The 115,343-nt window shown below is 73.9% G+C and carries 91 protein-coding genes, 1 pseudogene and 1 riboswitch (1 of these 93 running past the window's edge); of the genes and pseudogenes, 52 read left to right on the plus strand and 40 right to left on the minus strand.

Going from position 1 to position 115,343, the window contains the following annotated elements:
• Together ACIF6L_RS23110 and ACIF6L_RS23115 are read left to right on the plus strand one after the other, a co-directional pair.
• A partial coding sequence (locus ACIF6L_RS23110) for an HAD-IC family P-type ATPase (RefSeq protein WP_396486728.1) occupies positions 1-699 on the plus strand: 699 nt, incomplete at its 5' end.
• 153 nt (positions 700-852) lie between these two features.
• Positions 853-1,587, plus strand: coding sequence for a Mut7-C RNAse domain-containing protein (locus ACIF6L_RS23115; RefSeq protein ID WP_359808149.1), 735 nt, complete (start codon positions 853-855; stop codon positions 1,585-1,587).
• Between the two features lie 305 nt (positions 1,588-1,892).
• Here the strand turns inward: ACIF6L_RS23115 and ACIF6L_RS23120 are convergent, their stop codons facing one another.
• Entirely contained in the window at positions 1,893-2,111 is a 219-nt protein-coding gene (locus ACIF6L_RS23120; RefSeq protein WP_396486727.1) for a TetR/AcrR family transcriptional regulator, read from the minus strand.
• Positions 2,112-2,178: 67 nt separating this feature from the next.
• The gene (locus tag ACIF6L_RS23125) at positions 2,179-2,874 is read right to left on the minus strand and encodes a type 1 glutamine amidotransferase domain-containing protein (RefSeq protein WP_396486726.1); all 696 of its coding nucleotides are present in this window, start codon (positions 2,872-2,874) and stop codon (positions 2,179-2,181) included.
• A 248-nt stretch (positions 2,875-3,122) separates the two neighbouring features.
• On the opposite strand from ACIF6L_RS23125, the gene ACIF6L_RS23130 reads away from it, so the two are divergent.
• The 4 genes from ACIF6L_RS23130 (at position 3,123) to ACIF6L_RS23145 (ending at position 6,694) form a co-directional block, all read left to right on the plus strand.
• Positions 3,123-4,028: a LysR family transcriptional regulator gene (locus ACIF6L_RS23130; protein ID WP_396486755.1), complete on the plus strand. Its 906-nt coding sequence runs from the start codon at positions 3,123-3,125 to the stop codon at positions 4,026-4,028.
• 129 nt (positions 4,029-4,157) lie between these two features.
• A complete protein-coding gene (gene paaK / locus ACIF6L_RS23135) occupies positions 4,158-5,504 on the plus strand; it encodes a phenylacetate--CoA ligase PaaK (RefSeq protein ID WP_396486725.1) in 1,347 nt (448 codons plus the stop codon).
• 96 nt (positions 5,505-5,600) lie between these two features.
• Positions 5,601-5,993: a metalloregulator ArsR/SmtB family transcription factor gene (locus ACIF6L_RS23140; protein ID WP_352297958.1), complete on the plus strand. Its 393-nt coding sequence runs from the start codon at positions 5,601-5,603 to the stop codon at positions 5,991-5,993.
• Positions 5,994-6,310: 317 nt separating this feature from the next.
• On the plus strand, positions 6,311-6,694 hold the full coding sequence (locus tag ACIF6L_RS23145; RefSeq protein ID WP_396486724.1) for a VOC family protein: 384 nt from the start codon (positions 6,311-6,313) through the stop codon (positions 6,692-6,694).
• Positions 6,695-6,706: 12 nt separating this feature from the next.
• Here ACIF6L_RS23145 and ACIF6L_RS23150 read toward each other — a convergent pair whose 3' ends face one another.
• Complete coding sequence (locus ACIF6L_RS23150) at positions 6,707-7,282, minus strand: histidine kinase (protein ID WP_396486723.1); 576 nt, start codon at positions 7,280-7,282, stop codon at positions 6,707-6,709.
• Between the two features lie 144 nt (positions 7,283-7,426).
• Here ACIF6L_RS23150 and ACIF6L_RS23155 point away from each other — a divergent pair, with 144 nt between their 5' ends.
• Positions 7,427-7,933, plus strand: a complete 507-nt coding sequence (locus ACIF6L_RS23155; protein WP_396486722.1) for a DUF5990 family protein — start codon at positions 7,427-7,429, stop codon at positions 7,931-7,933.
• A gap of 130 nt (positions 7,934-8,063) precedes the next feature.
• Here ACIF6L_RS23155 and ACIF6L_RS23160 read toward each other — a convergent pair whose 3' ends face one another.
• Both ACIF6L_RS23160 and tsaD read right to left on the minus strand, forming a co-directional pair.
• Positions 8,064-10,379, minus strand: coding sequence for a collagenase (locus tag ACIF6L_RS23160; RefSeq protein ID WP_396486721.1), 2,316 nt, complete (start codon positions 10,377-10,379; stop codon positions 8,064-8,066).
• Between the two features lie 179 nt (positions 10,380-10,558).
• A complete protein-coding gene (tsaD, locus tag ACIF6L_RS23165) occupies positions 10,559-11,626 on the minus strand; it encodes a tRNA (adenosine(37)-N6)-threonylcarbamoyltransferase complex transferase subunit TsaD (RefSeq protein ID WP_396486720.1) in 1,068 nt (355 codons plus the stop codon).
• Positions 11,627-11,787: 161 nt separating this feature from the next.
• Between tsaD and ACIF6L_RS23170 the strand changes: the two genes are divergently transcribed.
• Positions 11,788-12,390, plus strand: a complete 603-nt coding sequence (locus ACIF6L_RS23170; protein WP_396486719.1) for a superoxide dismutase — start codon at positions 11,788-11,790, stop codon at positions 12,388-12,390.
• A gap of 196 nt (positions 12,391-12,586) precedes the next feature.
• Here the strand turns inward: ACIF6L_RS23170 and ACIF6L_RS23175 are convergent, their stop codons facing one another.
• Together ACIF6L_RS23175 and ACIF6L_RS23180 are read right to left on the minus strand one after the other, a co-directional pair.
• Entirely contained in the window at positions 12,587-13,825 is a 1,239-nt protein-coding gene (locus ACIF6L_RS23175) for a helix-turn-helix domain-containing protein (RefSeq protein WP_396486718.1), read from the minus strand.
• Complete coding sequence (locus ACIF6L_RS23180; RefSeq protein WP_396486717.1) at positions 13,822-14,148, minus strand: putative quinol monooxygenase; 327 nt, start codon at positions 14,146-14,148, stop codon at positions 13,822-13,824. Before ACIF6L_RS23180 ends, ACIF6L_RS23175 begins: the two co-directional genes overlap by 4 nt.
• Positions 14,149-14,386: 238 nt before the next feature.
• Between ACIF6L_RS23180 and ACIF6L_RS23185 the strand changes: the two genes are divergently transcribed.
• On the plus strand, positions 14,387-14,866 hold the full coding sequence (locus ACIF6L_RS23185; RefSeq protein ID WP_396486716.1) for an ATP-binding protein: 480 nt from the start codon (positions 14,387-14,389) through the stop codon (positions 14,864-14,866).
• 180 nt (positions 14,867-15,046) lie between these two features.
• On the opposite strand, the gene meaB is transcribed toward ACIF6L_RS23185, so the two are convergent.
• The 3 genes from meaB to ACIF6L_RS23200 are packed head-to-tail and all read right to left on the minus strand — an operon-like array spanning position 15,047 to position 20,159.
• A complete protein-coding gene (meaB, locus tag ACIF6L_RS23190) occupies positions 15,047-16,036 on the minus strand; it encodes a methylmalonyl Co-A mutase-associated GTPase MeaB (RefSeq protein WP_396486715.1) in 990 nt (329 codons plus the stop codon).
• Positions 16,037-16,047: 11 nt separating this feature from the next.
• Positions 16,048-18,255, minus strand: coding sequence for a methylmalonyl-CoA mutase (gene scpA, locus ACIF6L_RS23195; RefSeq protein WP_380386602.1), 2,208 nt, complete (start codon positions 18,253-18,255; stop codon positions 16,048-16,050).
• Positions 18,252-20,159: a methylmalonyl-CoA mutase family protein gene (locus tag ACIF6L_RS23200; RefSeq protein ID WP_396486714.1), complete on the minus strand. Its 1,908-nt coding sequence runs from the start codon at positions 20,157-20,159 to the stop codon at positions 18,252-18,254. Before ACIF6L_RS23200 ends, scpA begins: the two co-directional genes overlap by 4 nt.
• Before the next feature lie 365 nt (positions 20,160-20,524).
• Between ACIF6L_RS23200 and ACIF6L_RS23205 the strand changes: the two genes are divergently transcribed.
• The 7 genes from ACIF6L_RS23205 to ACIF6L_RS23235 all read left to right on the plus strand — a co-directional run bounded on the left by ACIF6L_RS23205 (position 20,525) and on the right by ACIF6L_RS23235 (position 32,576).
• Positions 20,525-21,547 (plus strand): NlpC/P60 family protein, encoded by a 1,023-nt coding sequence (locus tag ACIF6L_RS23205; RefSeq protein ID WP_396486713.1) that lies wholly within the window; start codon positions 20,525-20,527, stop codon positions 21,545-21,547.
• 285 nt (positions 21,548-21,832) lie between these two features.
• Positions 21,833-23,230, plus strand: coding sequence for an ABC transporter substrate-binding protein (locus ACIF6L_RS23210; protein ID WP_396486712.1), 1,398 nt, complete (start codon positions 21,833-21,835; stop codon positions 23,228-23,230).
• Between the two features lie 93 nt (positions 23,231-23,323).
• Positions 23,324-24,256, plus strand: a complete 933-nt coding sequence (locus ACIF6L_RS23215; RefSeq protein WP_359808120.1) for a sugar ABC transporter permease — start codon at positions 23,324-23,326, stop codon at positions 24,254-24,256.
• A 95-nt stretch (positions 24,257-24,351) separates the two neighbouring features.
• Positions 24,352-25,245 carry a carbohydrate ABC transporter permease gene (locus ACIF6L_RS23220; RefSeq protein WP_329486555.1) on the plus strand — a complete coding sequence of 298 codons (894 nt, stop codon included), beginning with the start codon at positions 24,352-24,354 and terminating at the stop codon, positions 25,243-25,245.
• 32 nt (positions 25,246-25,277) lie between these two features.
• The gene (locus ACIF6L_RS23225; RefSeq protein WP_329486554.1) at positions 25,278-26,903 is read left to right on the plus strand and encodes a glycoside hydrolase family 13 protein; all 1,626 of its coding nucleotides are present in this window, start codon (positions 25,278-25,280) and stop codon (positions 26,901-26,903) included.
• 184 nt (positions 26,904-27,087) lie between these two features.
• Positions 27,088-31,386 (plus strand): discoidin domain-containing protein, encoded by a 4,299-nt coding sequence (locus ACIF6L_RS23230; protein WP_396486711.1) that lies wholly within the window; start codon positions 27,088-27,090, stop codon positions 31,384-31,386.
• A 176-nt stretch (positions 31,387-31,562) separates the two neighbouring features.
• Positions 31,563-32,576 (plus strand): LacI family DNA-binding transcriptional regulator, encoded by a 1,014-nt coding sequence (locus tag ACIF6L_RS23235; RefSeq protein ID WP_329486553.1) that lies wholly within the window; start codon positions 31,563-31,565, stop codon positions 32,574-32,576.
• A gap of 63 nt (positions 32,577-32,639) precedes the next feature.
• Here the strand turns inward: ACIF6L_RS23235 and ACIF6L_RS23240 are convergent, their stop codons facing one another.
• The 3 genes from ACIF6L_RS23240 to ACIF6L_RS23250 all read right to left on the minus strand — a co-directional run bounded on the left by ACIF6L_RS23240 (position 32,640) and on the right by ACIF6L_RS23250 (position 36,612).
• The gene (locus ACIF6L_RS23240; RefSeq protein WP_396486710.1) at positions 32,640-35,072 is read right to left on the minus strand and encodes a discoidin domain-containing protein; all 2,433 of its coding nucleotides are present in this window, start codon (positions 35,070-35,072) and stop codon (positions 32,640-32,642) included.
• A gap of 287 nt (positions 35,073-35,359) precedes the next feature.
• Positions 35,360-36,247, minus strand: coding sequence for a M56 family metallopeptidase (locus ACIF6L_RS23245; RefSeq protein WP_396486709.1), 888 nt, complete (start codon positions 36,245-36,247; stop codon positions 35,360-35,362).
• Positions 36,244-36,612: a BlaI/MecI/CopY family transcriptional regulator gene (locus tag ACIF6L_RS23250; protein WP_329492038.1), complete on the minus strand. Its 369-nt coding sequence runs from the start codon at positions 36,610-36,612 to the stop codon at positions 36,244-36,246. Before ACIF6L_RS23250 ends, ACIF6L_RS23245 begins: the two co-directional genes overlap by 4 nt.
• A gap of 262 nt (positions 36,613-36,874) precedes the next feature.
• Here ACIF6L_RS23250 and ACIF6L_RS23255 point away from each other — a divergent pair, with 262 nt between their 5' ends.
• Positions 36,875-37,522 carry a YoaK family protein gene (locus ACIF6L_RS23255; protein ID WP_396486754.1) on the plus strand — a complete coding sequence of 216 codons (648 nt, stop codon included), beginning with the start codon at positions 36,875-36,877 and terminating at the stop codon, positions 37,520-37,522.
• A 131-nt stretch (positions 37,523-37,653) separates the two neighbouring features.
• On the opposite strand, the gene ACIF6L_RS23260 is transcribed toward ACIF6L_RS23255, so the two are convergent.
• Entirely contained in the window at positions 37,654-38,322 is a 669-nt protein-coding gene (locus ACIF6L_RS23260; RefSeq protein ID WP_359808111.1) for a hypothetical protein, read from the minus strand.
• Between the two features lie 449 nt (positions 38,323-38,771).
• Between ACIF6L_RS23260 and ACIF6L_RS23265 the strand changes: the two genes are divergently transcribed.
• From ACIF6L_RS23265 to ACIF6L_RS23275, 3 genes are read left to right on the plus strand one after another with little or no spacing between them, the layout of a single operon-like run.
• Positions 38,772-39,296, plus strand: a complete 525-nt coding sequence (locus ACIF6L_RS23265) for a PadR family transcriptional regulator (protein WP_329486549.1) — start codon at positions 38,772-38,774, stop codon at positions 39,294-39,296.
• Positions 39,293-39,979 (plus strand): ABC transporter ATP-binding protein, encoded by a 687-nt coding sequence (locus ACIF6L_RS23270; RefSeq protein WP_329486548.1) that lies wholly within the window; start codon positions 39,293-39,295, stop codon positions 39,977-39,979. The genes ACIF6L_RS23265 and ACIF6L_RS23270 overlap by 4 nt, the downstream gene beginning before the upstream one ends.
• Positions 39,976-42,204: an FtsX-like permease family protein gene (locus tag ACIF6L_RS23275; protein WP_396486708.1), complete on the plus strand. Its 2,229-nt coding sequence runs from the start codon at positions 39,976-39,978 to the stop codon at positions 42,202-42,204. Before ACIF6L_RS23270 ends, ACIF6L_RS23275 begins: the two co-directional genes overlap by 4 nt.
• A gap of 169 nt (positions 42,205-42,373) precedes the next feature.
• Here ACIF6L_RS23275 and ACIF6L_RS23280 read toward each other — a convergent pair whose 3' ends face one another.
• Entirely contained in the window at positions 42,374-42,829 is a 456-nt protein-coding gene (locus ACIF6L_RS23280) for an NUDIX domain-containing protein (protein WP_352288668.1), read from the minus strand.
• A gap of 54 nt (positions 42,830-42,883) precedes the next feature.
• The gene (locus tag ACIF6L_RS23285; RefSeq protein ID WP_396486707.1) at positions 42,884-44,407 is read right to left on the minus strand and encodes an SDR family NAD(P)-dependent oxidoreductase; all 1,524 of its coding nucleotides are present in this window, start codon (positions 44,405-44,407) and stop codon (positions 42,884-42,886) included.
• Between the two features lie 285 nt (positions 44,408-44,692).
• Here ACIF6L_RS23285 and ACIF6L_RS23290 point away from each other — a divergent pair, with 285 nt between their 5' ends.
• Positions 44,693-46,132, plus strand: coding sequence for a GuaB1 family IMP dehydrogenase-related protein (locus ACIF6L_RS23290; RefSeq protein ID WP_329486545.1), 1,440 nt, complete (start codon positions 44,693-44,695; stop codon positions 46,130-46,132).
• A 45-nt stretch (positions 46,133-46,177) separates the two neighbouring features.
• Here ACIF6L_RS23290 and ACIF6L_RS23295 read toward each other — a convergent pair whose 3' ends face one another.
• The 3 genes from ACIF6L_RS23295 to ACIF6L_RS23305 all read right to left on the minus strand — a co-directional run bounded on the left by ACIF6L_RS23295 (position 46,178) and on the right by ACIF6L_RS23305 (position 48,774).
• A complete protein-coding gene (locus ACIF6L_RS23295; RefSeq protein WP_396486706.1) occupies positions 46,178-47,041 on the minus strand; it encodes a DUF5995 family protein in 864 nt (287 codons plus the stop codon).
• Between the two features lie 107 nt (positions 47,042-47,148).
• Complete coding sequence (locus tag ACIF6L_RS23300; protein WP_396486705.1) at positions 47,149-47,544, minus strand: DUF3224 domain-containing protein; 396 nt, start codon at positions 47,542-47,544, stop codon at positions 47,149-47,151.
• A gap of 138 nt (positions 47,545-47,682) precedes the next feature.
• Positions 47,683-48,774, minus strand: coding sequence for a PP2C family protein-serine/threonine phosphatase (locus ACIF6L_RS23305; RefSeq protein ID WP_396486704.1), 1,092 nt, complete (start codon positions 48,772-48,774; stop codon positions 47,683-47,685).
• A gap of 121 nt (positions 48,775-48,895) precedes the next feature.
• On the opposite strand from ACIF6L_RS23305, the gene ACIF6L_RS23310 reads away from it, so the two are divergent.
• The 3 genes from ACIF6L_RS23310 to ACIF6L_RS23320 all read left to right on the plus strand — a co-directional run bounded on the left by ACIF6L_RS23310 (position 48,896) and on the right by ACIF6L_RS23320 (position 51,834).
• On the plus strand, positions 48,896-49,945 hold the full coding sequence (locus ACIF6L_RS23310) for a pseudouridine synthase (protein WP_396486703.1): 1,050 nt from the start codon (positions 48,896-48,898) through the stop codon (positions 49,943-49,945).
• Between the two features lie 72 nt (positions 49,946-50,017).
• On the plus strand, positions 50,018-50,770 hold the full coding sequence (locus ACIF6L_RS23315; protein ID WP_396486702.1) for an SDR family NAD(P)-dependent oxidoreductase: 753 nt from the start codon (positions 50,018-50,020) through the stop codon (positions 50,768-50,770).
• Entirely contained in the window at positions 50,767-51,834 is a 1,068-nt protein-coding gene (locus ACIF6L_RS23320) for an S-adenosylmethionine:tRNA ribosyltransferase-isomerase (RefSeq protein WP_396486701.1), read from the plus strand. Before ACIF6L_RS23315 ends, ACIF6L_RS23320 begins: the two co-directional genes overlap by 4 nt.
• 24 nt (positions 51,835-51,858) lie before the next feature.
• Here ACIF6L_RS23320 and ACIF6L_RS23325 read toward each other — a convergent pair whose 3' ends face one another.
• The 5 genes from ACIF6L_RS23325 to ACIF6L_RS23345 all read right to left on the minus strand — a co-directional run bounded on the left by ACIF6L_RS23325 (position 51,859) and on the right by ACIF6L_RS23345 (position 59,952).
• Complete coding sequence (locus ACIF6L_RS23325; protein WP_329486538.1) at positions 51,859-52,290, minus strand: nuclear transport factor 2 family protein; 432 nt, start codon at positions 52,288-52,290, stop codon at positions 51,859-51,861.
• Between the two features lie 173 nt (positions 52,291-52,463).
• Complete coding sequence (locus tag ACIF6L_RS23330; protein WP_396486700.1) at positions 52,464-56,090, minus strand: SpoIIE family protein phosphatase; 3,627 nt, start codon at positions 56,088-56,090, stop codon at positions 52,464-52,466.
• A 240-nt stretch (positions 56,091-56,330) separates the two neighbouring features.
• Complete coding sequence (locus ACIF6L_RS23335) at positions 56,331-57,515, minus strand: thiolase family protein (protein ID WP_359833865.1); 1,185 nt, start codon at positions 57,513-57,515, stop codon at positions 56,331-56,333.
• A 133-nt stretch (positions 57,516-57,648) separates the two neighbouring features.
• A complete protein-coding gene (locus ACIF6L_RS23340; RefSeq protein ID WP_396486699.1) occupies positions 57,649-58,719 on the minus strand; it encodes a serine hydrolase domain-containing protein in 1,071 nt (356 codons plus the stop codon).
• Positions 58,720-58,875: 156 nt separating this feature from the next.
• Positions 58,876-59,952, minus strand: a complete 1,077-nt coding sequence (locus ACIF6L_RS23345) for a glycoside hydrolase family 19 protein (RefSeq protein ID WP_329486534.1) — start codon at positions 59,950-59,952, stop codon at positions 58,876-58,878.
• Positions 59,953-60,248: 296 nt separating this feature from the next.
• Between ACIF6L_RS23345 and ACIF6L_RS23350 the strand changes: the two genes are divergently transcribed.
• Positions 60,249-61,022, plus strand: coding sequence for a GntR family transcriptional regulator (locus ACIF6L_RS23350; RefSeq protein ID WP_352288705.1), 774 nt, complete (start codon positions 60,249-60,251; stop codon positions 61,020-61,022).
• Between the two features lie 107 nt (positions 61,023-61,129).
• Here the strand turns inward: ACIF6L_RS23350 and ACIF6L_RS23355 are convergent, their stop codons facing one another.
• Both ACIF6L_RS23355 and ACIF6L_RS23360 read right to left on the minus strand, forming a co-directional pair.
• Positions 61,130-61,549 carry an HIT family protein gene (locus ACIF6L_RS23355; RefSeq protein ID WP_359808088.1) on the minus strand — a complete coding sequence of 140 codons (420 nt, stop codon included), beginning with the start codon at positions 61,547-61,549 and terminating at the stop codon, positions 61,130-61,132.
• A gap of 174 nt (positions 61,550-61,723) precedes the next feature.
• Positions 61,724-62,419 (minus strand): MSMEG_1061 family FMN-dependent PPOX-type flavoprotein, encoded by a 696-nt coding sequence (locus ACIF6L_RS23360; protein ID WP_396486698.1) that lies wholly within the window; start codon positions 62,417-62,419, stop codon positions 61,724-61,726.
• A 133-nt stretch (positions 62,420-62,552) separates the two neighbouring features.
• On the opposite strand from ACIF6L_RS23360, the gene ACIF6L_RS23365 reads away from it, so the two are divergent.
• Positions 62,553-62,867: an antibiotic biosynthesis monooxygenase family protein gene (locus ACIF6L_RS23365; protein ID WP_396486697.1), complete on the plus strand. Its 315-nt coding sequence runs from the start codon at positions 62,553-62,555 to the stop codon at positions 62,865-62,867.
• Between the two features lie 47 nt (positions 62,868-62,914).
• On the opposite strand, the gene ACIF6L_RS23370 is transcribed toward ACIF6L_RS23365, so the two are convergent.
• Positions 62,915-63,163 (minus strand): SCO4226 family nickel-binding protein, encoded by a 249-nt coding sequence (locus ACIF6L_RS23370; protein ID WP_329486529.1) that lies wholly within the window; start codon positions 63,161-63,163, stop codon positions 62,915-62,917.
• A 246-nt stretch (positions 63,164-63,409) separates the two neighbouring features.
• A riboswitch (FMN riboswitch) is annotated at positions 63,410-63,537 on the plus strand.
• 190 nt (positions 63,538-63,727) lie between these two features.
• Between ACIF6L_RS23370 and ACIF6L_RS23375 the strand changes: the two genes are divergently transcribed.
• The 10 genes from ACIF6L_RS23375 (at position 63,728) to ACIF6L_RS23420 (ending at position 72,442) form a co-directional block, all read left to right on the plus strand.
• Complete coding sequence (locus ACIF6L_RS23375) at positions 63,728-64,390, plus strand: riboflavin synthase (RefSeq protein ID WP_329486528.1); 663 nt, start codon at positions 63,728-63,730, stop codon at positions 64,388-64,390.
• Positions 64,387-65,034: a nicotinamide mononucleotide transporter family protein gene (locus ACIF6L_RS23380; RefSeq protein ID WP_329486527.1), complete on the plus strand. Its 648-nt coding sequence runs from the start codon at positions 64,387-64,389 to the stop codon at positions 65,032-65,034. The genes ACIF6L_RS23375 and ACIF6L_RS23380 overlap by 4 nt, the downstream gene beginning before the upstream one ends.
• Positions 65,031-66,290 (plus strand): bifunctional 3,4-dihydroxy-2-butanone-4-phosphate synthase/GTP cyclohydrolase II, encoded by a 1,260-nt coding sequence (locus tag ACIF6L_RS23385; RefSeq protein ID WP_396486696.1) that lies wholly within the window; start codon positions 65,031-65,033, stop codon positions 66,288-66,290. Before ACIF6L_RS23380 ends, ACIF6L_RS23385 begins: the two co-directional genes overlap by 4 nt.
• 37 nt (positions 66,291-66,327) lie before the next feature.
• Positions 66,328-66,801, plus strand: coding sequence for a 6,7-dimethyl-8-ribityllumazine synthase (gene ribH, locus ACIF6L_RS23390; protein ID WP_329486525.1), 474 nt, complete (start codon positions 66,328-66,330; stop codon positions 66,799-66,801).
• Positions 66,802-66,912: 111 nt separating this feature from the next.
• Entirely contained in the window at positions 66,913-67,185 is a 273-nt protein-coding gene (locus tag ACIF6L_RS23395; protein WP_030306151.1) for a phosphoribosyl-ATP diphosphatase, read from the plus strand.
• A 51-nt stretch (positions 67,186-67,236) separates the two neighbouring features.
• Positions 67,237-68,085, plus strand: coding sequence for an ATP phosphoribosyltransferase (gene hisG / locus ACIF6L_RS23400; protein WP_329486523.1), 849 nt, complete (start codon positions 67,237-67,239; stop codon positions 68,083-68,085).
• 136 nt (positions 68,086-68,221) lie between these two features.
• Positions 68,222-68,656, plus strand: a complete 435-nt coding sequence (locus ACIF6L_RS23405) for a PH domain-containing protein (RefSeq protein WP_329486522.1) — start codon at positions 68,222-68,224, stop codon at positions 68,654-68,656.
• A 296-nt stretch (positions 68,657-68,952) separates the two neighbouring features.
• The gene (locus tag ACIF6L_RS23410; RefSeq protein ID WP_396486695.1) at positions 68,953-70,296 is read left to right on the plus strand and encodes a hemolysin family protein; all 1,344 of its coding nucleotides are present in this window, start codon (positions 68,953-68,955) and stop codon (positions 70,294-70,296) included.
• Complete coding sequence (locus ACIF6L_RS23415) at positions 70,293-71,348, plus strand: hemolysin family protein (protein ID WP_396486694.1); 1,056 nt, start codon at positions 70,293-70,295, stop codon at positions 71,346-71,348. Before ACIF6L_RS23410 ends, ACIF6L_RS23415 begins: the two co-directional genes overlap by 4 nt.
• 110 nt (positions 71,349-71,458) lie before the next feature.
• A complete protein-coding gene (locus ACIF6L_RS23420) occupies positions 71,459-72,442 on the plus strand; it encodes an NAD-dependent epimerase/dehydratase family protein (protein WP_396486693.1) in 984 nt (327 codons plus the stop codon).
• A 31-nt stretch (positions 72,443-72,473) separates the two neighbouring features.
• Here ACIF6L_RS23420 and ACIF6L_RS23425 read toward each other — a convergent pair whose 3' ends face one another.
• On the minus strand, positions 72,474-74,564 hold the full coding sequence (locus ACIF6L_RS23425; protein ID WP_396486753.1) for an AAA family ATPase: 2,091 nt from the start codon (positions 74,562-74,564) through the stop codon (positions 72,474-72,476).
• Positions 74,565-74,993: 429 nt separating this feature from the next.
• Positions 74,994-75,551, minus strand: a complete 558-nt coding sequence (locus ACIF6L_RS23430) for a uridine kinase (protein ID WP_396486752.1) — start codon at positions 75,549-75,551, stop codon at positions 74,994-74,996.
• A gap of 359 nt (positions 75,552-75,910) precedes the next feature.
• Between ACIF6L_RS23430 and ACIF6L_RS23435 the strand changes: the two genes are divergently transcribed.
• A complete protein-coding gene (locus ACIF6L_RS23435) occupies positions 75,911-77,074 on the plus strand; it encodes an acyl-CoA dehydrogenase family protein (protein WP_396486692.1) in 1,164 nt (387 codons plus the stop codon).
• A 127-nt stretch (positions 77,075-77,201) separates the two neighbouring features.
• On the opposite strand, the gene ACIF6L_RS23440 is transcribed toward ACIF6L_RS23435, so the two are convergent.
• Complete coding sequence (locus tag ACIF6L_RS23440) at positions 77,202-77,654, minus strand: hypothetical protein (protein ID WP_359808075.1); 453 nt, start codon at positions 77,652-77,654, stop codon at positions 77,202-77,204.
• A gap of 229 nt (positions 77,655-77,883) precedes the next feature.
• Between ACIF6L_RS23440 and ACIF6L_RS23445 the strand changes: the two genes are divergently transcribed.
• From ACIF6L_RS23445 to fxsA, 5 genes are all read left to right on the plus strand, one after another.
• Positions 77,884-78,324, plus strand: a complete 441-nt coding sequence (locus tag ACIF6L_RS23445; RefSeq protein WP_329486516.1) for an Lrp/AsnC family transcriptional regulator — start codon at positions 77,884-77,886, stop codon at positions 78,322-78,324.
• A 31-nt stretch (positions 78,325-78,355) separates the two neighbouring features.
• Entirely contained in the window at positions 78,356-80,020 is a 1,665-nt protein-coding gene (locus tag ACIF6L_RS23450; RefSeq protein ID WP_396486691.1) for an amidohydrolase, read from the plus strand.
• Between the two features lie 43 nt (positions 80,021-80,063).
• Positions 80,064-80,519: an N-acetyltransferase gene (locus tag ACIF6L_RS23455; protein WP_396486690.1), complete on the plus strand. Its 456-nt coding sequence runs from the start codon at positions 80,064-80,066 to the stop codon at positions 80,517-80,519.
• Between the two features lie 170 nt (positions 80,520-80,689).
• A complete protein-coding gene (gene lnt, locus ACIF6L_RS23460; protein WP_396486689.1) occupies positions 80,690-82,333 on the plus strand; it encodes an apolipoprotein N-acyltransferase in 1,644 nt (547 codons plus the stop codon).
• Between the two features lie 145 nt (positions 82,334-82,478).
• Complete coding sequence (gene fxsA / locus ACIF6L_RS23465; RefSeq protein WP_359833845.1) at positions 82,479-83,048, plus strand: FxsA family membrane protein; 570 nt, start codon at positions 82,479-82,481, stop codon at positions 83,046-83,048.
• 130 nt (positions 83,049-83,178) lie between these two features.
• Here fxsA and ACIF6L_RS23470 read toward each other — a convergent pair whose 3' ends face one another.
• The 3 genes from ACIF6L_RS23470 to ACIF6L_RS23480 form a co-directional block, all read right to left on the minus strand.
• Positions 83,179-83,553, minus strand: a complete 375-nt coding sequence (locus tag ACIF6L_RS23470) for an RNA polymerase-binding protein RbpA (RefSeq protein ID WP_030396357.1) — start codon at positions 83,551-83,553, stop codon at positions 83,179-83,181.
• 280 nt (positions 83,554-83,833) lie between these two features.
• Complete coding sequence (locus tag ACIF6L_RS23475) at positions 83,834-85,456, minus strand: hypothetical protein (protein WP_359809678.1); 1,623 nt, start codon at positions 85,454-85,456, stop codon at positions 83,834-83,836.
• Between the two features lie 115 nt (positions 85,457-85,571).
• On the minus strand, positions 85,572-85,766 hold the full coding sequence (locus tag ACIF6L_RS23480; RefSeq protein ID WP_327674940.1) for a hypothetical protein: 195 nt from the start codon (positions 85,764-85,766) through the stop codon (positions 85,572-85,574).
• A gap of 429 nt (positions 85,767-86,195) precedes the next feature.
• Between ACIF6L_RS23480 and ACIF6L_RS23485 the strand changes: the two genes are divergently transcribed.
• Genes ACIF6L_RS23485 through ACIF6L_RS23495 form a run of 3 tightly spaced genes read left to right on the plus strand, consistent with a single transcriptional unit; the run spans position 86,196 to position 88,317 of the window.
• Positions 86,196-86,612, plus strand: coding sequence for an ankyrin repeat domain-containing protein (locus ACIF6L_RS23485; RefSeq protein ID WP_329486509.1), 417 nt, complete (start codon positions 86,196-86,198; stop codon positions 86,610-86,612).
• 24 nt (positions 86,613-86,636) lie between these two features.
• Entirely contained in the window at positions 86,637-87,176 is a 540-nt protein-coding gene (locus ACIF6L_RS23490) for a GNAT family N-acetyltransferase (RefSeq protein ID WP_329486508.1), read from the plus strand.
• Between the two features lie 58 nt (positions 87,177-87,234).
• Complete coding sequence (locus ACIF6L_RS23495; protein ID WP_396486688.1) at positions 87,235-88,317, plus strand: serine hydrolase domain-containing protein; 1,083 nt, start codon at positions 87,235-87,237, stop codon at positions 88,315-88,317.
• A 116-nt stretch (positions 88,318-88,433) separates the two neighbouring features.
• Here the strand turns inward: ACIF6L_RS23495 and ACIF6L_RS23500 are convergent, their stop codons facing one another.
• Positions 88,434-93,326 (minus strand): LamG-like jellyroll fold domain-containing protein, encoded by a 4,893-nt coding sequence (locus ACIF6L_RS23500; RefSeq protein WP_396486687.1) that lies wholly within the window; start codon positions 93,324-93,326, stop codon positions 88,434-88,436.
• Between the two features lie 350 nt (positions 93,327-93,676).
• Between ACIF6L_RS23500 and ACIF6L_RS23505 the strand changes: the two genes are divergently transcribed.
• Positions 93,677-100,906, plus strand: coding sequence for an RHS repeat domain-containing protein (locus ACIF6L_RS23505; protein ID WP_396486686.1), 7,230 nt, complete (start codon positions 93,677-93,679; stop codon positions 100,904-100,906).
• A 21-nt stretch (positions 100,907-100,927) separates the two neighbouring features.
• Entirely contained in the window at positions 100,928-101,284 is a 357-nt protein-coding gene (locus ACIF6L_RS23510) for a hypothetical protein (RefSeq protein ID WP_359833838.1), read from the plus strand.
• Between the two features lie 107 nt (positions 101,285-101,391).
• On the opposite strand, the gene ACIF6L_RS23515 is transcribed toward ACIF6L_RS23510, so the two are convergent.
• The 3 genes from ACIF6L_RS23515 to ACIF6L_RS23525 all read right to left on the minus strand — a co-directional run bounded on the left by ACIF6L_RS23515 (position 101,392) and on the right by ACIF6L_RS23525 (position 103,835).
• On the minus strand, positions 101,392-102,051 hold the full coding sequence (locus ACIF6L_RS23515; RefSeq protein WP_359833837.1) for a vitamin K epoxide reductase family protein: 660 nt from the start codon (positions 102,049-102,051) through the stop codon (positions 101,392-101,394).
• Positions 102,052-102,115: 64 nt separating this feature from the next.
• A complete protein-coding gene (locus ACIF6L_RS23520) occupies positions 102,116-102,943 on the minus strand; it encodes a thioredoxin domain-containing protein (RefSeq protein WP_329486501.1) in 828 nt (275 codons plus the stop codon).
• Positions 102,944-103,157: 214 nt separating this feature from the next.
• On the minus strand, positions 103,158-103,835 hold the full coding sequence (locus tag ACIF6L_RS23525; RefSeq protein WP_359809691.1) for a hypothetical protein: 678 nt from the start codon (positions 103,833-103,835) through the stop codon (positions 103,158-103,160).
• Between the two features lie 523 nt (positions 103,836-104,358).
• Between ACIF6L_RS23525 and ACIF6L_RS23530 the strand changes: the two genes are divergently transcribed.
• Complete coding sequence (locus ACIF6L_RS23530; protein WP_396486685.1) at positions 104,359-104,754, plus strand: hypothetical protein; 396 nt, start codon at positions 104,359-104,361, stop codon at positions 104,752-104,754.
• The gene (locus ACIF6L_RS23535; protein ID WP_329486498.1) at positions 104,751-105,137 is read left to right on the plus strand and encodes a hypothetical protein; all 387 of its coding nucleotides are present in this window, start codon (positions 104,751-104,753) and stop codon (positions 105,135-105,137) included. The genes ACIF6L_RS23530 and ACIF6L_RS23535 overlap by 4 nt, the downstream gene beginning before the upstream one ends.
• Before the next feature lie 590 nt (positions 105,138-105,727).
• Here the strand turns inward: ACIF6L_RS23535 and ACIF6L_RS23540 are convergent.
• Positions 105,728-107,131 (minus strand): MFS transporter, encoded by a 1,404-nt coding sequence (locus tag ACIF6L_RS23540; RefSeq protein ID WP_329486496.1) that lies wholly within the window; start codon positions 107,129-107,131, stop codon positions 105,728-105,730.
• A gap of 565 nt (positions 107,132-107,696) precedes the next feature.
• Between ACIF6L_RS23540 and car the strand changes: the two are divergent.
• The 3 genes and pseudogenes from car to ACIF6L_RS23555 form a co-directional block, all read left to right on the plus strand.
• Positions 107,697-111,137: pseudogene (car, locus tag ACIF6L_RS23545) on the plus strand (carboxylic acid reductase); the annotation flags it as partial.
• Positions 111,138-111,236: 99 nt separating this feature from the next.
• Positions 111,237-111,947 (plus strand): methyltransferase domain-containing protein, encoded by a 711-nt coding sequence (locus ACIF6L_RS23550; RefSeq protein WP_396486684.1) that lies wholly within the window; start codon positions 111,237-111,239, stop codon positions 111,945-111,947.
• A gap of 507 nt (positions 111,948-112,454) precedes the next feature.
• Positions 112,455-113,168 carry a ScbR family autoregulator-binding transcription factor gene (locus ACIF6L_RS23555; RefSeq protein ID WP_396486683.1) on the plus strand — a complete coding sequence of 238 codons (714 nt, stop codon included), beginning with the start codon at positions 112,455-112,457 and terminating at the stop codon, positions 113,166-113,168.
• Positions 113,169-113,233: 65 nt separating this feature from the next.
• Here the strand turns inward: ACIF6L_RS23555 and ACIF6L_RS23560 are convergent, their stop codons facing one another.
• Positions 113,234-114,664, minus strand: a complete 1,431-nt coding sequence (locus ACIF6L_RS23560; protein ID WP_396486682.1) for an IS701 family transposase — start codon at positions 114,662-114,664, stop codon at positions 113,234-113,236.
• Positions 114,665-115,217: 553 nt separating this feature from the next.
• On the minus strand, positions 115,218-115,343 hold the 3' end of the coding sequence (locus tag ACIF6L_RS23565) for an IS701 family transposase (protein WP_396486681.1). Its footprint extends 1,032 nt past the window's final position; the window shows 126 of its 1,158 coding nt (coding positions 1,033-1,158); the start codon falls outside the window, past its right edge; its stop codon occupies positions 115,218-115,220.

Genomic DNA, 115,343 nt, shown 5'->3' on the forward strand with positions numbered 1-115,343 from the left:
ACCGTCGAAGGCCACCACGTCACCGCCGGCCGCCACACCCACCCCGACCACCACCCCCTGCCCCCCACCCTCGCCGCCGCCCGAACCGCCGCCGAGACCGCCGGACGCACCACCGTCACCATCACCTGGGACAACACCCCCCGCGCCGTCCTCGAAATCGCCGACGCCGTCAAACCCACCAGCGCCCACGCCATCACCCGACTCCGCGCCCTCGGCCTACGCCCCATCCTCCTCACCGGCGACAACACCACCGCCGCCCACACCGTCGCCACCGAGATCGGCATCGACCCCACCGACGTCATCGCCGAAGTCCTCCCCCAGGACAAGGCCGACGCCATCCGCGCCCTCCAACACCAGGGCCACACCGTCGCCATGATCGGCGACGGCGTCAACGACGCCGCCGCCCTCGCCACCGCCGACCTCGGCCTCGCCCTCGGCACCGGCACCGACGCCGCCATCCAGGCCGCCGACCTCACCCTCGTCAGCGGCGACCTCACCGCCGCCCCCGACGCCATCCGCCTCGCCCGCACCACCCTCACCACCATCAAGGGCAACCTCGCCTGGGCCTTCGGCTACAACCTCGCCGCCCTCCCCCTCGCCGCCACCGGCCTCCTGAACCCCATGATCGCCGGCGCCACCATGGCCTTCTCCTCCGTCTTCGTGGTGGGCAACAGCCTCCGGCTCCGGACCTTCCGCTGACGCCCGCCCGGACCGCCCGGCCGCTCCCCACCCCCCCGACGGGGGGAGCGGCCGGGCATCCTCGGAGCGGGCCGGGGACGGCGGCGCGGCGGCCCCGCCGCGGCCGTCGAAAAGTGCTGGCCGCCACCGCCCGCCCGCTGGCATGCTGGCCGGGTGGAGAGACCGGAGATCTGGCTGAGCTTCGCCCCCGACCTGCACGTCTTCCTCCCCGCCGGGCGGCGGGCGGAGCGGTCCGCGCTGCGGACCGACGGGGCCGCGACGCTCGGACACGTGGTGGAGTCACTCGGCGTCCCGCTCACCGAGGTCGGCGAACTGCTCGTGGACGGGCGGCCGGTGGCCGCCGCGCACATCCCCGGGGACGGCGAGCTGGTGTCGGTGCGGGCCGTCCGGAGGCCGCAGGCATCGGCCGAGCCGCCCCGGTTCCTGCTCGACGTCCACCTCGGGACGCTCGCGCGCCGGCTGCGGCTGCTGGGCGTCGACGCCGCCTACGAGAACCCGGACATCGGCGACGCCGCGCTGGCGGCCCGCTCGGCCGCCGAACAGCGGGTGATGCTCTCGCGCGACCGCGGCCTGCTGCGCCGCCGCGAACTCTGGGCGGGCGCCTACGTCTACAGCCACCGGCCCGCCGACCAGCTGCGGGACGTGCTCTCGCGCTTCGCGCCCCCGCTCGCCCCCTGGAGCAGGTGCACCACCTGCAACGGGACGCTGCGCACCGTCGCCAAGACCTCGGTGCAGGACCAGCTCCGGGACGGCACCGAGCGGTCGTACGACGCGTTCGCGCAGTGCACCGACTGCGGGCAGGCCTACTGGCGGGGCGCCCACCACGCGACGCTCGACGCCATCGTGGCCGACGCCGTCCGCGAGTTCGGCCCCCCGGTCGTCGCCTGAGCGCCCCGGCCGCCTGAGCCCGGGCCGAGGAGGTGCCGGGCGTTCGGCGCGGACTCCGGGCCGCGCACCAGGGCGAGGCCGATCTCGGCGGCCTCGGCCGGCCCCACCGCGCGGACCGGCCCGGACCGGCGGGCGCGGCGGCGTCGGCGGCCGGCCCGGCCTCGGCGAACGACTCGGCGAACGACTCGGTGAACAGCCCGGTGAGCAGGCCGTGCAGCTCGGCTCCGAAGGCGGTACAGGCGGGGCGAACAACCTGGCCCCGCCGTCGAGGAGTTCGGCGGTGTGCGGGGAGTCCCCGGCGAGGGTCAGGGCGAGGTCGAGCTTGGCAGCGAGCACGCCGCGGACGCGCTCGGCGTGGGGGCATCCGGCGCGGCGGCGGCCCGCCGGGCCCGCGCGAGCGCCTGCCGGTGCAGGCGCTCGGCGAGCCGGCGGAAGGCGTCGTCCTTGCCCCGGACGTACTGGTAGACCGCCGATCGGGACACGCCCATGGCACCGGCGATGTCGTCCATCGTGGTGCGCCGCACGCCGAACCGGTGAGGCAGGCGTAGGCGGCGTCGAGGACTTCGTCCAGCCGGTCGGCGGCCACGGCCGTCAGGCCAGCTTCTTCAGCAGTTCGACGGCGAGCGGGGCGGCGGAGGCCGGGTTCTGGCCGGTGACCAGGTTGCGGTCGACGACCACCTTCGGGGCCCACGGCTCGCCCTCCTGGAAGTCCACGCCCGCCGCGACCAGGCGGTCCTGGAGCAGCCACTTCGCGTTGTCGGCCAGGCCGGCCTGGGTCTCCTCGGCATTGGTGAAGCCGGTCAGCCGGTAGCCGGCGAAGGCGTTGGAGCCGTCCGGCAGCCCGGCGGCCAGCAGCGCGGCCGGTCCGTGGCAGACCACGCCGAGCGGCTTGCCGGACGCCAGGGCGGCGACCAGCAGCCGGCCGGAGACGGGGTCGACGGCGAGGTCCTCCATCGGGCCGTGGCCGCCCGGGTAGAAGACGGCGTCGTAGTCGGCGAGGTCCACGTCCTCCAGCCGCACGGGGTGGCGCAGTTCCACGAAGGTGTCCAGCGCGGCCGCGACCTTCGCGGCGCCCTCCTCGCCGCCGTTGAACTCGGGGGCCAGGCTGCCCGAGTCGACGGTCGGGATCACCCCGCCCGGGGTGGCGACGGTGACCGTGTGGCCCGCGGCCCGGAACGCCTCGTACGGGGCGACGGCCTCGTCGGCCCAGAAGCCGGTGGGGTGCTGGGTGCCGTCGGCCAGCGTCCAGTAGGTGGCGCCGGTGAGGACGAAGAGGATCTTCGACATGCTGGGGGCTCTTCTCTGCGGGAGGGGCCGTCGGGCCCGGTGTACGGTCTGACGCCCTGGATGCACTGGCGTTTCCGGTCCGGACCGTCAGTTCGGCGATGAACCTGACGATAGGCCGGGTCTCCCGGGTGTCACCAATGGCTGATCCGATGGCTGCCATAGGCATTCCAATGGGTGCCGGGGAATAGGCTTGCCGGGTGAACCGCCCCGACGCCGAGGAGTCCGCCGTGCCACCGGTGCCGTCACCGCTGCCGGCCGGGCCCGCCGACCTCAACCTGCTGCGCACCTTCCTGGCCGTCCACCGGGCCGGGTCGTTCACGGCCGCCGCCCAGGTGCTGGGCCTCTCCCAGCCCACGGTGACCACCCAGATCCGGGCGCTGGAGCGCCAGGGCGGGCGCGAGCTGTTCGAGCGGCTGCCGCGCGGGGTGGCCCCGACGCCGGTCGCCGACGAACTCGCCGCCCGGATCGCCGGTCCGCTGGACGCGCTCGCCGCCGCCACCGGCCCTGGCGCGCGCCCCGAGGCCGAGGGCGAGCCGGTCCACCTGGCCGGGCCCGCCGAACTGCTCGGCACCCTCGTCCTGCCCGCGCTCGCCCCGCTGGTCGCCGGGGGCGTGCGGCTGCGGGTGACCGCGGGCCTGACCGAGCCGCTGCTGGAGGAGCTGCGCGCGGGCCGCCACGACCTGGTCATCGCGACGAGCAGACCGCGCGGGCGCGCCCTGTCGGCCGTGCCGATGGGCGACGAGGAGTTCGTCCTGGTCGCCGCGCCGGTCTGGGCCGAGCGCCTGGGCGGGCGGCTCGCGGCCGAGGGCCCGGCCGCCCTGCACGGGGTACCGCTGATCGCCTACGCCGAGGACCTGCCGATCGTCCGCCGCTACTGGCGCCACGTGTTCGGCCGCCGGCTCGCCTGCCGGGCCGCCCTGACCGTGCCCGACCTGCGCGGGGTGGTCGCCGCGGTGGCCGCCGGCGCGGGCTTCGCGGTCGTCCCGCGCTACCTCTGCGCGGACCGGCTGGCCGACGGCCGGCTGGTGCTGCTGGACGACCCGGAGGAGCCGCCGATCAACACCGGTTACCTCGTGGAACGCCCCGGCGCCGACCCGGACGGCCGGGTGGCCCGGGTCCGGGACCACCTGCTGGCGGCCGCCCGCACCTGGTGAGCGATCGCCGGCCGCCCGGGGCCGCGTCCCTTGACAGCCGGTTCGGGTGCTGGATTACTTGGCCCGTCGAACGCTGACCGAATGATCGGTCGGTGGCTGAGCTGGGGCGGAGACGGCGGAGGAGACGCGATGAGCGCAGGAACGACCGGCCCGAACCCGCCGGGCGGGCGCCGGGGGGAGCCGCTCCCGGCCGAGCTGCTCGACGCCGGGGAGCGGATGACCGCCGGGGAGCTGACCGAGCACCAGCTGCGGCACCTGCGGGCCACCCTGCGCCACGCGTACGACCACGTCGAGCTGTACCGGCGCAAGTTCGACGCGGCCGGGGTGGCCCCCGAGGACTGCCGCACGCTCGGTGACCTCGCCCGGTTCCCCTTCACCACCAAGGCCGACCTGCGGGAGAGCTATCCCTTCGGGATGTTCGCCGTCCCGGTGGAGGAGGTCCGCCGGATCCACGCGTCCAGCGGCACCACCGGCCGGCCCACCGTGGTCGGGTACACCGAGCACGACCTCTCGGTCTGGGCCGACGTGGTGGCCCGCTCCATCCGGGCGGCCGGCGGCCGGCGCGGCCACAAGGTGCACGTCGCCTACGGGTACGGGCTGTTCACGGGCGGTCTCGGCGCCCACTACGGCGCCGAGCGGGCGGGCTGCACGGTGATCCCCGCCTCGGGCGGGATGACGGCCCGGCAGGTGCAGATCATCCAGGACTTCCGGCCCGAGATCATCATGGTCACCCCCTCCTACCTGCTCACCCTGCTCGACGAGTTCGAGAAGCAGGGCGTCGATCCGCGGAGCACCTCGCTGCGGGTCGGCATCTTCGGCGCCGAGCCGTGGACGGAGGCGATGCGCCACGAGATCGAGGAGCGGATGGACATCCACGCCGTCGACATCTACGGCCTCTCCGAGGTGATGGGCCCGGGCATCGCCCAGGAGTGCGTGGAGACCAAGGACGGGCTGCACATCTGGGAGGACCACTTCTACCCGGAGGTGGTCGACCCGCTCACCGACCGGGTGCTGCCCGACGGCGAGAGCGGCGAGATCGTGTTCACCTCGCTGACCAAGGAGGCGCTGCCGGTCGTCCGGTACCGCACCGGCGACCTCACCCGGCTGCTGCCGGGGACGGCCCGGCCCGCCTTCCGGCGGATGGCGAAGGTCACCGGCCGCTGCGACGACATGATCATCCTGCGCGGGGTGAACGTCTTCCCGACCCAGATCGAGGAGATCCTGCTGCGCACCCCCGCCGTGGCGCCGCACTTCCAGCTCCGGCTCACCCGGCAGGGCCGGCTGGACCGGATGGCGGTCCGGGTCGAGGCCCGCCCGGACGCCGCGCCCGAGCAGCGCGAGGCCGCCGCCGCGGCGATCGCCCGGGGCGTGAAGGACGGCGTCGGCGTCACCGTGGAGGTCGACGTGGTGGAGCCGTACACCCTGGAGCGTTCGGTGGGGAAGATCCGCCGGGTGGTGGACCTGCGGGAGCGGTGAGCCCGCCGGCGGCCCCGAGGGCGCCGCCGTCCGCACGGCCGCCCGTGCCGTCGTCCCGCGCCGCGCGCGAACGGGTGAGCGCTCTACGATGTGGCCATGAGCGGGAGCGTGCGGCTGTCAGGTGCACATCGGTCGCAACAGCCGGTCGGCGGGCCGCGGCCGGACGACGCGAAGCGCCCGCCCGGCGACGAGCGGCTGGAGACCGCCGCCGCCGTCCTCGCGCTGCTCGCCGACCGCACCCGGCTCGCGCTGCTGCAGCGCCTGGGCGAGGGCGAGGCCGACGTGACCACGCTGACCGAGGCGTGCGGCGCGGCGCGGCCGTCGGTCAGCCAGCACCTGGGCAAGCTCCGGCTGGCGGGCCTGGTCACCACCCGCAAGGACGGGCGGCGGGTGGTCTACGCCCTGCGGCACGGGCATCTGCGCCGGCTGGTCAACGAGGCGCTCAACGTCGCCGACCACCAGATCAGCGGGCTGCCGCCGCACGACTGAGCCGCCGCACGACTGAGGGCAGCACGACCGAGCCACCGCACGACTAAGGGCAGCACGACCGAGCCACCGCACGACTGAGGGCAGCACGACTGAGCCACCGCACGACTGAGGGCAGCACGACTGAGCCACCGCACGACCGAGCCGCCGCACCCGGCGGCCGTGGTCCCGCGCCCGGCCGGTCCGTGACGGGGGGTCGGTCACCGGAAGGTGCCCCGGTCACCGGAAAGTGCGTTCTTCTCCACCCGCGCCTCCCGTGCCTAGGGTGAGCGGGCGATCGGCGGCGAGTGCCGCCGCGGTCCGGACGATTCGGAGCACCCATGGCCATCCTGAAGACCTACGCCCGCCTCTGGGTGGACAGCCTCGACGAGGCCCTGCCGCTGCTGCGGACGCTCACCGGCGCCGAGCCCGACCTGCGACTGGGCTTCGAGGCCGTCGAGTTGGCGGCCGTCGGGGACTTCCTGGTGATCGCCGGTACGGCCGGGGAGCGCGCCCGGTACGCGCACGCCACCGCGACCGTCGTGGTCACCGACCTGGACGAGCTCCGGGCCACCCTGCAGGCCGCCGGGGCGGTGATCACCACCCCCGAGACGCCCGCGCCGACCGGCCGCTTCCTCTACGCCCGGCACGCCGACGGCGCCGAGATCGAGTACGTGGAGTGGACGGCGGAGCTGGTCCGGCGGATCGTCCGCCCCGCGCCGTAGCGCGGGCCGCCGTCAGGCCCCGGCGCCGTCCGTCCGCTGCGGCCCGTCCGCCGCGCCCGGCCCGCCGTCCGTGCCGGGGCCGTCCGGCCCGTCGTCCGCCGGGGTCTCGGCGCGCTCCTCGGCGGCGCGGACCTGCCCGGCGAAGTCCTCCGCGTCGATCCGCTCGACCGTCGCCCCGTGCCGGGCGGCGAACTCGTCGGCGGCGGCCGGGGACGCCTCGCGGATGTCCAGCACCAGCACCGCCGCTCCGTCGGGCACCCGCGGCGAGAGCACGATCAGCCCGGCCCCGCCGGTGGCGGCGCGGCCCTCCTCGGCGGCGTTGCCGAGCGCCGCGCCGGCCGCGAACCCGAGCAGCGAGCCGATCGGCCCGCCGAGCAGCCCGATCAGGCCGCCGACCACGCCCGACCCCACCGTGGCCACCCCGGCCCCGCGCGCGTAGCCGTCCTTGGTCTCCAGCAGGCCGTCGGCGGAGCGCTCCAGGACGGCGGCCTGCCGGAGTCCGGGCAGGTGCTCGGCCTCCTCGAACGCGGGCCGGCAGGCGGACGGGTCCGGGAAGGTGAGCAGGACGACGTTGTGCTGGTCGGTCATCGCGGTCCGATCGGGTCGGGGCTGTGTTCCCTGGCCTCCCATCCTGACGGCGGGCGGGCGGGCCTGCCACAGGAATGCGGGTGTCCCCGCAGGCCCCGCCCCGGTGCGGACGCCGGGCCGGTCCGGCGCGCGAGGATGGTGCCCGTGGCGAACACGAGCGTGCGGATCAGGATCGAGGCCACCGACCTCCCGGGGCGCAGCTGCCCCGCGGCGCCGGGGTTCCCGGGCTACCAGGACATCCATGTCGCCGTGCAACGGCGCGGCCGGCCGGGCGAGTTGCTCGACCCGCAGCCGGGCGACGCGGCCCGGGCGGCCTGGACCCTGGAGTGCACCGTGAAGCCGCTCCCGTCGGGAGTGGACCTGCTCGGCCCCTACGTCCAGGGCGGTCCGGGGGCGCGGTTCGTCTACCTCTCCTGGATCGCGAGCGGCCGCACGGACGGGGTCGCGGCCGGGCCGGAGGGCTTCACGATGTTCCGCCGGGCCAAGCTGATGCTGGCGGCGGTCGATCCGGACACCGCCGACGCGGCCGTGCGCGGCGGCACCCTGGTGGCCCGGCTCGGGCTGACCGACGTCAAGGGGCACCCGCTCTGCGCCGCCGTCCGGCCGCCGCTGGTCGCCTGGTCCGCCGGGCCGGCCGGGGCCGGAGCCTGACGGCCGGTGCCGGGACGTGGCGAAGGGCCCCGCCGGGAGCGGGGCCCTTCGCCGGCCGTGCCGGGTGCGAGCGGTGCCTACTGCGTGGTGCTACCGGTACTGCGTGGTGCCTCCTGGTACTGCTCGGTGCCTACTGGTACCGGGTGGTGACGGTGGCGCCGTTGAAGCCCTGCTGGGCGTAGAGGCTGAAGTAGACCCAGCCGGCGGGCGGGTTGGTGATCGTCAGCGTCTCGCCGTTCCCGGCGTTGGCGGACTTCGCCAGGTAGGAGCCGGTGGTGGCCCAGCTGCCGCCGTTGTAGTACAGGTCGGCGTTGCCGGAGCCGCCGGTGGTGGTGACGGTCAGCTGCTTCACGCCGGCGGGCAGGTACAGGAAGCTGTAGCTGTAGTTGCCGGTGGCGGCGGCGACGTTGTCCCGGCGGCAGTTCTTGTCGAACTGGCGGGTGTCGGCGGCGCCGCAGAGCGGGGCCTGGTCGGCGGGCAGGGTGCCGCAGTTGTCGGCCGCGCAGGCGGTCAGCCAGCTCGCGAAGTCGGCGTCGTACCGGGTACCGATGGTGGAGGTGAGCAGGGTGCGGGCGCCGGCCCAGTCGCCGACCCGGTACCTGGCGAGCAGCGCGTCGACGTCCTGCGGGTGCGACTGGAGCATGTACCGGACGGCCAGGTAGCCCCAGTTGTAGATCCGGGTCGAGTCGGCGTTGTCGTAGGTGGTGTCGAAGAGGGTGCTCAGCTTGTAGGTGCCCTTGCCCGCCTCGGTGATGGCGGCGGCGTAGCGCTCGCCGCGGTAGCTGTACGAGATGTACTCGGCGATGCCCTCGACCCACCAGATGGTCGGGGTGGTCATCCCGGCCTCGAAGTCACCGGCCATGTTGTAGCGGCCGTCGAGGTAGTGGGTGTACTCGTGGTTGAGGTTCCAGATCTGGAAGGCGGGGCGCAGCCAGTCGGCCTCGTGGGCGATGAAGCGGGCCTGGTTGCCGGCCGCGGCCGGGTTGCCCTCTTCGTACATGCCGCCGTTGTCGACCGCGATGTTGTACATGAGCCAGGCGTACAGCGAGTAGTTGTAGTAGTCGTCGAAGGCGACGACCTCCAGGCTGGTGTTCAGGTCGCCGGGGATCGGGCCGTTGTCCTTGATGACCTTGTGGAACGCGGCGTCCTCGTTGACCAGGCTGGTGCAGGTGTCGGCCAGCTGCTGGGCCGTCATGTCCTGGGCGCGGATGCGCAGGTTGGCGTTGCAGGTGTGGTCGACGGTGAGCACCAGCGGGACGAGCCGCTTCGGCAGGTCACAGGTGCCGTAGACGGTGCAGTTGCCGGCGTCCTTCTTCTCGGTGAACCAGACCAGGTTCATGGTGAGCGGGCCGGTGGCGCCGACCAGCGGGTAGCGGTTGATCAGGTCCTTGACCAGGGGGCGGCCCTGGGCCCGGAGGCCGTCCACGGCGACCAGGTTGCCGAGCTGCATGCCGATCCGGGTGACGACGTCGCCGCCGTTGAGCATCGCGCCGTTGCGGGTGACGAAGCCGGCCCAGGCGGTGGCGATGGACGGGTCGGCCTGGAGGGCGGCGACGAAGCCGCGGTCGCCGTGCTCCAGGTCGAAGCCGCTCTCGATGACCCACTCGACGTGCTGCACGGCGAGGTCCATCGAGGCCGGCCAGGTGCTGTTGTAGCCGGCGAGCAGCCGCTTGACGACGCCGGCGTACCGGCCGTTCTCGTGCGAGCTGTCGATCAGCGTGACGGCCTCGTTGAGGGTGGCGCCGTTGGCCTCGGTGACGTCCTGGCTGTGCGGGGCGGCGAAGAAGGCGTCCAGCGCGCCGCGGATCGAGGTCTGCAGCGGGGCGCCGTAGCCGCCGACGGAGGCGGCGTTGTTCTCCTGCACGTAGTAGCCGGCCCGCAGGAACATCACCAGCTGGCCGATCGAGGCGCTGTTGTTGCCCGCGTAGCCGGCCGAGGCGGTGCGCAGCGCGTCGGCGACGGTCACCATCTGGGCCTCGCGGAAGACCTTGCCCGCGTCCGCCCCGGTGAGGTTGAACAGCGGGTAGGTGCAGGTCACGTCGGGGAGCGCGGTGAGCTGCTGGACCAGTGCGCCGCCCGAGGCGCCGAGCACGCCGGAGAGGTTGCAGTCGACGGCCGCCGGAGCCGCGGAGAACTGCTTGGCGCTCTTGCCGCCCTTGCTGTCGGCGGCCGGCGCGGCCTCGGTGGCCGGGTGGGCGGTGCTCGCCCGGCCGGTGCTCTCGGCGGCGAGCGGGCGGTCGCCGGTGCTCGCGTCGGGGGACTTGGGCACCGGGATCGCCTTCGGCGCGGACGCCGGGGTGGCTCCGGTGGCGGCCTTGGCGGGCGCGGCCGGGCCGACCGGGGCGGCGTGGCTCTGGGGGGCGAACAGGCCGAGCGCGAGGAAGAAGGCCGCGCCGAGTGCGGGCACTCTGCGCAGGGTGGCCTTGGATATCCGGGAGGGACGCATCTGTGGGGGCCTCCGGGGCCGTTCGTGGCCGCGTTGTTGGGGACGCGACCGCCGATGTGTGACATGTAAAATGGCACATGTCGCACGGCGGCGGGAAGACCCCGGATCGGATTGCCCCCCGCTGCAACCGAAACGTTGTCAGGAGGCGGTCGGGGCAGGGTCGGCGCGGAGGGAGCGGGTCAGGCGGCCCGGGGCGCGGCGAGCGGGGTGAGCGCCGCGAACTCCAGCGGGGCGGACGGGTCGATCGAGAGGTCGGCCGGCGCCGGCTCGGCGCCCGCCCGCACCAGCAGGTCGCCGATGGCGGCGACCATCGCGCCGTTGTCGGTGCACAGCCGCAGCGGCGGCACCCGCAGGGTGATCCCGGCCGAGGCGCAGCGCCGCTCGGCCAGCTCCCGGACGCGGGAGTTGGCCGCGACGCCGCCGACCACCACCAGGGTGGTGATGCCGTGGTCGGTACAGGCGCGGACGGCCTTGCGGGTCAGCACGTCGGCGATCGCCTCCTGGAGCGCGGCGGCCGCGTCGGGGACGTTCGGCTCGCCGCCGGTGGCGCGCCGCGCCTCGACCCAGCGGGCGGCGGCGGTCTTGAGGCCGGAGAAGGAGAACGCGTACGGATCGTCATGCGGCCCGGTGAGCGGGCGCGGCAGCCGGACGGCGCGCGGGTCGCCGTCGCGGGCGGCGCGGTCGATGGCGGGGCCGCCGGGGTAGGGCAGGCCGAGGATCCGGGCGACCTTGTCGAAGCACTCGCCGGCCGCGTCGTCCAGCGTGTCGCCGAGGTGGACGATCCGGTCCCGGGCGAGGTCGCGGACCAGCAGCAGGGAGGTGTGGCCGCCGGAGACGATCAGCACCACACAGGGGTTCGGCAGCGGCCCGCCGTCCAGTGTCGCGGCGGCGACGTGCCCGGCCAGGTGGTGGACCCCGTAGAGCGGGACGCCGAGCGAGAAGGCGTACCCCTTGGCGGCGGCCACGCCGACCTGGAGCGCGCCGGAGAGCCCGGGGCCGGCCGTCACGGCGACGGCGCCGACGTCGGCGAGGGTGAGCCCGGCCCGGTCGAGCGCCTCGCGGACCACCGGCGCCATCGCGTGCACGTGCGCGCGGGCGGCGATCTCGGGCACCACGCCGCCGAAGCGGGCGTGCTCGTCCATGCTGGACGCCACCGCCTGACCGAGCAGTCGCCCGTCCTGGACGAGGCCGGCACCGGTCTCGTCGCAGGACGACTCGATCCCCAGCACCACCGGCGATCCGGTCATGGTCACTCACCCTTGCCGCTCATTACATCTGAGCGTCCATTGTGCATGACGGGACACGGGGAATATGCAGGAGCCCACCCTTCGTTTCTGCAACCCGTACGCAATAGTGTGGTCCCGGCACGATCACCACCGCTGAACTCGCTGAAAGGGCCCGTCTCCTGATGAGCACCTACTCGCTTCCCGACCTGCCGTACGACTACTCCGCGCTGGAGCGGGCGATGTCCGCAGAGATCCTGGAGCTGCACCACTCGAAGCACCACGCGGCGTACGTCAAGGGCGCCAACGACACCCTGGAGCAGCTCGCCGAGGCGCGTGACAAGGAGCAGTTCGGCGGTCTGGTCGGCCTGCAGAAGACCTTCGCCTTCCACCTCTCCGGCCACGTGCTGCACTCGCTGTTCTGGGAGAACCTCTCCCCGGAGGGCGGCGACCGCCCCGAGGGCGCGCTGGCCGACGCCATCACCGAGCACTTCGGCAGCTTCGAGGCGTTCAAGAAGCAGCTCACCACCGCCACCACCGGCGTCCAGGGCTCCGGTTGGGGCATCCTCTCCTGGGAGCCGCTCGGCAAGCGCCTGATCGTCGAGCAGGTCTACGACCACCACGGCAACGTCGGCCAGGGCACCACCCCGCTGCTGGCCTTCGACGCCTGGGAGCACGCGTACTACCTGCAGTACCGCAACGTCCGCCCGGACTACGTCACCAAGCTCTGGGACGTCGTCAACTGGCAGGACGTCTCCACCCGCTTCGCGGCGGCCACCGCGGCCTGACCCGGCGCGGGCGGTAGTGCGACGGCCCCGGACCGCGTGCGGTCCGGGGCCGTCGGCCGTTCATCTGCGGGCGCCGTCCGCGATGCGGGAGGCGACGGTCAGCCGACTCGGATCACCCGTCGAGGGCGCGTCCGCCGGCAGCCGCCGGACCGGATCCTCGACCTCGATGGTCAGTTCGCGATGGCCCGTGATCCCGTCACCCCGCCGCGTTCGTGCGTTTGGCGAGCTTCACCAGCTCCGGTGGTGCGCTTCGGCCTGCGACGAGGATGAGTTCACGGATGGTCTCCCGTGCCGCCACGTGGGCCCGGACGTTCTCCGGGGCCAGCTCCTCGGCACGCAGCAGGCAGTCGAGGGCCTCGCCGAGGTGGCGCCTCTGCGCGTGCGCCCTTCCGAGGTCGATCAGGAGCCTGGACCTCCGCTCGGGCGAGAGTCGCCCGGCGTCGATGCGGTGGCCCAGGTCCAGGGCCTCGCCCGCGTCGCCGAGGTCGACGGCCGTCGAGACGGCCTGGATCTCGACATTGGTGGGGCCGAACTCCAGATGGAAGTCGTTGCGGTCCTCGCCGAGTCGAGCCGCGACCGCGCGGGCGTTGTCGAGTTCGTTCCGTGACCGGTCGCGTTGGCCGGCGCGAGCCGCGGCCAACGCGAGAACCAGGTGGAGAGCGCCGAGTACGGAGAGCGCCTCCGGCGGCGGGTCGGTTGTCGAGACGTATGACCGCAGGGCGGCCACCGCACCTCCGGCTGCGTGTTCTGCCTGGTCAAGTCGCTGTAGCCGGACGAACGCGTGGGCCAGCCGATAGATGCCGGCGAACACGTGCAGGGGCTGCCCGGACTTCTCGGCCGCTTGGACGGCTCGATCGGCTGCCACCCATGCCGCATCGACTTCGTCCTGGCGGACGAACGCGGCTGCGACAGCCTGGTAGGCCTGGCTGAGGAGGATGTGGACCGCTGGGCGTGCTGCCGGGGCCGCGGTCCGTGATGCCCTTTCCAGTCGTGGCAGGGCATCGGCGATGGCGGTGCTCAACTCGGCGAATCGCGCACTGTGCGTCAAGTCCCAGAGGTCCTGAACGACGACGGTGAGCTCGTCGAGGTCGGGATCTTCCGGCAGGACGCTCTCACCGAGCAGCAGATCGAGAGCGGGATGACCCGAGAGTGACAGCCGCACCAGGTCAAGGTCGTTGGACCGGTCCCCGGTCGAGAGCGCGGGTGCAGCGGGCGAGGGTGCCTCGGGCCGCAGCGTCTGCACGGACACGCCGAGGCCGTTCGCCAGCAACTGGAGTACGTCGAGGCGGACTACCGGCTGAACACCCCGCTCGACCTGCGACACCCAGCTGGCGGTTCGGCTGATGGCAGCGGCGAGTTGTTCCTGCTTCAGTCCGCGACTCTTGCGGAGCTGGGCGACCCGGGCGCCGAAGGCCCGCCGCTCCTCAGGGTTCACCGGGCGGCCGGGTCGCCGGACGAGCCCTTGCCGGCGATCTCGTCCAGGAACGTGACCTCGAACGATTCGAGGTACTGGCCACGCTCTGCCAGGAACCGGCGGACGTGCGGTTGGCGTTCATGCGCCTCGAACGCTTCGCGGTCGGCGTACAACTCGTAGAAGACTCGAACGTGTGGTTCCTCCGGCACCGCGTGGTTGACGTAGACGAGGGTGCCGGGCTCCTCGGAACGAATCCCTTCGAGCGCCTCCCCCGCCAGCTCGTCGAAGGCATGGGCCGCCGCCGCGTCGCGAGCGACGAAGCGGACAACAAGACCGAATCCCATGGAACTCCCCTTCCTGTATCGGCTGAGTCTCGCACGACTCGATGAAGGACTGCGAGTAGCAGAGCTTCTTGACTCGCATATTCCCTGCGACTACTTTGGGTCGCGTGTCGGTCGCTGAGTGCGACTGGTGGAGTTCCTTTTCGCCGCCGTCCACTGGTGGCCACTACCCCGTGGGTGGATCGGAGGGCCGTTGGCGCTCCGATCCACCCGGAGCGATGGAGGAGCAACGGGGTGGAACATGATCGTCAGTCCGCTCGGCACCGCGCGGTTTCCGGTTCCGTTGGAGTGGGGTGTACTGCCGGGGGTGGAGGCGGTACCGGCGGCGCGGCGGATGGTGATGGCGATCGTGCGTGACTGGGGCGTGCCGCTCCCACCCGATGCGCTCCAGGACGTGGAACTCTGTGCGAGCGAGGTGATCGCGAACGCGCTGGTGCACACCGCGGAGCGCTGCGTGGTGACCGTCCGGCGTCGTGCCGGACGGTTGCGGGTGGAGGTCGCCGATGGGTCCGTGGTGCTCCCGCGACAGGAGCGTGACGCCGAATCGTGCGGTGGGCGCGGACTGTTGTTGATGGAGGCGTTGGCGCACGCCTGGGGGTGGCAGCCGGTGGGCGCGGGCAAGGTGGTCTGGTTCGAGTTCCTGGAGAGTCGTGAACCGCCGTGCCCCACCCGCGGGTGGGGCACGGCGTACGGCCTTCGCGCGCTGCCCGAGGCGGCGTAGTGGCGGGCCTCGACAGGTCGACCGTCGCACGCCTGGTGTGGTGGTTCTTCTTCTCCGCCGTTGTGACGGCCGGGTTCGGCGTGGGGTGGGACCGCTGACCAGTGAGAGCGGGCGCGGCGGTGGCCCGAGTGTCGACGCGGAGCCGGTCGGCCTGACCCGGCGCGGGCCGTCGGCCGTTCGTCAGGGGGTGCGGAAGCTGTCCAGGAGGCGCTGCGCCGCCAGGCTCGCGGGGATGGTGCCCTCGCGGACCTCGCGTTCCAGGGCGGGGGCCAGGCGGCGGACCTCGGGGTGTTCGTGGAGCTGGGCGTAGAGCTGGTCGTGCACCATCGCCCACGTCCACTCCACCTGCTGGTCGCGGCGCTTGGCCTCCAGCGCGCCGGTCGCGTCGAGGACCTTGCGGTGCTGCTGCAACCGCTCCCACAGGGTGTCCAGGCCGGTGCCGTCGCGGCCGCTGCAGGTGAGCACCGGCGGCGTCCACGGCGCGTCCGGGGCTTGCAGCAACCGCAGCGCGCCGGCGAGTTCGCGCGCGGCGGCCTTGGCGTCGGTCTCGTGCGGCCCGTCCGCCTTGTTGACGGCGATCACGTCGGCGAGCTCCAGCACGCCCTTCTTGATGCCCTGGAGCTGGTCCCCGGTGCGGGCCAGCGAGAGCAGCAGGAAGGAGTCCACCATGCCCGCGACCGCGGTCTCCGACTGCCCGACGCCGACCGTCTCGATGAGGACCACGTCGTAGCCGGCGGCCTCCATCACCACCATCGACTCCCGGGTGGCCCGGGCCACCCCGCCCAGCGTGCCGGAGGTGGGGGAGGGGCGGACGAACGCCGCGGGGTCGACCGCGAGCCGCTCCATCCGGGTCTTGTCACCCAGGATCGAGCCGCCGGTCCGGCTGGACGTCGGGTCGACGGCGAGCACCGCGACCTTGTGTCCGAGGGCGGTGAGCCGGGTGCCGAAGGCGTCGATGAAGGTCGACTTGCCGACACCGGGGACGCCGGTGATGCCCACCCGGACCGCGCCGCCCGCGTGCGGCAGCAGCCGGGTGAGCAACTGCTGCGCCAGCGCGCGGTGGTCGGGCCGGGTGGACTCCACGAGGGTGATGGCCCGCGCGATGAACGCGCGCGAGCCCTCCCGCACCCCCTGGGCGTACTGGTCGAGGTCGATCGTCCGGGGCGCCATCGTTCAGCGGCTCACAACTCGTGGCCGAGGTCGGCGGCGAGCGACTTCAGCAGGTCGAAGGCGGCCTCCGGGATCACCGTGCCGGGCGGGAAGACGGCGGCCGCCCCGGCCTCGTAGAGCGCCTCGAAGTCGCCCGGGGGGATGACCCCGCCGACCACGATGGTGATGTCCTCCCGGCCGGCCTCGGCGAGTTCGGCGCGCAGCGCCGGCACCAGGGTGAGGTGGCCGGCGGCCAGCGAGGAGACGCCGACGATGTGCACGTCCGCCTCGACGGCCTGGCGGGCGACCTCCGCCGGGGTCTGGAACAGCGGACCGACGTCGACCGTGAAGCCGAGGTCGGCGAAGGCGGTGGCGATCACCTTCTGGCCGCGGTCGTGGCCGTCCTGGCCCATCTTGGCGACCAGGATGCGCGGACGCCGGCCCTCGGCCCGCTCGAACCGCTCGACCAGGTCACGGGTGCGCTGGAGGGGGGCCGACGGCCCGGCTTCGTCTCGGTACACACCAGAAATGGTACGGATCTGGCCCGAGTGCCGGCCGTACACCTTCTCCAGGGCGTCCGAGATCTCGCCGACGGTGGCCTTGGCGCGGGCCGCGTCCACGGCCAGCGCGAGCAGGTTGCCGTCCAGGCCGCCGCCGCGCTGCGGACCGGCCTCGGCGGCCCGGGTGAGCGCGTGCAGGGCGGCCTGGGTGACGGCCTCGTCGCGCTCCTCGCGCAGCCGGCGCAGCTTCTCGATCTGGCGGGTGCGCACCGAGGAGTTGTCGACCTTGAGCACGTCGATCTGCTCGTCGCTGTCCACCCGGTACTTGTTGACGCCGATCACCGGCTGGCGGCCGGAGTCGATCCGGGCCTGGGTGCGGGCGGCGGCCTCCTCCACGCGCAGTTTGGGGATGCCCGCGTCGATGGCCTTGGCCATGCCGCCGGCCGCCTCCACCTCCTGGATGTGCTGCCAGGCGCGGCGGGCCAGGTCGTGGGTCAGCTTCTCGACGTACGCGGAGCCGCCCCACGGGTCGATCGACCGGCAGGTGCCGGACTCCTGCTGGAGCAGCAGCTGGGTGTTGCGGGCGATCCGGGCGGAGAAGTCGGTCGGCAGCGCCAGCGCCTCGTCGAGCGCGTTGGTGTGCAGCGACTGGGTGTGGCCCTGGGTGGCCGCCATCGCCTCGACGCAGGTGCGGGTGACGTTGTTGAACACGTCCTGCGCGGTCAGCGACCAGCCGGAGGTCTGCGAGTGGGTGCGCAGCGACAGCGACTTGGCGTTCTTCGGGTCGAACTGCTTGACCAGCTTGGCCCAGAGCAGCCGGGCCGCGCGCAGCTTGGCGACCTCCATGAAGAAGTTCATCCCGATCGCCCAGAAGAACGACAGGCGTGGCGCGAAGGCGTCCACGTCCAGCCCGACGTCCAGGCCCGCCCGCAGGTACTCCACGCCGTCGGCCAGGGTGTAGGCCAGCTCCAGGTCGGCGGTGGCCCCGGCCTCCTGGATGTGGTAGCCGGAGATGGAGATCGAGTTGTACCGCGGCATCTTCTGCGAGGTGTACGCGAAGATGTCCGAGATGATCCGCATCGACGGCTGCGGCGGGTAGATGTAGGTGTTGCGGACCATGAACTCCTTGAGGATGTCGTTCTGGATGGTCCCCGCGAGCTTCTCGGGTGCCACCCCCTGCTCCTCGGCCGCGACGATGTACAGCGCCAGGACGGGCAGTACCGCGCCGTTCATGGTCATCGACACCGACATCTTGTCCAGCGGGATGCCGTCGAAGAGCTGGCGCATGTCGTAGATGGAGTCGATCGCCACGCCGGCCATGCCGACGTCGCCGGTGACCCGCGGGTGGTCGCTGTCGTAGCCGCGGTGGGTCGGCAGGTCGAACGCGACCGACAGGCCCTTCTGACCGGCCGCCAGGTTGCGGCGGTAGAAGGCGTTGGACTCCTCGGCGGTGGAGAAGCCGGCGTACTGCCGGACCGTCCACGGCTGGTTGACGTACATCGTCGGGTACGGGCCGCGCAGGTACGGGGCGATGCCGGGGTAGGTGCCCAGGAAGTCCAGGCCCGCCAGGTCGTCCGCGGTGTAGAGCGGCTTGACGCCGATGCCCTCGGGGGTGTCCCAGAGCTGCTCGTCGACGTCCTTGCCGGTCGCCTGCCGCCAGGAGGCGCGCCACTGCTCGCCGGTGACGTCCGAGCGGCCGTCCGCGTCCAGCCCGATTCCGGTGAAGTCGGGGATCATCAGGCCACTCCGCTTTCGTCGGTGATCTCGTCCAGGAGCGAGGTCAGGACCGCGACGGCGTCGCTGCCCGCGAAGACGAACCCGTCCACGCCCGCCCGCTCGTACGCCTCGCGCCGCTCACCGGGCCGGCCGGCCAGCAGCACCCGCCGGGCGCCGGCGGCCTTGAGCGCCGCGGCCACCGCCTCGGCGTGCTCGCCGTACACCTGGTCGCTGGAGCAGAGGCAGGCCACCCGGGCGCCGGAGGCGGTGAACGCCCCGGCGGCCGCGGCCGCGACGTCCGGCCCGGTCAGCGCGGTCTCGGCGGAGGTGGTCGCGATGCCGCCGGCCTGGAACAGGTTGGCCGCGAAGGTGGTCCGCGCGGTGTGCGCGGAGGCCGTCCCGAGCGAGGCCAGGAAGAGGGCCGGCCGGGCCCCGGTGGCGGCCAGCCGGGCGTCCGAGCGGGCGCGCAGCGCCTCGTAGGCCTCGGACCGGCGCACCCGCGGCAGACCGCCGCCGGGCCCGGCCGGGGCCGGCTCGCGGACCAGCGGCTGCTCGCCGAGGTTCGGGAACTCGCTGACGCCGGTGATGGGTTCGCGCCGCTTGGCGAGCGCCACCGAGCGCTCCGCCCAGGTGGCGGCGATCCGCTCGCCGACCAGGCCGGAGCCCAGGGCGGCCTGCTGGCCGCCGGCCCGCTCGATCTCCTGGAACCAGGCCCAGGCGGCGTGCGCGAGCTCGTCGGTCAGCCGCTCCACGTACCAGGAGCCGCCGGCCGGGTCGACGACCCGGGCCAGGTGCGACTCCTCCAGCAGGATCGCCTGGGTGTTGCGGGCGATCCGGCGGGCGAAGGCGTCGGACAGGCCGACCGCGCTGTCGAACGGCTGGACGCTCACCGCGTCCGCGCCGCCGACCCCGGCGGCCAGGCAGGCCACCGTGGTGCGCAGCATGTTCACCCACGGGTCGCGCTCGGTCATCATCACGGCGGAGGTGACGGCGTGCTGGCGCTGCGCCGAGGCCTCCGGCGCGGCCCCCGACACCTCGGCCACCCGGGCCCAGAGCCGGCGCGCGGCCCGGAACTTGGCGATCGTCAGGAACTGGTCGGCGTCGGCCGCGTAGCGGAACTCCAGCTGGCCGAGCGCGGCGTCGACCGGCAGCCCGGCGGCGGTGAGGGCCCGCAGGTAGGCGACGCCGGTGGCGAGGGAGCAGCCGAGCTCCTGCGCGGGGGAGGCGCCGGCCTCGTGGTAGGGGAGGGCGTCGACGACGAGGGCGCGCAGGCCCGGGAAGCCCGAGGCGCAGCGGGCCGCGAGGGCGGTGGCCGCGGTGAGCAGCGCCTCGGTGCGCCCGGCCTGGCCGGTGCGGGCCTGGAGGCCCAGCGGGTCGGCGCCGAGGTTGCCCGCGGCGGCGCCGGCGGACACCTCGCGCTCCTCGTAGAGCTTGAACAACTGCTCGGCGGCTTCGCCGAATTCCGGGCCGGCGTCGAGCACGATGCCGGCCAGGTCGAGGTAGACGCCGGTCAGCACGTCGGGCAGGGCCGCGACCGGCAGGGCGTCGCCGCCCAGCTCCAGCCAGAGCGAGCTGCCGCCGTTCTCCAGATCGGCCAGTACGGCCTCGTTGGCCCGGCGCGGGTCCGGATCGGTGTGCCGCTGGCGGACGTCCCAGCCGGAGACCGTGCTGCCCTGCGGCCGGCCGCCGCGGACGAACGGCGGGAAGCCGGGGTAGCCGGGCTCGGCCGGGGAGTCCTCGGCGGTGTACAGCGGGCGGGCGCGCAGCCCGTCCTGGAGTGCGGTGGTGAGCGCCTGCTCGGCCGCTGCGCCGTCCGCGGGCTGCGCACCCGACTTTCGCAGCACGCCCTCGACGAGGTGCTGCCACTGCTCGCGGTGTGCGGCCGGGAATTCGGCGGCCAGGGGAAGCCCTTCGGGTGGGACCGTCATGCCCCGCAGGTTAGCGCTCGTTTGCGTCGGCGCAGCAGAGGCCGAGGGTGTGACCTTGCCCTCGCTTTCCGCTTCCTCGCACTTCAGAGGGGTCGGCGGCGTCCAACTGCGGGGGAAACCGGTCGGGGAGTTTCTCAGGGTGTGGACAGTGGCGCGGCCGGGCCGGGGGGCGCGCTACGGCGGGCGGGTTGCGGAACTGTGCCGGCTATCTATTAAGTTACTTAGTAGAAGCCGTCGGGGATGTACCCCTGCGCCTGCTTCGCCCTGCCCTGCCCACTCCTGTCCCGTCCGGTCCCGTTCGCGGGGCCCGCCGGCCGGGGTGGCGCGCCGTCGTGCCGCCGTGCCACGTGAAGGAGCCCACTGCCATGGGAAAGCGCCGAAAGCCCAGCCCGCCCGGTCGGGCCCGGATGGCGGTCATGAGCACGGCGCTGGCGGGCGGCGCGGTGCTCGCGGCCGGTACCGCGCAGGCCGAGCCCGCGCCCACGCCCGACGCCGTCAAGGAGCAGGTCGACCGTCTCAACGAGGAGGCCGAACAGTCGATCGAGCGCCACAACGGCTTCCAGGAGAAGCGGCAGCGGCTCCAGGGCGAGGCCAACCGGATCCAGGACGAGGCCGTCCGGGGCCAGGAGGCGATGAACGAGCTGCGCACCCGGCTGGGCGCCGTCGCCGCCGAGCAGTACCGCACCGGCGGCATCGACCCGTCCGTGCGACTGATGCTCGACTCCGACCCGGGCGGCTACCTGGCCAAGGCCTCGGCGCAGAACCAGGTCCTCGACTCCCAGGCCGCGCTGCTCGCGCAGGCCCGCAGCGAGCAGCGCCGGCTCGACCAGGACCGCGCCGAGGCCGCCGCCACCCTCGCCGAGCTCGACGCGGCCGGTACCGCGCTGGCCGCGGAGAAGAAGACGATCCAGGGGAAGCTCGCCGCGGCGCAGGCGCTGCTGAACCGGCTCAGTGCCGCCGACCGGGCCAAGGTCAACGCCCAGGACGCCGCCGACCGGGCGTCCCGGGCCGCCGCGCGCCCCGCCTACGACGGCCCGGCCACCGGCCGGGCCGCGGCGGCCGTCCGGTTCGCCTACGCGCAGCTCGGCAAGCCCTACGTCTGGGGCGCCACCGGACCCGCCGGCTTCGACTGCTCCGGTCTGACCGGCGCGGCCTGGCGGGCCGCCGACGTCAAGCTGCCCCGGATCTCCCAGGACCAGTGGAAGACCGGCCTGCGGGTCGCCCGCGGCGACCTCCAGCCCGGTGACCTCGTCTTCTTCTACCCGGACCTGCACCACGTCGGCCTCTACATCGGCGAGGGCAAGATGATCCACGCGCCGCGCACCGGCAAGAACGTCGAGGTGCTGCCGATCGACGTGATGCCGTACGTCGGCGCCGTCCGCCTGTAGCGGCGGGCCGTCGACCCGCGGCCCGACCCGCCCACCCGCGCCGCACCGACCCGCCGTCCCGACCCGCCGTCCGACCTGCCGTCCGACCTGCCGAACGCCCCCGGTTCCGACCGGGGGCGTTCGCCGTTCGGCGTCCCTGGTGTTGATCTGACGTTATGAAGTCGATTTCTTGCAAAGTCCTGTCGACATCTTGTGGCCCTCTGTTGCGCGGTGGTTAAGTGGCGGAGCCGCCGGACGAGCATCGCGGCGCCCCCACCACCCATGCCTGCAGAAGGGCCGTCCGCCATGAACAGAACCGGGCTCCGCCGGAGAACCGCCGCCGTCGCCGTGGCCGCAGGACTGGCCTTCTCCCTTGCCGCGTGCGGCAGTTCGGACGACCACGGGGCAACCGGCGCGGCGCCGTCGGGCGGCGCCGGCTCGACCCTGGACCCGAACGCGAAGGTCAGCATCAGCGTCGACTGCCAGCCGCCGGTCACCAAGGCCGCCGAGCGCAAGCAGTGGGCCGAGGACGTCGAGGCGTTCCACCAGCGCTACCCGAACGTCACGATCACCAGCAAGGACGCCTCGCCCTGCGAGGAGCCCGCGCCGTTCACCGCCCAGCTCAAGGGCCGGACCCAGACCGATGTCTTCTACACCTACTTCACCGACCTCGACCAGGTGCTGGACGAGGGCGCGGCCGAGGACATCTCCGGCTACGTCGACGAGACGACCGTGCCGGCGCTGAAGGACATCGACCCCTCGGTGCTCGCCACGCTCAAGGACGGCGACAAGCTCTACGGCCTGCCCACCTCGAACTACAAGCTGGGCCTGCTCTACAACCGCAAGCTGTTCAAGCAGGCCGGGCTCGACCCGGACAAGCCCCCCACGACCTGGCCGGAGATCCGCGAGGCCGCGAAGCGGATCGCCGCGCTCGGCAACGGGGTCAACGGCTACGGCGACTACAGCGCGACCAACCAGGGCGGCTGGCACTTCACCGCCGAGCTGTACGGGCTGGGCGGCCGGATGGTCGGCGAGGACGGCCGGAAGGCCGCGTTCAACACCGCCGAGGGCCGGCAGGTCCTGCAGACCCTGTACGACATGCGCTGGACCGACGACTCGATGGGCTCCGCGCAGAGCCTCAAGTGGCCCGACCTGATGACCCGGATGTCCACCGACCGGCTCGGGATGTACATCGGCGCCCCGGACGACATCACCTACATGGTGCAGACCCTGAACGGGGACTACGCCGACTACGGCATGGGGCCGATGCCCGGCGGCAAGGCCGCGCTGCTCGGCGGCAACGACTACATGGTCAAGAAGGGCTCCAGCCCGGACCAGATCAGGGCGGCCGTCGCCTGGGTGAACTTCAAGTTCCTCACCCAGGGCAAGGGCCAGTTCGACTACGCCCGGACCAAGGCGGACGGCCTGCCGGTCGGCCTCCCGCAGCCCTTCTTCCTCACCGGCGCCTCGCTGGAGCAGGACAACCGGGCGAAGGCGGCCAGCGCCACCGTCCCGGTCCAGAACTACGCGCCCTACCTCGCCGCGTCCGTGCCGGGCCGCACCGAGCCGGCCCACGCGCAGCAGATCTACAAGGTGCTCGACAACGCGATGTCGGCCGTGCTGACCGACAAGGGCGCCGACGTCGCCAAGCTGCTGGACGACGCCGAGACCCAGGTCAACCAGGTACTGGCCAGCCTCCAGTAGCGAACGGGCGGGCCCGGCCCCGCGCCCCCGGCCACCGACGGCCCCCGGCCACCGGTGAACAGCGACGGACAGCGACGAAGCGGAGAACGAGGGATGGCAGCGATCAGTGTCGCCGGGAAGGCGGCCCGGCCCACCAGTGAGCCCCGGCGGCGCGGCCGGCTGGGGCGGGGGCTGCGGCGCAACCTCACCGCGCACGGCTTCCTGCTCGGCGCACTGCTCTGTTTCGGCTTCTTCACCTGGTACCCGATGGTCCGTGAAGTGGTCATGAGCTTCCAGCGGACCAGGCGGGGCCGGACCAGCTGGGTCGGCCTGGACAACGTCGACCAGCTGCTCCAGGACCCGGCGTTCTGGCAGGCCTGGCGCAACACCCTGGTGTTCACCCTGCTGGCGCTGGTGTTCGGCTTCGCGGTGCCGTTCCTGGTCGCCGTGCTGCTGAACGAGCTGCGGCACGCCAAGGCCTACCTGCGGGTGCTGGTCTACCTGCCGGTGATGATGCCGCCGGTGGCCTCCGTGCTGCTCTTCAAGTACTTCTACGACCCGGACCACGGGTTGTTCAACAGCGTGCTGCGGGCGCTCCACCTGCCGACCTCGGCCTGGCTCGACTCGCCCGACACCGCGCTGCTCTCGGTGGTCATCGCCTCCACCTGGATGAACATGGGCGGCGCCACCCTGATCTACCTGGCGGCCCTCCAGGGCATCCCGGGGGAGCTCTACGAGGCGGCCGAACTGGACGGCGCCGGCCTGTGGCGCCGGATCTGGCACGTGACCGTCCCGCAGACCAGGCTGGTGCTCTCGCTCCTGCTGCTGCTCCAGATCGTCGCCACCATGCAGGTGTTCGTCGAGCCCTACCTGCTGACCGGTGGCAACGGGCCGCAGGGCTCCACCACCACCGTGGTCCACCTCGTCTACCAGTACGCCTTCAACTTCAACAACTACGGCGCCGCCTCGGCGCTCGGCCTGATCATGCTGCTGGTGCTGGCCGGATTCTCCGCCCTGTACGCGCGGCTGTCGCGCGAGGCCGACTGACCCGGGGCCGACCGACCCGGGGCCGACCGACCCGGGGCCGACTGACCCGGGGCCGACCCGGGCCGTCCAGTCCCGGACCACACCCGACCAGACCCATGGGAGCCCCGGTGCAGCCGCAGACCCGGACGCTGATCTCGCAGACCCAACTCGACCGCCCACGCGGCCGACTGCTCTACCGGCTGACCCTGGTGGCGACCGTCGTGGTCTTCACCCTGGTCTTCCTCGGCCCGCTGTACTGGCTGGTGACCGGCGGCCTGAAGTCCACCGCCGAGGTGGTCCGCAACCCGCCCACGCTCTTCCCCGCCGAGCTCCACCCGGACACCTACGCGACCGCGTGGAGCCGGCTCGGCCTCGGCCGGCTGCTCTTCAACACGCTGTACTACGCCTTCGGCGCGCTCGCCTTCCAGCTGGTCCTCGACGTGGCGGCGGCCTACGCGCTGTCCAAGCTGCGGCCCGTCCTGGGCAATCTGATCCTCGGCATGATGCTGGCCACCCTGATGATCCCGGCCGCGGTGCTGGTCGTCCCGCAGTACCTGACCGTCCTGGACCTGCCGCTGCTGCACGTCAACCTGATCAACACGCCCTGGGCGATCTGGCTGCCGACGGTGGCCAACGCCTTCAACATCTTCCTGCTGAAACGGTTCTTCGACTCCATCCCGGAGGACCTCATGGCGGCCGCCGCGATCGACGGGGCCACCCCGCTGCGCGCCCTGCGCTCCATCGTGCTGCCGATGTCCCGGCCGATCCTCGGCGTGGTCTCGATCTTCGCCGTGGTGAACGTGTGGAAGGACTTCCTCTGGCCGATGCTCGTCCAGCCGGACCCGGCCCGGCAGACCCTCAACATCGGCATCAAGTCGCTCTCCACGGGCGTGCCGCAGAACGTCGTCATCGCGGCCCTGGCCATCGCCTCGGCGCCGACCGTCGTCTTCTTCCTGATCTTCCAACGCAACATCATGTCCGGGCTCACCTCGGGTGGACTCAAAGGCTGACCGGCCCGGGCGCCGATCCGAAAGGACCCACCGTGGGACAGCAATCCCGGCTCCCGTTCGAGACCCCGCACTGGTGGCGCGACGCGGTGATCTACCAGGTGTACCCGCGCAGCTTCGCCGACGCCGACGGCGACGGCACGGGGGACCTCGCCGGTGTCCGCAGCAGGCTGCCCTACCTGGCCGACCTCGGCGTCGACGCCGTCTGGTTCAACCCCTGGTACCCGTCCCCGATGGCCGACGGCGGCTACGACGTCGCCGACTACCGGGGCGTGGACCCGCTGTTCGGCACCCTCGCGGACGCCGAGCAGCTCATCGCGGAGGCGCTCGGCCACGGCATCCGCACCATCGTGGACATCGTGCCGAACCACGTCTCGGACCAGCACCCGTGGTTCCGGGCCGCGCTCGCGGCGGGCCCCGGCAGTCCGGAGCGCGAACTGTTCCACTTCCGCGCCGGGCGCGGCCCGGACGGCGAACTCCCGCCCAACGACTGGGTCTCCGAGTTCGGCGGCCGCCCGTGGACCAGGACGGCGGACGGCGCGTGGTACCTCCACCTGTTCGCCGCCCAGCAGCCCGACCTCAACTGGGCCCACCCCCGGGTGCGCACCGAGCACGAGGAGATCCTGCGCTTCTGGTTCGACCGGGGCGCGGCCGGCGTCCGGATCGACTCCGCCGCGCTGCTGGCCAAGGACCCGGCGCTGCCCGACTTCGTCAAGGGCCGGGACCCGCACCCGTTCACCGACCGCGAGGAGTTGCACGGCGTCTACCGCTCCTGGCGGGCCATCGCCGACAGCTACCCGGACACCCGGATCCTGGTCGGCGAGGTCTGGCTGCCGGACGCCGAGCGCTTCGCCCGGTACCTGCGCCCGGACGAGCTGCACACCGCCTTCAACTTCGACTTCCTGGCCCGCCCCTGGGAGGCGGCCGCGCTGCGCGAGTCGATCGACACCACGCTGGGGCTGCACGCCCCGGTCGGCGCCCCGGCCACCTGGGTGCTCGCCAACCACGACGTCACCCGGACGGTCACCCGCTACGGCCGCCGGGACACCCGGTTCGACTTCGCCGCCAAGGCCTGGGGCACCCCGACCGACCCGGAGCTTGGCCGGCGCCGGGCCCGGGCGGCGGCGCTGCTCTCGCTGGCCCTGCCCGGCGCGGTCTACCTCTACCAGGGCGAGGAACTCGGCCTGCCCGAGGTCGAGGACCTGCCGCCGGACCGCCTCCAGGACCCGATGCACCTGCGCTCCGGCGGTACCGACCCGGGCCGCGACGGCTGCCGGGTACCGCTCCCCTGGTCGGGCGACCGACCCCCGTACGGGTTCAGCCAGGCTCCGGCCGAGCCCTGGCTCCCGCAGCCGGCCGACTGGGCCCCGCTTACCGTCGAGGCCCAGTCGGCCGACCCTGGTTCGATGCTCGCGCTCTACCGCGCCGCGCTGCGGCTGCGCCGCGCCGAGGACGCCCTGCGCGGCGAGGTCTTCGGCTGGACCGCCGCTCCCGGCGAGGTGCTGGCGTTCCACCGCGGCGCCGGCTTCCAGTGCGTGGTGAACCTCGGCGCCGCGCCGCACCCGCTGCCCGCGCACCGCGCGGTCCTGCTCGCCAGCGGCCCGCTCACCGCGGGCGGGCTGCTCCCGCCCGACACCGCGGTCTGGCTGCGCGTCGCCTGACCGCCCGGGGCGGACACCCCCGCCCGGTCCGCCCCCGGACCGGGCGCCGCCCCGGCCCGCCGCTGCCACCCCCGGAGCCACGGATGGCCCGCTCACCCCCGCACGCACCCGGTCCTGACGGCCGGACAGGGCCCCACCCCCCACCCCCATCCACGCGTTCGGACGAGACGAGACAGAGGACCCCGTGAGAACCCGAGCACCGATCTTCCGCTGGCTGGCGGGCACGCTCGCCACCGGCCTGCTGGCCCTGGCCGGCCCGCTGCTGCCGGCCACCACCGCCGCCGCGGCCGGCGGCCCCGACCTGGCGGCGGGCCGGCCCGCCGCCGCGAGCAGCAGCATCGCCGGCCGGCCGGTCACCGCCGTCAACGACGGCGACGCCGCCACCTACTGGGAGAGCGCCAACGGCGCGCTGCCGCAGTGGGTCCAGGTCGACCTCGGCGCCGCCGCCGCGGTCGACGAGGTGGTGCTGAAGCTCCCCGCGTCCTGGGAGAGCCGCACCGAGACGCTCGCCGTCCAGGGCAGCGCCGACGGCACCGGCTTCACCACCCTGGTGGGCTCGGCCGGCTACGCCTTCGCGCCCGGTACCGGCAACACCGTGCGGATCGCCTTCCCGGCGGCGAGCACCCGCTACCTGCGGCTGGCGGTCTCCGCCAACACCGGCTGGCCGGCCGCCCAGATCGCCGAGCTGGAGGTGCGCGCGGCCGGCGCCGCCGGGGCGAACCTGGCGCTCGGGCGGCCGTTCAGCGCCGGAAGCCAGAGCCAGGCCTACGCCCCGGCGAACGCCGGTGACGGCAACGCGGCCAGCTACTGGGAGAGCGCCAACGGCGCGCTGCCGCAGTGGGTCCAGGTCGACCTCGGCGCCGCCGTGGCGGTCAACCGCGTGACGCTGCGGCTGCCGGCCGGCTGGGAGCGCCGGACGCAGACGCTCGCCGTGCGCGGCAGCACCGACGGCAGCGCCTTCACCGACCTGGCCGCCTCGGCCGCCCGGGTCTTCGACCCGGCCACCGGGAACGCCGTCGTCCTCGACCTGGGGGCCACCACCACCCGGTTCGTGCGGGTCGAAGTGACCGCCAACACCGGCTGGGCCGCCGCCCAACTGGCCGAACTGGAGGTGTACGGCCCGGCCACCGGCGACACCCGGGCGCCCACCGCCCCGAGCGGCCTCGCCTACGACCGGCCCGCGCCCGGTCGGATCCACCTGACCTGGTCGGCCTCGACCGACGACACCGGGGTCACCGGCTACGACGTCTACGCGAACGGCGCGCTGCTGACCAGCGTGCCGGGCACCGTGCTGGGCTACACCGACAGCCGCCCGGACAGCGCCACCGTCTCCTACTACGTGAAGGCCCGGGACGCCGCCGGCAACCAGTCGCCGAGCAGCAACACGGTGACCAGGACCGGTCAGAGCGGCGACACCCAGGCGCCGTCCGCGCCCGGCGCCCTCGGCTACGACCAGCCCGCGGCGGGCCGGATCCGTCTGACCTGGTCGGCCTCGACCGACGACACCGGGGTCACCGGCTACGACGTCTACGCGAACGGCGCGCTCCGGGCGAGCGTGGCCGCCGCCGTGCTGAGCTACACCGACGGCCAGCCGGACAGCGCCACCGTCTCCTACTACGTGAAGGCCCGGGACGCCGCCGGCAACCAGTCCGCGAGCAGCAACACCGTGGTGCGGGCCGGCAGTGGCGGGAGCGGGACCAACCTGGCGGCCGGCAAGCCGATCAGCGCCTCCTCGGTGATCAACACCTTCGTCGCGGCGAACGCCAACGACAATGACACCGCCACCTACTGGGAGGGCAACGCCAACAGCTACCCCGACACCCTGACGGTGGCGCTGGGCTCCAACGCGGCGGTGGACTCCGTCGTGGTCAAGCTGAACCCGGCCGCGGCCTGGTCCAGCCGGAGCCAGACGATCGAGGTGCTCGGCCGCGACCAGTCCGGTACCGGCTTCACCACCCTGGTACCGGCCCGCGGCTACGACTTCGTCCAGCCCGCCGGGAACTCCGTGACCGTCCCGGTCGGCGCCACCGCGGCCGACGTCCAGCTGCGGATCACCGCCAACACCGGGTCCACCGGCGGCCAGGTGGCCGAGTTCCAGGTGATCGGCACCCCGGCGGCCAACCCGGACCTCACCGTCACCGACGTCTCCGCCACCCCGGCCGCGCCGGTCGAGACCGAGCCGGTCACGCTCTCCGCGACGGTCCGCAACCTCGGCACCCTGCCCTCGGCCGCGACCGCCGTCGGCTTCTACCTGGGCTCGACCAAGGCCGGCACCGCCCAGGTCGGCCCGCTGGCCGTCGGCGCCGCCGGCACCGTCACGCTGGACGCCGGCGTGCGCGCGGCCGGCAGCTACCAGCTCTCCGCCAAGGTCGACGAGGCCAACGCGGTGATCGAGCGGGACGAGACCAACAACACTGCCACCGCGCCGGCCCCCCTGGTGGTCACCCGGGCCCCCGGCTCCGACCTGCTCGCCGCCCCGACCGTCTGGTCCCCGGCCAACCCGGCCGCCGGGAACACCGTCACCTTCTCGGTGGCGGTGAAGAACCAGGGCACCACGGCCTCGGCCGGCGGCGCCCACGCCATCACCCTGACGGTCGCCGACGCCGCCGGCACCGTGGTGAGGACGCTGTCCGGCGCCTACACCGGCACGATCGCCCCCGGCGCGACCACCGCGCCGGTGACGCTCGGCACCTGGACGGCGGCGAACGGCCGGTACACCGTGAAGACGGTGATCGCGGCGGACGCCAACGAGCCGCCGGCCAAGCAGACCGACAACACCTCCACCCAGCCGCTCCACGTCGGCCGGGGCGCGAACATGCCCTACGACACCTACGAGGCCGAGGACGGCGTGCTGGCCGGCGGCGCGGGCCTGGTCGGGCCGAACCGGGTCGTCGGGGACCTCGCCGGCGAGGCCAGCGGCCGGCGCGCGGTGACGCTCGACTCCACCGGCGCCTCGGTCGAGTTCACCACCCGGGCGCCGACCAACACGCTCGTCACCCGGTTCTCCATCCCGGACGCCGCCGGCGGCGACGGCACCGACGCCACGCTCAGCGTCTACGTCGACGGCACCTTCCTCAAGAAGATCGACCTGACCTCCAAGTACGCCTGGCTGTACGGCGCCGAGACCGCGCCGGGCAACTCGCCCGGCGCGGGCGCCCCGCGGCACGTCTACGACGAGGCGAACGCGCTGCTCGGCACCACCGTGCCGGCCGGCAGCCGGATCAGGCTGCAGAAGGACGGCGGCGACACCTCCCGCTACGCGATCGACTTCGTCAGCCTGGAGCAGGCCACCGCGACGCCGAACCCGGACCCGGCGCACTACGCCGTCCCGGCCGGCTTCACCCACCAGGACGTGCAGAACGCCCTGGACAAGGTGCGGATGGACACCACCGGCACCCTGGTCGGCGTCTACCTGCCGGCGGGCGACTACCAGACGGCGAGCAAGTTCCAGGTCTACGGCAAGCCCGTCAAGGTGATCGGCGCGGGCCCCTGGTTCACCCGGTTCCGGGCGCCCGCCACCCAGAGCAACACCGACGTCGGCTTCCGCGCGGAGGCGACGGCCAACGGCTCGACCTTCGCCGGGTTCGCCTACTTCGGCAACTACACCTCCCGGATCGACGGCCCCGGCAAGGTCTTCGACTTCGCCAACGTCGCCCACATGGTGATCGACGACATCTGGGCCGAGCACATGGTCTGCCTCTACTGGGGGGCCAACACCGACTCCATGACCATCAGCAACAGCCGGATCCGCGACACCTTCGCGGACGGCGTCAACATGACCAACGGCTCCACCGACAACCTGATCACCAACAACGAGGCCCGGGCCACCGGGGACGACTCCTTCGCGCTGTTCTCCGCGATCGACGCGGGCGGCGCGGACGAGAAGAACAACGTCTTCGAGAACCTGACCTCGATCCTCACCTGGCGGGCGGCCGGGGTCGCCGTGTACGGCGGCTACGCCAACACGTTCCGCAACATCTACATCGCCGACACCCTGGTCTACTCGGGCGTCACCATCAGCTCGCTGGACTTCGGGTACCCGATGAACGGCTTCGGCACCGAACCGACGGCCCTGCAGAACATCTCGGTCGTCCGGGCCGGGGGCCACTTCTGGGGCTCCCAGACCTTCCCCGCGATCTGGGTGTTCTCGGCCTCCAAGGTGTTCCAGGGCATCCGGGTGAGCGATGTGGACATCGTCGACCCCACGTACCACGGCATCATGTTCCAGACCAACTACTCCGGCGGGCAGCCGCAGTTCCCGGTCAAGGACACCGTCTTCAGCAACGTCTCGATCACCGGGGCGCGCCGCAGCGGTGACGCCTTCGACGCCAGGTCGGGCTTCGGGATCTGGGCCAACGAGTCGGCCGAGCCCGGGCAGGGCCCGGCGGTCGGCTCGGTGGTCTTCAACCACCTGCGCCTGGCCGGCAACGACCAGGACATCAGGAACACCACCTCCACCTTCACCATCACCGTCAACCCGTAGCCCCGAAGCGCGCTCCGACACCGGTGCCGCCGGGACGGACCCCCGTCCCGGCGGCACCTCGGGCTGTCCGCCGCTCGCCGGTGGGCGCGTTCCGGGGCGGTTGGAGCGAGCGCAAGGCGGTTCAAGAGAGCGCAAGAAGACGCAAATTCTTGCGAGGAACGCCGTACACTCCCCCCATGACACGACGACTTGCCCAGGTGGCGCAGAAGGTCGGGGTCAGCGAGGCCACCGTCAGCCGGGTGCTGAACGACAAGCCCGGCGTCTCGGAGGCGACCAGGGCCGCCGTGCTGACCGCCCTGGACGTGCTCGGCTACGAGCGCCCCACCCAGCTGCGCGGCGAACGCGCCCGGCTGGTGGGCCTGGTCATGCCGGAGCTGCAGAACCCGATCTTCCCGGCCTTCGCCGAGGCGGTCGGCGGCGCGCTGGCCGGCCAGGGGTTCACCCCGGTCCTCTGCACCCAGACCGCCGGCGGGGTGTCCGAGGCGGACTACGTCGACCTGCTGCTCTCCCAGCAGGTCTCCGGCGTGGTCTTCTTCGGCGGCCTCTACGCCCAGGCCGACGCCGCCCACGACCACTACGACCGGCTGGCCGAGCGCAGCCTGCCGACGGTGCTGCTGAACGCGGCCATCGAGGGCCTCGACTTCGCCCGGGTGTCCTGCGACGACGCGGTCGCCGTCGAGCAGTCCGTCGGGCACCTGCGCCAGCTCGGCCACCGCAGGATCGGGCTGGTGCTCGGCCCGGCCGACCACGTGCCGTCCCGGCGCAAGCTGGCCGCCGCGCGGGCCGCGGCGGCGAAGGCCGGCCTCGACCTCCCGGAGAGCCGGGTCGAGCGGGCGCTGTTCACCCTGGAGGGCGGCCAGGCCGCCACCACCCGGCTGCTCCGCGAGGGCGTCACCGGGATCATCTGCGCCAGCGACCCGCTGGCGCTCGGCGCGATCAGGGCGGCCCGCCGGGCCGGTCTCTCGGTGCCGGACGACGTGTCGGTGATCGGCTACGACGACTCGTCCTTCATGACCTGCACCGATCCGCCGCTGACCACCGTCCGGCAGCCGATCGAGGCGATGGGCCGGGCCGCGGTGGACCTCCTGGTGGGGGAGATCGGCGGAGCCCGGATCACCCACGACGAGCTGCTGTTCGAGCCGGAACTGGTGGTCCGGGGGTCGACGGCGCCGCCGCGCGCCCGGTCCTGACCGAGACGGGCAGGCCCCCGGAGACCGTGTCGGTCTCCGGGGGCCCGCGTCCGTGCCGGTCCGTCAGGGGCCGTACACCTGGAACTCGGAGAGCTGGCCGGCCGGCCAGCCGGTGTTGCCGGTGAAGGTGAGCCGCAGGTAGCGGGCGGTCGTCCCGGGCACCTGGACGGTGACGGTGTTCCCGGTGGCCGGGTCGAAGCGGTACCCGGCCGAGGGCTTGACCGTGCTCCAGGAGCCGCCGTCGGTGGAGGCCTGGACGGTCAGGGTCTGGGTCCGCGCCTCCCAGCCGGGCGGCAGGGTGAGCACCAGTCGGCCGACCGCGACGGGGCTGCCGAGGTCACCCGTGATCCACTGCGGGAAGGCGTTGTTGGCGCTCTCCCAGTAGCTGGCCCGGTCGCCGTCGTCGGCCCGCTGCGGGGGGTAGACGTCGGTGTAGCTGCTCGCCGCGATCGCCCTGCCGTGCAGCAGGTCCACCGTGCCGGGCGGCGTGGTCGGGGTGGGCGTGGTCGACGGCGTGGTCGACGGGGTGGGCGTGGGGGTGGGCGTGGTCGAGGGGCTCGGGGTGCCGGACGGGCTCGGGGTGCCCGGGCCGCCGCCGCCCGGCCGGCCGCCGTAGGTGAACTGCGGGGCCGGCCAGGTGCCGCCGCAGGTGGAGCCCGCCCAGCCGGAGTTGCCGCCGCCGTCGGTGATCCGGAAGCCGGCGCCGACGCAGTTGTGGGTCGGGGTGGCGGACTGGGCGATGTTGCGGGCCTTCACACCGGTGAACCGCATCGTCGACTCGGCCTGCGCCTGGATGGCGTAGGTACCCGCGCCGTCGATGGTCACGCCGGTGAAGGCGATCCCGCTGGACGAGCCCTCGATGGTCTGGATCGCCTCGTAGGAGCTGTCCAGGATGTCGGTGTCGCCGATGGTGATCGCGGCGCCGCTGATCGGCTCGTTGAGGCCGCTGAACCAGACCGCCCCGACGCCGAAGTTCCAGTTGTAGTCGCTGTTCCCGGTCCGGATCAGGGTGTTCCGGAGCGCGTTGACGGTGCCCGCGACGGCGGTCCCCCAGCCCGAGCCGACCCCCGGGTACCGGTTGGCGATGTGCAGGCCGCCGCCGTTGCTGACGGTGTCCGCCATCACGTTGTCGGAGATCGTGAAGTCCCGGCCCCCGTACGTCACGATGTTGTTGGCCAGCACGGGGACGACCACGGTGTTGTGGGTGAAGCTGTCGCCCACGTTGGGGACGCGCTCCGGCCAGGAGGCGAGGCCGTCGTCACCGGTGTTGCGGACGAAGGTGTTGGTCACCGTCGAGTTCGTCACCCCGGTGTGGAAGTTCACGCCGTCCGCGGTCTGGTCCAGGATGCGGCTGTTCCGGATGGTGAACCGGTCCATCGGACCGTCCATCCAGGCGCCGACCTTGGTGTGCTGGATCCACAGGTTGTCCACGGTGGAGTCGCTCATCGCCCCGCCGAGCGCGTTCACCTGGTCGTCGTCGACCCGCTCGCGGATGTCGCCGATGACGGCGAAGTCCCGGAGGGTGACGTTCCGGCTCGGTCCGTTGGCCTCCTGCGGCCGGACCGCCCCGCCGTAGCCGCCGCCCGCCACGTACTTGCCGTAGATCCCGGCGGCCCGGTTGCGGTTGACCGGGTCGCGGCCGCCGAGCACGCTGTACCAGGGCCCGGCCCCGGCCAGGGTGACGCCGTCCACCACCACGTGGTCGTACAGCGTGTAGCTGCCCGGCGGGATGTAGACCGTCCGGCCCTGGGCCCGGCCGGCGTCGACCGCGCTCTGGAACCGCGCGGTGTTGTCGCCGGCCCCGGTCGGGTCGGCGCCGAAGTCCGCCACCACGTCGATCGCCCCGGCGGGCTTGCCGATCGGCGCGCCGACCTGCTCGAAGTCGGCCAGGTCGACGGTGAAGGCCGGGGACTGCGCGGTCGAGGACACCTGCAGCCGGATCTTCGTGCCGGCGGGCAGCGAGGAGCCGAACATGGTCCGGGTCTCGTCGTAGAAGTGGTGCGGGTCGGTGTCCCCGGGGTTGTTGTTGAAGGGGTAACCCCCGTAGTACCAGCCGTACTTCGAGGTGACCGGGACGGACTTCAGCTTCGACCCGTTGACCAGGAGGTCGATCGAGGTGTCCCGGCCCCGGCCGTCCGCGCTGTCCGGCAGGCTGTAGCGGAAGCTCATCGCGTCGGCCGGGGCGGTCAGCGTGAACTCGACGTACTGGCCGGTCGCGGACAGCGTGACGGCCTGGCGGCCGGAGGCCTCCGAGGGGAGTGTGCCGTAGCGGCGCTCGGGGCCGATCACCGTGCCGTTGGTGGCCGCGAACTCGGCCTCCTGCTCCTTGAACTTCACGGCGGCGCCCCGGCCGGGGACGTCCAGCGGCGAGAGGGTCGGCACGGCCGCGGCGTGCGCGGGCTGGGTGGTGACGGTGAGCAGGGCGGCCGCGGAGAGGGCGGCGGCGGTCAGCGCGGCGAGCGGTGCGCGCAGCCGGCGGAAGGCGGGAGGTGGCATGGGCGACGTCCTCACTGGCGTGGGTGGGAGGCCGAGCGAGGGGAACACTAGGGGCGCCTCTGCATGAAGTCCATGGATATGCGCAAAATATTGACAGTCACTCCGCAAGAAGGGAGCGGTGGGGACCGAGCATGCCGCGGGGAGCGCCCGACCGATGATCCGGCAGGCACGCCCGGAGCAGGTCACTACCACCGCGTCGCCGGCCCCGGCCCGACGCACTCCCGCCCCGCCACTCCCGCCCCGCCGGCCGCACCCGGACACGGCCGGATCGCTCCGGCCCCGGGGCCCTACGGGTGCTGCGCGCAGGCCAGCAGGTAGGGGAGCAGGGGGGCGGAGGCCGCGCCGACGCGGCAGACGGAGACCCAGGGGCGGGGCGTGACCTCGGGTCGGCCCAGGCGCTGGACGCGGGCGAGGACGCCGGTGGCGGCCGCCGTGAACGCGGGCCCGCCGGCCGGGCCGGCCGTGGCCAGCAGGCAGAGGGCGGAGGCCAGTTCGGAGCGCGTCGCGGTCGCCAGCGCGGCGTCGTCGGCGGCCATCTCCAGCAGCAGCGCCACCTCCGCCCGGCCGGTGCGGGCCAGCGGCAGCCGGCCGAGGGGCAGGGCGAAGGTGTCCACCGCGAGCCGCGCCAGGTGGTGGCGCCCCCGGATGTGCCCGCGCTCGTGCGCGACCGCGGCGGCCAGCCGGCGCTCGTCGAGCAGCTCCACCGCGCCGCGCGACACCACCACCCGGGCCCGGCGGCCGGGCAGGCAGTAGACGGCCGGCCGGGCGTCGTCGAGCACCAGCACGCGGTGGTGCCGGTCGGGGACCGCGACCACGTCCAGCACCGCCCGGTGCCGGCTCCGCAGCCGCGCGGCCCGCGTCCCGAGGGCCACGGCGACCCCGCCCAGGGCGAGCGCCACCGCGGCCGGCGCCCACCAGCCGTGCGCGTGCGGGTCGGTGGCCGGACCGGCCTCGACGTGCGGGAGCAGTCCGGCCAGCCCGGCCGGCCGGTGGCCGAGCGTCGCCGCCAGGTGGTGCGCCGCGAGCAGCAGCGCGGTCCCGAAGGAGGCCATCAGTGCCAGCCAGACCGCGACGCCCGCCGCCGGCCGGGCCTGGAGTCGGCGCGAACCGGCCAGCCACCGGGGGAGGACGGCGCCGACCAGGACGAGGTGGAGCGCCAGCAGCGCGAGCGTCACGGGGTGTCCCGCTCCTTCACCTGCTCCAGGGCCGCCAGCAGGGCCGAGGCCTCGTCCCCGCTCATCCGGTCGACGAAGTGCAGCAGGGCCCCGGCCCGGTCGGAGGTGGTCTCCAGTGCCTGGTGCATCAGTTGGGCGGTGTACGCCTCGCGGGTGCAGGTCGGCTCGTACACCCACGCCCGGCCGACCTTCTCCCGGCGCAGCCACCCCTTGGTGTGCAGGATGTCGGCCACGGTGGTGACGGTGGTGTAGGCGAGCGGCCGCCGCAGCAGCAGGTCGTCGACGATCTCGCGGGCGGTGGCCGCCCGGCCCCAGGACCAGAGCCGGTCCATGATCTCGGCCTCCAGATCGCCGAACCCGCGCAGCACCGCCCGAACGCCCCTTCCATCCGCACCCGGCCGCCCTGCCCGGCCGCCCACCGGCCCATCGTACGGGCGGCGGCCGAGGTGCCCGTCCGGCGCTCTCCCGGTGGGCGCGGTGGAGCCGTTCGGGCACCGGCGGGGGTCCCGGCGTGCCCCGGGCGGGCGGACGGGCGTAGAACGGACGGAGCGCCGGAGCCCACCGGAGCGCGCGAACCGGAGGAGGACAGCTGTGTGGAGCGACCCCCGGCACGGCCCGCTGGTGCCGATGCTGCTGTTGCTCACCGTCGTCACCGGACTGGTGGACGCGGTGAGCTACCTCGCCCTCGGGCATGTCTTCGTCGCCAACATGACGGGCAACGTGGTCTTCCTGGGCTTCGCCCTGGCGGGCGCGGCCGGGTTCTCCGCCACCGCCTCGCTCACCGCGCTGGGCGCGTTCCTGGCGGGCGCGCTCGCCGGTGGCCGGCTCAGCGAACGCCTGCCCGGCCACCGAGGCCGGCTGCTGGTCGTCTCCGCCGCCGCCCAGGCGGTGCTGCTGGCCCTCGGCACCGCCCTTGCGGCGCTGGCCGGCCACACCGGTGAGCCCGCGCGCTACGCGCTGACCGGTCTGCTCGGGTTCGCGATGGGGCTGCAGAACGCCGTCGTCCGCTCCCTCAAGGTGCCCGACCTCACCACCACCGTGCTCACCATGACCCTGACCGGCCTGGCCGCCGACCTGGCCGGGGTCCGCCGCTTCGCCTCGGCGGTCTGGATGTTCGGCGGCGCCGTCCTGGGCGCCGCGCTGGTCCTGAACGCCGATGTGCCGATCGCCCTCGCTCTGGCGCTGGCCCTCCTGGTGGCCGTCGCCGTGCTCACCCACCGGGCGTCCGCCGGCCTCCCCGCCCCGGCCTGGACCGGGTGGGACGGCGGGTCCTGAGGCGCCGACGGGCGGGCGGAGGGCCCGGACCCGGACCCGGACCCGGACCCGGACCCGGACCCGGACCCGGAGCCGGTCCGGGCGGCGGACTTCGGCGGCCGCCCGGCCGGCCCGGCGCCCCCCGGCCGGGGTCAGTCGCCCTGCGCCCCGTCGGGGCTGTGGCTCGCGCGGCCGCTCCAGAGCGGTTCGAGCCTGCTCCAGGACCGCTGCCAGGCGAGGTCGGCCCGCCGGTCGAGGGTCCGCAGGCGCAGGGCGAGGGCGGCCACGACGCCCGCGCCGACGACGGTGAAGCCCGCGAGGCCCACGCAGACCGCCTCGATCGCCACGCCCGCCCGGGTGGTCGGGGGATCGGTGACCAGACCGGCCTCGTCCACCCAGACGGGGACGGTGGTTCCGACCACGGCGGTCCGGTGCACCTCGATGGTGCCGGTGCGCCACTGCCCGTTCGGCGCGGTCCAGGTGGCCTCGGCGGCCACCCTGCCCTGGTAGCCGCCCGCCGAGCGGCTTCCCACGGCGGCTCCGTGCCGGTCGGTGGAGAGCACGATGGCGTCGACCCGGCGCAGCCGTGCCAGGTCCGCGTCGGCGTCCCGCCCGACGGTCCGGTAGCCGAGCAGCGCGCCGACGACGGCGGCGGTCAGGGCGAGCAGGATCGCCAGCGCGGCCGTGCACCAGGCCCGGCCGCGGGACCGGTCCAGCGGCCGGACCAGGGGGGAGCGGTGGCTGCCGAGGGCCTGCCGCAGCTGCCGTCCGGCCCGCCGCGGGAGCGACGCGGGCCGGACCGGGCCGGAGGTGCTGGACACGATGCGTGCTCCTCGGGTGGTAGGTCGCAGCGGCGCTCGGGCGCCCGGCCGGGGTCGTCCGCCGGGCTCCGGCTCTCAATCTCCCTCCGCTCCGGCCGCGGCACAAGAGTCGTGCGCCCTCGTACCGCGGCGCCCGCCCGCCGACCGGCCGTCAGGACCGGGGCCCGCCGCGCGACCGGGACGTTCGGCCCTCGGCGCCGGAGGGGTGCCCGGGGCAGGCTGGTGGGTGCCGCGTCCGAGAGGTGTCGGGACGCGGTCGGCCCGGCCCGCTGTGGGGGCAGGTCGGGCCGCCGGTGTGGCGCGGGAGGCGGTGTGGGGCCGCCTCCCCCTCCCCGCCCCGCCGGTTCCCGGGAGGCCGATTCCCTCCGACGGATCAGCGTCTTCGCAGCTCGGAGCCGTATTCTCGCCAGCTATACACTCGGAGTATACGTCGGGTGTACGGTCCTCTCATGAGTGTTCCCCTGACCCTTCTCGGGCTGCTGGAGCGAGAGCCGAGCCATGGCTACGACCTCAAGCGCGACTACGACACCTTCTTCGGCCGGGGCAAGCCCCTGCCCTACGGCCAGGTCTACGCCACGCTCGGCCGACTGGCCCGGGACGGCAAGGTGGTGCCCGGCGAGGCCGAGCCCGGCGACGGCCCCGAGCGCAAGCGCTACGTGATCACCGAGGCCGGTGTGACGGAGTTCGAGCACTGGCTCACCGAGCCCGTCGCGCCCGAGCCCAGCCTGCAGACGGTGCTCTTCACCAAGGTGGTGCTGGCCCTGATGCTCGGCCGCGACGCCGAGGTCTACCTCGACACCCAGCGCGCCGCCCACCTTCGGCGGATGCGCGAACTCACCGAGCTGCGCCGGGGCGGCGAGCTGGTCGACGCCCTGCTCGCCGACCACGGGCTGTTCCACCTGGAGGCCGATCTGCGCTGGATCGACCTGACCACCGCCCGCCTGGACGCGCTCGCCGAGGCGGTGCGGTCATGACGCCGCTGATCGAGGCCCGCGACATCACGCTCGCCTACGGCGAGACCCCGGCCCTGCGCGGCGCGAGCCTGGCCGTCGGCGCCGGTGAGGTGCTCGCGATCATGGGCCCCAGCGGCTCCGGCAAGTCGACGCTGCTGCACTGCCTGGCCGGCATCCTCACCCCGTCCTCCGGCGAGGTCCTGTTCGACGGGCAGCGGATCGACACCATGAACGAGGCCGGGCGCAGCGCCCTGCGGCGCGACCGGTTCGGCTTCGTCTTCCAGTTCGGCCAGCTCGTCCCCGAGTTGACCGCCGAGGAGAACGTCGCGCTGCCGCTGCTGCTGAGCGGCACCCGGCGGGCGGCGGCGCTGGCCGAGGCCCGGCCCTGGTTCGCCCGGCTGGGGCTGGACGGCCTGGGGAAGCGCCGCTCCGGTGAGCTGTCGGGCGGTCAGGCGCAGCGCGTGGCGCTTGCCCGCGGCCTGGTGGCGCGCCCCCGGGTGCTGTTCGCCGACGAGCCGACCGGCGCGCTGGACTCGCTGACCGGTGAGCAGGTGATGGAGCTGATGGTCGGCGCGGCCCGCGAGCAGGGCACCACCGTCATCCTGGTCACCCACGAGCCCCGGGTCGCCGCCTACGCCGACCGCGAGGCGATCGTGCGCGACGGCCGGGCCACCTCGCTCTCGGCGGACCCGGTGGGCCGATGATCGCCTTCGCGCTGCGCCTCGCCGTCAGCGGCGGGCGGGAGGCCCTGGCCCGGCTTGCCGTCATCGCCGCCGCCGTGGCGATCGGCGTCGGTCTGCTGCTCTCCACGCTGGCGAGCATCAACGCCGTCGGCCAGGCCAACGACCGGGCCGTGTGGACCAACACCGGCGCGGCGAGCCGGACCGAGACGGCCCCCGTGGACCCGCTCTGGTGGTGGGCCCACGGGGACTACTACGACGGCGAGCAGATCCTGCGGGTCGACGTCGCCGCCACCGGGCCGACGGCGCCCGTCCCGCCGGGGCTCGACGCGGTGCCCGCGCCCGGGGAGTACTACGTCTCGCCCGCGCTGGCCGAACTGCTGCGCAGGACCCCGGCCGGCGAGCTGGGCGACCGCTTCCCCGGCCGGCTGGCCGGCATCCTCGGCGACGCGGCGCTGCCCTCCCCGGACTCGCTGTTCGTGGTCGCGGGCCGGACGGCGGCGGAGATCTCGACCGTGCCGGGGGCGCGGGAGGTCACCACCATCGCCACCGCCCTGCCGCCCAGCTGCGACAACGACTGCCCGGGGCCGGGCACGCGCGGCGACGCCATGACGCTGATCCTCTCGGTCGTGGCCGGGGCGCTGATCTTCCCGGTGGTCGTCTTCATCGGCACCGCCACCCGGCTCTCCGCCGCCACCCGCGAGCAGCGCTACGCGGCGATGCGGCTGGTCGGCGCCACCCCGGGGCAGATCTCGCTGATCTCGGCGGTCGAGTCCACGGTGGCCGCCGCCGTCGGCACGGTCCTCGGTTTCGGCCTCCACCTGGCGCTGCGCCCGCTGGTGGCGACCGTCCCGTTCACCGGTGACCGGTTCTTCCTCGACGACCTGACGCTCACCCCGCTCCAGGCGGTGGCGGTGGCCGTCGGCGTTCCGGTGGCGGCGGCGGTCGCGGCCCGGCTGGCGCTGCGTCGGGTCACCGTCTCCCCGCTGGGGGTCACCCGCCGGGTCACCCCCAGGCCGCCGACCCACTGGCGGCTGGTCCCGCTGCTGGCCGGCCTCGCCGAGCTCGGCTTCTTCGTGAACCGCCGCCCGGACACCACCGACCAGCAGACGGCGGCCTATCTGACCGGCTTCCTGCTGATCATGCTCGGGCTGGTGGTCGCCGGGCCCTGGCTCACCATGGTCGCGGCCCGGGCCGTCGCCGCCCGCACCAGCCGCCCGGCCACACTGATCGCGGTGCGGCGGCTCGCGGACGACCCCAGGACCGGGTTTCGCTCGGTCGCCGGGCTCGTCCTCGCCCTCTTCGTCACCACGGCCACGGTCTGCATCATCGGCACCATCAACGAGAACCGCGGTGCGCTCAGCGGGGATCCGCAGACCCGGGTCGTGGTGGAGCACGGCGCGATGGTCGACGAGCCGCCGATGACGGACGCGCTGCCGGAGCGACTGCTGGCGGACCTCCGGGCGGTGCCGGGGTTCCGGGGCCTCACGGTGGGCCACGACAACCCGCGGGCGCTCGGCGCCGAGCCGGGCGAGCGGCCCGGCTTCTCCCCGAGCCTGGTGCTCTGCGACGACCTCGCGCAGACCCCGGTGGCCGGCCACTGCCCGGCCGGTGCGAGCGTCGCGGGTGTCCCGCAGTGGGCCTTCCTGGACCTGAGGTCCAATGCCGCGCACGAGTGGCCGGCCGCGCCGGTCTCCGCCGAGGAGGCGGCCGCGCTCCCGGTGCGCAACGTCTACGTGTCCACCGACGGCTCCGTCGCGGCCATGGAGCGGACCCGCACCCTGCTGACCGAGGCGTACCCGCAGTACCGGGCGCGGACGGTCGGCGACTGGGGCTCCAGCCAGCAGAAGCAGCTGGCCGGCTGGCGGCAGCTGGCCAACGTGGTGCTGCTGACCACGCTGCCGATCGCCGGGTGCAGCCTCGCGGTCAGCGTGGTGGCGGGCCTCTCGGACCGCCGGCGCCCGTTCGCGATGCTGCGGCTCACCGGGGCGCCGCTCGGCCTGCTGCGACGGGTGGTTGGGCTGGAGAGCGCGCTGCCGCTGCTGGTGGTGTCGGTGATCGCGACCGGCACCGGGTTCGGGGCGGCGGCGATGTTCCTCACGTCGCAGATGCACTACGACCTGGTGTCACCGGGGGCGGTGTACTTCGCGCTGGTGGCGCTCGGGCTGGCGGCCTCGCTCGGGATCATCGCCTCGACGCTCCCGCTGCTGAGGCGGCTGACCGGCCCGGAGGCGGCCCGCAACGGCTGACCCGCCCTCAGTCGGCCCGCCCACGGCTCGGCCCGCCCACCGCCTGACCCGCTCACGGCCTGACCCGCTCACGGCCTGACCCGCTCACGGCCTGACCCGCTCACCGCCGAACTGCCCACCGCCGAACCCGCCCGCGGAAGGGCCGCCCGGGCCGCGGTGCCCCGTCGCCCTACCCGGCGACGGGGTACGCGTGCGTCCCGGCCCGGATCACCGGGGGGAGGTGTGGCAGCCAGCTGCCGAGGACCAGCGCCGACGGGTAGAACATCGGCTCGGGCAGCGCGTCGATCGCGACGCGCTCCCAACCCGCGCAGGCGTGCGGCTCGGTGACCAGGGCCGTGGCCAGGCTCGGCGGGGCGAGTACGGCCGCGGTCAGCCGGGGGCGGCCCAGCTCGTGGTCGAGCAGCACGGCGAGCACCCGCATCGCCGAGGCCGGCAGCACGATGCCGGTCTCCTCGGCGAGTTCGCGCGCCGCGGCCTGCTCGAAGGACTCGCCCGGGTCGTCCACCTTGCCGCCCGGCAGGCTCCAGGTGGGCGGCTCGCCGGCGGTGATCCGGTGGCCGAGCAACACCCGGCCGTCACCGGTGGGTACGATCACGCCGGCGCCGATCAGCGGTGCGGTGGTCAACTCGGTCCTCCTCGCGGGGTCTACCGGACGGCGGGGTCTACCGGGCGGCGGGGCCTACCAGGCGGCGCGGTCGAAGTCCTTCAGGAAGCAGCCGTAGAGGTCCTCGCCCTGCTCGCCGCGGACGATCGGGTCGTACACCCGGGCCGCGCCGTCGACCAGGTCGAGCGGGGCGTGGAAGCCCTCGTCGGCCAGCCGCATCTTGTCCGGGTGCGGGCGCTCGTCGGTGATCCAGCCGGTGTCGACGGCGGTCATCAGGATGCCGTCGGACTCGAACATCTCCTGCGCGCTGGTGCGGGTGAGCATGTTCAGCGCGGCCTTGGCCATGTTGGTGTGCGGGTGGCCGGCGCCCTTGTAGCCGCGGGCGAAGACGCCCTCCATCGCGGAGACGTTGACCACGTACTTGCGGCGGGACGCCGAGGCGGCCATCGCCGGGCGCAGCCGGCTGATCAGGATGAACGGCGCGGTGGAGTTGCAGAGCTGGACCTCCAGCAGCTCCACCGGGCCGACCTCGTTGACGGTCTGCACCCAGCTGTTGGTGGGCGCGAGGTCGGGCACCAGCCCGCCGGCGTCGATCGCGGTGCCGGCCTTGATCCGGGCGGGCGTGGCGGAGCCGGTGACCAGGGCGAGGGAGGTGACGTCCTCGGCGGAGATCCGCTCGCCGCCGCCGGTCGCCTGGGCGGGCAGCGCGGGCAGGTCCACGCTGCCGCTGCCGAAGCGGCCGATGGTGGTGGACTGCGGCAGCTCGCCGGCCGGCAGCGGCGCGGACTCGGCGTTGACCAGCTCGCGGTACGACTCCGGCGGACGGCGCACCGTCTGCGCGGCGTTGTTGATCAGGATGTCCAGCGGGCCGTCGGCGGCGACCTCGTCGGCCAGCGCCAGGACCTGGGCCGGGTCGCGCAGGTCGATGCCGACGATCTTCAGGCGGTGCAGCCAGTCGGCGCTGTCCGGCATCGCGGTGAAGCGGCGGATGGCGTCGTTGGGGAACCGGGTGGTGATGGTGGTGTGCGCGCCGTCGCGGAGCAGCATCAGCGCGATGTACATGCCGATCTTGGCCCGGCCGCCGGTGAGCAGCGCGCGCTTGCCGGTGAGGTCGGCGCGGGCGTCCCGGCGGGCGCGGTTCTTCACCGCGCAGGTCTGGCAGAGGTTGTGGTAGAACGCGTCCACCTCGACGTACCGCTGCTTGCAGGTGTAGCAGGAGCGCGGGCGCTCCAGGATGCCGGCGATCTCGGTGGTGGTGACGGTGGTCAGGCCGAACGCGCCGGCCGTCTCGTCGTCGATCCGGCTGGGCGCGCCGGTGGCGGTGCGGGCGGTGACCTCGCGGTCGTTCGCGGTCTTGCGGGCCCGGGTCTCCTGGCGGCGGCGCTGCTTGAGCGTGCGGAATATGCCGCCGACGGCCTGGCGGACGGTGATCGCGTCCGGGTGGTCGACGTGCAGCTGGTCCAGCTCGGCGATCACGTCCAGGCAGAGCCGCAGCCGCTCGGGGTCGAGGCCGGGACCGTAGTCGATCTCCTCCTCGGTGCTGACCTCCGTGCCGCCGCCCTGCTCGATGCCCTGCTCGATGTCCACGCCCGCCGTCATGATGCCCGCTGCCGCTTTCCTGGATTGCCTCGCCGTTACCGCGTGAATGCTACGGGAGCGGCCCTGGCCGGGGCGAAAAGGCGATCACTTGGAGGAAGCTCCAAGGAGGGGCCCGCGCTGCTGATCATGTGTTGTGCACTGTGCCAGCGATCGGGGTCGAACTGGCTTTTGCCCGCCCCGTACCGGAGAATCGAACGTTGGGTGCCGGGCGCCCGAGTGCGCCCGGCGGCCTCGCCGCAACCGCACCCGAGGTGTACCTTCTCCCAGCCAGAGAGCCCTTTCTTCATGCGCTTCCTGAACGACCTCAAGCCCTCGTACGACCTCACGTACGACGACGTCTTCATGGTCCCCAGCCGCTCCGCCGTGGGCTCCCGGCAGGGTGTCGACCTCTCCTCGAACGACGGCACCGGCACCACCATCCCGCTGGTGGTGGCCAACATGACCGCCATCGCCGGCCGCCGGATGGCCGAGACCGTGGCCCGCCGCGGCGGTCTGGTCGCCATCCCGCAGGACATCCCGACCGAGGTGATCGCCGACGTCATCGGCTGGGTCAAGCAGCGCCACCTGGTGCACGACACCGCCATCACGCTGGCCCCGGGCGCCACCGTCGCCGAGGCCCTCTCGCTGCTGCACAAGCGCGCCCACGGCGCGCTGGTCGTGGTCGAGGACGGCAAGCCGATCGGCGTGGTCACCGACTCCGACTGCCAGGGCGTCGACCGCTTCACCGGCCTCGCCGACGTGATGTCCCGCGACCTGCTGCTGCTGGAGGAGGGCATCGACCCGCGCGCCGCCTTCGACAAGCTCACCGAGGCGCACCGCAAGCTCGCGCCGGTGGTCGACGCCGACGGCCGCCTGGTCGGCATCCTGACCCGCAAGAACGCGCTGCGCGCCACCCTCTACACCCCGGCCGTCGACGCGCGGGGCCACCTGCGGGTCGCCGCCACCGTCGGCATCAACGGCGACGTGGCCGGCAAGGCCAAGGCGCTGATCGAGGCCGGCGCCGACGTGCTGGTGGTCGACACCGCGCACGGCCACCAGGAGTCCATGATCAGCGCGCTGCGCGCGGTGCGCGGGCTCGACCCGCGGATCCCGATCGTGGCCGGCAACGTGGTCTCCGCCGACGGTGTCCGCGACCTGGTCGAGGCGGGCGCCGACATTCTCAAGGTCGGTGTCGGCCCCGGCGCGATGTGCACCACCCGGATGATGACCGGCGTCGGCCGGCCGCAGTTCTCCGCCGTCCTGGAGTGCGCGGCCGAGGCCCGCCGGCTCGGCAAGCACGTCTGGGCCGACGGCGGCGTCCGCCACCCGCGCGACGTCGCGATGGCGCTGGCCGCCGGCGCGTCCAACGTGATGATCGGCTCCTGGTTCGCCGGGACGTACGAGTCCCCGGGCGACCTGCAGACCACCGCCGACGGCCGCCAGTACAAGGAGAGCTTCGGGATGGCCTCGGCGCGCGCGGTGAGCAACCGCACCTCGCAGGACTCCTCCTACGACCGCGCCCGCAAGGCGCTCTTCGAGGAGGGCATCTCGCACTCCCGGATGTTCGTCGACCCGGCCCGCCCGGGCGTCGAGGACCTCATCGACTCGATCGTCGCCGGGGTGCGCAGCTCCTGCACCTACGCGGGCGCCTCCAGCCTGGAGGAGTTCCACGAGAAGGCCGTGGTCGGCATCCAGAGCGCGGCCGGCTACGCCGAGGGCAAGCCGCTGCACTCCAGCTGGGCCTGATCGCGGCGGTCCGGACCGAGTAGGGATCAGGCGCCCGACGCACGGTCAACCGACGGCCGGCCGGTTCCTCGCCACGGGGAGCCGGCCGGCCGTCGGCCGCTCGGGAGCGGGCGGCCCGTCCGCCGGGGGTGCCGCGCCCCCGGCGCGGGGCCGGTCCGGGCCGAGCGGGGTGAGCAGGGCACGGCCGAGCAGGCCGACCGAGGTGTCCAGCGCGGCGGCGAGCGCCGCGGCGGCCGACGGCACGCCGCGCAGCTGCCAGAGCGCGCGGACGGTCGCCCAGGCCGCCTCGCGGGCGGTGTCGACCGACCAGGTGCCCAGCAGGTGCGTCAGCGGCTCGGCCCGCTCCAGGGCGTCCGGCCCGGGCATCAGCTGCTCCCGGACGGCCGTCTCCACCCCGGCCAGCAGGTCGTTGACCCGGTGGTAGTCCCCGGCGAGCCGCTCGGGCCCGCAGCCGAGCCGCCGGCAGGTGTCGAGCACGGCGAGCGGCAGGTCGTGCTGGATGTGGGCGTTCATCCCGGCCAGCGCGAACTGCAGCGGGTGCACGCCCCGGTGCGCCCGCAGGGCGAAGAGCGGCCGCCAGCAGGCCGGCACCGGCCGCCCGGCCGCCTCGGCGTCCAGGGCCAGCAGGTAGCGCCCGGCGAAGACCACGTCCAGCTCGGCCATCCCGGCCGGGTCGGCGAAGTACGGGCGGCCGGGGCGGTCCGGGGCACCGCGTGAGCGCTCCGGGCGCGCCAGCCGGCGGCGCATCGCGTCCGTGACGGTGAGGTACATCCGGTTGAACACCGCCACGCCGTCGTCCGGGGGCAGTCCGGCCCCGATCGCCCGCAGCCGGCCGAGCACCTCGTCGACCGTCCGGGTTGCCGGTGCCCCTGCTCCCGCCCCCGTCACCGAGGCCGCCGTACCGGGCATGCGTCACCCTCCGATGTCGATCGTGCACTGATCGCATCATCGTGACAGCGGCCCGGGTGAACGGTCGGGCGCCGCGCGGAGGCCGGGCCGGTGCGCGCCCGGTGCCGTCAGCCCAGCTCGTACTCCAGGGCGTAGGTGTGGCCGCCCTCGTCGTCCACCGACAGCTCGAAGGTGCCGGTGATCCCGGCCAGCTCGCCCACCCCGGTGCCCGCCACCACCCGGATGGCTAGCGGCTCGCCCTGGCTGCCGGGCGCCGCGTGCTGGAGCACGAACGAGCCCTTGCGCCCGTCCAGCTCGCCGGTGAACCGCTCCACCGCGACGTACGCGGCCGGTCCGCCCGCGCCGTCCAGCACGGAGAGCATCCGCACCACGCTGCTGCCGGTCAGGCCGCCCGTGAACTTCTTGGTGATCCGGATCCGGCCGAGCGTGGCGCCCGGCTGCTCGTCCGTCTCCTCCGGCTCGAAGGCGGTCAGCTGGAACGATCCGTGCGTGCTCCGGCCCATGGCACTGTCCCCTCGACGCCGCTGCTCGGCCGGCACCGCGCCGGTCGCGTCCACAGCCTGGCACGGGGGACCGACAACGGCCCGGACGGCGGGCGGTCACCGTACCCGGGCCGGGGCTCACCGCTCCCGGGACAGCGCTCACCGCTCCCAGCGCAGGGCGAGGAGCGCCGCGTCGTCGGTCGGCCCGGCGGTGCCGACCCAGTCGCCGACCTCGGCGAGCAGCGCGTCCAGGACGTCCCCGGGGCCGGTCGCCGGCAGCGCGGCGAGCCGCTCCGCCAGCGGGTAGAACCGGTCCGCGGTGTCGCGGGCCTCCGAGACGCCGTCGGTGTAGAGGATCAGCAGGTCCCCCGGGAGCGGCTCGAAGCCGCCCGCCCGGTAGTGCTCGCCGATCAGCCCGAGCAGGCCCAGCGGCGGGGCGTGCAGCGGCGGAGCCAGCTCGGTCACCCGGCCGGCGCGGCGCAGCAGCGGGTGCGGATGCCCGCAGTTGACGAAACGGGCCGGCCCGCCGGCCGGGGCCACGTCCAGCAGGAAGGCGGTCGCGAAGCGCTCGTTGACCCGGCGCTCGGACAGCGCGGCGTCCAGCCGCTCCGCCACCCGGACCAGGTCGGGTTCGGTCCGCGCGGCCTCCCGGAACACGCCCAGCACGTCCGTGGCGGTCTCCACCGCCGGGAGCCCGTGGCCCTGGACGTCCCCCAGCAGGATCCGGATCCCGTGCGGGGTGTCCACCACCTCGTAGAGGTCCCCGCCGATCCGCGCCTCGGCCGCCGCGGCGGCGTACCGCACGGCCACCCGCAGTGGTCCGATCCGTTCCGGCGGCGGGCGCAGCAGGGCCCGCTGCGCCGCCTCGGCCACCGTCCGGACCTGGGTGAGTTCGCGCTCCCGGGCCGCCACCAGGACGACGTTGGCGGCACTGGCCAGGGTGGCGGCCAGGACGGTGATCAGCGCGGCGAGGTGCACGGACAGCGGCAGCCCGCTGTTGCTGAGCTCCAGCAGCACCACGGCGGCGGTGGCGACCGCCCCGGCGAACAGGGGTACCCGGGCCGAGCGGGTGATCGCCCCCGCCAGCATCGGCGCCACCGCGAGCACGGGGGAGAGCGTCGTCCCCGGCCCGGTGATCAGGTCGGCCACCACGGCCGCGACCAGCAGCAGGAACGCGCAGCCGAGTAGCCGCTTGGCCCGCCGGGGCAGGCGCAACGCCGGCAGCGCGTCCTCCGGGCCGTCTCTGGTCACGCGTACACCTCCGGTGGGCGGGGCCCACTGTCCACTCTCCACCGGCCCGGCCGTCCCCGGCACCTCGGGCATCCGGCCGGGCCCCGGGAGCCGCGGCGGCCCCGGTTAGGGTGGCGGTGAGATGAGACGCAAGCGCAAGGCACCGACCGCACCCCTCCCGCAGCGCCGCGGGGTGGACCCGGTGCACCTGCGGCTGCCCGCCGAGGGGCCGTGGCCGACGGTGCGCGCCTACCTGGCCGAGCGGCTGCCGACCGTCGACCCGGCGCGGATCGACGCGCTGCTGCGCGGGCGCGAGATCGTCGGCGTGGACGGCCCGATCGGGCCGGAGGAGCCGTTCCGCCCCGCCGGTCACCTCTGGCTCTACCGGGACCTGCCCGCGGAGGTCCCCGTCCCGTTCGAGCTGGAGCTGCTGTACCGGGACGACCACCTGGTGGTGGTCGACAAGCCGCACTTCCTGGCCACCACCCCGCGCGGCCGGCACGTCGTCGAGACGGCGCTCTCCCGGCTGCGGCACGGGCTCGACCTGCCCGCGCTCAGCCCGGCGCACCGGCTGGACCGGCTGACGGCGGGCCTGGCGATGTTCGTGGTGCGGCCGGAGGACCGGGGCGCCTACCAGACGCTCTTCCGGGACCGGCTGGTGCGCAAGGAGTACCAGGCCGTCGCACCGCACCATCCGGCGCTCGCGCTGCCCCGTACGGTCCGCAGCCACATCGTCAAGGAGCGCGGCGTGATCGCGGCGCGGGAGCTGGACGCCCCGCCCAACAGCGAGAGCCGGATCGACCTGGTCGAGCACCGGGACGGTCTGGGCCGCTACCGGCTGCGGCCGCTCAGCGGGCGCACCCACCAGCTGCGGCTGCACATGAGCGGCCTCGGGGTGCCGATCCTGGGGGATCCGGTGTACCCGGTGGTGCTGCCCGAGCCGGCCCCGGACGACTTCCGCCGGCCGCTGCAACTGCTCGCCTCCGTGGTCGAGTTCACCGACCCGCTGACCGGCCGGCCGCACCGCTTCGAGACCCGCCGCACCCTGGCCGCCTGGGCCGATCCGCAGTCCTGGGCGGCCGCCGACGCGCCGGTCCCCGCACCCCGTCCGGCCCGGGACCCGGACCGGGACTCCGACGAGGACTCCGACCGGGACCGGGACCACGGCCCGGGCCTCGGTCCGGCGATCTAGGCCGAACGGACCACCGGCCCCCCGGCCTGCGGTCCGATCCGCACCGGACCGCCCCGGAGCGATCGTGGTGCCATGAACGCACCTCAGCACACCGCAGGATCCGCCGCCCCCGTCGCCGTGGTCACCGGTGCCTCGCGCGGCCTCGGCCGGGCGCTGGCCCGGGCGCTCGCCGCCGACGGCTGGCAGCTGGTGATCACCGCCCGCGACGCGGCCGAACTCTCCGCCGTCGAGGCCGAACTGGCCGCCGTCACCACGGTGGTCGCGCCGGCCGGCTCGGTCGTCGACGACGGCCACCGGGCCCGCCTCGCCGAGGCGGCCGCCGGCCTCGGCGGAGCACGGCTCCTGGTCAACAACGCCGGCACGCTCAACGGCTCCGACACGACCGACGTCCCGCTGCCCCGCCTCGCCGACGTCCCACTGCCCGATCTGCTGGAGACCTTCGAGGTCAACACCCTGGCGCCGATCGCGCTCACCCAGCTCGTGCTGCCCCAGCTGCGCCGGCACGGCGGGGCCGTCCTGAACATCAGCTCGGACGCGGCCGTCGAGGCCTACCCCGGGTGGGGCGGCTACGGCGCCAGCAAGGCGGCACTGGACCAGGCCTCCGCCGTGCTGGCCCGGGAGGAGGAGGCGGTGCGGGTCTGGGCGGTGGACCCGGGCAGCATGCGCACCCGGATGTACCAGGACGCCTGCCCGGGCGAGGACATCTCCGGCGAGCCGCTCCCCGAGACCGTGGTGCCCGCGCTGCTCGCCCTGGTGGGCGGCAGCCGGCCCTCCGGCCGCTACCGTGCCGCGCACCTCCCGGCAGGTGCGCGGGCCGCGCGATGACCGCCGCCGCGGACCCCGGGATCGACGTCACCGTCCCGCCCGAACTCTCCGCCCGGGCCCCGGCGGAGGCGCGCGGCACCGCCCGCGACGGCGTGCGGATGCTGGTCGGCCGCCGGAGCGGGCCGGCCGTCGGGCACCGCCGCTTCACCGAGCTCCCCGAGGTGCTGCGCCCCGGGGACCTCCTGGTGGTGAACAACTCGGCGACCCTGCCCGCCGCGCTGCCCGGCCGGCTGGCCGACGGCACCCCCGTGGCGCTGCACCTCTCCTCGGCCCGGCCGGACCGGCGCGGGGCCTTCCTGGTCGAGCTGCGCCGCCCCGCCCCCGGCGCGGCGGCCGCCTTCTGGCCACTGGAGGAGTCCCCGGCCCGGCCGGGGCTGAGGGTGGCGCTGCCGGGCGGCGCCGCGGCCGACCTGGTCGAGGCGTTCACGCCCCGGCTCTGGTACGCCCGACTCGCCCTGCCCGAACCGCTGGTGGCCTACCTGGGCCGCCACGGCAAGGCGATCCGGTACGGCTACGTGGACCGGGACTGGCCGATCGAGGCCTACCAGACGGTCTTCGCCACCGTTCCGGGCAGCAGCGAGATGCCCAGCGCCGCGCGGCCGTTCACCGCCGGGGTGGTGGCCCGGCTGGCCGGGCGGGGCGTGCTGGTCGCGCCGATCACGCTGCATACCGGTGTCGCCTCGCCGGAGGCGCACGAGGCGCCGTACGCCGAGTGGTTCCGGGTACCGGCCGCCACGGCCCGGCTGGTCGGCCACGTCCGGGCCGGTGGCGGGCGGGTGATCGCGGTCGGCACCACCGCCGTCCGGGCCCTGGAGTCGGCGGTCGGGCCGGACGGGAGCGTCCGGGAGGCCGAGGGCTGGACCGAACTGGTGGTCACCCCCGAGCGCGGGGTGCGCGCGGTGGACGGCCTGCTCACCGGCTGGCACGAGCCCCGCGCGTCCCATCTGCTGATGCTCGCCGCGGTGGCCGGCCGGCCGCTGCTCGAACGCTGCTACGCGGCGGCCGTCCACGAGCGCTACCTGTGGCACGAGTTCGGCGACGTCAACCTGCTGCTGCCGGACTAGGCCCGGCCGGGCGGCGGCCGGCCGTCAGCCGGCCGCGGGCGCGAAGAGCGTGCGCGCCGCGTGGTCGGTGTCGAGGTACTCGCGGACGGCGGTGATCAGGCCGTTCTCGACGGTGAAGACGCCCAGGCACCGGTTGTGGTAGGCGGCGCCGTTGGCCGCCGTCCCCCGCGCGGTCCACTCGGCGACCACCTGCGGGCCGTCGGCGAGCAGACCGGTCAGCGTCACCTCCAGCGGGGTGCCGGGCGCGAACAGCGTGCCCACCGAGCCGAGGAAGTCGTCGAGGATGGCGGTCCGGCCGCGCCAGACCCCGGACAGCGGCAGGTCGCCCGGGTAGGACCAGGTGGCGTCCTCGGCGAACGAGGCAGCCGCGGTGGGCAGGTCGCCCTCGGCGATGGCGGTGACGTAGCGCTCCACGACGGTGCGGGGGTCCAGCTGGTTCACGACGGCTCGGTTCACGACGGCTCCTCGGGTTGCGGTCCGGGACGGTCGCCGGGCCCCTCGCCCGGCCGCGCCGTCCTGTGGGACCAAGCCAACCGCCCGGCCGCCGGGCGGGCCAACAACCCGGCGTGAGCGGCGACAAGGATCGGTTGTCGTACCAGGCCGGGGCGGGTGCGCGGCCGGGGGAGGAGCTACCAGGGCCGGCTGCCCGGCGGCAGCTCCAGCTCGAACCAGACCACCTTGCCCTCCCGGGTGCGGCGGGTGCCCCAGCGGTGCGCGAGTTCGTTGACCAGGTGCATGCCGCGCCCGCCCTCGTCCTCCTCCTGGGCGCGGCGGATCCGCGGCGACTCGCTGTCCCGGTCGGCGACCTCCACGGTGAGCACCCGGTTGTGGAACAGCCGCAGCTGGACGGGGGATCCGGCGTGCACCAGCGCGTTGGTGATCAGCTCGCTGGTGAGCAGTTCGGTCCAGTCGGCGAGCGCGCCCAGGCCCCAGCCGGTCAGCGTCTCCCGGGTGAAGCGGCGGGAGTGCGCGACCATCGCGTGGTCGTCGCTGAGCGAGAGGGTGGCGATCCGGTCGGTGCCGGTCGGCCGGGCCTGGGCCAGGATGATCGCGATGTCGTCCTCGCTGGTGCGGCCGGTGAGTTGGGCGAGCACGGCGTCGCAGGTCTGCTCCAGCGTGCGGTGCCGGTCGCCGACGGTCCGGCAGAGCAGGTCCAGGCCCTCGTCGAGGTCGCGGCCCCGGCGCTCGACCAGGCCGTCCGTGTAGAGCGCCAGGATGCCGTCCTCCGGGAGCGTGAACTCGATGCTCTCGAAGGGGACCCCGCCGACGCCGAGCGGTGCGCCCGGGGGCAGTTCGACCAGCTGGGCCCGGCCGTCGGCGTCGGCCACCACCGGCGGCAGGTGGCCCGCGCAGGCGGCGGTGCAGCGCCGGTCCACCGGGTCGTAGATCACGCAGACGCAGGTGGCGAACTGGCCCTCGCCGATCTCCGCGGTGGCCTCGTCGAGCCGGTGCATCACCCGTTCCGGGTCGAGGTCGAGGGTGATCAACGTCCGTGCCACGGTGCGCAGCTGGCCCATCGTGGCGGCGGCCCGGATGCCGTGGCCCATCACGTCGCCGACCACCAGCGCGACCCGGCCGGAGGAGAGCGGGACGATGTCGAACCAGTCGCCGCCGACCTCGCTGACCACGCTGCTGGGCAGGTAGCGGTAGGCGATCTCCAGCCCGATCGCGCGGTGGATCTCCTGCGGGAGCAGGCTGCGCTGCAGGGTGAGCGCGGTGTCCCGTTCGCGGCGGTAGAGCCGGGCGTTGTCCATCGCGAGCGCCGTCCGCGCGGCCAGCTCCTCGGCGAGGGCGCGGTCCGCCGGCCCGTACGGCACCGGGTTCCTGGTCCGCAGGAACTCCGCGCCGCCCAGCACCATCCCGCGGGCCAGCAGCGGCACCATCAGATAGGAGTGCACCCCGGCGTCCAGGCCCGGCTGCACCCGGTCCGGCGCGGCCACGATCCCGCGCAGCGCCGTCTCGTCCACCTCCGAGACCAGGATCGACCGGCCGGTGCGCAGGCTCTGCGCGTACACCTGGGCGGACTGCGAGGTGGCGCCCACCTGGTCGGCGGCGGCCGCCATGGTGCCGTCCGGGCTGGCCTCGCCGACGGCGACCGCCCGCATCAGGACGGAGCCGTCGTCCGGTACCGGGCTCGGGTCCTCGCCGCCGAGCACCGCGTCGCGCAGGTCGACGGTGACGAAGTCGGCGAACCGCGGGATCACCACCTCCACCAACTCCTCGGCGGTGCGGTGCAGATCGAGCGTGGTGCCGATCCGGGTGCTCGCCTCGTTGAGCAGGGAGAGCCGCTGCTGGGCCGCCCAGGCCTCGTCCAGGGCGCGCTGGCGGGCGGCGGCCGCGTCGCGCTCCCGGGTGAACAGCAGCGCGTTGTCGATCGAGACGGCCGCCCGGACCGCCAGCTCCCCGGCGAGCGCCAGGTCGTCGTCCTCGTACGGTCGTTCGACCACCGTCCGGTAGAAGGCGGCGACGCCCACCGGCGAGCCGCGGGCGATCAGCGGCACCACCATGAACGAGAGGACGTTCTGCTCCCGCGCGGCCGCGGTGCGGACGGGGTCGTCGGCGAACCAGGCCATCCCCTCCTCGTCCATCCGCGGCACCAGCACCGGCTTGCGGTGGGCGAGGCTCCACGCGTACGGCGAGCCGGGCGCGAACCGCTGCACCCCGCCGGTGCGGTCGATCGGCTCGAGCGTCGAGCCGTGCGCCGAGTGGAACGCCATCCGGCGCAGCACGGCGGAGCCGTCCGCCGGGGCGCGGACCTCGCGCTCGCCGCGCACCAGGTCGTCCAGCACCTCCACCACCACGGTGTCGGCCAGCCGGGGCGTCGCGACCTCGGCCAGCTCCTTCGCGGTCTGCGCCAGGTCGAGGGTGGTGCCGATCCGCGCCGAGGCGACGTTGACCAGGGCCAGCCGTTCCTGCGCGGCCTTCGCCTCGCGCAGCGCCTGCTGGCGGGCGAGCACCGTCTGGTGCTGGCGCAGGTAGAGGCGGGCGTTGTCGATGGCGACGGCGGCCCGCGAGGCCAGCTCGTCACCGAGCGTGATGTCCGCCTCGGCGAACGCCTCCCGCTCGCCGCGCCGGGAGTACACCACCATGCCGAGCGTGGTGCCGCGCGCCACCAGCGGGGTGATCCGCACCGAGCGGGGCCGGTCGCCGAGGTAGGCCTGTCGGCGGCTCTCGGTGATCGCCGAACTCAGCGGCGGCAGCTCCCAGGACGGCGTCACCACCGTCCGCCCGGTCGCCAGCGCCCTCCCGTACGGGGAGTCCGGCGACAGCTCGTACACCGAGTCCACCGGCAGCGCCTCGGCGGGGTAGAGCGGGTCGGTGGTGGCGAGCGCCAGCCGACGGACCAGGTGCGGGACGGACGGGTCGAGCGGCTCCACGGTGCGTCCGGCGACCAGGGCCTCCAGCGCGAACACGCCGCTGATGTCGGCGACCCTGGGCACCATCGCGTCGGCCAGCTCCCGGGCGGTCTGCCGCAGGTCCAGGGTGGTGCCGATGGAGGCGGTGGCGTCGACGAGCAGCGCCAGCCGCTCCTGGGCACGGGCGGCCCGGGCGTCCGCGCGGAACCGTTCGGTGATGTCGATGAGCGTCGAGCTGACCCCGAGGACCTCGCCGCCCGGGTCCTCCAGCCGGAAGTAGGAGGCCGACCAGGCGTGGTCGTGCGTCGGGTCGCCGGGGGTGCGGCCGTGCGAGCGGGCGTCCACGACCGGATCCCCGCTCTCCAGCACCTGCCGCATCACCTCCTCGCTCTCGGCGCCGTTGATGCCGGGCAGCAGTTCGGTGAGGCGGTGGCCCAGGTGCGCCTCGACGGGCAGGCCGTTGACCCGGGCCAGTGCGTCGTTCAGCCGGACGAAGGCCAGCCGGCTGTCGTACACGGCCATGCCGACGGGGGACTGCGTGAAGAACCCGTCCAGGACGGCGAGGTCCGCCTGGATCCGGCGCAGCGTCGTGACGTCGGACGCGACGGCCAGCACCAGCGGACTGCCGCCGGGGCCGGAGATCGGGTGGGTGCGGAACTCCAGGTTCACGTAGTGGCCGTCCCGGTGCCGGACCGGGAAGACGCCCGACCAGCCGCGCCCGTCGACGATCTCCTGGAAGAGCTCCAGGACCTCGGGCCGCTGGTCGTCGGTGGCCAGCAGCTGCGCGGCCAGCGAGCCGATCGCCTCCTCGGCGCTGTAACCGAGCAGCGCCTCGGCGTCATTGCTCCAGTGCAGGATCCGCCCGTCCGCCTCGATCAGGGCGGTCGCGATCGGGACCATCAGCAGGGCGTCCTGACGCGACCCCCCGGCGCCCGGTCGCCCCGGGCGCGGCCCCTCGGAGCCGCCGGTATCACGTTGCTCGTTCACCATGGCCAGAGAACCGCCCGGAGATCGTTTCTGCCAGCCCTGCCATCTTCCCACGGCCCCCGCACCCCCGCCCCGCGCACTCCGCCGGGGCGCCGCCGCCCGCCCCGAGCCGCCCGCCCCGTGGCCCTCCGCCACCGCGGTCGGTCCAGCGGGTCAGTCCAGTGCCTCCAGGACGGTGGCGTTGGCCAGGCCGCCCGCCTCGCACATGGTCTGCAGGGCGTAGCGCGCGCCGCGCCGGCGCATCGCGTGCACCAGGGTGGTCATCAGCCGGGTGCCGCTGGCCCCGAGCGGGTGGCCGAGGGCGATCGCGCCGCCGTTCACGTTGACCTTGGCCGGGTCGACCCCGGTCTCCTGGAGCCAGGCCAGCACCACCGAGGCGAACGCCTCGTTCACCTCGAACAGGTCGATGTCCGCCGGCGAGAGCCCGGACCGCCGCAGCACCTTCTCGGTGGCGGGGAGCACGCCGGTGAGCATCAGCAGCGGGTCCGAACCGGTCACCGCGAAGGAGTGCAGCCGGGCCAGCGGGCGCAGGCCCAGCCGGGCGGCCGTCTCGCTGCTGGTGATCAGCACCGCCGAGGCGCCGTCGTTGATCGGGCTGCTGTTGCCGGGCGTCACCGACCACTGGATCTGCGGGTACCGCTCGGCCATGGCGGGGTCGGTGAAGGAGGGCCGCAGTCCGGCGAGCACCTCGGGTGTGCTGCCCGGACGCACCGACTCGTCCCTCGTGACGATCCCCGTGGGCGTCGGCACCGGGGCCAGCTCCGCCTCGAACCAGCCGGCGGCGTGGGCGTGCGCGGCCTTGGCGTGCGAGTCGAGGGCGAAGGCGTCCATCGCCTCCCGGGTGACGGACCACTTGGCGGCGATCAGCTCGGCGCTGACGCCCTGCGGGATCAGCCCACCGGGGTAGCGGGCGTTGATCGCGGCGCTGAACGGGTCCGCGCCGGGGGGCACGTTGGACCACATCGGCACCCGGCTCATCGACTCGACGCCGCAGGCCACCACCAGGTCGTACGCGCCCGCGATCACGCCCTGGGCGGCGAAGTGGACGGCCTGCTGGGAGGAGCCGCACTGCCGGTCCACGGTGGTCGCCGGGACGGACTCCGGCAGGCCGGCCGCCAGCCAGGCGTAGCGGGTGGTGTTCATGGCCTGCTCGCCGACCTGGTCGACGCAGCCGCCGATCACGTCGTCGACCAGGGCCGGGTCGATCCCGCTGCGTCCGACCAGGGTCCGGAGGGTGTGCGCGAGCAGTTCCACCGGGTGGACGGCGGAGAGCGCGCCCCCCGGTTTGCCCTTGCCGATGGGGGTGCGGACAGCTTCGACGATTACGGCGTCACGCATGACGGCCGCCTTCCTCTGCGAGGGGCTCCGGGCGGTCGGGCCCGGGGCACGAGGGTAGTTGGAAAGTCGAACCCACTATAGAGGAGTGGGTTTGGAAATCCAACCATCGAACCTCGTCCGTCCTCGGGTCCGGTCAGGCGGCGGCCTCCGGGTAACGGCTCTGCAGGGTCCGCAGCAGGGCTATGCCGCCCGGATCGACCGAGCGGCGGGTGTTGGCCAGGGCGATCACGCCCACCTGCTTCTCGGGGTCGAAGGCGACGAAGGAGCGGAAGCCGCCCGTCCCGCCGTTGTGCCAGATCTGCAGGTGGCCGCCCTGGCGGGGGTGCAGCCGGTGGCCGAGCCAGCCGAGGTGCACCCAGGCGAACGGGTTGACCCGGTGCTCCACCTCCCGGGTGAGGGCGATCGCCGGCGCCAGGGGCTCGCCGCCGCCCGCGCAGGCCAGCTGGGCCCGGAGCAGTACCGCCAGGTCGGCGGCGGTCGAGCGGAGCCCGCCGGCGCCGGCGAGGTCGGCCAGCTGCCAGCCGGGCACCGGTCGGCGCCCGGGCGTGTGGCCCTGGGCGAGCCGGCCGGCCCGCTCCCCGTCGACGCGGATCACCGTGTCGGTGAGCCCGAGCGGTTCGCAGACCTCCCGGGTCACCAGCTCCTCGTACCCGGTGCCGGCCCGGTGGGCCAGCGCCAGGCCGAGCAGCCCGGCGCCGAGGTTGGAGTAGCGGAAGCCCCGCCCGGGAGCGGCCCGGGGTCTGGTCCGGGCGAGCCCGGTGAGCAGCATGTCGGAGGTGCAGCCGCGGTACGGGTCCGGCTTGTTCGGGCGGAGCAGTGCGGGCAGCAGCATCCCGGCGGGCAGCCGGGGCAGGCCGGAGGTGTGAGTGGCGAGGTGCCGCAGCGCGATCGGCCTGCCGCGCCTGGCCGGCACGCTCACCCCGGCCGGCAGGGCGCCCGCCAGGACGTCCGCCAGCGGTTCGTCGAGCGCCGTCGAGCCGTCGAGTGCCATTCGGGCCAGCGCGAGCGAGGTGAACACCTTGGTCACCGAACCGATTTCGAAGACCGTCCGCGGGCCGGGCACGTCACCGGGCCGGCCGGCGGCGGTGCTCCCGGCGCCCCGGATCTCCACCGCGCCGCCGGCCAGGCCGGCGACCACCACGCCGACCTGCTGGGTCGCGAGCCGGTCGGCGGTCTGTTGGACAAGGCTGCCAAGGTCGTTCATGGCTTCGAGCCTAGGTGTCCGGCGGAGCCCGGTCGTCCGCCCGGACGACGATTCCCGCCCCCGCCGGTCCTCCGTCAGGAGTACGCCCCGCTGCTCCCCCTGATGTGCGGGGAGAGCGGCGGGGCGTAGCGGGGCGGAGTCGCCCCTGGCGCGGCGTCAGCAGCCCAGGTTCGGGCCCGGGACGGTGCCGAGGATCTGGGTGAAGGACTGGTAGGCGTTGATCCGGCTCTGCACCTGCGCCGGGTTGCCGCCGTTGCACTCCAGTGAGCCGTTGATGCTGCGGATCGTCTCGCCGAAGCCGGCCCCGTTGACCATGGCGTTGTGCGGGGTCATGGTGCCCGGGCCGGTCTGGGTGTTCCAGTACCAGAGGGCGGTCTTCCAGGCCACCGCCGGGTCGGTCTGCACCAGGCCGGGGTTGTGCAGCAGGTCGATGCCCAGGGCGTCGCCGGCGGCCTTGTAGTTGAAGTTCCAGCTCAGCTGGATCGGACCGCGCCCGTAGTACGCGGCCTGCCCGGCCGGGCACCCGTACGGCTGCGAGCTGTCGCAGTAGTGGGGGTAGTTGGCCGTGTTCTGCTCGACCACGTAGACCAGCCCGCCGGTCTCGTGGTTCACGTTGGCGAGGAAGGCCGCGGCCTCCTGCTTGCGGACGGTGTCGCCGCCGGTGTTCGCGAAGGCCGGGTAGGCGCTGAGCGCGTCGAGCAGCCCCTGGTAGGTGTAGAAGGAGTTCCGGTTCGGGAACATCTGGTTGAACTGCGCCTGGCTGACCGGGAACCCGCCGGGGTTCGGGGTGGTGGGGGTGGTCGGGCCGCAGCTGTACGGCTCCCAGTACCAGGTGCTGATCACCGGGTCGTAGCCCGGGTTGTCGTGGGTGGCCCGGTAGTACCCGCCGTTGGTGTAGCGGACGATCGCGCCGGTGGTGTACGCGCGTCCGGCGACCCAGTCCGGGTAGACGCAGCCGCCGGGGGTCGGCGTCGGGTCGGTCGAGCCGCCGCAGGAGCCCTGGTCGGCCCAGACACCGGTGCCGGCGGTGCTCGGGGTCTCGTTCTGGGTCCACCACTTGGCGGACCAGTTGTGCCCGTTGTAGGAGACGGCCGCGCCGCCGGTGTACGCGGTGGACGCGTTCCACGGCGTGGCGCAGGCGGCCGCGTTGGCCGCCGAGGCGGGCAGCAGCAGGAACACGGCCAGCGCCGTGACCAGCGCGGACAGCAGTGCGAGCAGGCGTTTCGTTGACACTTGATCACCCCTTGTGCGGTGGGGGCCGCACGGTCGTGGAGGGAGGTGGGTCGTGACAGGGAGCGCGCGGCCCCGCGGTGTGCGGCGCGTCGTGGGGGACGGGCCGCCCGAGGTGCGGCCGGCCGGGATGCGGCCGGGCGAGGTGCCTGCCGGCCGGGGGTACGGGCCGGTGCGGGCCGTGCGGGGTTAACCCCAGACTCAAGCGGAATGGTCTATACCTGTCAAGAGCATGACGGGGGTTCGGGGCGAATTCGGCCGGAACCGGACGGTGCCGCGGAGTCTGCGAGGATGGCGCCATGGAAGAGACTCCCGGGCCGGCCGCCCCGGCCGGTCCCGGCGCGCCGATCAGGTCGGGCATCCCCGACCACGGTCGGGTGCCCAAGTACTACGCCGTCAAGGGCCGGCTGGAGGAGTTGCTGGACGAGCTCGGCGAGGGCGGTGTGCTGCCGACCGAGCGCGATCTCGCGGCCCGCTTCGAGGTGGCCCGGGAGACCCTCCGCCAGGCACTGCGCGATCTGCTGATCCAGGGCCGGGTCCGCCGCCGCGGCCGCAGCACCGTGGTCGCCGGGCCGAAGCTGGAGCAGCCGCTCTCGCTGGCCAGCTACACCGAGGGCGTCCGCCGCCAGGGGCGGCTGCCCGGCCGCAACCTGATCGGGCTGGAGCGGTTCGCCGCCGATCCGCTGCTCGCCGGGCAACTGGCCATCGCGGTGGGGGAGCGGGTCTGGCACCTGGAGCGGGTGCTGCTCGCGGACGGCGAGCGGGTCGGCCTGGAGAGCACCTACCTGGCGGTGGCCCGGGTGCCCGCGCTGGACCGGGAGTTCGACCCCGGGGCGTCCTTCTACGCCTTCCTCCGGGAGAAGGCCGGCATCGAGTTCGGCGGGGCCGACGAGCGGATCGAGACGGTGCTCGCCTCCCCGCGCGAGGCGCTGCTGATCGGCACCCCGCCCGCCCTGCCGATGCTGCTGCTCCACCGGCTCACCAGGGACGCGGACGGCGTGCCGCTGGAGCGGGTCCGCTCGCTCTACCGGGGCGACCGGTTCAGCTTCACCACCCGGCTGGAAGCCGGCTGACGCGCGGTCCGGCGCCGGACCCGTCTCGCACCCGGTCGCGCCGCGCCCGGCCGCACCGCGCCGGGGCCCCCGGACGGCCCGGCGGACCCGACGCCCGGGCCGTCCGGCTACCCGGGCGCGGCGAGCGCGGCCCGCAGCCGCTCGGCGACCGCCGCCGCGGCCGCCTCGTCCGGGTACTTCCCCCGTGGCCAGAAGAAGCCGCGCAACCCGTCCTTCGGATTGCGCGGCACGACGTGCACGTGCAGGTGCGGCACCGACTGGCTGATCCGGTTGTTCGCCGCGACGAAGCTGCCCGCCGCCCCCAGCCCCGCCTCCACGGCGGCGGCCACCCGCCGCACCCGCAGGAAGAACGGCCCCACCTCCGCCGCCGGCAGGTCCGCCAGCGTGCGGTGGTGGGCGCGCGGCACGACCAGGACGTGGCCGGGGAAGAGCGGACGCCGGTCCAGGAAGGCCACCGCCGCCTCGTCGTCCAGCACCCGGTGGGCCGGCTCCTCGCCCGCCACCACCGCACAGAAGACGCAGTCCATCCGTCCATTCAAGCCACCACCCGCCGGCCCGGCACGCCCGCGGACCACGCATCCGCGCCGCTTCACCCGTCCGGCCGCCGACGCGAGCGTGGTGGACGTCGGGGCCGCGGCCTGAGCCCGGCAGGAGTGGGCGGGCCGGCGCCGCGCGGTGCGGGCCCGCCCGGCCGGGACCGCCTACTCGTACCGGTAGAGCAGCGACTCCCGCTCGGTCTCCTCGATCATCTCGATGGTCAGGCCGGGATCGCGCAGGTGGGACAGGGTGACCTCGGCGGAGCTGGGCTGCTCGTCCTTGCCGAGCCAGTTCTCCGGCTTCCAGGCCGAGCCGCGCAGGAACGCCTTCGGGCAGTGCGCGTACACCTCCTCGACCGCCACCACGACGGCGCTGCGCGGCGGCTTGCCGACCGCCGTCAGCTGCTGCAGCAGCCGCGGGTCGGTGGAGACGCAGGCGCGCCCGTTGACCCGGAGCGTGGTGTCCCGGCCCGGCACCACGAAGAGCAGCCCGACCCGGCCGGTCTCGATGATGTTGTGCAGGGTGTCCAGCCGCTTGTTCCCGGTGGCGTCGGGGATGGCCAGGGTGTGCTTGTCCAGCACCGACACCAGCCCGGGCGGCCCGCCGCGCGGCGAGACGTCGCACCGCCCGGCCGCGTCCGCGCTCGCCACGAGGACCAGCGAGGAGCAGGCGATCAACTGCCGCGCCGGCTCGTGGATGTGGTCCACCTGCTTGCGCCGCGCGTGGTCGCCGGGCTGCTCGTAGACCTCCCGGAGGTCCGCCGCGGTGCGCAGCGCGTGGGCGCCGAGGGCGGCGAACAGGCTCTCCGGCGCCTCGGGCGGGGTGCTGGACGGAACGGCGGTCTCCGGTGTGGTGGTCATACCGGGAATTTAGCGAAGCTCGTCCGGCGGCCGGCGGCCGGCGGCCGGCGCCCTGGTCCTGTCCGGGGAGCCGGCCGGACCCTCCCCACCAGCGGCTCCGCGCCGATAATGGGGCCAAGGAGTTTCGCGGGAGGTGGTGGACGTGATCGTCAGGATCTGGGCCGGGCAGGTCATGGCCGGACACGTCGAGGAGTTCTGCGCGGTGCTCGCCACGCAGGTGATCCCCCAGCTCGGCCGGACCGACGGCTGTCTGGGCGGCGAACTGCTGCGCTCGGTGACGGAGGACGGCCACCGGGTGCTGGTGCTCAGCCGGTGGCGCGACGAGGAGGCGCTGCGCGGGTACGCGGGGCCGATGTGGCGGATCCGGCCGGTCTGGTCGGAGGGCGAGCTGCGCTACCTCGCGCACCCGCCCGAGGTCAGCCACTTCACCCTGGTACCGGCCACCTGAAACGCCGCCCCGCCCCGGAGCGCAGGTGACCGGCCGGGCGAGGGCCGTCAGACCACGAGCGGCACCGGGTGGATCTCGTCCGCCGGGTGGCCGGTGCGCTCGTGGACGCGCTGCACGGCCTCCTTCGACGGCGCCTCGGAGAGGCAGTAGACGGTGCCGGACTCCGGGTCGGCCCAGGCCTGCTCGAACTGCACGCCCTCGTTCTCCTGGACCGCCAGGTCCGCCTGGTGGGCCATCCGCAGTTCCTCGCCGGTGATTCCGGTCATGCCGTGGTGGACGTCCATGAACTTGGCCATCGTCCTCGCACCTCCAGGAGTCCCGGCCGGTCGGCGCCGACCGTGTAACACCAGCCTGCGCCCGTCGCACCCCGGGCCGCCACCGGAGGCGGCCCGGCCGGCCCGGCACCCCTGCGCGGGCCGCCCCACCGGGCCCGCGCCGCCCCGCGCATTCCCGCCGCCCGCGTGAAACAGACCACAGCGGAAGCCTCTCCCTGGGCCTGTGCGGGCCATGGCACAATGACGTCAGTAGTAGCAGTGACGTTCAGCGCACTCCGGGGTCGGTGAAAATCCGAACCGGCGGTTACAGTCCGCGACCCGTCCGCAGCCAGCGGCCGGTTGACCAGGTGAAATTCCTGGACCGACGGTTAAAGTCCGGATGGGAGGCGTGCGCGGCGGACGATGAGCAGTACCCGTGGTCCCCCGGTGGACCGCGGGCAGGTGTGCGACGGGAGAGCTCTCTCCCGGCGGTTGCGCGACAGCCCGGCGACGGGTCCTGTCCGGTGGCCCGCGCACCCGTGCCCGTCCGTGTCCTCTCCCATGCCCGCCCCGGAGTCCGCGCCCCCAAGCGCGAGGAGAACCCGGGTGTTCACCGGCATCATCGAAGAGCTCGGCGAGGTCGTGTCGATCGAGGAGATCGGCGACTCCTCGCGAATCCGCCTGCGCGGACCGGTGGTCTGTCAGGACGCGCACCACGGCGACTCCATCGCGGTCAACGGCGTCTGCCTGACCGTCGTCGACACTCCCGAGGAACTGGCCGGCCGGTCCGGTGAGTTCAGCGCCGATGTGATGGCCGAGACGCTCCACCGCTCCAGTCTGGGCGAGCTCGCCCCCGGCTCCCGGGTCAACCTGGAACGCGCGATGGCCCTCGGCGCACGGCTCGGCGGGCACCTCGTCCAGGGCCATGTCGACGCCACCGGCGCCCTGTTGGGCCGCGAGCCCGGCGAGCGCGACGCCGACGGCAAGCTCCGCTGGGAGGTGCTGCGCTTCTCGCTGCCCGCCACCATCTCCCGCTACCTGGTGGAGAAGGGCTCGATCACCGTGGACGGCGTCAGCCTGACCGTGGTCGAGGCCGCCCGCGACAGCTTCACCGTCAGCCTCATCCCGGCCACCCTCGCGCTGACCACGCTCGGCACCAAGGCCGTCGGCGAGAGCGTCAACCTGGAGGTCGACGTCCTCGCCAAGTACGTGGAGCGGCTGCTCGACTCCCGCACCCTGCCCTCGACGATCACCGGAGAAGCCCAGTGAACTGGCTGAGCGGAGAAGCGTTCACCGTCTTCGGTGAGCACGTGAAGTGGGCCGACATGATCGGCAACCTGCTCGGCCTGGGCGGCCTCGCGCTCGGCTGGCGCCGCTCGGTGTGGAGCTGGCCGGTGCAGCTGCTCTCCGGCGCCGTGCTGATCACGGCCTACCTGAACGGCCACGTCCCCGGCCTGATCGGCAAGCAGCTGATCGTGGTCGCCACGGCCGCCTGGGGCTGGACGCAGTGGCGGCGCGGCCGCCGCGGGGCGGACGGCATCGCCGTCCGGTTCGCGAGCTGGCCCGAGCGGGCCGCCCTGGTGGCCGGCACCGCGCTCGGCACCGGTGCGCTGGCCTGGCTCTTCCTGGCCAACCCCAGCCTCTCCTGGAGCCCCTGGTCGGACGCCTACATCTTCGTCGGCACGCTGGCGGCGATGGTCGCCCAGGCCCGCGGCTGGGTGGAGTTCTGGTTCGCCTGGATCGCCGTCGACGTGGTCGGCGTCCCGCTCGCCTTCAACAGCGGCTACTCCTTCTCCGGCCTCACCTACTCGATCTACTTCGTCCTGGTACTGCTCGGCCTGCGTTCCTGGTGGCTGAGCACCCGTGAGCCGCGCACCACGTCCGCCACCGTCCCGCAGGGAGCCACGGCATGACCGCCAACCAGACCGCCGACCTCGACCTCGCGCTCGACCCGGTCGAGCGGGCCGTCGCCGACATCGCGCTCGGCCGAGCCGTGATCGTGGTCGACGACGAGGACCGCGAGAACGAGGGCGACATCGTCTTCGCCGCCTCCGCCGCCACCCCCGAGCTGATGGCCTTCACCATCCGCTACAGCTCCGGCGTGATCTGCGTCCCGATGACCGGCCCGGAGCTGGACCGGCTCAAGCTGCCCCCGATGACCCAGGTCAACGAGGACCGCAAGGGCACCGCCTACGCCGTCTCGGTCGACGCCCGCGACGGGGTCGACACCGGCATCTCGGCCGCCGACCGCGCCCGGACCGTCCGGCTGCTCTCCTCCACCGGGACGGAGCCCGGCGACCTCACCCGCCCCGGGCACGTCTTCCCGCTGCGGGCCGTCGAGGGCGGCGTGCTCGTGCGCCCCGGCCACACCGAGGCCGCCGTCGACCTGGCCCGGCTGGCCGGGCTGGCACCGGCCGGCGCCATCGCCGAGGTGGTCAACGACGACGGCACGATGGCCCGGCTGCCCGAGCTGGTCGCCTTCGCCCGCGAGCACGGCCTGGCGATCATCTCCATCGAGGACCTGATCGCCTACCGCCGCCGCACCGAACTCCACGTGGACCGGGCCGCCGTCACCGCACTGCCCACCGCGTACGGGGAGTTCACCGCCGTCGGCTACCGCGGCACCATCGACGGCGTCGAGCACCTCGCCCTGGTGGCCGGCGGCCTGGACGCCGACGGCCGCCTCCCCGACGGCGAGGACGTGCTGGTGCGGGTCCACTCCGAGTGCCTCACCGGTGACGTGTTCGGCTCGCTGCGCTGCGACTGCGGCCCGCAGCTGGAGGCCTCGCTGCGCAGGGTGACCGAGGCCGGCCGGGGCGTCGTCCTCTACCTGCGCGGCCACGAGGGCCGGGGCATCGGCCTCGCCCACAAGCTGCGCGCCTACGAGCTCCAGGAGCAGGGCCGCGACACCGTCGACGCCAACCTGGACCTCGGCCTGCCCGCCGACGCCCGCGACTACAGCATCGGCGCCCAGATGCTCGGCGACCTCGGCGTCCGCTCGCTCACCCTGCTCACCAACAACCCCGAGAAGCTCGCCGCGCTCACCGAGTACGGCCTGAAGGTCAAGGGCCGCGAGCCGGTCGAGACCCCGGCGGGCGAGCACAACCTGCGCTACCTGCGGACCAAGCGCGACCGGCTGGGCCACGACCTGCCCGGTCTCGGCTCCTGAAGCACCCCCGTCACGACCCCCGAAAGAGGAACAGCACATGAGCGGCCACGGAGCCCCCGAGCTGACCATCGACAACGCCGCCGGCCTCAAGGTCGCCGTGATCGCGGCCCAGTGGCACGAGCAGGTGATGAACGGCCTGCTGGACGGCGCCCACCGCGCCCTCAAGGAGCTCGGCATCGACGAGCCGACCGTGCTGCGGGTGCCCGGCACCTTCGAACTGCCGGTCGCCGCCAAGCGCCTCGCCGACCGCGGCTACGACGCGGTGATCGCGCTCGGCGTGGTCATCCGCGGCGGCACCCCGCACTTCGACTACGTCTGCCAGGCCGCCACCGCCGGCCTCACCCAGGTCAGCGTCGACACCGGCGTCCCGATCGGCTTCGGCGTCCTGACCTGCGACAACGAGCAGCAGGCGGTGGACCGCGCGGGCCTGCCCGGCTCCTCCGAGGACAAGGGGCACGAGGCCGTCACGGCGGCCGTCGCCACCGCCGCCGTCCTCAAGTCGCTCGCCTGACGCGCCGCACCGACCAACGGCACGGTCCCGGACCGTGGACGTCCACCGGACTGTCCACGGTCCGGGACCGTTTACCGCCTGTAAGCCCGCACGCCGTAAGGTGAGTCCATCATGGCTTCGAAGACATTCGAGGAGCTCTTCACCGAGCTCCAGCAGAAGGCCGCCACCGGCGACCCCTCGTCCTCCCGTACCGCGCAGCTCGTCCAGCAGGGCGTCCATGCGATCGGCAAGAAGGTCGTCGAGGAGGCCGCCGAGGTCTGGATGGCCGCCGAGTTCCAGTCGGACGAGCAGACCGCCGAGGAGATCTCCCAGCTCCTGTACCACCTTCAGGTGATGATGGTCGCCCGTGGGCTGACGCTCGACGACGTCTACAAGTACCTCTGAACCGGTCCGAACAGCACACCCCACCCCCCACCAGGTAAGGAACCGACTTCCATGCTGCGCATCGCCGTCCCCAACAAGGGTTCGCTCTCGGGTCCCGCGGCGGAGATGCTCCATGAGGCCGGCTACCGCCAGCGCAAGGACCCCAAGGAGCTCGTGCTCGTCGACCCGAACAACGAGGTCGAGTTCTTCTTCCTGCGCCCGCGCGACATCGCGGTGTACGTCGGCTCCGGCCGGCTGGACGTCGGCATCACCGGCCGCGACCTGCTGCTGGACTCGCACTCCAACGCCGAGGAGGTGCTGGCCCTCGGGTTCGGCGGCTCCACCTTCCGCTTCGCCCGCCCGGAGGGCGTGGACGTGAAGGACGTGCAGGGCCTGGAGGGGCTGCGGATCGCCACCTCGTACACCGGTCTGGTCGAGCAGCACCTGGCCGACCACGGGGTCAAGGCCACCGTGACCAAGCTGGACGGCGCGGTCGAGACCGCGGTGCAGCTGGGCGTGGCCGATGTGATCGCCGACGTGGTGGAGACCGGCACCAGCCTGCGCAACGCCGGGCTGGAGGTCTTCGGCGAGCCGATCCTGGTCTCGGACGCCGTGGTGATCCGCCCGAAGGGCGCGGGGGAGGACGCGGGCGTCGACCAGTTCCTGCGCCGCCTCCAGGGCGTGCTGGTGGCCCGTCGCTACGTGCTGATGGACTACGACATCCGTGCCGAGAACGTGGGCGCCGCCGTCGCGCTGACCCCCGGCCTGGAGTCGCCGACCGTCTCCCCGCTGCACACCGAGGGCTGGGTGGCCGTCCGTTCGATGGTGCTCCGCAAGGAGGCCCAGCGGATCATGGACGACCTCTGGGGCATCGGCGCCCGGGCCATCCTGGTGACGAACATCCACGCCTGCCGCCTCTGACACCCCCGCGCGTGAAGCAGCGGAGTTAAACAGCGGTTCAATGGGGCGGGGGCGCCGGTCGGCGCCCCCGCCCTTTCGTCGACGGCCGGCACCCGGCCGCCGGTGCCGCCCCGCCTGGACCCCCCGGAGACCGCACGTGACCAGCCCCGCCGAGTTCCCCGTCACCTGGGCCCCGCGCCGCACCCGGGCCGTGCTGCTGCCGGTCTGCGTGCTGCTGGTCGTGATGTTCGTCGCGATCGCCCTCGCGCTCCCGGCGAGCTGGCAGTTCAACGACCGGCTCATGATGGTGCTCAGCGGCGTGCTGTTCGCCGGCGTCGGCCTGATGCTGGCCAGGCCCCGGGTGAGCGCCGACACCGAGGGCATCACCGTGGTGAACTTCGTCCGCCGCCGCCGGCTGGCCTGGGCCGAGATCGTCCGGGTCAACTTCCGCCAGGGGGACCCGTGGGCGACCCTCGACCTGGCCGACGGCACCTCGCTGGCCGTGGTCGGCATCCAGTCCGGGCTCGGCAAGGCGCAGGCGATCGCGGACGCCCGGGCGCTGCGCGACCTGGTCGAGCGCCGCGGCCGCTGATCCGCCGCCCCGACCGCCCCCGGCCTGCCCGCCCCCTACCCGCCCCCTACGCCGCCCGGGCCGACCCCTGTCCGCCCGGCGCCGCCCCCTGGCGGGTCCGAACGGGGGGCCGACAGTCGCACGGGTATCGTCTACGCTGGTAAAAAGCAGGGCAAAGCCATGCCATTTGACCGGCGCCGCCCGACAGCGGGCCCTGCGCGGAAACGACTTGAGGAGTGACTCCCCCCGTCCATGGACGATCCGTCCGGTAGTACCCGCGCCGCCCGGCTTCCCGGTATCGGAAGGCAGGCGGCACTGTGATCACCGCCTGGCTGCTGCTGTTCGCGGCGTTCCTGCTGATCCTCGCCAACGGTCTGTTCGTGGCCGCCGAGTTCGCCTTCGTGACCGTGGAGCGGGGTGCGGTGGAGCGCTCCGCCGAAGCCGGCGACGCCCGGTCAGCCCGGGTCGTCCGCGCCGTGCGGCACCTCTCGTTCGAACTCTCCGGCGCGCAGCTCGGCATCACCGTCACCTCGCTGGTGGTCGGCATGCTCGCCGAGCCGGCCCTCTCCGTCCTGCTGAAGCCGGTGTTCACCACCGTCGGCCTGCCCGACGGGGCCGCCCGGGGCGTCGCGGTGATCGTCGGCATGCTGCTGGCCACCGTGGTGCAGATGGTGATCGGCGAGCTCGTCCCGAAGAACTGGGCGATCTCCCGGCCGCTCCAGGTGGCCCGCTCGGTGGCCGCCCCGCACATGGCCTTCTCGCACGCCTGCCGCCCGCTGATCAGCTTCCTGAACGGCTCGGCGGACCGCACCGTCCGCGCCCTCGGCGTCGAGCCGCAGGAGGAGCTGGACCATGCCCGGACCCCCGCCGAGCTGGGCTCACTCGCCCGGCACTCGGCCCGGGCCGGGGTGATGGACGAGGAGTCCGCCACCCTGTTCGTGCGCACCCTCGGCCTCGGCGACCTCACCGCCGAGTCGGTGATGACGCCGCGGATCGACGTCGCCGCCCTCCAGCGCGACGCCAGCGCCGCCGACGTGCTCAACCTCACCCGGGCCACCGGCCTCTCCCGCTTCCCGGTCTACACCGACAGCCTGGACGAGGTCACCGGCACCGTCACGCTCAAGGACGCCCTCGCGGTGCCGCCCGCCCGGCGCGCTCTGGTCAGGGTCGGCGATCTGGCGGTGCCGCCGCTGCTGGTGCCCGAGACGCTCCCCGCCGAACGCCTGCTGGACCAGCTGCGCCGGCTCCAGCCGATGGCCATCGTGGTCGACGAGTACGGCGGCACCGCCGGCGTGGTCACCGTCGAGGACATCGTCGAGGAGCTGGTCGGCGAGGTGCAGGACGAGCACGACCCCGCCGACACCCCCGAACTGATCCCGCTGCCGCCGCTGCACGGGCTGCCGGTCTGGGCCGCCGACGGCCGGGCCCGGATCGACCACCTGGAGTCGATCGGCCTGCACGCGCCCGACGGCCCCTACGAGACCCTGGCCGGCCTGGTCTCGGACCTCCTCGGCCGGCTGCCCGTCCCGGGCGAGCAGGCCGAGCTGCCCGGCTGGCGGTTCACCGTCGAGGCCGTGGACCGCCACCGCACCAGCCGGGTGCGGGTGGAGCGCACGAGCGGGCGCCCGCGCCCCGGTGACGACGAGGGCGGCGCCCGATGACCGTGCTCCAACTGGCCCTCGCCGTCCTGCTCCTGCTGGGCAACGCGTTCTTCGTCGGCGCCGAGTTCGCGGTGGTCTCCGTCCGGCGCAGCCAGATCGAACCGCTCGCCGAGGCGGGCGACAAGCGCGCCCGCACCGTGCTGCACGCGCTCTCCAACGTCTCCGCCATGCTCGCCGCCGCCCAGCTCGGCATCACCGTCTGCTCGCTGGGCCTGGGCGCGCTCGCCGAGCCGACCATCGCCCACCTGCTGGAGGGCCCGTTCCACGCCCTCGGCGTGCCGGTCGGCCTGATGCACCCGCTCTCCTACGGGATCTCGCTGGCCGTGGTGGTCTTCCTGCACATGGTGATGGGCGAGATGGTGCCGAAGAACCTCGCGCTGGCGGGGCCGGAGAAGGCCGCGCTCCGGCTCGGCCCGCCGCTGGACCGGCTGGCCCGCTGGCTCGCGCCGGTGATCTTCTTCCTGAACGCCTTCGCCAACGCCGTGCTGAGGCTGTTCAAGGTCGAGTCCAAGGACGAGGTCGAGTCGGTCTTCACCACCGAGCAGCTGATGTACCTGCTGGTCGACTCCCGGGACGCCGGCCTGCTCGACGAGGACCGCCAGGAGCGCCTGGAGGACGCCCTGGAGCTGGGCCGCCGCCCGGTCACCGAGGTGCTGCTCAAGCCCGAGCAGCTCGTCACCGTGGACACCAAGGTGACCGCCGCCCAGGTCGAGGAGCTGGCGCTGCGCACCGGCTTCTCGCGCTTCCCGGTCACCGAGGGCGACCCGGCCGGCCCCGGCTACCCGGGCTACCTGGGCTACCTGCACCTCAAGGACATCCTGGACGTCGACGACCAGGCGGCGCCGGTGCCGGCCCGCCTCTGGCGCCCGATCACCGTGGTGCGCGGCACGCTCCCGCTGGACGACGCGCTCGGCGCGATGCGCCGGGCCGCCTGCCACCTGGCCGCGGTGGTCGACCAGGACGGGCGCACGCTCGGCGTGGTGACGCTGGAGGACGTGGTGGAGGAGCTGGTCGGCGAGGTGCACGACCCGGACCACCGCTCCGCCGCCTGACGGCCCGTCCCGGCGGCCGCCCTCCCGGGCCGCGAGGTTCCGCTGTGGGCGATTCTGCTCTGAGCATGCGGCCGTTCCCAGAACGCCGTCCGCTCGGCAGGGTGGTCGGTATGAGACTGCTGCTGCTGGGTGGGACGGAGTTCGTCGGTCGGGCCGTGACCGAGGAGGCGCTGGAGCGCGGGTGGGAGGTGACGGTCTTCCACCGGGGGACGCACGCGCCGCCGGCCGGTGTGCGGGCGCTGCACGGCGACCGGCGGGCCGAGGACGGCCTGGCCGCGCTGGCCGAGGGGGAGTGGGACGCGGTGGTGGACACCTGGTCCGGCGCGCCCTCGGCGGTGCGCGACAGCGCCCGCCTGCTGGCCGGCCGGGTCGGCCGCTACGCCTACGTGTCGAGCCGGTCGGTGTACGCGCACCCGACCCCGGCCGGGGCGGACGAGAGCGCCGCGCTGGTCGAGGGCTCGCCGGACGCCGGCGAGGTCGCCTACCCGCAGGCCAAGCGCGGCGGCGAGCTGGCGCTGCTGGACGCGTTCGGCGACCGGGCGCTGATGGTCCGGGCCGGTCTGATCATCGGTCCGTACGAGAACATCGGCCGGCTGCCCTGGTGGCTGGGCCGGATCGCCCGCGGCGGCCCGGTGCTCGCCCCCGGCCCGCGCGACCTGCCGGTGCAGTACATCGACGCCCGGGACATCGCGGTCTGGACCCTGGACGCCCTGGTGGCCGGCCGCGGCGGGGCGTACGACCTGGTCAGCCCGCAGGGGCACGCCACCATGGGCGAGCTGCTGGAGGCCTGCGTCCGGGCCACCGGCTCGGACGCGGAGCTGCGCTGGACGGAGCCCGACCGGATCCTGGCGGCCGGCATCGAACCGTGGAGCGACCTGCCGGTCTGGGTCCCGCCGGGCGAGCTGCACGACACCGTGCACGGCTCCGACGTGGCCAAGGCGGTCGCCGCCGGGCTGCGCTGCCGCCCGGTCGCGGAGACGGTTGCCGACACCTGGGCCTGGCTGCGGTCCATCGGCGGCACCGCCCCGCAGCGCCCGGACCGGCCGGTGGTCGGCCTGGACGCGGAGCGGGAGGCGAAGGTGCTCGGGAGCTGAGCGGCGGAGCCGGCGGGCCCGCTCCGCCGGCTCAGCCCCGGCCGTCGATCAGCTCGCCGTAGGCCTGCACGAGGTCCGGCAGCCGCAGGGTCGCCAGGTCCTCGCGCCCGGGCGGCTCGCGCAGCATCGAGAGCCGCAGGTCCCGGTAGGCGCAGGACTTCTCGTACAGGGTGCGGATGAACCGTCCGTTGCCCAGGTCGTCGATCCAGCCCTCGCGGACCACGTGGATGCAGATGCTGGCCAGTTCCTCGGCGGCGTCCTCGTCCCAGCCGTCGCCGTCCCGGTCGGCCAGCGCGGCGCCGATCGCGGTGAGTTCGCCGGGGCGGTAGCTGGGGAAGTCGACCCGGGTGGTGAAGCGGGAGTTGAGGCCGGGGTTGGTGGCGAGCAGCCGGTTCATGCCCTCCGGGTAGCCGGCCAGGATCACCACCAGCCGGTCGCGGTTGTCCTCGGCCCGCTTCAGCAGCACCTGCAGCGCCTCGTCTCCGTAGGCGTCGCCCTTGCTGTAGCCGGAGTTGGAGAGGCTGTAGGCCTCGTCGATGAAGAGCACGCCGTCCAGCGCGGAGTCGATCAGCTCATTCGCCTTGACGGCCGTCTGGCCGAGGAACTCGCCCACCAGGTCGGCCCGCTGGGCCTCCACCAGGTGGTCCCCCGAGAGCAGCCCGAGGGCGTGGAAGACCCGCCCGAGGATGCGCGCCACGGTGGTCTTGCCGGTACCGGAGGGGCCGGAGAAGACGAAGTGGCGCTTGGGCGGCTGCACCGGCAGGCCCTGCGCCGCCCGCAGCCGGGACATCCGCAACTGCGCGGAGAGCGCCCGGACCTGGCGCTTGACCGGCTCCAGGCCGACCATCCGGGAGAGTTCGGCCAGCGCCGCGTCCAGCTCCCGCTCGTCGCCGTCGCGTCCGGCGGCCGGGTAGCCGCCCGCGGGTCTGGGCGGCGCCTCGCCGCGGACCGGCACGGCGGGCCCGGAGCCGGCGGGGGGCAGCGGCGCGCCGGAGCGTTCACCGGCGGGCAGCGCCGGTCCGGCCTCCCGGTCGGTGGCCGTGCCCGCCCCCGGCGGCTCCTGCGCGCCCGGCCCACCGGTCCCGGCCGGGAAGGCCCCGGCGGGGTATGCCTCGCTCTGGCCGGGCTCGGTCCGGTACGGCTCGCCGGAGCAGGGCGCGGCCTGGTAGGGCTCACCGGGGTAGGTCTCGCCGGAGAGGGCCTCACCGGGGTAGGCCTCGCCCGGGTACCCGGTGGCTTCGAGGCCCGGGGCCTCGCACCCCGAGGCCTCCAGCGCCGCGTCGTCCAGCCCGGCCTCCTCGGCGCCCACCGTGTCCAGGCCCAGCGACAGCGCGTCGAACGCCTCGTCGCCGCCCGAGGGCTTCCCGCCCTCACGGCCGAGGCCGCCCACCGCGTCCAACAGCGCGTCGACCACGCCGTCCTCGGCGGAGATCGCGGCGAGCCGGGTCGCGGTGTCCATGAAGGCCGGATCGGCCCGGTGCACCGCCCGGTAGAGCGGCAGCGCGGCGGCGCTGCGCCCGGCGCCCTCGTAGGCCCGGGCGAGCCAGTACCGCAGCTCCTTGCGCTGCGGCTGCTCGGAGCGGCAGCGGGCCAGCGAGGCGGCGAGCGGGGCCTGCGCCTGGGCGCACATGTCCAGCCGGACCCGTGCCATGCCCGCGAAGAGCCCGGCCTCGATGCCCAGCAGCTGGTCGTCCAGCAGCCGGTCGGTGTCCCGGATCAGCTGTTCCCAGTCCTTGAGGAGGTAGGACCGGCACGCGTGCAGGAAGCGCGCGGACGGGTCCTCCTCCGGGGCCGGGCACTGCTCCAACGCCCTGTCCAGTTCGGCGAGATGGCGGCCGTCCAGCCAGTGCGAGGCGTGCGCGAGCGCCAGGTCGCGGCTGTCCTCCAGGACGGGCTGCACCCACCAGCCCAGCCAGTACCAGGAACCGAGCGGGCGCCGGTGGAGCCGGCGCTGCTCGCCGAACCGGGTCCGGTGGCGGTACATCGCGAGCAGCGCCCCGGAGGTGTCGCTGCGCAGGGCGTGCAGGCCGAGCCAGGCGTCGGCCATCCCCGGATCGAGCCGCACGGCTGCGCGGAACTCCTCCTCCGCGCGGGCGTACGCGCCCGCCGTGTAGGCGTCCATGGCACGCAGCCAGGCGCGGTCGGCGAGCCGGTTCGGAGCCGGGCCGCCCGTGTTGTTGCCGTCGGAACTGTCCACCGTCGTCACTCACGCCCCCCGCGGTGTGCCTGGGGCTCGGTCGGCCATTCGAGGTGCGGAGAAGCCGGCCGGTCGTCGATAGCCCCCGGGGCGCATATGCGCCTCCAGGAATCGTACCGGCGCGGCGCTGATCCGGAAGAGTGCCGTGCGGAGTCAAATACGATCGCGCGCGCGGGGATTGGGCGCCGGTGCGATCCGGCCGTGCCTCGGCCCCGGTCGGGCGGGGTGCGGGCGGCGGGAGGGGGGACGGCACCCCCGGCTCACGGGGGAACAAGCCGGGGATGCCGAGTCCGATGTTGCGCGATCAACAACCTCGGCAACTGAGGAGAACCTAAGTCCTGGTGACACCGCAGGTCAAGGGCTTGTTGAAGGTTCACCGACGGTGCCCGGTGCGATCCGCCCGGTCACTCCGTCGACGATGGTGGCCGCGTACGGGCGGCTGGGGTCGGCGGCGAAGTGCGCCGACTCCGCCCGCGCCCAGCCCGCCCAGAACTCCGCCAGGGCCGGACCGTCCCGCTCCTCCCCGCGCCGCCGGGCGTCCTCGGCGGCCAGCTCCATCCAGATCAGCCGCGCCAGCCGTGGCCGCACCGCCCGCCGGCCGGCGCCGACGCCCTCGATCAGCACCACCGGGGCGAGCGGCACCGCCGCGGTGCCGGCGAAGCGCCCCAGCGTCCAGTCATACACCCCGTACGCCGCGTCCCGGCCGGCGGCCAGCGGGTCGAGCACCTGGGTGCGCAACCGCTCCGTCCAGCCGAAGGGCTCGGCATGGGTGGCCAGGTCGTCCAGGTGGACCACCGGCGCACCCCCGAGCGCCGCGGCCAGCCGGCCGGTGAAGGTGGTCTTGCCGGAGCCGGCGTGCCCGTCCACCGCGACCAGCCGGACCGGGCCGCAGGAGGGCGCCAGCGCGCGCAGCCCGGCGGCGAGGCCGGCGAGGTCGGGAAGGTCGGGGAGCCCCTCGGACGCGGCGGGCGATCCGGGTCCGCCGGGCGCGTCCGGCGCCCTGCCGGCCGCGGGGGCGGCCGGGCCGCCGGGAGGGGTGCTGGACGTTTCGGAAGAGGCCACATCGGCAACCCTACGGGGGCCCGTACGCCAGGACGGACAGTGATTCCGTGCAGGTCGTGACGGCAGCGCCGGGATCGGGCATACTCACTTCGCCACGCATGTGAACGGCCGTTCACCGTAACCCGGTGCCGGTCGGCCCGACGTGCCACACCCGCGTCGGGCCCGCCACACCAGGGCCCGGTGCCCGAACGAGGAGGCGACCAGCCGCCATGACCCCGTCCCCAGCGAACGCCGTGGAACGCCAGCTGCCGACCGACGAGGCCCGCGAACTGCTGAGCCTCACCCGGGAGCTGGTCCAGCGCGAGATCCAGCCGCGCGCGGCGGAGGACGAGGCCGCCGGCCGCTTCCCGCGCGAGGTGTTCCGCACCCTCGGCGAGGCCGGTCTGCTCTCCCTCCCCTACGAGGAGAAGTACGGCGGCGGCGACCAGCCCTACGAGGTCTACCTCCAGGTCCTGGAGGAGCTCGCGGGCGGCTGGCTGGCGGTCGGCCTCGGGGTCAGCGTGCACACCCTCTCCTGTCACGCCCTGGCCGGTTTCGGCAGCGACGAGCAGCGCGCCGCCTGGCTGCCCGGCATGCTCTCCGGTGAGCAGCTCGGCGCCTACTGCCTCTCCGAGCCGCAGTCCGGCTCGGACGCCGCCGCGCTGCGCACCCGAGCCGACCTGGACGGCGAGGAGTACGTGGTCAGCGGCACCAAGGCGTGGATCACCCACGGCGGGGAGGCCGACTTCTACAGCGCCCTGGTGCGCACCGGCGAGCCGGGCGCGCGCGGCATCAGCTGCCTGCTGGTGCCCGCCGGGGTGGCCGGTCTGTCGGCCGCGCCGCCGGAGCACAAGATGGGCATGCGGTCCTCGCCGACCGCGCAGCTGCACTTCGACGGCGCCCGGGTCGAGCGCGGCCGGCTGATCGGCGGCGAGGGCCAGGGCTTCCAGATCGCGCTCGCCGCCCTGGACTCCGGCCGACTCGGCATCGCCGCCTGCGCGATCGGCGTCGCCCAGGCCGCGCTCGACCTCGCGGTCGAGTACGCCGGTGCCCGCCGCCAGTTCGGCCGGCCGATCGCCGAGTTCCAGGGCCTGTCCTTCATGCTCGCGGACATGGCCACCCAGATCGAGGCCGGGCGCTCGCTCTACCTGGCCGCCGCCCGGCTGCGCGACGCCGGCCGGCCGTTCTCCAAGCAGGCGGCGATGGCCAAGCTGTTCTGCACCGACGCGGCGATGCGGGTCACCACCGACGCCGTCCAGGTCCTCGGCGGCTACGGCTACACCCAGGACTTCCCGGCCGAGCGCTACATGCGCGAGGCCAAGGTGCTGCAGATCGTCGAGGGCACCAACCAGATCCAGCGCCTGGTGATCGGCCGCCACCTCACCTCCGGCTGACGGCCCCCGAAACGGCCTCCGGGCGTCACTCCAGGGTGCGGAGTGGCGCCCGGAGGCGTCTCCCGCCCCGGTGGTCGGGGCCGGCCGTCGGCTGACGGCCGGTCAACCCCCGGGACGGGAGCGGCCGTCAGTGCCGGACGAGCCGGCTGCGCTGCTGCGGGATGGCCGGCGCGGGCGCCGTCCGTACCGGGCGGTGCGCCACGGCGTGGGAGAACGGCTGGGTGCGCCAGTCGAGTTCGGACGGGAGGGCGAGCAGCGCCTCCAGGCCGGCGGTCTCGGCGTCCTCCGCCGACTCCACCTCCGCCAGGTCGTCCGTCGGCGCTCCCGAGCCCGGGCAGAGCGCGGGCGAGAAGGGGTGCCAGGCGGTCGGCAGCACGGCGTGCTGCGGCAGCCGTTCCTCGTCGCCCACCAGGGCGATCGGACGGCGGCACTCCGGGCAGTGCACCCGGACGATGTCCCAGGTCTCGCCCTCGCCCGGATCCACCCCCGCCGACGGCTCGTGGGGGACCGCGAGATCCTCGCGGCCGGTCATATCGTGGGTGTCGTCGGCGCTCAGCGAGTGCCGGTCAGTTGCACGCATGGTGATCCCCCTCGGATCGGGCCCGGCGTGGTCGCCCGGGGCCACAACCAGCACTTCCCGCCGACGCGGACTCATAATCCTGCAGGCCGGTGCACTGTGATGCACCGGGTGTGTCCTTCGCCACATTCGCCCGGCATGTGCCCGCCCGGCACCCGGCGCGGCCGCGAGTGACACCGTGCGCGCCCGCTGTGGCGCCGCGCGCGCCCCCGACCGGGTAGGTTTGCGCCTTGTGGAGGATCTCGACCAACGCATCGTTCAGCTGCTCCTGGAGGACGGCCGGATGAGCTACACGGACCTGGGCAAGGCCACCGGCCTGTCCACCTCGGCGGTGCACCAGCGGGTGCGCCGTCTGGAGCAGCGCGGTGTGATCCGCGGCTACACCGCCATCGTCGACCCCGACGCGGTCGAGCTGGCGCTGACCGCCTTCATCTCGGTCAAGCCCTTCGACCCCAGCGCCCCGGACGACACCCCGGAGAGGCTCGCCGGGCTGCCCGAGATCGAGGCCTGCCACAGCGTCGCCGGGGACGAGAACTACATCCTCAAGGTCCGCGTCGGCGCCCCCGGCGACCTGGAGGACCTGCTGGCCCGGATCCGCAGCGCGGCCGGCGTCTCCACCCGCACCACCGTCGTGCTCTCGACGCCCTACGAGGCGAGGCCCCCGAAGCTCTGACCGCACCTGCGGGAGGTGCAGACTTGGCGTCATGACCGAACGCACCCTCCCTCCCGGCCCGCCCTCGGGCCAGAGGGGCCCACGAACCGTCCTGCTGCGCGGCGGCGCCGTCTACAGCCCCGCCGACCCCTTCGCCACCGCGATGCTCGTCGAGGGCGAGCACGTCGCCTGGGTCGGCAGCGACGGCGCGGCCGAGGCGTACGCCGACGCCGCGGACGAGATCGTCGAGCTCGACGGCGCCCTGGTCACCCCCGCCTTCGTCGACGCCCACGTGCACGCCACCGCCACCGGTCTGGCGCTCACCGGTCTTGACCTCACCGGACTGCCCTCGCTCGCCGCCGCGCTGGAGGCCCTCGCCGCCTTCGCGGCCGACCGCCCCGAGCCGGGCGGCGTGCTCATCGGGCACGGCTGGGACGAGACCGGCTGGCCCGAGGGCCGACCGCCGACGCTCGCCGAGCTGGACGCGGCCGCCGGCGGCGCCGCGCTCTACCTCTCCCGCACCGACGTGCACTCCGCGCTGGCCACCACCGCGCTGCGCGCGCTCACCGCCGGCCTCGCCGACCGGCCCGGCTTCTCCGCCGACGGCCCGCTCACCCGCGACGCCCACCACGCCGTGCGCCGGACCGCGCTCGCGCACCTCACCCCCGAGCAGCGCCGGCGTGCCCAGCGCGCGACGCTGGCCCGGGCCGCCGAGCTCGGCATCGGCGCGCTGCACGAGTGCGCCGGCCCGGAGATCTCCTCGGAGCAGGACCTCGCCGCGCTGCTGGACCTCGCCGCCGACGGCGAGGGGCCCGAGGTGTTCGGCTACTGGGGCGAGCTGGGCGGCGTCGAGACGGCCCGCCGGCTCGGCGCGGTGGGCGCCGGCGGCGACCTCTTCGTCGACGGCGCGATCGGCTCGCACACCGCCTGCCTGCATAGCCCCTACGCCGACGCCGACCACACCGGCACCTCCTACCTGAGCGCCGAGCAGGTCGCCGACCACGTCGCCGCCTGCACCGAGGCCGGGCTGCAGGCCGGCTTCCACGCCATCGGCGACGCCGCCGTGGGCGCCGTCCTCGCGGGCGTCCGGGCGGCCGGCGAGCGGGTCGGCGCCGACCGCGTCAGGGCGCTGCGCCACCGCGTGGAGCACGCGGAGGCACTGGACGGGGCGTCCGTCGCGGCCTTCGCCGAACTCGGCCTCACCGCCTCCGTGCAGCCCGCCTTCGACGCCGCCTGGGGCGGCCCGGACGGCATGTACGTCCAGCGGCTCGGCGCCGAGCGCGCCGCCGCGCTCAACCCGTTCGCCGCGCTGCTGCGGGCCGGCGTCCCGCTGGCCTTCGGCTCGGACGCCCCGGTCACCCCGCTCGATCCCTGGGGCACCGTCCGCGCGGCGGCCTTCCACCGGACCCTCGACCACCGGATCTCGGCCCGCGCCGCCTTCACCGCCCACACCCGGGGCGGCTGGCGGGCGATCGGCCGCGACCAGGACGGCGTGCTCGTCCCCGGCGCGATCGCCAGCTACGCGGTCTGGGCCGCCGACGAGCTCGTGGTCCAGGCCCCCGACTCCCGGGTGGCCGGCTGGTCCACCGACCCGCGCTCCGGCACCCCCGGGCTGCCCGACCTCACCCCGGGCCGTCCGCTGCCGGTCTGCCTGCGCACCGTGGTCCGGGGCCGGACCGTCCACCGGGCGGTGGCGGAGCGGGCGGCCGCGCGGTAGGTCCGGGTGACCGGGGCGGCCCGCGCTGCGTAGGTTGACCGGCATGAGCGATCATCCGCTGGTACCCGCCGGCTTCGTCGTCCCCCGCACCCTCGCCGCCGAGGGGTTCCGCCTGGAGCCCCTCGGCGAGCAGCACAACGACTCCGACCTCGCGGCCTGGACGTCGAGCATCGACCACATCCACGCCACCCCGGGCTGGACCGGCAGCTGGCCGCCCGCCGAGGGCATGACGCCGGAGCGCAACCTGGCCGACCTGCGCCGGCACGCCGCCGACTTCGAGCACCGCCGCGGCTTCACCTACACCGTGCTGGCGAACCCCGGCGGCGACGTCGTCGGCTGCGTGTACATCTACCCGGACCACGAGGACCCGGCCATCACGACGGTCAGCTCCTGGGTCCGCGCCGACCGCGCCGAGCTGGACGCCCCGTTGTACCGCGCGGTGGCCGCTTGGCTCGCCGCCGACTGGCCGCTGCGCACGGTCCGCTACAGCCCGCGCTGACACCGCCCCACCAGGGCCGGGAACCCGCTGCTCGGCGGGCCACCCGGCCTCACGCGCGGGGCCGGTTCCGGGGTACCGTCTTTCGCACAGCGTCCGAACTCAACGGGCGGTGAAGAACGCGCCAACGGACAGCCAAGCGCGGACAGCCCGACCAGGAAGATGGTGCGCCGGTGGCACTCCACGTCACACAGGAGCGGTCGGACGCCCTCCCCGAGGCGTCCGCGACGTCCGACGCCCCCGCCCCCGGCCGGGCCGCCCGCGCAGTCGCCAAGGTGCGCGCCGGACTGCCCCGCACCGGCCTGGCCGTCCTCGCCGGGCTGCTCCTCGCGCTGGCCTTCCCGCCGTTCGACCTCTGGCCGCTCTCGCTGGTGGGCGTCGCCGCGCTCTCGCTGCTCACCCTCGGCCGCACCGTCCGGCAGGCCGCCTGGACGGGCTTCGCCTTCGGGCTGCCGTTCTTCCTGCTGCTGCTCAGCTGGCTGCGGGTGGTCGGCTGGGACGCCACCGTCGGCCTCTCGGTGATCGAGGCGCTCTTCCTGGCGGCCCTCGGCTCCGGTCTGGCGCTCACCTCCCAGGTGCCCGGCTGGCCGCTCTGGGCGGCCTGCCTCTGGATCACCCAGGAGTGGGCCCGTGACCGGCTGCCGCTCGGCGGCTTCCCCTGGGGCCGCCTCGCGTTCGCCAACACCGCCACCCCGTTCACCCCGCTCGCCGCGATCGGCGGCGCCCCGCTGGTGACCTTCGCCGTCGCGCTGGCCGGTGCCCTGCTGGCCTGGGCGGCGCTGCGGCTGCGCGGGCCCCGCCAGGCGCCCCGGGCCGCCGCGCTGGCCGCGCTGGGCGCCGTCGCGGCCCTGCTGGCCGGTTATCTGGTCCCGGTGCCCACCGCGGCCGCCGACACCGTCAAGGTCGCCCTGATCCAGGGCAACGTGCCCAACCCGGGGATGGACTTCCTCGGCCGGCCGATGATGGTGCTGAACAACCACGCCGCCGCCACCGAGAAGCTCGCCGCCGACATCGAGGCCGGCCGGGTGGAGAAGCCGGACGTGGTGATCTGGCCGGAGAACTCCTCCGACCTCGACCCGTTCAGCGACCCGCTGGCCTACCGGCGCATCGACGACGCCGTGAAGGCGGTCGGCGTACCTACCCTGGTCGGCACCCTGGTGGACGGGCCGGACGAGCGGCACGTCCAGAACGAGGGCATCGTCTGGGACCCGAAGACCGGCCCGGGCGCCTCCTACACCAAGCAGCACCCCGTCCCGTTCGGCGAGTACGTGCCGTTCCGCGACCAGCTGATGAAGGTGGTCACCCGGCTGCAGCGGGTCGCCCGCGACTTCTACCCCGGCGACCACAACGGCGTCATGCAGCTGGGCCCGGCGAAGATCGGCGACGTCATCTGCTTCGAGGTGGCGTACGACGAGATCGTCCGCGACACCGTGGACAAGGGCGCCCGGGTGCTGGTCGTCCAGACCAACAACGCGACCTACGCGAAGACCGGCCAGCCCGAGCAGCAGCTCGCGATGTCCCGGCTGCGCGCCGTCGAGCACGGCCGGGCCGTGCTGATCGCCGCCACCAGCGGGATCAGCGCCGTGATCGCCCCCGACGGCTCGGTGCAGCAGCGCACCGAGGAGCTGACCGCCGCCGAGCTGTCCGCCGTCGTCCCGCTGCGCGACGGCACCACGGTGGCGGACCGGGTGGGCGTCGCGCCCGAGTGGACGCTGGCCGTCGCGGGCCTGCTGGCCTGCGGGGCGGCCCTGCTGATCGGCCGCCGCCGGGTGACCCGCCCGGCCGCCTCCGAGCCCTCCGGCCCGACGGCCTCCTGACCCCGGCGCGGCCGGTCGGCGGGCCCGGCGGCCCGGGCTGCGGTGGAACACCGGCCGGCGGCCGGTCGTTGGACCAGGTGGTGCCGTAGCCGGCCCGGATCTCCCGTGCGGCGCGCAGAGCACCGCTATGGAGTGGATTCGTACCGTGACCCAGCAAGCTACCCCTGCCCCTCAGGCCCGGCGCGGAAAGCTCCGCCGGGTGCTGCCGTTGGTGGTCACCGCCTGGCTGGTGCTGGAGATCTGGCTGCTGGTCCAGGTGGGCTCGTGGCTGGGCGGCGTCACCGTCGTGCTGCTGCTGATCGCCGGGGCCCTGATCGGCGGCTCGCTGATCAAGCGCGCGGGGCTGAAGGCGCTGTCCGCGGCGATCGACCAGAGCCGGGACCCGAAGTCGCAGCAGCCGCAGACCGGCACCAGCCTCACCGTGCTGGCCGGCCTGCTGCTGATGCTGCCGGGCTTCCTCTCCGACGCGCTGGCGCTGACCCTGCTCCTCCCGCCGACCCGGGCGCTCTGGCGGGCCGCCGGGCGCCGCTTCGCGGACAAGGCGCTGCGCAGCACCGCCGGCCTCGGGGCCGATCCGCTCGCGGACGCGGTGCGGCTGCAGGAGCAGCTGCGGATCCACCGCCCGGACGGCAAGGTGATTCAGGGCGAGGTGGTCGAGCCGGGCGCCGGCCCGCGGGGCCCGGACACCACCTACCGTCCGCCGCTGAAGGGCTGACCGGCGACGGCGGCCCGCCCCGGGGCATCAGCGCCCCGGGGCGGGCCGCCGTCGAAGGACCCGGACATGCGAAAGGGACCCTGGGGGCCAGGGTCCCTTTTCGCGTGCTCCCGCCGGGGCGGGAAACGGGTCAGGCGCTCTTGCGGGTGTCCCGCGGGTGTACCGCGAGGTTCATCCCTCCGGAGCGGAGTACGGCCAGCCGCTCGGCCAGCACCTCCTCCAGCTCCTCGCGCGTGCGGCGCTCCATCAGCATGTCCCAATGGGTACGCGTGGGCTTGGTCTTCTTCTCCTCAGGCTCGTCACCGTCGAGGAGTACTGCCTCCTGGCCGCAGAAGCGGCATTCCCAGGCCGAGGGGATCTCCGCCTCGACCGAGAAAGGAACCTCGAATCGGTGTCCGTTCTGACATGCGTACTCGACGGTCTGGCGGGGAGCCAGATCGATACCACGGTCGGTCTCGTAGCTAGTGGCCCCGAGTCGCGTGCCGCGGAGAGCTCGCTCGCTCATGAATCGTGCCTCCCGGGCTTATGGCCCACAGGACTAGTGGTCGCTGTTCTTCGTCGTTCGGTCAACGCTCGGCTTCCGACGAAGATTCCCGTCCCGGGACATGCGTCGTCTGTCGTGCCGCCCCTGTTTGTACCCACCGGCGCCCGATTTGTCACATCTGGCCGTGGATATCACCCCAGGTGTCACCTATTTCACATCTGGTGATCGGTCGGCCTTTCCACCACGAGCGTACCGGGACGGGATCCGCCGCCCTACGCCGCCCCGCCCCGGCGGGCCCCTTTCAGGCCAGTGGACGGAACCGCAGGGGCGCGTGCTCCTTGCCCAGGTCGACCGCCTGCGGCTGCTGGACCGGCTCGGCCACCGGTACCGGCGGCGGGCCGGCCGGGCGCGGCGGGACGTCGACCGGAGCGGCCGCCTCGGTCCGGGTGTCGCGGTGCGGGAGCAGGGCGATCACCGCCTCGCGCAGCTGGGCCGGGGCCTCCTCGTCCAGCGGGTCGACGGTGGCCGGCACCTGGAGGCGGACCGGTGTGCCGGTGCCGATCCGGGCGTAGCCGCGGCCGGCCGGGGCGTGCGCGGCGGGCACGATGTCCAGCGGCGCGCCGAGCGTGCCGTAGGACTCCTCGGGGCCGGTCGGGCCGAGCAGGACGCGGGCCCGGGTGGTGGCCCGCACGGTCGGGGTGATCCGGTCCCGGGCCTCGATGTCGTCGGCGAACACGACGGTGACCCGGGCGGCCCGGCCGTGCCGCAGCGGGAGCTCCAGCAGGTCCTGCGGGTCCGGCCGGCCCTCGGCGTGGGCCAGCTCGCTCAGCTCGGTCGGGTGGTCGAGCAGCAGCCAGAGCGGCCGGGTGACGTCCTCGGGCGCGGCCGCCCCCGCGTGCCGGGCGGCGTTCAGCGCGGTCAGCCGGCGCTCGGTCTCCTGGGCGACCCACTCCAGCGCGGCCAGCGCGCCGTGCAGGCTGGTCTCCACGGTGTGCACGCCGGGCCGGCTGACCAGGCAGGCGTGCTCGCCGGTGCCGGCGCCGTCGATCACCACCAGGTCTCCGTGGGGCAGCGCCTGGAGCGCGATCGACCGGATCAGGCTGGAGGTGCCGTAGCGGGTCACGCCGAGCGCCAGCAGGTGCGGCTCGCCCGAGCGGGGGCCGGTGCGCCAGACCACCGGCGGCTGCTGGGTGACGGCGCCGCCCTGGCCCACCGGGATGGTCCGGGCGCTGCCGGCCTCGTCGGTGAAGCCCAGCACGATCTCGCCGGGGGTGGTCACGAAGCGCTGGGCCGCGATGTCCGTGGGCAGCGGGGCCAGGGCGGCGATCCGCAGCCGGTTGGACTCCTCGTCCCAGTCGAAGCGGTACTCCCGGGCACGGCCGGCCTTGCCCTGCACGACCTGCTCGATCCGGGCCCGGGCGGCGGGCTCGGTGTCGGTGAAGTAGGCCGGGTAGACCAGCTCCAGCCGGGAGAGCCGCCCCTCGGCGTCGAACTCCCAGGAGCCGAAGACGTCCTTGTAGCCGCCCTCGTGGTGGTAGAGCGGGCTGAGGTCGTCCGGTGAGGCCAGGTACGGGGTCAGCGCGGCGTACAGGGCGGTGAGCTTGACGTCGACGACGTCCGGCTCGGGCGGGCCCGCCGGGGCCTTGGGGGAGCGGCCGTTCCAGGCGGCGCTGGCCATCAGGGCCACCAGGGCGAACAGCAGCCCGTGCGGCAGCAGGTAGATGCCGAGCAGCATGGCGGCGACCAGGAAGACCGTCGGTCCGCGCCGGTCCTTCGGGGTCGCCTGCCAGCGGCTCTTGGCCCAGGCGACGTGGTGGCGCATCCCGCGCCCGATGACGGTCAGCGGCGCGAACATGTCGGAGGCGTGGTCGCCGGCCGTGCGGGCGAGGTCGCGGCCCTTGCTGAAGTGGCGGTTGAGCGGCATTCCTTGGCTCCCCGGGCGAGTGGGACGGTCGGGTTCAGGGGGTCGGCGTCGGGTGTACGACGGGGCCCGGGGGCGGTGGGATCCGCGCCCGGGCCCGTACGGGGGAGTGGCCGCGCTAGAACTTGAGGCCGCCGAGCAGGCTGGCCAGGCTGGCGCCGCCCGCGGTGATGCTCGGAGCGATCGAGGAACCGGCGATGTAGAAGCCGAGCAGGGCGCAGACGATCGCGTGGGAGACCTTTAGTCCGTCCCTGCGGAAGAAGAGAAAGGCGATGGTGCCGAACAGGACGATGCCGGAAATCGAGAGGATCACGCTCTGCTCCTCGGGGAGGGGGACAGGGACAGTGTCACGGAATGTGCCTTAATCGTGACAAAAAGTAATAGATGATGGAACGGTGCAAATGGGTGGTCTTCTCGGCCAATACCCGGATGGGCGCCGGGGGGAGGTATGCGAACCGCCCGGAACGGGGCCCGGCGGCCCCGTGTACCGGCGCGGCGAGGCATTCCCGGCGGGTGGCCGGGAAGGCACCGGGGGGACCGGGAAGTTCGCTCGAACGGCGGCGAAACCTTCCCGCCCGTGTGTCGTGTGGGGGAATGCCGCGGTCCGGCCGGCGTCCGAAGTCCGGACGCGCGCTGGATCGTCCGCGCACCGGGCCGCTACGGTGCGGTACGCGCGACCGACAGACCGAGAAGCTCCCGGGCGAGGCCCGGGGTGCCCGAGAACGCCCAGGAGAGGCCCGCCATGACCGACGCCGCCAGCCAGCAGCCCGCCGACGCCCCGGACTCCGAGGTGATCGAGCTGGCCGGGAAGCTCTTCGACGCGGCCCGGGCCGGTGACACCGACACCCTCGCCGCCTACGTCGACGCCGGCGCGCCCGCCAACCTGACCAACGACCGCGGCGACACCCTGCTGATGCTCGCCGCGTACCACGGGCACGCCGCCACCGTCACCGCCCTGGTGGCGCGCGGCGCCGACCCGAACCGGGCCAACGACCGCGGCCAGACCCCGCTGGCCGGCGCCGTCTTCAAGGGCGCCGAGGACGTGCTGACCGCCCTGCTGGCGGGCGGCGCCGACCCGACGGCCGGTACGCCGTCCGCCGTCGACACCGCCCGGATGTTCGGCAAGGAGGAGCTGGTCGCCCGGTTCGAGGGCCGCTGACCCGAGGTCGTAGTCTTTTCAACCATGGAGAGCATCACGGGGACCGCCGAGCTGCGGGACGGCAAGGGCGACATCATCGAGATCCGCGTCACCGGCTACGGCCACCCGGACGCCCAGCGCCTCTCGGCGGAGGTGCAGGAGGAGTACGTCCGCCGCTACGGCGAGGGCGACCTCACCGAGCTGCACCCCGACGACTTCGAGGCGCCGGCCGGTCTGTTCCTGATCGCCTACCTCGACGGCCGGCCGGTGGCCTGCGGCGGCTGGCGCGCCAAGCAGGCCGGCCCGCACGGCCTGCGCGACGGCGACGCCGAGCTGAAGCGGATGTTCGTCGTCCCCCGGGCCCGCGGGCGGGGCCTCGCGCGGACGGTGCTGCGCCGCCTGGAGCAGACCGCCGCCGAGGCCGGCCGGACCAGGTTCGTGCTGGAGACCGGCACCGAGCAGCCCGAGGCGGTCGCGCTCTACGGATCCGAGGGCTACGACCCGATCCAGAAGTTCGGCATCTACCGCGACCACCCGCAGAGCATCTGCCTCGGCAAGGAGTTCGGCGGCGTGCCCGCCGTCTGACCGCCCGCCCGCTGGGTAGGCTCCGGGCGGACCGGTGGCCGAGCGGGCGGGGGCAGGCGTGGACGAGCAGCCGGTACGGGCCGCGGCCCCCGACCCGCCGGCCGTGCTCGGCGCCCCCGGTGGGGAGTTGGAGCGATTGGTGGAGGCGGGGCTACGCCGGGTCGGCACGGGCGGCGTCTGGGCCGTCGGCGACGCCGCCGGCGGGCGGGGCCGGGGCTCCGTCGGGGTGCTCGGCCAAGGCCCGTACGAGGGGCTGGAGATGGGGCCCGACACGCTCTTCGACCTCGCCAGCCTCACGAAGATCGTCGCCCTCTGGCCGTGCGCGGGCGCGCTCCGGCAGGCCGGCCGGCTCCCGCTCGACCGCCCGCTCGGCGACTACTGGCCGCCGGCCGCGGGGCAGCCGACGGGTCTGGTGACGGTCCGTCAACTCCTCGCCCACACGGCGGGACTGCCGCCGCGCACGGAGTTCGAGCAGCGCTACGGCCGGGACCGGGCGGCGATCCGGGCCGGCGTCGTCGCCGCCCCGCTGCACCGCCCGCCGGGGACCGCCGTCGAGTACACCGACCGTGCCGCCGTGCTGCTGGGCCACCTGGTCGAGGACCTGGCCGGCGCCCCGCTCGACGCGCTCGCCGAACGGCAGGTCTGGCGCCCGCTCGGCATGACCGACACCCGCTTCGGCCCGCTCGGCCCGGCGTCGGCCGCCCGCACCGCACCCACCGAGTACGACCGGGCCGTCGGCGCCCCGCTGCGCGGGGTGGTGCACGACCCGTCGGCTCGGCTGCTCGGCGGCGTCTGCGGCAACGCGGGCGCCTTCTCCACCGCCCGCGACCTCGAACGCTTCCTCACCGCCCTGCTCGACCCGCCGGCCGCGCTGCCCTGGGCCGGGCCCTGGACCGCCGAGTCGCTGCGCGAACAGACCGGCGGACTCGCCCCCGCGCGCGGCCTGTCCTGGCTCTGCGCCCCCGGCACCGACCCCGCCGACGGCACCTTCGTCCACTACGGCTTCACCGGCACCGGGATCTGGGTCTCCCGCCGGCTCGGCCGCTGGGCGCTGCTGCTCACCAACAAGGTGCACTACAGCCGCGAGACCCAGCCCCTCACCGACCTGCGCAACGCCTTCCGCCGGGCGGTCTTCGGCTAGCCGTCCGCAGGGCGCCACACAGCACGACGTCGGCCTCCGGGACCGTTGGCGGGTCCCGGAGGCCGACGTCATGGACCGGCCCGGCGGGTCGGACGAGCTGGGTCGGACGAGCCGGGTCAGACGAGCTGGGTCAGCACGGGCTGCTCCGAGTCGAGCGAGGCGACGGCGGCCGGGGAGAGCGCGCTGGTCCAGGTCTGGACGTCGCTGATCCGGCCGGGGAAGCTGTTCCCGTTCTTGGCCGAGCCGATGGTCAGAGGGCCGGTGGAGGCCCACGGAGTGGAGTTGACGGCGGTGGCCGCGAGCTTGCCGTTGACGTACAGGCTCATGGTCTGGCCGGGCGCGTCGTAGGTGGCGACCAGGTGGGTCCAGGTGTTGAGGGCCGGCGGCGTGCTCGCGAACGCGGCCGGGTAGGAGGCCGGTCCGGTCGAGTCGCCGGACGGCGAGACGAACGTCCAGGCGTTGAAGGCCTTCGAGTACTGCAGGTAGAAGGCGCTCACGCTGGTGCCCGACTGGGCCGCCACGGTCGCGTAGTCGTTCGTCCCGGTCAGGTAGGCCCAGGCCGAGACGGAGTAGCTCCTGGCGGTGTCGACGACCGGGCCGCCGGTGGTGGCCAGCGCGTCGGTGGCGCCGGACAGGCCGAGGACGGTGCCGCGGGTGGTGTCGTTGACGAACGAGGCCGAGCCCGAGACGGTGAGGCTGTTGGCCGGCCGGATCTCGTCGGCGGAGTTCGTGAGCCTCCACCGGTCGGTGGGCCGGTGGACGTCGCCGAGCAGCACCGGGGCGTCGAACTGGGCGGTGTCGGTGGCCAGCGCCGCGGCGGCGGTGGCAGGCAGCGCGGACGGGACGATCACGACGTCGCCGACCGCGCCGGTCGCGTACTGGGCGTACCCGCCGGCCAGGACCCGCCGGCCGATCTGGACCGGCCCGGTGGCGTTCCACTCGGTGCCGGCGTAGGCCGCGGCACCGGCCGCGGCGCCGTTGACGAAGAGCTGGAGCTGCTTGGCACCGGCGTCGTAGACCCCGGTCAGGTGGGTCCAGGTGTTGAGCCTGGGGCTGAGGCCGCCGGTGGTCGGGCCGTAGACGGCGTTGAAGGTGTCGACGGCCGAGTCGTCGACGTTGCGGCCGAACGCGAAGGCGTGCGCCCAGGCGGAGTAGTACAGCTGGAGGCCGACGTTGTTGGTGCCGCCCTGGCTGACGAACACGGAGGTGTTGGCCAGGTCGCCGGGCTTGACCCAGGCGGAGACGGTGTAGCTCTTGCGCGTGTCGACGGAGCCGGTGGCACTGACCGCGTAGCCGGTGCCGCCGGGCAGGTTCAGGACCGTGCCCCGGGTGGCGTCGGGGCCGATCGCCGCTCCGCCGGCCACGGTCAGGTCGTTGGCCCGCCGGCTGTCGCTGGTGTCGGCCAGCCTCCAGCGGTCGGCCGCCTGGGCGGCCGGCGTCCGGGCGCCCGGGAGCCGGGTGACGGTGCCGGTGGCGGACGTCCCGTACAGGTCGGGGTTGCCGTCGCCGTCGACGTCACCGGGGGAGGCCACGGTCGGGGCCAGCCGGTCGCCGAGGCCGGTCGGGAGGACCGGCTGGGCCGGCGGCAGGGCCTTGCCCGTGGTGGTCGCGGCCCAGACCTGCTCGGCGTGGTCGGTCAGGCAGTCCCAGAGGATCAGCTGGGTCTTGGGCGTGTTGGACGCCGCGGGGTCGGCCAGGCACCGGCCGGACTGCGGGTTGAGCAGCGAGCCGGCGAACGGACCGGGGACCCACTTCTGGGCGCCGGTGCCGTTGCAGTCCCAGAGCTGGACCGGGCTGCCGTTGTCGAGGCCGCCGCGGCTCACGTCGAGGCACTTGCCCAGCAGGTGGACGCTGCTGTCGGTGCCGAGGGCGGCGCTCTGCGCGTCGGTGGTGTTGCAGCTGTACATCTGCGCCGGTGTGCCGTTGGCGGTGTTCGAGCCGTTGATGTCCAGGCACATGTTCTTTCCGGCGGTGTCGAGCACGCCGGAGGTCAGCGGGGCCCTGGTCGGAGCGGTGATCCGGGTGGTCGGGACGCCGTTGCCGTCGAAGGTCAGCGGGAAGCTGCTGACGGCGCCGGTGGCGTTCTCGCGGGCCCACAGGGTGGGGACGCCGTTCACCGTGCCCGGTGCGAGCAGGGTGGTGCGGGACCAGTCACCGGTGCCGATCTTCACGCCCGCGGCGAGGTTGCAGCCCGCCTGGTAGGTGCCCGGGAAGTACCAGAGCTCCGCGTTGTCGACCGTCACCAGGTCCGGTACGTCGGCCATCTGGGCGAGCTTGCCGGGTGCCAGGATCTGGGTGACCTTGTTCCAGGTGCCGTCCGAGCCCTTGGCGGGGCAGCCCGCGGAGTTGTTGAGGGGGACGACGTTCTGGGTCAGCGTGAAGTGGCCCGTGGTGCCGCCCGCCGTGTTGGCGTCGTTCTGGTACAGGTACAGCTTGTGGGTCGTCTTCTGATAGGCGAACAGGTCGTCGGCCATGGCCGCGGTGAGGGTGCCGCGGTGGGTGACCAGGTAGTTGTTCCAGCCGGTGCCGTCCGGGCTGGTCGCCGGGGTGGAGATGGTTTCGAGGTCCTCGGTGGAGCCGCCGCCCGGGACGCGCACCAGGTCGCCGGCGGTCGTGGTGGCGGCGAGGTCCGGGACCCCGTCGCCGTTCAGGTCGCCCGGGGCCACCTTGGCGCTGGGGTCGAACGGGGCGAAGAAGCTGTACTGGGCGACGGTGCCCTGGGTGTTGCCGGCCTTGTCGACGGCCCGCACGAACAGCGTGTGGGTGCCCCACTGGGCGCTGCTCACACTGATCGGGACGTCCGCGGTCGCGGTGCCGCCGGCCGCCTGGACGGCGGGGACGGACGGGCCGCCGCCGGGGATGTTGGCGTCCAGTGAGTACTCGAACCGGTCGATCCCGCTGCTGACGCAGCTGCCGCGGGTGCAGCCGCCCGGCACCGGGTCGTTGGCGGTGACCCGCACCTTGGCCCCGGTGGCGCCGGCGTGGCCGGTGGGCGTCCTGTCGCTGCCGAGCGGCGGGAAGGCCGCGTTGTCGGCGACCGTCGGGATGCTCGGCGGGGTCAGGTCGACGTTGAAGTAGCAGTACGGGGAGCTGGGGCCGGTCAGGGTGCCGTCGCTGGCGATCATGTTCCAGCCGTACTGGTGGCCGTCCTCGACGGTGAAGCCGACGTTGTCGTAGACGGTGCCCCAGTTGCTCACCGACGCGCTCCACGGCCAGGACTTGCTGGCCGGGTTGCCACCGCCGTCGTTGGACATGTTGTCCCAGACGTGCGCCATGGCCTGGAGGTTGACACCGCTCATCTTGGTGGAGAGCCGGGCGTTCAGGGTGATGTTGGAGGCGCTGCCGGTGGTGCCGGAGTTGCCGATCCAGCCGATGTTCACGCCGTCGCAGCCGTTGCCGTCCGGGCTGTGCGGCTGCGGACTGACGCTGATCATGTCGGGGGCGTTGGGCGCGATGTCGAACACCGTGACCACGTACGGATTGGTGTTGAACCGCATGAAGTCGTTGTTGCCCGACGACTTGGTCTCGTTGCCGAAGATGCCGACGGTCCAGTTGGAGTTGTGGCCGACGAGCTTCTGCATCTGGCCGGTGACGTTGAACACGGCCTCGTGGTTGCCGCAGTGGTTCGAGATGTTGGAGCTCTTCGGGTACTGCGCGCCGCCGAGCCACCCGTCGCCGGTCACCCAGGGCTGCTTGGACCACTTGGTGTCGGTCGCGAGCTCGCTGACGGTGGCCAGGGACACCGGCGCGGTGTGGTTGCAGTCGAAGGACGCACCGTAGGTCTCGGTGATGTGGAACTCCGACCGGGAGACCACCATGTCACCGGTCAGGTTGCTGGTGTCGATCTGGTAGAAGGACCGGTACAGGCCCTGGCAGTCGTTCCAGTGCTGGTAGCCGGCTCCCTGGCCGTTGTCCTGCGGCTCGTCGTAGGCGACGATGCCGGGGCAGCCCTCCCGGACCGTGGCGTAGTGGCTGGTGCCGTTGGTCACCGGGCTGACCGAGGGGTCGATGTACAGCGGCCACACGGTGTCCGGGCCGGTCAGCAACCCGGCGTCGGGTACCAGGGTCAGTGCGCCGGGCTCGGCCGTCACGGCGATCCGCTTGAGCTGCGCGCCGGTGCCGGGCTCGCGTTCGGTGGAGCGGGTGGGGGCGGGCGCGGCGGGCGGCGCCTCGTCGACGCGGGCTGACCTGAGCTCGCCCTTGCGCGCCGCCGGCGCGGGTGCCTGGGCGGGCCGCGCCGCGACCGTACCGGCGGTGGTCGAGGAGTCCCACATGACCGGGGTCGGCGCGGTGAACGCCGTCGTCCCGTCGGTGGTCCGCGCGGTGACGGAGCCGTTCTCGTCGGCGGCCACGGTCAGCCCGTCGCTGGGGGCGACCGCGAGCTTCAGGGACTTCAGCGCCGGGTCGGCGGCGGCCGTGGCGTCGTGGACGACCAGGACCTCGCGCAGGCCGCCCTGGTCGTTGGCGATGACCCGCAGGTCGACGCCGGGCAGGACGTTGCCGTAGGTCGCGCTGTCCCCCGTGACGGCCGGAGCGGGCAGGGCGACCGGGAAGGTGACGGAGAGCCGGCGGCCCTTGGCGTCGGTGAGCGTGGCCAGCGGGCCGGAGCCGCCGCCGGAGAGGGCCAGCCCGGCCGGGGTGGCCTTCGGCGAGAAGGTGCCGTCGCCGTTCCTCCCCAGGGTCGCGTCCACGGCCGACCAGGAGCCGTCGCGCTTCACCCGGACCGGCTGGACGTGGTCGGTCAGCGTGAAGGTGCCGTCCGCGTTGGCCACCGTCTGGGTCGTCTCGGAGGTCAACTCCTCGACCGCGACCGGCTTCCGCTCCTTCTTCGCGCGTTCGGAGGCCGCCCTCATCGGTGAGTCGGAGACGGCGGGCCGGTCCGCGGGCCGGTCGTCGGCCAGGGCCGGGCCGGCGGTGCCGAGTATCAGGCCGGCGAGCGCCGCCGTCAGCGCGAGCCGACGTCCTGGCGATCGCGTCCCACCGCGTGGGACGCGGGTGTTTTCCCCCACGAAAGATCCTTCGAATGTGTCTGGTGCCCGCGACCGTTTCGCGGGGGGATTCACAACCCCCCTGGCGGGCAGTGGATTTGGCCACATCGCAGGCATCGGACACCTGACCCGTCGAAACCCCTGGGTCGGGTGTGATTGTTGTGAGCGATGTGACTGCCGGGGAAGGGTATTGCCGGTGATGCGTGTGTGGCAATACGGTTCGCCCTGGCCAGGGGCGGGATCGCGTGATGGTGCATCAGCCCCGGGGCCGTCCAAAACTGTTAATAGGGGGATGATTCACGATGCGCGCGAAAGTGCGATGGTCTCGTGCTGCCCGGGGGAGGGGATGGGCGAGGCGGGGGACGGTCGCGATGGCGACGGTTGCCGCGTTCTCGCTGGCGACGCCGCTGGCGGTGGCCACCGACGTCCTCGTAGGCCCCTACCGCTACACCGGCGAGATATGGTCGGCCGACCCGCTCCCCCAGCAACCGAAGGTGCCCGGGGGGCCGGTGGGCGCGGCGCGCCCCGCCCTGAAGCCGGCCGTTCCGAAGGGCGCCCGGGAGCTCCGGACGCACACCCCGGAGGCGGCCCGCTGGCCCGGCGGCTCCACCGCCACCGTCGACCTCGGCGGTTCGCCGGCCACCGGGCGCCTGAAGGCGGGCGGTACCCCGGTCTCGGTGTCCGCCGTCCCGACCTCGGCGCTCGGCCCGCGGTCCGGGCGCCTGATCGCCCCGGTCGCCCCGGTCGCGCCGCTCTCCTCGGTCGAGGTCCGGCTGGCCGACCGGAGCGGCGCCAAGGCCGCCGGCGTCGACGGGCTCCTGGTCGGACTGGCCCGCGGTGACGGCAGGCCGGGGGTGGGCGGCGTCTCGGTGTCGCTCGACTACAGCTCCATCGAGCAGGCGTACGGCGGCGGTTGGGCCTCCCGGCTGCGGCTGGTCGCGCTGCCGGGCTGTGCACTGACGACGCCGCAGCGCGCGGAGTGCCGCCGGCAGACGCCGATCGAGTTCACCAACGACCCGCGGGCCCGGACGCTGTCGGGTACGGTCGCGGTCGCCTCCGACGTGCGGACCGGTACGAGCGGCTTCGCCGCCGCGTCGTCGGCCGCGCGCTCGGCCGGCGCCACCATGGCGGTCGCGGCGGTCGCCGGCTCCGGCGGCTCGCAGGGCGACTACGGGGCGACCTCGCTGTCCGCCTCGGGTGCCTGGACGGCCTCCGCCTCCGGCGCGTTCACCTACGCCTACCCGATCACCGTGCCGCCGTCGCTCGGCGGCGCCGCGCCCGCGGTCACCCTCGCCTACGACTCGCAGTCGGTGGACGGCGAGACCTCGGCCCGCAACTCGCAGTCCTCGTGGATCGGTGACGGCTGGGGCTACAGCCCGGGCTTCATCGAGCGCTCCTACAAGGCGTGCAAGGACCAGGGCATCGAGGACTCCGGGGACGAGTGCTGGGGCGGCTGGAACGCCACGATCTCGCTCGGCTCGCACACCGGCGAGCTGCTCCGGGACCCCTCGGGCGGCTACCGGCTGCAGAACGACGACGGCACGAGGATCGAGCGGCTGACCGGGGCCACCAACGGCCTCTGGCAGGGTGAGTACTTCAAGGTCACCACCACCGACGGCACCGCGTACTACCTGGGCCTGAACCACGCGCCGGGCACCACGTCGGACACGGCGACCAACAGCGCCTGGGGCGTGCCGGTCTACCACCCGAAGGCGGAGGACCCGTGCCACGACTCCGCCGACGGCAATGACTCGCGGTGCGACCAGCCGGTCGGCTACCGGTTCAACCTCGACTTCGCCGTGGACCCGCACGGCAACGTCCAGCGCTACGACTGGTCGACCGAGTCCAACTACTACAACATGGGCTACGGCCAGGTCGCCAAGGACGACAAGGGCGGCACCCTCACCCAGTACACCCGGGGCGGCCGCCTCACCCAGATCTCCTACGGCTACCAGCTGACGGACGCGCAGGCCGGCCGCGAGCCCGCCGCCAAGGTCGTGTTCAACGCGGCGCAGCGCTGCACGACCTCCGACAGCGTCTGCACCCTCGACAACCTGTCGCGGGACACCGCGACCAACTGGCCGGACACACCGTACGACCTGACCTGCCTCGCCACCGACAAGAACAAGGTCGAGGACGACGACACCGACGGGGTCTGCCTCACCGGCGGACCGACCTTCTGGTCGACCTTCCGGCTGAAGTCGGTGGACACCAAGGTCCGTACCGGCTCCGGCTGGCAGGACGTCGACAGCTTCGAGCTGAAGCAGGTCTTCTCCGACGCCGGCGGCACCTACGACCCGGTCACCGGCAAGACCCAGGACCCGACGAACGCCGGCGCGCTGCAGTCCGTGATGTGGCTCTCCGAGATCGTCCACACCGGCCGGGACACCTCCGCCGGCGGCGGTGGCCCGCTCACCCTCGACCCGGTCACCTTCACCGGCATCGAGATGGACAACCGGGTCGACGGCCTCTCTCCGGCCGCCCCGCCGCTGTTCCACCCGCGCGTCTCCAGCATCCAGACCGAGACCGGCGAATCCGTCGCGGTCACCTACCGGGCGCCGGAGTGCTCGCGCGAGAAGAACACCATGCCGGCCTCGGCCGACGCCAACACCATGGCCTGCTACCCGGTCTGGTGGACGACGCCCGGCGGGAAGGACCCGATCGAGGACTGGTTCCACAAGACCCTGGTCGCCCAGGTCACCGACAGCGACCGGACCAAGGCCGGCTCGCCGGCCAAGGTGACCAACTACGCCTACAGCGACGGCGCCGCCTGGCACCGTGACGATTCCGACCTGACCGACGACCAGCACCGCACCTGGAACCAGTTCCGGGGCTACCGCACCGTCACCACCACCACCGGCGCCGCGCCGGACCCGATCACCCAGAGCGTCGTCTCCTACCTCCAGGGCATGGACGGCGACTACAAGGCGGACGGGACCAGGCGCACCGCCAAGGTGCGGAACTCGCTCAACGAGGAGATCACCGACAACCCCTGGTCGGCCGGTGCCCCCTACGAGACGCAGACCTTCACCAAGGCCGGCGGCAGCGTCGTCGCCAAGACGCTGGCCGACCCGCCGACGGTCGCCGAGACCGCCAGTGCCGCCCGGACGGCCTGGACCTCGGAGGACCCCGCACCCGCGAAGCTGTCCACGCTCCCCGACCTGAAGGCCCACCAGGTCCGTTCGACCTCGGCCCGTTCGCTGGGCCTGCTGTCCGACGGCTCGTGGCGGACCGTGCAGACCGTGACCACCATGGACGACCTCGGCCGGGTCCACCAGGTCGACGAGAAGGGCGACCTGGCGGCCTCGGGGCAGCAGACCTGCACCACCACCGGCTACGCCCCGGCGCCCGCCGCCAATCCGATGATGCTGATCTACCCGAGCGAGGTCCTCACCGTCGCCGGGCCGTGCGGCACCACACCCGGCGGGACCACCACGCTCTACGGCAAGCGCTTCTTCTACGACGGCGCCGCCGGAGTGCCGGACCCGGCCGCCTACGGCGTGCTCGGCCGCAACGGCAGCTCGCTCGGGCTGGTGACCGGCACCCAGTCCATCAAGTCGTACACCGCCCCCGGGCAGCCGTCCTACCAGTCGCTCGGCGGGCTGGAGTACGACAAGTACGGCCGCGTCACCAAGACGGTGGACGCGGTGGGTGCCGCGACCACGACCGCCTACCTCCCGGCCGACGGGGTCCTCCCGGACTCGCTGTCGACCAGGAACCCGTTGGGCTGGGTGGCCACCAGCACGATCTCGGTGGCGCGCGGCGCCGTCACGCACGCCGTCGACGTCAACGGCCGGATCACCGATGTCGAGTTCGACGCGCTCGGCCGCCGCACCAAGGTGTGGACGCCGGGCCGCAGCAAGGCGACCCAGAGCCCCGACCGCAAGTTCGGCTACGACGTGCACGGGGCCGGCGACAAGCCGGACCCCTCCGCCGTCACCACCGAGACCCTGCGCGAGAACGGCTCGTACAACAAGTCCGTCACCTACTACGACGGGCTGCTGAGGCCGCGGCAGAGCCAGACCACGACCGCGGACAACTCCGCCGGGCGCCTCGTGTCGTCGAGCTTCTACGACTCGCACGGCTGGGCCGTCTCCAACATCGCCCCCTACACCGACGCCGCGCACGAGGCGGGCACCGGCATGTGGGCGGAGACCAACAACACCGGCCCGTCGGTGACCAGGACCGCCTACGACGGACAGGGCAGGCCGGTCTCGGTCCAGCAGGTCTCGTTCGCCAGCACCCTGTGGCAGTCCGGCACGTCCTACCCGGGTGCCGACCGCGTCGACACCACGGTCGGTGCGGCGCGCACGACGACCTACACCGACGGCCTCGGCCGCACCACCTCGACCGTCGTGCACGACGACACTCCCGACCGGAAGCTGACCGCCGGCACGGTGATCGCCTCGGGCACGTCGGTGGTGTCCAAGAGCGTCCGGCTGGCGATGCGGGCGGACGGGAACCTGGTGCTGACCGGGCTCGCCGACGGCCGGACGCTCTGGTCCTCGGGCACGTCCGGCAACCCGGGCGCCGTGGCGGTCATGCAGGCCGACGGCGACTTCGTGGTCCAGAACGCGACCAGGACGGCGCGGCTCTGGAGGAGCGGCACGACCGGTGCCACCGGCGCCTACCTCATGGTCCGGGGCGACGGCGTGGTCGCGGTGTCCAACGCGTCCAACGCGGTCGTCTGGTCCACCGGGCCCGCCGGCGCCGTCGGCAGCGCCGACGTCACCACCAGCTACACCTTCGACGCCAGGGGCGACGTCGCGTCGGTCAAGGACACCGCCGGCAACGTCTGGAGCTACACCTACGACCTGCGCGGTCAGCTGGTGTCGCAGACCGACCCCGACAGCGGCACCTCGGTCAAGGAGTACGACGACCTCGGCCGGCTCGCCAGGGCGCGGGACGGCCGGGGCCAGTGGCTGTCGTACGTCTACGACGGCATGGGCCGCACCACCGCGAAGTACGCGGGGACCAGCACCACCGACCAGACGAAGCTGCTCGCCGAGTGGAGCTTCGACGCCAAGGCCAAGGGCTACCCCGACGCCACGACGCGGTACGTCAACGGCCGCGCCGGCGACGCCTACGTCACCCGGATCGACGGGTACACGACCGCGTACCAGCCGACCGGCAGCACGGTGACCGTCCCGGTGGGCGAGGGCAAGCTCGCCGGCACGTACACCACGGCCGCGAGCTACACCGACACCGTCGGCCTGCTCGGCTCGACGACCTTCGGGGCCGCCGGCGGTCTGGCCGAGGAGACCGTCGGCTTCGGCTACAACCTCCAGGGCGGCCTGGTCTCCATGGGCTCGCCGACCACCCCCTACGTCAACACCACCAGCTACAGCCCGCTCGGCCAGGTCCTGCAGACCACCATCGGCACCCCGACCAAGCAGCTGCGCACCGCGCAGACCTACGACCAGGTCACCGGCCGGCTGGCCACCAACCGGGTCACCCTGCAGAACAACACCGTCAACCCGATCTCCGACACCACCTACGGCTACGACCAGGTGGGCAACCTCACCACCGTCTCCGAGACCCAGTCCTCGGGCGGTGCCGACCGGGTCACCGACACCCAGTGCTTCAGCTACGACGCACTGCGCCGGCTGACCACCGCCTGGACCGACACGAAGGGGATCACCAGCCCGACGGCCGGGCAGCTCGCCGCCTGCAAGACCAGTACGCCCGGTCCCTCGACCATCGGCGGCCCGGCCCCGTACTGGACCGACTGGCAGTACGACCTGCTCGGTGACCGCACGCTCCAGGTCAAGCACGACGTGACCGGCAACGCGGCCAAGGACACCACGCAGTCCAGCAGCTACCCGGTGGCCGGCGCGACGCCGGCCACCCGGCCGAACGCGGCGACCGGGATCGTCACCTCGAACCCGACGACCGGCACCAGCACGCTCACCCCGACGTACGACAACGCGGGCAACACCACCAGGCGGGTCGGCACCGGAGCGGCGCCGCTCGACCAGGTCATCAGCTACGACGCCGAGGGCGCGACCTCCGGCATCACCACCGACGGGAAGGAGACCACCTACCTCTACGACGCCGACGGCGCGCTGCTCCTGCAGCGCGGGCCCACCAGCACCACGCTCTACCTGTTCGGCGGCACGGAGCAGCTCACCCTCGACAAGGCCACCAAGGCCGTCAGCGCCCTGCGGTACTACAGCTGCCCCGACGGCACGACCATCGTCCGGGCGAGCAACGGCACCATCAGCTACCAGCCGACCAATCCGCAGGGCACCGCCCAGCTCCAGGTCGACGCCAAGACGCTGGCGATCACCCGCCGGGCCTACGACCCGTACGGCAACCAGCGCGGTCCCGCCCCGGCCTCCTGGGCGGACAACCACGGCTTCCTGGGCAAGCCGGCCGATCCGACGACCGGCCTGGACCTCCTCGGCGCCCGCCAGTACGACCCGGTGCTCGGCCGCTTCCTGTCGGTGGACCCGGTCTTCGAGGCCGGCGATCCCAACCAGATGGGCGGCTACACCTACGCCGCGAACAACCCGGTCTCGGGCAGCGACCCGACCGGTCTGTGGTGGAGCCTCGACGACGTCGGGGGCTTCTTCACCGGCGTCGGCGACTCCGTCGTCGGCGACCCGTGGCAGTGGAGCGTCAACACCCTCTCGGACGGGTGGAACGCCGCCGCGGACTGCTACAACGGGGACAACGAGGTCTTCAACGAGATCTTCGACTACGAGAACGACACCCCGTACAAGCTGGGCCACACCGGTTACGTCGACGACGACCCGCTGGCCGAGCTGTTCGACACCGACTCCAGCTCCACCGCCTACGTCGCCGGTCAGTGGACCGGCACCATCGGCTCGCTGGCCATCGACGGCGTCGGCCTCGTCAAGGGCACCATCTGGGGCTTCAAGAGCGCCAAGGCCATCAAGCTCGCGATGTCGGAGGGCGACGGCTTCATCAGCGCGGTCCGGAAGTTCGTGGACGGCGACCTGCCGACCACGACCGCCCCGCAGGCGGAACCCGCGCCCACCACACCGAAGACGGAGGGCCCCAGCAACCCGAAGTCGGGCACCGGCAAGGAGCCCGGCGAACCCGGCGGCGGGGGCAAGGCCGACAAGGCGCCCGAGGGCGGGAAGGGCTCCGGCGACGGCGGCGGCGGGGAGCCCGCCGCGACCGGAGACACGCCCACCGGCACCGGCGGCACGCCGGGCGGAGGCGGCACCTCCGCCGCCGCGACCGGCGGGGGGTCCGAGGCGGCGGCCCGGACCGGCGTCAGCATCAAGTCGGTGCGCATCGCCCTCGGCCGGGCCGGGATGAGCGTCAAGGGGTACGACATCGTCCACGTCCCGAAGATCGAGCACCCCAACTCCGTCGCCCTCGGCAGCAGCCCCTTCACCGGGAAGGGCAACGGGAACGCGCTGCGGGTCGCCGTCGTCGGGCCGAACAAGCTCCCGCTGATCGAGATCAGTACGGAGGGGCTGCGGGACATGGAGACGGCCCTCAGGACGATCCTCCACGAGCTCTACCATCACAAGAACGGCCACCTGCCCGACATGGAGGCCCAGGCCGAGGCCTACGCGGACAAGCGCTACGCCGAGTACCTCCGCCGGACGAAGGGGAGGAAGTAGGAGAGCAGTGGGAGCACCGGAATGAAGTCCTACATCGACAGTGAGATCCGTCAGCTGGCGACCCAGCCGAACTTCGTCGACGACCAGTCGGAGAAGGAGTGCCCGGTCTGCCGGAAGGTCGCGGTGCGCAGCTACGTCTACGAGGGCAGCAGGGCGGGCCGCCCGGTGCTGTTCTGGCGGACGTGGTGCCACGCGTGCCGCCGGATGTGCAGCTCCGTCGGCGCCAAGCCGAAGAAGCTCGCGTTCGACGACCCGTTCGCCCGGATGACCGCGGACGAGCGGCGCGTGGTCTCCGCCGATTCCGACGGCTTCTTCGAGCGCCTCGACCAGCTGTGGCGCAAGGGGACGCTTCCCCAGCGGTTCCACCGCGCCTCCTGAGCGCGGGCCCCCGTCCGGGGGCCGGTACCCGACGTCGGCCTCCAGGACCCCCCACGGGTCCTGGAGGCCGACGTCGTTCTCGGGGCGGGGGCGTTCTCCGGGGGGCGTCAGAGCAGGGTGCTCCAGTAGGACCAGAACCGGTTGAGGACCAGCAGGGCGATCACCGCGGCCCACAGCGCCGGCAGGGCCCAGTGGTAGCGGGCGGCCTCGCGGACCACCGGTCGCAGCCGGGGGCCGACGGGTACCACCCCGGAGCGCAGGTTGTGCAGGGTGGTGTACCAGCAGAGCGGCACCACCGTGGCCCAGACCACCACGCAGTACGGGCAGAGCGCGCCGATGTCGTACAGCGCCTGGTCGATCAGCCAGTGCACGAAGACCACGCCGGCCAGGGTGCCGGCCTGCAGGGCCAGCCAGAACCAGCGCCGGTAGGCGGCGCCGGCCAGCAGCCCGGCGCCGACCGCGGCGACGGCACCGAAGGCGGCCAGGCCGAGCAGCGGGTTCGGGAAGCCGAAGACCTCCGCCTGCTCGGTGCGCATCACCGACCCGCAGCTGATCACCGGGTTGATGTTGCAACTGGGGACGTAGGACGGGTTCTCCAGGATGCGGAGCTTGTCGAAGGTCAGGACGGCCGAGGCGGCGAGGCCGAGGAGTCCGCCGAGGAACACGAACAGGGCGAACGCCCGGCCGGCGCCGATCGGCGTGCCGTGCGGCGGGGAGGAGGCGGCGGAGCGGGAGCGGGGCGGGTTCACGGCAGTCGGGGCGGTCATCGCGGAGCACTCCGGTGGGTGTGAAGGGCCGGCCCGGCCGGGTGGTCGGCCGGGCCGGTGGTGCTCACTGCAAGCCCGCGGCCTGCTTCACCTGGGCGGTGAACTGCTCCGGCGTGGTGGCGCGGTTCCCGCTGAACAGGGTGATCGGCTTGCCGTCCAGCTTGACCGTCGGCGTGCCCGTCACCCCGCTGTCGTTGAAGGCGTCCGCGACCTTCTTCGCCCACGGGGCGTAGGTGCGGTCGGTCACCGCCTTGACGAAGGCGTCCGTCTTCAGACCGGGCACCTGGCCGGCCAGGTCCAGCAGGTGGTTGACGTCGCCGAAGCCGTCCTCGCGCTCGTCGGGCTGGTTGGCGTACAGCACGTCGTGGAACTGCTTGAACTTGTCGACGCCCTCGTTGAGCGCCGCGCCGACGGCGGCGAGCGCGGTGCGCGAGCCCTTGCCGCCGAGGTTCTTGTCGAGGAACGCCGCCAGGTGGTACTCCACCCTGACGGTGCCGTCGTCCGCCAGCTTCCTGACGGTGTCGCCGTTGGTCGCCTCGAAGCTCTTGCAGACCGGGCAGCGGAAGTCCTCGAACACCTGGAGGGTGTGGGCGGCGTCCGGCTTGCCGTACACGATCACGGTGCCGTCGGGGCCGGTGGTGTTGGCCGGGACGACCAGCGCGGTCGGGTCGGCGGCGGCGGACGCGCTGGACGGGTCGTCGCCGCCGGCCGCGTTGATCGCCAGCGCGGTACCGCCGGCCAGGGCGAGGACGGCGACGATCGAGACGCCGACGACGATCCGCTGCCGGCGCTTGGCGGCGGCGCGCTCGCGCAGCTGCGCCTCCTGGATCCGCTCGCGGGCGCTGACGCGCTGGGACTGCTTACGGGCGGGCTGTTCGGTGGGCTGGGCCATGGTGGGTCAACTCCTGGACACGGCGCGCGACATGCGCTTCCTGGGTGGCCGCCTCGGCGCGGCACGGAAGGCCGCGGGCACGAGGGGGCCGGGTCGGTGGGCTCGGGAGTCGGCGCGCTGCCTGCGGGCGCCGGGCGGTGGCCCGGGGCCGGCCCGGCCGGCGGGGGCCGCGGGCCGGGAGCCCTACGGACCGGCGTGAAGCCGGACGGGGGTGTCAGCAGGCAGGCGCGAAGGCCGGCGGACCGCGTCGCGGCGCCGGGCTGAGCACCACGGCCTCGCGGAGCGGCCGGGGGCGGTCCGAGACCGGCAGCGGCACCCGCCGCACCGGCCGCAGCGGTACCGGCGCCAGCAGCAGGAGCAGCGCCCGCAGCGGGGCCGCGACCGCGTGGCGCAGGGCGCGCAGCGCACGGGCCAGACCGGACAGGGCGGCGTCGCCCAGCCGCAGCCAGACGGCGGCGGCCAGCGCGACCAGCAGATGGGCCAGCAGGACCAGTAGCTGGGTGGCGGCGGGCGCGACCGGCCCGGTGTGCCCCAGGGGCCCCGAGAACAGCGAGCCGTCCACCGAACCGCCGCCGCAGACCAGCAGGTTCATCCCGCGGGCGGGGGCGTGTCCGGCGCCCAGGACCGGGCCGCAGCCGGCCTGGCCCAGGTTGAAGGTGGTGTTGAGCAGCAGCTCGACCGGGACCAGCACAGCGGAGATGTGCAGCAGCCGCCGCTCCTGGCCGGCCAGCGCGGTCGCGACCAGGAAGACGACGACGGTCGCGGCGGCGACCAGGGCGAGCGGCAGCGGACGACCGGTGATGACGACCTGGCCCAGCGCGGACAGCGGCACGGCGAGCGCGGTGAACACCGCGGCCCGCAGGGCCCTGGTCGCAGGGGTGGAAGTCGTCATGCCCCGGAGTATGCCACGACGCTTACACGCCGCACGAGGGTGCGTCGGCGGGTGAGCGGTGACCGGCGAACAGATGGCCCGTCATCGGTCGTTCGTTTGCGGTACGGGGGTGGTGGGTTCACCGGTGGGATGGGTTTGGGCGCCGGAGCCGGGGTGAGCGGGCGTCAGGGGCTGCCGCCGGAGGGGGCGGCGCTCCGACAATCGGGCGATGGACCACGCCACCGGCGCGGCGCACCCGCGTCCGCCCGCCGCCGCGGAGGCGCACCCTCCGGTGCAGGGGCCGCCCCGGCCGTCGGCGCCGGCCCCTTCCGCCCTCGTGCCCGCTCCGCTGCCCTGGCCTCCTTCGCTCCCTTCGCCCCCTTCGCCGCCATCGTTCTGGCCTCCGGTGCTTCCCGTGCCGCCCGTGCCGCCGGTGCCGCCCGAGCCGCCGGTGCCGCCGTTCAGCCACCTGCCGCCGATCCACTGTCCGGGACCGGGGCACCCGCCTTCGCCCGCGCCGTCGGCTCCGGGATCCGCCCAGCCCGTGCCGCCGGTCCCGATGTCGGCCACCCCGGTGTCGGCCGCCCCGACGCCGCCCGCCCCGACCCGGTCCGCCGTGCCCGGACCGGCGGCCGCGGAGACCGCCGCCGCGCGGCACCCGGCGGTCGCCCCGGCGACCGTGGCCACCGTCACCCCGACCCCGCGGCCGGTTCCCGCCCCGGCTCCCGCCCCGCCTCCCGCTCCGGTCCTCGCCCCGCCCCCGAGCCCGTCCGCGACGGTCGCGGTCGTCGCCGCGCCCCCGCCCCCGGCCGGCGGGCTCGCGCCGCCCGCCCTCGAACCGACCGTCTGGGCCACCGTCATGATCCTCGCCGTGCTGGTCCCGGCCGCGCTGGCCGCGGTCCTCGGCCACCACCCCCCGACCTCCAGGAGCCGCAGGTGAACCCTGGCCCCCTGCTCAGCGCCGTCGCGGCCGTGACGGTCGCGATGACCGCACTCGCCGTCGCCCACCGGCTGCGCCCCGCCCTCCCCGAGGGCGAGGATCCGCCCGAGCCGCACCCCGCCCTGGCCAGCATCGGCTCCGGGCTGCTCTCGGGGTTCATCCTGCTCACCGGCTTCCTGGTGGCCACCGGCTGGGCCGCCCGCTCCACCGGGGTGGTCCCGCCCGGCGGCCTCTACATCGCCGACCTGGCCGCGGGCACCGCCGTCCTGCTCTTCCCCTCGCTGTCCGGGCTGCCCTTCACCGCGCGGCACGCCACCGCGGTCTGCTTCTTCGCCGCGCTCGTCGGCTACACGATGTCGCTGGCGGTCCAACTGAGGCCCTGAGTCCGGTTCGGCCGGTTCCCGCCCCCGGCGGGCCCGGGCCCCGTGCCCGTCCGGGGGCAGCGGGCCAGCCTAGAAGGCGTCCCGCCGCCCCGACGTGAGGGGGTGAACGCGCATGGCCGCACACGACACCACCGCGGGTGCGGTGGTGCTCCACCGGATCGGGGTGCAGGCCGCGGTGCTCGCCGGGCTGGACGGCGCCGTCCGGGCGGCCGGGCCGGACGCGGTGGTGGCCGCGGCGGCGCTCCGGGAGCGGGCGGCCGGGTCCGGCGACGTGTTCGGGTACGGCGTGCTGTACGGGCCGGAGTTGGCGGCCGCGGAGGCGGCGCGCGCGGCGCTCCGCCCAGCGGGTGGGCGGTGTGGGCGCGGGCGTCCGGCCGGGAGCCGGCGCGGTTCGGCTGACGGGCCGCTAGGTAGCGGGTGCTCGACCGGGTTCCCGCTCACCGACCGGGCAACCGCCCTTGACCGGGTTCCCGTCGCCGTCCGGGCAACCGCCCTTGACCGGGTCCCCCCACCGACCGGTCGACCGTCCGGTCGGGGCCGGAGCGTCCGGCGCGGCGGTCACCGGAGCTCCGGCCCGCCGCGCCGGTCGGTCACTTCTGACGGTTGGTCAACTGCGCCATCAGGGTGAGGACGGCGAAGCCGAGGATGACCGCGAGGCCGGGGTAGAACATCGACAGCTCGGTGCCGGGCATGATGACCGCGGTCACGACGGCGAGGCCGAAGGCGCCGCCGACCTGCAGCGAACTGTTGAGCAGCCCGGCGGCGAGCCCCTGCTCCTCGTCCGCGACGCCGTTGGTGCCCGCGACCATGAGCGTCGCGATGCTGAGCGCGAAGCCCACGCCCCACAGCACGGAGGCGGGCAACAGCACGCGCCAGAGGTCGGGTTCGGGGCCGATGAAGAGCATCAGCAGGTAGCAGGGGAGGAAGGCGACCAGCCCGACCATCAGGATCTTGGTCACGCCGAACCGCTCCATCAGCGCGCCGAGCTTGGGGCCGATGATGACCACCATGAGGCCGGCCGGCAGCAGGACCAGGGCCATCTGCCACGGCCGCCAGCCCTGGAGGTCCTGGAGGTAGAGGGCGAGCAGGAACTGGAAGCCCATCGCGCCGCCGTACAGCAGGGCGATGCTGACGTTGGCGCTCACCAGGCTGCGGTTGCGGAAGATGGCGAGCCGGATCAGCGGCTCCTTCACACTGCGCTCGATCACCAGGAAGGCGGCCAACAGGGCGGCGGACAGGGCGAATCCGCCGATCGTCCGCACCGAGCCCCAGCCGGCCTCGGCGGCGGAGACCACGGTGAAGACCAGCAGGAGGGTGCCGGCGAGCAGGGTCGCGGCGCCGCCGATGTCGAGTCGCGGCCGTTCGGTGCGCGGCGGGTCCGGCGGCAGGAAGCGCAGGGCGCCGATCAGCAGCAGCACGGAGAGCGGGATCGGCAGGATGAAGATGGACCGCCAGCTCAGGCCCGCGAGCAGGCCGCCGACCAGCAGGCCGGAGGAGTAGCCGGACGCCTCGAAGACGTTGAAGATGCCGAACGCCTTGTTGCGCTGGGGCCCTTCGGGGAACGTCGTGGTCAGCAGCGACATCGCGGCCGGGGCGGCGAAGCCCGCCGCCATGCCCTTGACGAAGCGCGAGACGATCAGCAGGACCGAGCTGTCGGCGAGCGCGCCGAACAGCGAGACGACCGCGAACGCGGCCATCGCGATCACCAGCACCCGGCGCCGGCCGAACAGGTCGGCGACCCGCCCGCCCAGCAGCAGGAAGCTGCCGAAGGCCAGGATGTAGGCGCCGACCAGCCACTGGGCGGTGGCCGCGGTCATCCCGAGTTCGTTCTGGATCTCGGGGATGGTCACCACGATCATCGAGATGTCGAGCCCGTCGAGCAGGATCACGCCGCTGAAGATCAGCAGCGACACCCATAACCGTGCCGACCAGCGCAGGGAGTCCTGCTGGACCTCCGGTGCTGCCGTCTCGGACGGCGCCTCGGGTGCTGCCAAGGCGTCGCCTCCCGTCCGGTGTTCACTCGGAGCCGAGCTGCCTGACATGGGCACATCCCTCCCACTAGAATGATCTTGAGCGCGCTCAACCCGCGTCCGCGATAATTGTCTACGCGCTATATTGCATAAGCTTGATGCTGCCCTAAGTAACCAGACCTGCGCAAGGCGAACACGGCAAGCGTGTCAACTACGGCTCTCCGGGCCCGGTCGGCGGCCATGGACGGCGGGTCATCGACGACGGCGCGCGGCCGGCTCGTTCGACCGCGTCGCATGCGCCCGCTCCGCGGTGCGGTGCGCCGGCAGTTCCCGCCGGCCGACCCGGTCCGACGGCAACAAGACCGCAGGCGAAGGACTTTGCGCGGGCCCGGGAGAACTCGGCGTACGGGGCCCGGCAAACGGCCGACCTGACAGATCGTCGTTCGTTTGTTCAGGAACCCGGTTCGGCTCTGGTTAGCATCGGGGCACGAACTCGGAGCAATGGACGGAGCGTCCGGGAGACGAGTGTGCCGTCGTCGGCGTGCAGGCCGACCAGCACCGGTCCTTCGAATAACAGCCACGGCAGTCTGCCGGCGATGCGATGCGGAGACCCAGAATGCGGCTTGCGCAAACGTTAGCAAAAGTCATGCAGCGCCACACGGACCGGCCCGCAATCGGTGAACGCGCGAAGGAGTTCGTGCGGGACGCCGACACCGGCCGCGTTTCGCTCCGCCTCCTGGCGCACTACGAAACGACCAGTTACAGCGAACTCTGGGGGCGGGTCCGCGCGGTGGCCGCGGAATGGCACCGGCACCCGGAGCATCCGCTGGAGCCGGGCGAGCGGATCGCCCTGCTCGGCTTCGCCAGCGGCGACTACGCGGTGGTCGACCTCGCCTGCAACTACCTCGGCGTGGTCAGCGTCCCGCTGCAGACCAGCGCCCCGCTGGCGCAACTCGCCTCGATCGTCGAGGAGACCGAGCCCTTCGTCGTCGCGGCGAGCATCGAGCGGCTGCACGTCGCGGTCGAACTCCTGCTGGCGAACCCGTCGGCCCGCCGGCTGGTGGTCTTCGACTACCACCCGGACGTCACCGACCAGTTCGAGAAGTTCACCGCCGCGCGCGAGCGCCTGGCAGAGGCCGGCCGCGAGGTGGCGATCGACACCCTGGCGGACGTCGTCGGCCGCGGATCCGCGCTGCCCGACGCGCCGTTGTTCGTCCCCGAGGACGGCGACGACCCGCTGGCCATGCTGATCTACACCTCGGGCAGCACCGGAACGCCCAAGGGCGCGATGTACACTGACACGCTGCTGAGCGCGATGTGGGGCGGGGCCTGGTCGAAGCTGTTCTCCGACCTCCTCGCGATCAACATCAACTACATGCCGATGAGCCATGTCGCCGGCCACTCGTCGCTGAAGAACACCCTCGCCCGCAGCGGGATCAGCTACTTCACGGCCAGCAGCGACATGTCGACCTTCTTCGAGGACATCGCACTGGTCCGGCCCACCGAACTGTCGCTGGTGCCACGGGTCTGCGAGATGCTCTACCAGAAGTACCAGAGCGAGCTGGACCGGCGGGAGCTCGCCGGCGCCGACCGGCGGGCGGTCGAGGCCGAGGTCCTGGCCGAGCTGCGGGAGAACCTCCTGGGCGGCCGGCTCGCCTGGGCCAGTTGTGGCTCCGCCCCGCTCTCGGCCGAACTACGGCTTTTCGTCGAGGCCTTGCTGGGCTTCGAGCTGACCATCATCTACGGCTCCACCGAGGCCGCCGCCGTCTCCGTCGACGACAAGCTGCTCCGCCCACCGGTGATCGACTACAAGCTGGCCGACGTGCCCGAACTTGGCTACTACCGGACCGACTCCCCCTACCCACGGGGGGAGTTGCTGCTGAAGTCCGAGGCCGTCGTGCCCGGCTACTACAAGCAGCCCGAGCTGTCGGCGGAGATCATCGACGAGGACGGCTACTACCGGACCGGCGACATCGTCGCGGAGCTCGGGCCGGACCGGTTCACCATCCTGGACCGCCGCAAGAGCGTGCTGAAGCTCTCCCAGGGCGAGTTCGTGGCGACCGCGCGACTGGAGTCCGAGTTCGCGGCGAGCCCGCTGGTCCGGCAGATCTTCGTGTACGGCAACAGCGAACGGTCCTATCTGCTGGCCGTGGTCGTGCCCACGCCGGCCGCCCTCGACCAGTTCGGCGACGACCGGGAACACCTCCGCCAGCTGCTGAGCGAATCGTTTCAGCAGATCGCCCGCGAGGCCGGCCTGAACTCCTACGAGATCCCGCGCGACGTCCTGATCGAGGCCGAGCCCTTCGACCAGGCGAACGGCCTGCTCTCGGACCACCGCAAGCTGCTGCGGCCCCGGCTCCAGGAGCGCTACGGCCGCGAACTGGAGGAGCTGTATGCCGACATAGCCGCCCGGGAGAGCCGGGAGCTGCTGGAGCTGCGCCGTACGGGCGCCGACCGGCCGGTGCTGGAGACGGTCCAGCGGGCCACCCGGGCGCTGCTCGCGGGCTCCACCGTCGAGGTCGGCCCCGCCGCGCGCTTCCGGGACGTCGGCGGGGACTCGCTGACCGCCGTCTCCTTCTCCAACCTGCTCCACGACATCTTCGGCGTACGGGTCCCCGTCGACACCGTCATCAGCCCCGCCTACGACCTGCGTCAACTGGCCGGCTACATCGAGGCCAAGCGCGCGACGGGCCTGCGGGGGGTCACCTTCGCCTCGGTTCACGGCGAGGACGGCACGCGGGTCCGCGCCGGGGACCTCACGCTGGACAAGTTCCTCGACGACCGGACCATCGCCGACGCCCGGACCCTGCCGCAGCCCTCGGGCGAGCCCCGGACGGTGCTGCTGACCGGCGCGAGCGGCTACCTCGGCCACTTCCTCTGCCTGGAGTGGCTGGAGCGGCTGGCCCCGGTCGGCGGGACGGTGATCTGCGTGGTGCGCGGACGGGACGCGGACGCGGCCCGCGGGCGCCTCGACGAGGCCTTCGTCAGCGGCGACGACGAACTGGTGCGCCGCTACCGGGAGCTGGCCGACGGGCACCTGGAAGTCCTGGCGGGCGACATCGCGGAGCCGCGGCTGGGCCTGGACGACACGACCTGGAAGCGGCTCTCCGAGGAGGTCGACGTGATCGTCCACGCCGGCGCCCTGGTGAACCACGTCCTCCCGTACCACCACCTGTTCGAGGCCAACGTCGTCGGCACGGCCGAGCTGATCCGGCTGGGGCTCACCGGCCGGATCAAGCCCTTCACCTACATCTCCAGCGTGGCCGTCGCCACCTCCCGGGCCGGCGGGGCGCTGGACGAGGACTCGGACGTCAGGACCGCCCTCCCGGTGCAGCAGACCGACGAGGGCTACGCGGGCGGTTACGCGACCAGCAAGTGGGCCGGCGAGGTCCTGCTGCGCGAGGCGCACGACCGGTGCGGACTCCCGGTCACCACGTTCCGGTCCAACATGATCCTCGCGCACAGCCGTTACGCCGGGCAGCTGAACGTCCCGGACCAGTTCACCCGGCTGCTGCTCAGCGTGATCGCCACCGGCATCGCGCCGCACTCCTTCTACCGCACCGACGACCGGGGGAACCGTCGGCGGGCGCACTACGACGGCCTGCCGGTGGACTTCACCGCCGCGGCCGTGGTGGCCCTGGGCGGCCAGGGCACCGAGGGCTACCGGACCTTCAGCCTGGTCAACCCGAACGACGACGGGGTGTCGCTCGACAGCTTCGTGGACTGGCTGGCCGAGGCCGGGCACCGGATCGAGCGGGTGGCCGACTACGACGACTGGTTCGTCCGGTTCGAGGCCGCGATGCGGGCCCTGCCCGAGGGGCAGCGACAGCACTCGGCGCTGCCGCTGGTCCACGCGTTCAAGCGGCCGGAGGAGGCGGTGCCCGGGTCGGTCATCCCCTCCGACCGGTTCCGGGCCGCCGTCCGGGCCGCCGGGATCGGACCGGCGCGGGACATCCCGCAGCTCTCGCCCGCCTTCATCGCCAAGTACGCCGCCGACCTGAAGCTGCTCGGCGAGCGCCTCGGCTGGTGAGACCCGCGGCCGTCGCCGCACCCCCCCCGGCGGTGCCGGACGGCCCGCCGCGCGAACGACCCACCGCCCATCGGACATCGACCCCTGGAGCAGAGAACCATGGAACAGACATCCGCGAAGTTCGAGGAGCGCTACGATCTCGGGCGCCGTCTCGTCGAGCAGCTGGGCCCGGTCGAGACCGAGCCGACCACCTTCGAACTCCTCGGCCTCGAATGGGACTTGATCCCCGGCACCTACGAGCCGCGGCCGGGCACCGGCACCGAGTGGTACACCGGCGCGATCCCCTACCCGACCGGTGGCAGCTTCCTGGAGATCGGCTGCGGGGCCGGCGTCACCGCGGTCTGGGCGGCCCTGCACGGCTGCGCGCGGGTGACCGCCACCGACATCACCGACACCGCCGTCGACAGCGCCGCCCGCAATGCCGCACGGCACGCCGTCGCCGACCGGGTCCGGGTGCTGCGCAGCGACGTGTTCGACGCGCTCGGCCCCGAGGAGCGCTTCGACACCGTCTTCTGGAACTGCAGCGTCTTCGAGGCGCCGAAGGACTTCGAGTTCAAGCAGGACGTCGAGTGGGCGATCTTCGACCGCGGCTACAGCGCCCTCGGCCGCTACCTCGCGCAGGTGCACGACCGGGTGCTGCCCGGCGGCCGGGCCCTGGTCACCTTCAACAGCTTCGGTGACGCCGCCCGGATCGCCCAGCTCGCCGCCGAGGCGGGGAGCTCGCTGACGATGCTGGGCAGCGCCGACCGGCAGCTGGCGGGCGTGGACGTCACCTACAAGCTCTTCGAGATCCGCCCGCTGGAGCGCTGACCGCAGGAGCGCGCACACCGCCCGCGGCGCAACCCGTACACCCGGTCGCCCGGAGGGCCGGCCCGCATTCGTCGGGCCGGCCCTCCGGGCGGTTTCGCATGCGGCCCGGGGCGGTCGGGGGTGGCCCAGGGGGCCGGAATATTCCAGCGGCATGCGAATGCCGGGTGGCCGCCGGAGCGGTCGAACGAAAGGGCGAGCAATTCGAGCCGCGATAGCGCTCCGGGCCATTACGTTCTGTACATGGAGGGTTGCCGGGGTGATAGAATCCGACCCGGTGCGTGTGAATGCGCGCATGCCGATCAGGCCGGGGGCGGCGGCCCCGGCGGTAATCTCCGGGTGCCGATCCAGGTCGATCCGGACCGGGCGCGATCCACCCCGGCGCGACTGCTGTCGGGCACGATCCGGCCGGGCCGCGTGACGGCTACCGGAATCGATGCCTCCCTTGTCGCCCCGCGGCATGCTTCCGCGCGTTTCACCCGTCGCTCACCCCATTTCCGGAGCGCTCCCATGGCCAAGCAGAATCGTGCCGTCCGCACCCGGCAGGAACTGATCCGTTCTGCCGCGGAGACCTTCGCCCGATCGGGATTCGCGGAATCCTCCATCACCCAGATCTGTGTCCGGGCCGGTCTCAGCCACGGTGCGCTGCATTTCCACTTCGGGAACAAGCGGGCGCTCGGCGAGGCGGTCGAATCGGCCGCCGCGGAAACCCTGCTGCACATCACCGGGAACGTTCCACTGCGGCACCCCGTACCGCTCCAGCTGCTCGTCGACACCTCGCACCTGCTGGCCCGGCGGCTCTCCACCGACGCGGTGCTGCGGGCCGGGTTCTGCCTCGGCAGCGACGCCACCTGGCCGGGCGGCGCCGACCTGTGGCAGCAGTGGCAGGACTGGGTCCAGCTGATGCTGACCGTCGCCAGGGCCCAGGGCAGCCTGGCCGCCGACATCGTGCTCGACGACGCCGTGGCCGCGATCACCGCCGTCGTCGCCGGGCTGGAGGTGCTCGGGCGGCGCGACCCCCAGTGGCACTCGCGTCAGGCGGTCACGCCGTTCTGGCGGTTGATGCTGCCGCAGCTCGCGACGGCGGAGGCGCGGGCCGGGATCGCCCCGGAGGGCAGCTGTGCGGAGCCGCCGGAGGGCGGCGAGCGGGCGGCCGGCGCGGAGTGGGGCGAGGCCGGCGGGCGGCGGGCGGCGCAGCCCTGCGACGCGCTGTCCTGCTGCTGACGGCCGGGGCCGGCGCCGCCCCCGCCGCTCGCCGGCCCGGCCGCCCCCGGCCGGTGGTGGCTCGCTCAGGCGGGCCGCTCGCGCCGGTCGGCGAGGGCGACGACCGCGTGGGCGGCCGAGGCCAGCGTGACGTGCCGGTGCCAGCCGCTGAAGGAGCGCCCGGTGAAGTCGCGGATGCCCACCCGGTCCGCGATCTCCGTGAAGTCCCGGTCGACCTTTCCGGTGAGCCGGCTGAGCCGGACCAGGGTGGCCGGTGGCACGGCGGTGAGATTGGTCAGCCAGAGCTCCGCGGGCCAGTGCCCGCCCTCCTCACCGATGCCCAGCAGCAGGAGTTCACCACTCGGAGCGCCCGGAGTGCCGGGAGCACCCGGTGCGGTGGGTGTGCCCGGTGCGGACGGCGCGGGCAGGCCGACCCGGACGGTGGCGGCCGGCACCGCCCGGGGAGCGGTCTGCGGACCGTGCTCCCGGCCGTGCTCCCGGCCGGGGACGAGCCGGCGCAGGTCCTTGGCCAGGCTCATGATGCGCAGGGCCGGCTGCGGCCTGCTCCCCGAGGCGGGCAGGGCCTGGTCCAGTACGGAGAGCCGGAGGTCGCCGCCGACCCGGGCGAGCAGCGGCACCCCGTGGGCGTGCAGCTTCCCGAAGATCGTCATGGCCTGTGACTCACCGATGTCGAGCACCACGGGCCGGACCGGCAGCCCCCAGCCCGTGCTGGTCTCCAGGCAGGCCTCGGTCACGCACTCGCCGAGGGTCTCCACCCCGGCCTCGTCCGGGATCGACACCTGACTGCGCCGCAGATCGTCCTTGAGCCAGGCCTCGGGCAGGTGCAGGCGCCAGTTGACCGGGGTGCTCAGCTCCTCCGAGGCCGCCCAGACGCCGATGGCGTGCTGGGCGTTCAGCACCTGCCCGAGGGTCGGGAAGAAGTGCCGTTCGACGCCGACCGAGTGCTGCCCCGTCTTGGGGATGATCATCGGCTGCACCACCCACGCCTGTGGGGCCGCCGCGCCGGCCAGGTAGTGGGCCAGCGCCCGGCGGATGGGGATCCAGTCCCAGGTCGAACTGCAGATGAAGTGGTGCAGGTTCTGCTCCGAGGCCGGCTTGCCGAGCAGCGCCGCGATGTTGCGGATCGACTTGCGCCCCTCGGTCTCCAGCAGTCCGCGCAGGTACTGCATGCCCTTGCGGCACTGGTCGCTGCGGGACAGCGAGGTGAACAGGATCGAGCAGAGCTCGGTGAGCAGGACGTCGTGGGCGCCGGGCGGGAACGGTGTGCGGGGGTGGCGGGCCGGGCCCGGTCCGGACGGCTCGGCCGCCGCGGACGGCCCTCCGGGCGCGAGCCGGGCCGGGGAGGCGGCCGCAGGCGGGATGGGGGCCGGGATGGGGGCCGGAACGGAAGAGGGGAATCCGGTGGGGCGCAGGGGGCGGGCGGAGGGCTTCGACCGGTCGTTGTCGCCGACCGGAGCCTGGGTGCGCCGTCGCTGTGCCAGCGTCTGAGAGGTCAAGTCGTCTCCGTGGTCGTGGTGTTCGGGGGGAGGCGCCGGACGGCGGCGGCGGGGCCGGCCTCGTGGTGGCCGGGTGGATCGGGAGCGTCGGTCGGGTCGGGTCGGGTCGGCGCGGGTCAGGGTGGGTCGGGTCGGGTCGGCGCGGGTCAGGGCGGAGCGGGTCGGGTCGGGGCGGGGGTCGGAAGCGGGACCGGCCGTAGCCGGGCCCTGCCGCGAGTGGGGGAGCGGCTTCGTGGCGGTGCGGCGCCCCTGTCCTCAGTGCGGGAGCCGACCGGTCCGCGCTCGATCAGGGGTGGGAGGCAAAACGGCTGAGCGGACGCCCATCCTGTCCTGCGGACACGGCCCGTGCCGGGCCCCTTCCGGAGCGCCGCCAGGGAAGTCCGGCAAAGGTGAACTCCACGTGCGCACACTCCTGTTCGGTCTCCCGTGGCGGTCATGAACGTGCTCGTGCGCTGCTCCAGACAGTAAGGAGCGATCGGCGGCGATGCCATGGTACGAGGAGTGAGAGTGTCACATTACCGGACAGTAGTCCTGTGAAGCCGAAGCCGGTGGGTCAGCGTCCGGCCCGGCCGCCGGGCAGCAGCGGCCGCCGGTTCTCCAGGGTGGCGATCAGGTGGGCGACCGACGCCAGCGTGATGTGCCGGTGCCAGCCCGGGAACGACCGCCCGCCGAAGTCCCG

Source organism: Kitasatospora sp. NPDC086009 (genome assembly GCF_044540385.1).
Taxonomy (GTDB): Bacteria; Actinomycetota; Actinomycetes; order Streptomycetales; family Streptomycetaceae; genus Kitasatospora.

Coding starts and splice junctions, on each gene's coding strand:
- ACIF6L_RS23295 (WP_396486706.1), bottom strand. CDS start 47,041: ATGCCCGGTACGGCGGCCTCGGTGACGGGGGCGGGAGCAGGGGCACCG.
- ACIF6L_RS23385 (WP_396486696.1), top strand. CDS start 65,031: ATGACCGCCAACCAGACCGCCGACCTCGACCTCGCGCTCGACCCGGTC.
- ACIF6L_RS23335 (WP_359833865.1), bottom strand. CDS start 57,515: ATGCGTGACGCCGTAATCGTCGAAGCTGTCCGCACCCCCATCGGCAAG.
- ACIF6L_RS23145 (WP_396486724.1), top strand. CDS start 6,311: ATGGCCATCCTGAAGACCTACGCCCGCCTCTGGGTGGACAGCCTCGAC.
- ACIF6L_RS23150 (WP_396486723.1), bottom strand. CDS start 7,282: ATGACCGACCAGCACAACGTCGTCCTGCTCACCTTCCCGGACCCGTCC.
- ACIF6L_RS23485 (WP_329486509.1), top strand. CDS start 86,196: ATGACCGACGCCGCCAGCCAGCAGCCCGCCGACGCCCCGGACTCCGAG.
- ACIF6L_RS23265 (WP_329486549.1), top strand. CDS start 38,772: ATGAGTGTTCCCCTGACCCTTCTCGGGCTGCTGGAGCGAGAGCCGAGC.
- ACIF6L_RS23215 (WP_359808120.1), top strand. CDS start 23,324: ATGGCAGCGATCAGTGTCGCCGGGAAGGCGGCCCGGCCCACCAGTGAG.
- ACIF6L_RS23475 (WP_359809678.1), bottom strand. CDS start 85,456: ATGCCGCTCAACCGCCACTTCAGCAAGGGCCGCGACCTCGCCCGCACG.
- ACIF6L_RS23515 (WP_359833837.1), bottom strand. CDS start 102,051: ATGACCGCCCCGACTGCCGTGAACCCGCCCCGCTCCCGCTCCGCCGCC.
- ACIF6L_RS23180 (WP_396486717.1), bottom strand. CDS start 14,148: ATGGGATTCGGTCTTGTTGTCCGCTTCGTCGCTCGCGACGCGGCGGCG.
- ACIF6L_RS23285 (WP_396486707.1), bottom strand. CDS start 44,407: ATGACGGCGGGCGTGGACATCGAGCAGGGCATCGAGCAGGGCGGCGGC.
- ACIF6L_RS23350 (WP_352288705.1), top strand. CDS start 60,249: ATGGAAGAGACTCCCGGGCCGGCCGCCCCGGCCGGTCCCGGCGCGCCG.
- ACIF6L_RS23520 (WP_329486501.1), bottom strand. CDS start 102,943: ATGGCCCAGCCCACCGAACAGCCCGCCCGTAAGCAGTCCCAGCGCGTC.
- ACIF6L_RS23270 (WP_329486548.1), top strand. CDS start 39,293: ATGACGCCGCTGATCGAGGCCCGCGACATCACGCTCGCCTACGGCGAG.
- ACIF6L_RS23330 (WP_396486700.1), bottom strand. CDS start 56,090: ATGGTCCCGATCGCGACCGCCCTGATCGAGGCGGACGGGCGGATCCTG.
- ACIF6L_RS23510 (WP_359833838.1), top strand. CDS start 100,928: ATGAAGTCCTACATCGACAGTGAGATCCGTCAGCTGGCGACCCAGCCG.
- ribH (WP_329486525.1), top strand. CDS start 66,328: ATGAGCGGCCACGGAGCCCCCGAGCTGACCATCGACAACGCCGCCGGC.
- paaK (WP_396486725.1), top strand. CDS start 4,158: ATGAGCGCAGGAACGACCGGCCCGAACCCGCCGGGCGGGCGCCGGGGG.
- ACIF6L_RS23555 (WP_396486683.1), top strand. CDS start 112,455: ATGGCCAAGCAGAATCGTGCCGTCCGCACCCGGCAGGAACTGATCCGT.
- ACIF6L_RS23170 (WP_396486719.1), top strand. CDS start 11,788: ATGAGCACCTACTCGCTTCCCGACCTGCCGTACGACTACTCCGCGCTG.
- ACIF6L_RS23370 (WP_329486529.1), bottom strand. CDS start 63,163: ATGGCCAAGTTCATGGACGTCCACCACGGCATGACCGGAATCACCGGC.
- ACIF6L_RS23255 (WP_396486754.1), top strand. CDS start 36,875: ATGCTGCTGTTGCTCACCGTCGTCACCGGACTGGTGGACGCGGTGAGC.
- ACIF6L_RS23490 (WP_329486508.1), top strand. CDS start 86,637: ATGGAGAGCATCACGGGGACCGCCGAGCTGCGGGACGGCAAGGGCGAC.
- ACIF6L_RS23320 (WP_396486701.1), top strand. CDS start 50,767: ATGACCGCCGCCGCGGACCCCGGGATCGACGTCACCGTCCCGCCCGAA.
- ACIF6L_RS23210 (WP_396486712.1), top strand. CDS start 21,833: ATGAACAGAACCGGGCTCCGCCGGAGAACCGCCGCCGTCGCCGTGGCC.
- ACIF6L_RS23455 (WP_396486690.1), top strand. CDS start 80,064: ATGAGCGATCATCCGCTGGTACCCGCCGGCTTCGTCGTCCCCCGCACC.
- ACIF6L_RS23240 (WP_396486710.1), bottom strand. CDS start 35,072: ATGCCACCTCCCGCCTTCCGCCGGCTGCGCGCACCGCTCGCCGCGCTG.
- ACIF6L_RS23425 (WP_396486753.1), bottom strand. CDS start 74,564: ATGGACGCCTACACGGCGGGCGCGTACGCCCGCGCGGAGGAGGAGTTC.
- ACIF6L_RS23275 (WP_396486708.1), top strand. CDS start 39,976: ATGATCGCCTTCGCGCTGCGCCTCGCCGTCAGCGGCGGGCGGGAGGCC.
- ACIF6L_RS23290 (WP_329486545.1), top strand. CDS start 44,693: ATGCGCTTCCTGAACGACCTCAAGCCCTCGTACGACCTCACGTACGAC.
- ACIF6L_RS23310 (WP_396486703.1), top strand. CDS start 48,896: ATGAGACGCAAGCGCAAGGCACCGACCGCACCCCTCCCGCAGCGCCGC.
- ACIF6L_RS23200 (WP_396486714.1), bottom strand. CDS start 20,159: ATGACGGTCCCACCCGAAGGGCTTCCCCTGGCCGCCGAATTCCCGGCC.
- ACIF6L_RS23525 (WP_359809691.1), bottom strand. CDS start 103,835: ATGACGACTTCCACCCCTGCGACCAGGGCCCTGCGGGCCGCGGTGTTC.
- ACIF6L_RS23185 (WP_396486716.1), top strand. CDS start 14,387: ATGATCGTCAGTCCGCTCGGCACCGCGCGGTTTCCGGTTCCGTTGGAG.
- ACIF6L_RS23300 (WP_396486705.1), bottom strand. CDS start 47,544: ATGGGCCGGAGCACGCACGGATCGTTCCAGCTGACCGCCTTCGAGCCG.
- ACIF6L_RS23470 (WP_030396357.1), bottom strand. CDS start 83,553: ATGAGCGAGCGAGCTCTCCGCGGCACGCGACTCGGGGCCACTAGCTAC.
- ACIF6L_RS23550 (WP_396486684.1), top strand. CDS start 111,237: ATGGAACAGACATCCGCGAAGTTCGAGGAGCGCTACGATCTCGGGCGC.
- ACIF6L_RS23205 (WP_396486713.1), top strand. CDS start 20,525: ATGGGAAAGCGCCGAAAGCCCAGCCCGCCCGGTCGGGCCCGGATGGCG.
- ACIF6L_RS23395 (WP_030306151.1), top strand. CDS start 66,913: ATGGCTTCGAAGACATTCGAGGAGCTCTTCACCGAGCTCCAGCAGAAG.
- ACIF6L_RS23440 (WP_359808075.1), bottom strand. CDS start 77,654: ATGCGTGCAACTGACCGGCACTCGCTGAGCGCCGACGACACCCACGAT.
- ACIF6L_RS23415 (WP_396486694.1), top strand. CDS start 70,293: ATGACCGTGCTCCAACTGGCCCTCGCCGTCCTGCTCCTGCTGGGCAAC.
- tsaD (WP_396486720.1), bottom strand. CDS start 11,626: ATGACCGGATCGCCGGTGGTGCTGGGGATCGAGTCGTCCTGCGACGAG.
- ACIF6L_RS23505 (WP_396486686.1), top strand. CDS start 93,677: ATGGCGACGGTTGCCGCGTTCTCGCTGGCGACGCCGCTGGCGGTGGCC.
- ACIF6L_RS23420 (WP_396486693.1), top strand. CDS start 71,459: ATGAGACTGCTGCTGCTGGGTGGGACGGAGTTCGTCGGTCGGGCCGTG.
- ACIF6L_RS23235 (WP_329486553.1), top strand. CDS start 31,563: ATGACACGACGACTTGCCCAGGTGGCGCAGAAGGTCGGGGTCAGCGAG.
- ACIF6L_RS23315 (WP_396486702.1), top strand. CDS start 50,018: ATGAACGCACCTCAGCACACCGCAGGATCCGCCGCCCCCGTCGCCGTG.
- ACIF6L_RS23450 (WP_396486691.1), top strand. CDS start 78,356: ATGACCGAACGCACCCTCCCTCCCGGCCCGCCCTCGGGCCAGAGGGGC.
- ACIF6L_RS23340 (WP_396486699.1), bottom strand. CDS start 58,719: ATGAACGACCTTGGCAGCCTTGTCCAACAGACCGCCGACCGGCTCGCG.
- ACIF6L_RS23435 (WP_396486692.1), top strand. CDS start 75,911: ATGACCCCGTCCCCAGCGAACGCCGTGGAACGCCAGCTGCCGACCGAC.
- ACIF6L_RS23360 (WP_396486698.1), bottom strand. CDS start 62,419: ATGACCACCACACCGGAGACCGCCGTTCCGTCCAGCACCCCGCCCGAG.
- hisG (WP_329486523.1), top strand. CDS start 67,237: ATGCTGCGCATCGCCGTCCCCAACAAGGGTTCGCTCTCGGGTCCCGCG.
- ACIF6L_RS23160 (WP_396486721.1), bottom strand. CDS start 10,379: ATGCGTCCCTCCCGGATATCCAAGGCCACCCTGCGCAGAGTGCCCGCA.
- meaB (WP_396486715.1), bottom strand. CDS start 16,036: ATGGCGCCCCGGACGATCGACCTCGACCAGTACGCCCAGGGGGTGCGG.
- ACIF6L_RS23125 (WP_396486726.1), bottom strand. CDS start 2,874: ATGTCGAAGATCCTCTTCGTCCTCACCGGCGCCACCTACTGGACGCTG.
- ACIF6L_RS23220 (WP_329486555.1), top strand. CDS start 24,352: ATGGGAGCCCCGGTGCAGCCGCAGACCCGGACGCTGATCTCGCAGACC.
- ACIF6L_RS23355 (WP_359808088.1), bottom strand. CDS start 61,549: ATGGACTGCGTCTTCTGTGCGGTGGTGGCGGGCGAGGAGCCGGCCCAC.
- ACIF6L_RS23140 (WP_352297958.1), top strand. CDS start 5,601: ATGAGCGGGAGCGTGCGGCTGTCAGGTGCACATCGGTCGCAACAGCCG.